Source organism: Burkholderia sp. RS01, from assembly GCF_039748055.1.
In the GTDB taxonomy this organism is placed as follows: domain Bacteria; phylum Actinomycetota; class Actinomycetes; order Actinomycetales; family Micrococcaceae; genus Arthrobacter.
The window spans coordinates 1-81607 of the sequence record NZ_JBDLAK010000023.1 but is presented as its reverse complement, the minus strand read 5'-3'; the positions used below and the strand labels follow the sequence as shown (position 1 = coordinate 81607).

The following is an 81607-nucleotide window of genomic DNA, read 5'->3' as shown; positions in this document are numbered from 1 at the left end:
GGCCATCGTCAAGGCAGAAATGTTCCCCACCCGCGTCCGTGCCCTGGGAGTCGGCCTCCCCCACGCCCTGGTCGCGGCAACCTTCGGCGGCACGGCGGAGCCCATTGCCCTCGCACTGAAGCAGGGCGGGATGGAGTCCACCTTCTTCTGGTACGTCACGGGGTGCATCGCGCTCACCCTCGTTGCCGCCATCATGATCAAGGACCCGTCCAAGAACTCAACCCTCGAAGCGGACCTGCAGCCCACAGAGGCCGAAAAGGCGCAGGGCGTGGCAGTCCTCGTCACCTCGGGCCGAAGTGCTTCCTAGCCCCGCGCACGCAAGCAACCCAAAAACATAGAAGACGAACGACGGCGGGAGGCTCCCGCCGTCGTTCGTTTTTGCCCAACTGACGTACTGCTTGGCTCGAAAATGAGTTTTGACGTTGTCGTGAACGTACAGTGTACGGAAACAAAAAGCGTGCCGAATGCCGACTCTTTGTGACGATTAGGGCGGCTATTCCCGGCCGATGAGTGCGCCTCTGGCAGATAGGCGTTGTCCAGCTCGTCGACGATGAAGCCCAACACGAGCCTGTCCTTCTCTGACAGTGCCCGCACGCCTCTAACGAAGGCGTCCATCTCGGCCATGCAGGCACCGCCTCCGCTTGACCGGAACCTGATCCAAAGAAAAAGAAGAGTGAAATCCCCGACGGCCAGGCCGCGTCGGACCGCCCGGCGCAGGTCGTCGACCGCCCACGCGGTTGGCTTCTCTCCACTGCGTGTCGCTTGAGAACGCGCGCATCTAATGGCTGGCTCTTGGGCGGATATGGCGATTTGCTCGGGGTCGCGGGCTGCTTGCTTTCGGACCGCTCCCGTAAACGCGTGCGGGCCGCGGCCGCCGAGAGCACCTGTTGTGCGGATTGCTTTCCGGGATGGTTGTTGGTTGAGGATTGCGAGGGTGCTTCCTCTCCAAGGAACAGATTTCAAATAGCCCTCCACTATCTGTGACCCATCGCCTCATCCTTTGGCTCAAAAATGAAACGAACTGCATTCCCGCCCTTGCAAACAGTGGGCTCCCCCGGAATCATGCGGAGTCCGGCCCGATCCGGCCCCGGTACGAGCCAGTCCGAAGCCTAGGATGTGCACATTGTGCACACCACCTTTTGCCTTGCGGCAGCAACACCGAAGGAACAACGAGACGCCTCAACATTGCCCAACTCCCTCGGCCTCCGAATCTGAACGTCGGGTGTTAACAACATCGGGTCGCGGCGATTCGAGCAGATTAAACGTCTTTGTCGGCCTTAAGGATCGTCATCGCTGCAGCCACCTCCTGTTGGTCATCTCATCGCGTAACGGGCAGACACTGACATGACCAACCGGGAAGATCCAAACGCTTTGGCACAAAAGGGCTCACACCACGAAGGCTGCCACACCGTCGGCAATTACCCGGGCTGCTCCATCTCGCCGGATTTAAGTTATCGGCGGACCGTCATCCGCCACCGACTGGCCCTCTACCATCAGCAGACTGAAGCTGTAGTGGCCAAGTAGGCCAGCCGTGGCATCCTGACCCAGGTGGACGGCATCAGCCGGATCAACGAGGTCACCGACCGCATCATGCAGGCCATCAAAGAGAACGAGGAAGCCAATCCAGACAAGGGGGAGGCAACGCCCGGCCGCCTAGCGGAAGAACCCATGATCGGCCGCCCCCACCGTCATCACTGGAGCTTTGGAGGAAATAGGCCGGGAAATCGCTCTCGTACTGGCCTCTGGCGAGATGGATGTAGTTCCAAACCCCGCCATAGGGACATTGGGGGGCCAACCAGCAGTGGCGCACGCTCTGCGTCTGCGTGCGGCGATCTACTTTCCCCTTATTTTTCGCGGGACATCGAAGCGAACCGTCGAGCCTTGAGTTGTTCTGGAAGGAATTTGTTTATCAGCGCTGCCCGTCGCGTGCTTGGCCCTCCTCCGACGACATGATCACGGCCGGCAAACAGTCCTTCAAGCCCGAGGCGCGCCACAAGTCGTGGGTCATTCTTTGTCGAGTTGTCGCCGAATGCCGTGTTCTGCATGCCCGCTCGATCGTGGAACTCGGTGGCTGTGGCCCCTGGCAGGAGTGCGGTGACATTAACGTTGTGCTCCCCAAGCTCTTCTCTCAGTCCCTGCGCGAAGCTGTACATGAAGGCGCGTGTTGGTCCATAGATTGATTCGAACGGGGTCGGGGTCGTTGCAGAGAGCGAACTGGTAATAAGGACATTTCCCTGCTTGTTCTGTGCCATGTGTCTGGCCACATGCTTGGCCAACACCACTTGGGAGGTCACATTCAGAGAGAGCATTTTGAGTTCTTGTTGAAGATCGGTGTCGATGAATGCACCGCCTAGACTCATTCCGGCGTTGAGCACTGCGACGTCCAGAGGACGACCCAGGGCAACGACAGCCTCCCAGACGGCGTCGGCACCTCCTTTGCTGGACAGATCTGCCCTGACCGGGTGCACCTTCGCCTCTGGGAGCCGTTCGGGAAGTTCATCGATACGTGAGCTGGCACCCACACCAACAATCTCATAGCCGCGCTGCGCGAGCCCGTCAGCGAGATGGAAGCCGATTCCGGCGGAAGCTCCCGTAACGAGTGCAAGTCCTGTCATTGCTCTACTCCTGATTTTGTATGCGGATGGTCCTGCAGCCTCACCGAGAACCGCAGGGCGGGGCGCCCTGGCGCCCGGAAGTGGTCTATTGTCGTGCCCCACTGTCTGGAGAAGGATCAGTTCTGGGCGGAATCGAAGTCGACCAGGAGCCTGGCCAGATACTCCGGGTTCTCTTCCGGCACCCAGTGGCCGGAGTCCGGCACCAGGTGCCCGGTGACGTCGCTGGCTATTTCTTCCATCATGGGGGCGTAGTTCCGGGCCAGGGACTGTTCCGCTCCCCCGGTGGCCAGTACGGGCATGTGGATTTTGCCGTGTTCGGCCAGGTTGGCGCGGTGTATCTCGACATCGCGTTCGAAGGCGGCGTACGCCTCGAAAAGCGCTCTCATTGCGCCGGGGGCTTCGAAGGAGCGCGCGTAATAGTCAAGGTCTGCCGGCGAGATGGCTTCGGGGTTGTAGGAAAGGTCCTGGAAGAATCGGTTGATGTACCACTTTTCGCGGCCGTGTGTGAGGTGTACGGCGATGTCTGTGGCGGCGTGAAAATCGAAGTGCCAGGCGCTCTTGGCGTTCTTCCGTTCTTCGAAGTAGCTGGTGCCCGGCAAAGGCGCTTCCATGGTGGTCAGGGTGCGGACATCGGTGCGGTAACGAAGTGCGTAGGCGGACGCGACCATGGAGCCGACGTCATGTCCGACGACTGCCACCGGTTCGCGAACCTCTAGGTGAGTATGAACCAGCTCGTGAAGATCCTGGGCCATGGTCCACTTGTCATAGCCTGCCGTCGGCTTGGAGGAGCTTCCTGCGCCGCGGTAGTCGGGGATGATCAGTTTGTATCCTGCCATGGTGAGGGGCTTGATCATCCGGCGCCAGGCGTACCAGGTCTGCGGTGCTCCATGGATGAGCAGCATCGTCCTATCGCCGGTACCCGCCGTCACATAGTGAATGCGGACGTTCTCGTCCTGGCTGATCCACGCTTTGTGATGGATGAGCTCAGGCACCTCGTCCTGGTGGGCCAAGATGTACCTCCTGTGTGAGTTCCGGGCATGGTGCATCGACAGCGGGCATCGTGGGGTGTGCTCCTGTAAGGGTGGGGGAAATACGTGATCCGGGCAGGGGAATTATCCCGTTGCCTCCTGCAACTCCTGCTCCACGAGGTCCCCGACATAGCGGGAACAGAAATCATTCATATGATCCCTCAGGGCAGCGACCGCTTTGTCTTCCACTCCGGACTCGATGGCCTCGACGATCTGGATGTGCTCATCAAAGCGCATCCGGCCGCTGGCCTTGTCCGGGCCCGCGGCGATGATCATCATTTCAATCTGCCCGATCAGATTCCGCCACGCCGCGAGCAGGGTGGGATTGCCTGCCAGAGCGCACAGCCGTTCGTGGAACTTCAAATCCACTTCGAGCTGCCGCGCGAATTCGAGACCGGGCTCGTTGAGAGGTTCCAGGTCCCGCCTGAGCTCCTGGGTCATTTCTTCGCGCCGGTCGCTCGCGACGATTTTTCGCGCCGCGAGCGTTTCGAGCATTGCGCGCACTTCGAAGACGTCCAGAATTTCCTGGGACGTTATTTCCCGCACCAGCATGTGGCGCTTTCCATCATCGACGATGAGCCCCTCGGTTTCGAGGGGACGAAGCGCCTCACGCAGCGTGCCGCGGCTGACCCCCATCTCCTCACTGAGGTGCATTTCCTTAAGGTGCTCGCCCGGTTTGATGGCGCCGGAGATGATCTGGTCACGCACATACTGCGTGCAGCGATCCCTGAGCGTTCTCTTGTCAAAGGCCGAGGCCATAGTCATTGGAGCACCTTCGTCCCTAAATAATTGTTGACATTTATCATAGCCGCGTATGGGCGCGGGCGCCCCCGGGGTGCCCGGCGCGTCAGGGTTTCGCGGCGTTGCCCTGGCGCGCGGCCTTGTAGGTTTCCGTCAGGAAGCGGTTGAAGAAGCCGGTCCTCTTGGTTGCCCAGTCGCCGCCCACGACGTGGTCCTTGCCTTTCATCATCGCCTCGTAGCCTTGCTTGGCGACGAGGACCCTGTCGTTCTTCTTCATCCGTCCGATGTCCGTGTTACCCATCCCGGCCCGGGCGTGGAAGTCGCTGTCCGTTGCTCCGGGCAGGAGTGCTGTCACGCTGACTCCTTCGGTCTTCAGTTCCTCCCGGAGGGACTCTGCAAAGGAGAAAACGAAGGCGCGGCTGGGACCGTACACGGTTTCGTAGGGCGTGGGCTGGGTCGCGGAGATGGACGATGTGAAGAGAATCCGTCCTGACTGGTTGGCCTGCATGTGGGTGACCACGCGCTTGGCGAGGTGGACGACGGAGGTGACGTTGACATCGATGAGCTTGAGCTCCTCTTCCAGGTCGGTATTCCAGAACGCTGCCCCGCCGATGCCGATCCCCGCGTTGATCACCGCGACGGCGACAGGGCGCCCTAGGGCGGTTGCTTCCTTCCAGAAGCGCTCGACTTCCTCGTATTTGCTCAGGTCGGCTTGGACGGGAGTGACCCCCGCGCCGTAGCGCCTGAAGTCATCGGCGGTCTGGAAGATCTTTTCGCTACGGCCGGTGGCGACCAAGTCGTGGCCGTGCTGCGCCAGCTGAAGCGCCAACTGGTATCCGATGCCGTTGGAGGCGCCGGTAACGATGGCCAGGGGCCGGGTCGATGTTGAAGGCATGTTCATGATCTCTCTATGTTGTGTTTCCGCTGCGGGGGACGGGTGCTGCGGTTTATCGTCAGACTTCGTTGCGCCAGGTGTGTTTTGGTTCGTAGCCGAGCATCTTGCGTGCCTTGTCGATGGACAGCAGGGTGTCGTTGGGTCCTTCGGGCGCGGTGTACGGGACGCCTGGGTAGAACTCCGCGACGAGTTCGGAGTTGGACTTGGTCATGACGGTGTCGCCGTTGGCGATGATGAATGCCTCGAACCCGGTGCCGGTGTATTCGAGGGACTTGCGGACCGCTTGGGCGGCGTCCCGGGCATCGACGTAGCTCCAGAGATTGAATTTGCGCAGTTCGGGGGTGTCGTCGAAGCCCGGGAAGGGTGCGTAGTCCGCGACGTCCATGACATGTGAGAAGCGAAGGGCGATCATCTTCAGGTCCGGGTCGCGTCCGGTGAGGACGCCGGCCATCTGCTCTTCGAGGAACTTGCCCAGCGAGTAGGTTGTTTCGGGCCGCGCCACGTTTTCATCCACTGGAATGTAGCGCGGGACCCGGTCGAAGGGCAGGCCGAGGACGGATTCGCTGGATGCCCAGACGATGTTTTTGATACCGGCGTGGCGCGCGGCGGCGAACACGTTGTAGGTGGACATGAAGTTGTTGCCGAATGTGGCTGCGTTGGGGCGCAGGCCAGGGCGCGGGATGGCGGCCAGGTGGACGACGGCGTCGACGCCGGTGTATTGCTCGTCGATGGCGAGCATCGATTCGAGGGTTTGACCGAAGTCGGTGAAGTCGACCTGGATGAAGGGGGCCGGTGATTTGGAGCGCGGTGCTGAGTGGTCGAGGTTGATTACTTCCCAGCCGTTCTCGGCCAGTTCTTTGACGACGGCGCGGCCCAGTTTGCCGCTGCCGCCGGTGACGATGACGCGTGTCATGGAAATCGTTGTCCTTGTCTGAGGGTGGGTGGCAGTGTCCGGCCCGGAGCTGTCCGGACCGGACACCGTCGGAGGTTACTTGCAGCCTGGGTTCTTCTGGCAGGCGGCCACGATGTCGGCAGGAGCGGGGGCGTCGAAGACGACCTTGAAGGAGTCGGTGAGGTTGGACTTGGTGACGGCCAGTGCAGGGGCTGCGATGTAGGAGGGTGCGCTTTCTCCGATGAGGGAGAGCATCATGGCGTTGGCTTCGGCCTTGGCCTGATCGGTCAGGCGCTGGGCCCCCACGCCCACGATGTCTGCTCCCTGGGCGATTTCGGCGGTGAGCTGCTGGCCAAGGTCGATGGTGGCGACGGGGATATTTGCGCCCTGGCCGCGAAGTGCGCTGATCACTTCCAGTGCGGGCGCGTCCCACACCACCCACAGTCCCTTGATGTCCGGGTTGGCGGTGACGAAGTCCCCGCCCACCTGGCCAGCCTTGGACGGGTCGCTGAAGGCCGTTTCCTTGACTTTGATGTCGGGTCGGTTCTTGGCGAGCCATTCCTTCGCGCCCTTGGTGCGTTCGTTGGTCGCGAAGATGTCGTTGCCGAAATTCACCAGGCCCATAGTGCCGCCGTCGGGAATCCTGGAGGCTAGCATTTCGGCTGCGACCTGTCCGTTGCCCTTGCCGTCGGCCTGGACGGAAGACTGGTAGTCGGTGGGGTATTTCAGGCCCTTGGGCACTTGGTCAATCATGACCAGCTTCATTCCGGACTTGCCCACCTTGGCAAATGCGGCTGCCGTGGCGACATCGTCGACCGGGACACCGAGGATGCCATCGGGCTTTTGCTGGATGAGGTTCTCGATGTCGCCGATCTGCTTCTCGGCTTTCCACTGTGCATCTGTGGTGCCGATGACCTTGACGCCGTTTTCCTCGAAGGTTTTTTTCAGGACGGTGGTCTGCACTTTGGCGAAATCGATGTCCATGGTCTGCATCGAGATTCCGACCTTGAAGTTGCCGGCCCGCACCTTGGCCGCCTGTTCAGGGGTGAGTTTTACCTCGGAGGGCAGGGCGGGCTTTTCGCCGTTGGGGCCCAGGCCGACCAGGCCTTTGGGCTCAACGGAGGCGGGGTCGATGGTTGGTGCAGACGCGGTGCTGCTGGCGGTTCCGGAGGAACATCCGGCGAGGAGGATCGCGCTGAGGATGGCGGCCGTTGCGGCGGCGCCTTTTGATGTCTTCCACGTCTTCATGCAGTGCTCCTGTTGTTTGGCGGTTTGATGCGAACGTTGGGAAAGGCCGGGCATTACTTGCGGCGGCTGAAGGCGACGGCGGCGATGATGATGGCGCCCTTGACCACCAGCTGGGCCTGGGAGCTGACGCCCATGAGCGTCAGCCCGTTGTTGAGGACGCCGATCATCAGGCTGCCGAGTACGGTGCCAAGGATGGCTCCCCGGCCTCCGAAGAGGCTGGTTCCACCGAGGATTACTGCGGCGATGACGTCCAGCTCCAGTCCGGCGGCGATGTCGGGACGGGCGGCGTGGGCTCGGGCAGTCAGGATCAGGCCGGCAAGTCCGGCAAGGGCGCCGGTGATCACGAAGGCCAGGGTCTTTGTGCGACGGGTGTTGATGCCGGAGTAGCGGGCGGCGGTGGCGTTGCCTCCCGTTGCGAACACCCTCCGGCCGAAGGTTGAGAAGTGCAGCACGTAGGCGCCCGCGGCAATGACCACGATGGTCATAACGATGGGTGCGGGAACGCCCAAGATCGCTCCTTCGCCGAAAGTGTCCCAGAAGGCAAGGCTGTTGACCACGACGGGCGTTGTGCCGGTCAGCATGAGTGCTATTCCTCGAGCAATGCCCAGCATGCCCAGCGTTACCAGGAATGAGGGGATTGCCAGCATGGTGGTCAGCAGGCCGTTCACCAACCCCACGACGGCCCCGGTCGCGAGGCCGGCGGCGGCGCCCAGAGCCCAGTTGCCCCCGGATTGCTGGATGGCCAGCGCTGCGCTCATTCCGGACAACGCCAGGGTCGATGCCACGGAGAGGTCGATTTCTCCGGCGATGATGACGAAGGTCATGCCCACGGCGATGATGGTGACCAGCGCGGTCTGGCGCCCGATATTGAGGAAGTTCGAGGATGAAAAGAACACTGGGGAGGCAAAGCTGAAGGCAACGATCAGCACAGCGAATGCCGCGTAGAGAACGTACGGGCGATCCCCGCGCACCAGGTTCTTCAGGGTTTTCACGCTTGGCGCAGTGCCACCGGCTTTGGTGGCGCTTTGGGTTGTCTGGCTCATGACAGGACTCCTGGCTTGCTGGGACTTGAGGTGTGGACGAGGTGATGAAGGGCTTCTTCGGAGTCCACTTCATCCCGATGTATGGTCCGGATCGTGCGTCCGTCCCGGACGATGGTGATCTTCTGGCACAGCAGCAGCAGCTCGGAGAGGTCGGATGAGACCACCAGGACCCCTGTCCCGGACGCTGCCGCCTGTCGGATGACACCATAGATTTCTTCCCGGGCGCCGACGTCGACGCCGACGGTTGGCTCGTCAAGAAGAAGCAAATCGCAGCGCGGCTCACGCCACTTCCCGAAGACAACTTTTTGTTGGTTTCCGCCGGAGAGGGTTCCAACGATTGTCTTGCGGTTCTGGGCCTTGATCGAGAGTTCTTTCATGGCCGCGTGAGAGCGCTCAGCGGCTCCCCTGCGGTTGAAGAAACCCAGGCGTGTCAGAGGCTTGAGGCGGGGAAGAGCGATATTGCGCTCGATCGAGTCGCCAAGGACAAGGCCCTGCCCGTGGCGGTCTTCGGGCACGAGACCAACCCCGGCCCGTATCGCATCAATGGGGCTGGCCGGCCTGTAGGGCTTCCCATGGATCTGGAGCTGGCCCTGGCGGGGCCGGCGCAGACCAAAGACGGTCTCCAAAATTTCCGTCCGCCCGCTGCCAATGACGCCGGCAAGACCCATGATCTCCCCGCCGTGGACCTCCAGGTTCACCTCGCGCAGCCGCTGGTCCCCGACACCGCTCATGACCAGCGCGGGCGGTGCGGACCGGGCAGATCGTTGTGCATTGTCCTGCTTTGGTCCATGACCCTGGAGAGCGTCCGCGACTTCGGCAGCCATGGACCTAGGACCGATGATGGCGCTGACCAGTGATTTCATGTCCATTTCCGACGTCGGGTAGGTCCCCACCCGCAGGCCGTCACGGAAGACCGTGACCCGCTGGGAGAGCTTGAAGACCTCGCCGAGCCGGTGGGTCACATAAATGACGCCTACCCCGCGGGCGGTCACCTTGCGCACGGCGTCGAAGAGGACCTCTTCCTCCCCCTCGCTCAGCGCTGACGTCGGCTCATCCAGGACAAGTACACGCACGTTGCTCATGAGCGCCTTGGCGATTTCGGTCATCTGACGGTAGGCGAAGGGCAGGTCCCCGACGACAGCTTTGGGATCGAGCGGAAATCCGTACTCGGCGAGAAACGCCTTGGTCCGGCTCATAATTTCAGACTGTCTTACCGCCCCGAAGACGGTCCGGGGCTCGCGGCCCAGGAAAATGTTCGCTGCCACGGTCAAAGACGGGACGAGGCTCAGTTCCTGGTAGACGACCGCCAGTCCTGCCCCCCTGGATTCGGCGGGCGAGCGAAAGGACTTTTCTTCCCCGAAGATCTTCAGGGTCCCGGTTTCACCGATTTCCACACCGGCGAGGACCTTGATCAAGGTGGACTTGCCCGCGCCGTTCTCACCGAGAAGGGCATGAACTTCGCCGGGCGCGAGCTCGAAGTCGACGCCCCTCAGCGCCTGCACGGCACCGTAGGTCTTTCGAAGATCAGATACCTGCACCAGTAGTTCCCTAGGCGCATCAGGTTCCTTGCGCGCACCGGGTGCCGGCGACCTTTCCGGCTGGTCAGTCCCGGCCAAAGGCGCGGCTGACCTCGTATTGCTGTGTTTCACGGGGTTGCTCCTCAAGGGGCGTCGTCGTTGTCGCACTGGGTGCTCTGCTATCGAGCGTAGTGACAGACATCACGCCGCGTCAAGACTTTGTCCAACAAATAATTGCTATACATATTTCTGTTGACAAATATTTGTCCTACAAAGTAGCATGTGATGTAAGCAACACAGCCAGCGAAGGACCCCGAAATGCCCCGCAGCACCAGCACTCCCTCACCACTGAGGTACACGGACTTCTACGGGATGCTCTCGTACAAGGACTTCCTCGCAGCGGAGGCCGCCGGGACCCTGGCCAATTACGCCATCAGTGCCCGCACTGACCAGGAAGAAGCAGCGTGAGCGCGGCTCGAGGGCTGCAAGCGCACGTTTGACGAAGACCAGGACGCACCCGGTGGAAATCCGGCGGATGATTCGCCGTCGGCGCGAGTCGATGGCGATGACGCAGGCGAACACCCGTTACACACACAAGGAAGTGAGCGATAGACGTGAATACAGCTGTCGGAACCCCAGGGCCTGCCGCCCTTGCATGCTCCACGATCTGTTTCCGTAATGAGGAACTGCCGCAGGCCCTCCGGCAGATCCGGGAACAGGGATTTGATGCGATTGATCTGGGAGCTCTGCAGGGTTTATGCGAACATGTCCCGCTTTTCGGCTCAGCCGAGAACATGAGGGATGCCGGCCGGATCGTGAATGAATCCGGACTGAACGTCTTGAGCGTGAACGCAGACCCCGGCTCGTTTAACGAAGATACCTCTGCCTTGGAAATTCTGGACCGCATTGAGGCGCTGGCGGTATTCTGCGCAGAGGTCCGGGCCCCGCTTCTCTTGCTGCCGTGCGGTGCCCGGGAGCGCGAAGGCATCCCCTACCGCCAGCAGCTGGAGGCAGTGGCATCCGGCATCAATGCTGGGGCTGCCATCTCTGCGCGGTATGGCGTTCAGATCGCCGTTGAGGCGCCCCATCACTACCGTCTCATCAACACCCTCGAGCGGGTGCGGGATCTGCTTGCCCTGCTGGACCCGGCAGTGGGTCTGGTGTACGACGTTTCCCACATCCGTGCCGCCGGTGAAGACCCGGCTGCCTCGTACGCGGAGTTCGCGACGCGTGTCGTGCACGTCCATCTGCGCGACGCCGAACCCGGCGACATCCGTAAAGTCCTCGGATCCGGGGACGTGGACTTCGCAGAATTTTACGAGGCCTCACAACGGGAGGGCTACTCCGGCCGCTACGTCCTGGAACTCGAAACCCACGACAGCCCGTTCGCCACCAAAGAAGACGAGGTCGCCGACGCCCTCCAACGGCTCGACCATGTATTCCGCTCCCCAGCAAAGGCAATGAAATGAGCCGATTTCTCAACGACCCCGACGATGCCGTCACCGAAATGCTCGAAGGCTTCCTTCTGGCGCACCCGGAGCTGGACCGCCGCGGGGCCAGCCGCGTCGTGACATCCTCCACTCCCCCGACAGGCCGCGCCGCCGTGGTGACCGGTGGAGGCTCCGGCCACAAACCGGCCTTCATCGGCTACATCGGAGAAGGAATGTTCGACGCAGTCGTGTGCGGGGATGTCTTCGCATCCCCGCCCGTCGGCAGCGTCCTGGAAGCAATCCGCACCGTCAACACTGGACAGGGCGTGATGCTCCTGCTGGGCAACTACTCCGGTGACGTCATGAACTTCGAAATGGCAGCCGACATGGCCCGGGACGAAGGAATCGACGTCGAAATGGCGGTCGCCACCGACGATCTGGGCGCCGGAGGAAACGTCCGCCCGGACCAGCGCCGCGGAGTCAGCGGCCAATTCCTGATCTGGAAAACAGTCGGCGCTGCGGCCCGCCAAGGGGCATCCCTGGCCGAGCTCAAGCAGCTCGCACTGGACGTGAACGCGGCAACCCGCACCATGGGAGTATCCCTGGACGGATGCACACTACCGGGCAGCACCAAACCCACCTTCAGCCTTGACGAGGGCCAGATGGAGGTCGGCGTCGGACACCACGGCGAACGCGGACGCTCCACCGAACCCCTCGTACCGGTCGACGAGATCGTTGACCGGCTGATCGAGGAGATCAACCAAGACCTTCAGCTCCGTGAGGGCGACCGCGCCGCGGTCGTCATCAACGGCCTCGGCGGCACCCCGCTGCTGGAGCTGTACATCGCCTACCGCAGGGCCGCACTCCGCCTGCGGGAACGCGGGATCGCCATCGACGTGAACTTCGTCGGCGAATACTTCACCGCACTTGGAATGCACGGTTTCTCGATCACACTCATGAGGCTCGACGACAGAACCTCTGAACTGCTCAGGGAACCTGCCCATACCCCGCACTTCACCCAAACCAAGCCACAACACTAGGAGACATCATGTCCTTGGACCTCAAAGAAGCCCTGCTCCACGCCAGCAGGCAGGTCCAGACCGCCCGCGACTATCTCTGCGACCTGGACGCAGCGCTGGGAGACGGCGATCACGGCACTTCAATGGCCCGCAGCTTCGCCGCAGTTGAAAAGGCGCTGTCAACGTCCGACAGCACCGACCCGGTTGAACTGCTGGAGCTGGTCGGAAACACCGTCCTGAACGCCGTCGGCGGCGCCATGGGCCCACTCTTCGGCTCGGCATTCCTCTCATCAAGTCTGGCGGTGCGCACCGCCGATTCAGCGCTGAGCAGCCCCGAAAAGACCGCTGCAGCCATCAGCGCAGCGGCCAACGCCATCCAGCGCAGGGGCAAGGCCGTGGTTGGGGACAAGACCATGGTCGATGCCATCGTCCCCGCGGCTGAGGCCGCGGCGGTCGCGGCCAGAGTGACCGGTGCGACATCCGCCACTGTCCTGCGCGCCGCCGCGGAGGCAGCCGCCGCAGGCACGGAAAAGACCAAGGAACTTATCGCGCGCATCGGCAGGGCCAGCCGCCTGGGTGACCGCACGATCGGCCACCAGGACCCGGGGGCCACTTCCATCACCCTGGTCCTGGAAAGCCTGGCCGCCTCCGCCGGCGCCCCGGTCGGACACCCCATCCTCACCCACAGCTGACCTAGGGAAGGCATCATGAGCAACCACACCCGAATCGTCCTCACACCCGAGGTGACCCAATGAACGTCTCCTTCATCGGCGTTGGCGCCATCGGGCTTCCCATGGCCAAACGCCTCATCCCCCACTGCAACGTCACCGTCTTCGACCTTGCCACCGACCGTGTCCGGGAACTGGTCCGACTCGGGGCAACCGCTGCCGAGTCAGCAGCAAAAGCAGCCGCAGCGTCCGAAACAGTGATCATCATGGTCGCCACCCCGGAGCAACTCGATCAGGCACTCTTCGGTCCGGACGGTGCTGCAGAAGGCCTCAAAATCGGTTCAACCGCTATCATCATGAGTTCCGTCGGAATCGACTCAGTGACATCGGTGGCCGAGAGACTGAAGAACCACAACGTCAGGGTCGTTGATGCGCCGGTCACCGGCGGGGTCGTGCGAGCCATCACAGGCGAGCTGACCATCCTTACGTCCGGTGCTGATGAAGACATCGAAAAAGTCAGACCCGTCCTCCAGCACCTGGGCACCAACATCTCCCGCAGCGGCAACAGGGTAGGCGACGGCCAGGCAGTCAAACTCGTCAACCAGCTCCTGTGCTCAGTCCACCTTGCCGTCGCAGGAGAAGCCCTGAACTTCGCCAAACAGCTCGGCCTCGACCCGAAAGCAGTGCTGGAAACAGTAGGCGCCGGCGCAGCATCTTCATTCATGCTCAACGACCGCGGACCCCGCATGCTCAGCACCGACGAACCGCCCGTCCTCAGCGCAGTTGACATCTTCGTTAAGGACTCAACTCTGGTAAAAGAGGCCGCAGCCCGCGTCGGCGCCCACATCCCGCTACTTGAAGCAGCCAACTCGAAGTTCCACGACGTGTCAGCGGCAGGATTTGGGCGGCTCGATGACTCCGCCGTCATCCGGGCCTTCAACAGCTGATCCCGACCAACCCTCTATCGGTCCGGAACAACATCTCGACAGCGGCTCATCCGCCGCTCAGCATTGACTTAAGAATCGAGGACGAAGATGTCTACTACAACCCCTGCGAAGCAGGATTCGCACCCTAGCGTGCCCAACGCCCGATGGTGGCGTGTCGGCGGACTGCTGCTGATCTCATACCTCGTTGCGTACATCGACCGCACCAACATGTCCATCGCGGCCCCCGCGATGTCCAAGGAACTCGGCCTGGATGCCTCCCAGATGGGGGTCCTGCTCTCGGCCTTCTTCTGGGGCTACGTCGTGAGCCTCGCCTTCGCCGGCCTGGCCGTTAGCCGGCTGGGAGCCAAACGCTCCATGGTCCTGGCACTGATCGTTTTCGGCCTGGCTTCCGCGGCCACGGGCCTGACGCATGACTTCACGCAACTCATTATTGTGCGCATCGTGCTGGGCCTCGGCGAGGGCCTTGTTTTCCCCGCGATCACTATTTTCCTGGTCAAGTGGTTCCCGTCGTGGGAACGCGGCCGCGCATCAGGTCTGGCGCTCCTGGCAATTCCGATTTCCGCCATTATCATGGCTCCGATGGGTGGCTGGCTGATCAGCAACTGGGACTACCGTGCCATGTTCATCGTTCAGGGCGTGCCGCCCGTTATTATCGCGTTCGCTGTCCTGTTCCTCATCAAGGACGACCCGGCGAAGGATGCCCGTCTCACCGATGCCGAGCGCACGTTCATTCTTGATAACCGTGCATCAGGTGAAAAGGAGCAGGGTGGGGCCTGGCGGGATGTGTACCTGAACCCGCGCATCTGGCTCATCAGCATCACCTACCTGCTCTGGCTGACCGGCCTCTATGGTTTCAACCAGTGGTTGCCCACCATTTTGACAGAGGCGTCGAAGGAAGGCATCCAGGCGGTGGGCTGGCTCACGACCATCCCGTTCGTGTTCGCCGCCGTTGGTATGTACTTCGCCTCGCGGCAGTCGGACAAGCACGACGGCCGGCGGACGCCCTTTGTCGCGATCCCGGTTGGAATCAGCGGTCTGGCGTTGCTGGGCCAGCATTTCATCCCCGGCAACCTGGCGGTAGACATTGTTTTCCTCAGCATCGCCTGCGTCGGCCTGCACTCCGCGTTCGGCCCTTGGTGGCCATGGGCGCTTGAAGGGGTGCCGCGCAATCAGACCGGTTATGCCTCCAGCTTCATCCTGTCGGTCGGTAATTTCGGCGGCATCATCGGACCCATACTCGTTGGCCTGCTCACGGGCGGCGGGGCCGTGTCCCAGGGCTTCTACACCCTCGGCTACGTCCTGCTGGCTGCGGCCGTCCTGGCCGCACTCGTCGCCGTCAATCGCAGGAAGCGCCTTGCCCTCGCGGCAACGGCCGCGGGCTCCGAGCCGGCACCTGCACCCACCATCTAAACGGACAACTTCCGACCCCACATCAGGAGCACTCGATCATGCCCACCGTTGAACATCATTACGCCCAGCTCAGCGACCTCAAGATGCACTACGTCACCGCCGGCCAGGGAAAGCCGCTGGTTCTGCTTCACGGCTACCCGCAAAGCTGGTACTGCTGGCGCGAAGTCATTGAGCTGCTGAAGGACGACTACTACATCATCGCCCCCGACCTCCGGGGCCTCGGCGACAGCACCCGTCCCTGGTCCGGCTACGACAAGAAAACCATCGCCGCCGATATTTGGGAACTGGTCACCGAGCACCTGGGCATCGAACGCTTCGCCGTTGCCGGCCACGACTGGGGCGGCACCGTTGCCTTCGCCTTGGCGGCCGACCACCAGGACGCCGTCACGCACCTGGCCGTCGTCGACGTCGCCATCCCAGGGGACGGTCAGGCGAACATCGGCCAGGCCGGCAGGCGCTGGCACCACACTTTCCTGCAAACACCGGACCTGCCCGAAGCACTCATCGAGGGCCGTGAGCACCACTACTTCGGCTGGTTCTTCACCAACTACGGATACCGCCCCGACTGCATCGCCCCCGATGCAGTCACAGAATACCTCCGCACCAACACCACCCCCGGGGCCCTCCGGGCAGGCTTCGCCTACTACCGGATGGTCGGCCAGGACGTAAAGGACAATGAGGCCCGAGGCGCCAAGATCACCGTGCCCTCCCTAGCGGTCGGAGGCGCCAACGGGTGGGGCCGCGGTCCCGAAGTCGGCAAATCCCTGCGCATGATGGCCGAAACAGTCGACGAACTCATCATCGACGAATGCGGCCACTGGGTGCCCGAAGAACAGCCCGAAACCCTCGCCAAAGCCTTCAAGGACTTCTTCGGCTAGCGGCACGCTGCCGAGCTACGCCGGTGAGCAAATTGAAGGAGAAACCATTGTGAAGCTGGTTCTCTGTCAGGCCGACAACAAGGAATGGGAAGTGAATGAATTCAACTCCCTTGGACGGTCCGACATCAACTTTCGGCGCCGACACCTGGTCTGCATGGCGTGTGGCGGAAAAGCATTCTTCCGAAGATCCGGCCGCAGCGCCCGGCCTGCCTTCGGGGCACGCCACGTCCAAGGCTGCAAACTCCTATGCGCACGCTGGTCTGTCTTCAGGTACCTCCAATGATTGGACAGCCCCTGAGACAGCGGGCCGGATGCTCACTAAGACCTGACGCACCGAGGGATCGACCCAACTGCATCCAATACCAAGAACGGGAACCGGAAGGTCCTCCGGGACCCCGCTCACAACGACCAATAGATACAAGGAGAAATCATGAGCACCAAACTGCGCCTGGTCATCGGAGCCGACGACGCCGGTTTCGAATACAAGGAAGCCCTGAAGGCTGACCTGGAGGCCTCCGAGCTGGTCGAGTCCGTCACCGACGTCGGGGTGGATGCCACCAGCCACACCCCGTACCCGTCCGTGGCCATCACCGCCGCCGAACTCATCGCTGCCGGCAAGGCCGACCGCGCCCTGCTGGTCTGCGGCACCGGCCTCGGCGTGGCCATCGCCGCGAACAAGGTCCCCGGCGTCCGCGCCGTCACCGCCCACGACAGCTTCTCCGTGGAACGCTCCGTGCTGAGTAACAACGCCCAGGTCCTCACCTTCGGCCAGCGCGTCGTCGGCATGGAACTCGCCCGCCGGCTCGCCCGCGAATGGCTCACCTACACCTTTGACGAGACCTCCGCCTCCGCCGAAAAAGTCACCCTGATTAAGGACTATGAAGGTGTCACTTCCTGCTAAGAGACGCGGGCCGTGGCCGCCAGCATGTCACCGGCCTTGAGCACCCCCCTCGGCCAGGGCATGCCCCCAAAGCCGATGAGCAACCAGTGGATTAGCGGGACCTCTTGCTCGTTCGACATGGTCTGTCGTTCTAGCCATATCACGCAGGCAATCCCGCTGATCTAGAAGTGCTGCGGATCCTTGGGTGCTTGAGCAAGTGCCATCCACATCAACGGACCGAAAGCCCAAGGGCGAACACACACCGGGCGCGCCGGTAGTCCGCCGGATCCACTACCGAACGCATAAGCCGTTCTGAGCGCCGGCGAGACGGCCATGACTTGCGGCGGGAGGGTGCCTTGAACCATGGATGCCCCGATCAATGAGAAGGAAACAATGAGATACGTTCGCCTAGGAGCAACGGGCTTGGAAGTGTCCCAGCTTGCCCTCGGATGCATGAGCTTTGGGGAGCCCGGGCTAGGGGCTCACAAATGGACGCTGGACGAGTCCGCGAGCCGTCCCATTATCAAACAAGCACTCGACGCCGGCATCAACTTTTTCGACACTGCCAACTCATATTCAGACGGAACCAGCGAAGAAATTCTGGGGCGGGCGCTTCAAGACTTCGGCCGCCGGGAGGAACAAGTCATAGCAACGAAGGTCCACGGCGCGTTTGGCACCGGTCCGAACATGCGTGGCCTGTCACGCAAGGCGATCTTCACCGCGGTTGAGGACAGCCTCCGGCGCCTTGGCACGGACTACATCGACCTCTACCAGATCCACCGATTCGACCCCGGCACCCCGATAGAGGAGACCCTCGAAGCTCTCCACGACCTGGTCAAGTCCGGCAAAGTCCGCTACCTTGGGGCCTCGTCAATGTTCGCCTGGCAGTTCTCTAAGCTCCAGCACACCGCCAAAGCAAACCACTGGACTCGGTTCGTCTCTATGCACGACCACTACAACCTGCTCAACCGGGAAGAAGAACGGGAGATGCACCCACTCTGCGTGGACCAAGGCGTTGGGGTCATTCCCTGGAGCCCGCTGGCCCGGGGGCGTCTGTCCCGCGAATGGGGCACGGAAACCGCACGCAGCGGCGTCGACCAGTTTGCCATCGAGCTTTACGAGGACGGGGACAAGGAAATCGTCGATGCTGTGGGGAGAGTGGCGGGCGCCCGAGGAATCCCTCAGGCCCAGGTTGCCCTGGCCTGGCTTATCAGCAGGCCCTGGGTTACTGCCCCGCTCATCGGAGCCAACAAGCCGCAGCATCTTGACGACGCGATTCAAGCACTCAGCCTCACCCTCGACGATGAGGAAATCCAGGAGCTGGAGGCACCCTATCGCCCGCATAGGGTTGCTGGGTTCTAGTTCGTCTCCTCCCAATCACGAAAGGCCAAAATGGACAAAGTGGCAGTAACCGGAGGCGCGGGGAACAAGGCCGCGCTGCCGTAGACCCGGGACGGCGACCACGCCGCCCTACAAGGCCTGCGCTGGGACGCCACCGGCTTCGAGACCTTCAACAACGCCGCCGACGATTCAGTCATGACTCGCCCGTTTGGAGCTCGCCACCCAGCCTCACCAAGCCCATCAGCCCCCAGGAAAGTCCGTGTCGCCTGGCCCGCAAGGAAGGGGGTGGATGGGCCCCAACCAAGACAAACCGTCGATGGACGACCCCACTTGCTGAGGACTTGAACGACAGAACATGGATGATTCAACTTTTGTTTCGCCTTCCACTGGCCGCAACGTCAAAGCTGTCTTGTTTGACACTTTCGGTACAGTCGTCGACTGGCGTGCCGGCGTCGCGCGGGAAGCCAAGAAGTTCGCAAACAGGCACGGAATCACGTTCGAGCCCTTCGACCTGGCAGATAAATGGCGGGCGGACTATTACCCGTCGATGGCTCCAATCCGTTCGGGGGACCGCAGGTACGTCCCACTGGACCAGCTGCATCTTGAAAACCTGAAAACCGCGCTGGCCGCGCTCGGCTTCCCACCATCAGACTTCCCCGATGATGATCTAGAGGAACTCAACCGGGCCTGGGAATCTTTGCCGGCATGGCCGGACAGCGTGGAAGGACTAGAGCGGCTGAAGGCACGCTACATCGTGGGACCGTTGTCTAACGCCAACACGGCCCTGCTCGTGAACATGGCCAAACACGCCCGGCTCCCATGGGATGTCGTTATCGGTCTGGACCTGTTTCAAACCTACAAACCTGATCCGGCTGCTTACACCGGGGTTGCGGCCGTGCTGCGGCTCCACCCGGGGGAAGTCATGCTTGCCGCGGCCCACAACTACGATCTCCGAGCCGCCCGCGAGGCCGGACTGGCGACGGCATTCGTCCGGCGAGCAACCGAACACGGCCCGAAGCAAACGACGGACCTCGAGCCCGCATCAGACTGGGACATCAGCGTCGACGACTTTACACAACTGGCCCAAAGCCTCACCGCAAGGCCTGCCGCCACGGCGTAGTGCGTCCCTGCGATTGCTAGCTGCCAGGGCGCCGTCGGCTCTTTCGGCCCGAGCCAAACGAACATTCCGGATGCCGCCACTCCCCCACTTGCAAAGACTGGCGACGGCTGACACTACACAAACCCGACGCGCGGAAGGGGCTAAGCCCGGCAGGTGCTCGGGACCCGGTGCAAAGCGAACGCAAAGCCAGTTACAGGTCGGCGGCCGCGTCCCGGGCGGCTGCCATCAGCCGCAGGAACCGACCGTACCTGCTGTCGAGGAGTGCCTGCCATTCCTGATCGGGGTGATGTGTCCGCACGAGCCGGACTGCTTTCGTCGCGGCGTCCTCGACATCTTGGTAGATGCCGATACCGATGCCGGCCATAATCGCCGCGCCGCGGGCACCTGCCTCTTCGGCGTCCGTGACTTCGATGGGCAGCTGAAGGGCGTTCGCCATCAGTTGGGACCAGACCGGGTTCTTAGCTCCGCCACCGCACAGCCGCACAGCACCTTTAATCCGGAGGCGTTCCCTCAGTGCGTCTACGTGCCACCGGTGGTTGAACACAATACCTTCGAGCACCGCCCTGTAGAGATCGGCACGGCCGTGACTGCCCCGTATCCGCGAGAACGTGCCTCCCGGGTCCCCGGCACCTTGTGGCGCACCGTAAAGGTAGGGCAGGAACAATGGGGAATCATCGAACGAGGCGGGATCGTCGAGTCGGGCAGATCGGACAACAGCCGCATAGTCCGGCGGGCCCCCGTCTCCCAGGACCTTCGTGGCCCACTCGAAGTTCGAGGCGCTGCTAGGGGACGTTGACATGTGAAGGTATTGCCCCGGCGTGACGAAGGTCCGGGCCTGCCAGCGGGGATCGCTGACCGGTTGGTCCGCGACAATCTGATTAATGCTGAATGTTCCCATGATGATGCTCATCGCCCCGGGCGTTCCCGCGCCGATGCCGAGCGCGGCAGCATCGACGTCATGGGCGCCGGTGATAACTGGCGTCCCGGCAGCAAGACCGGTCCGGTCGGCGGCTATGTCACTGACCGTCCCCGCCACGGACGAGCTGGAGACGATTGGCGGCAAGAGGTGTTTGAGATTTTCCAGTCCATACAGCGCCAGAACCTCGTCCGACCAAGTCTGGGTCGCAGCATCCGTGAAAGAGTGGCTGGCCTCCGTTGGATCGGTGGCGATTTCGCTGGTGAGACGAAACCTCAACCAATCCTTGCAGTGAAGTAGCCATCTGGCGCGAACCAGCGCTGCCGGCTCCTTGCTCTGGAGCCAGGCAAGGAGTGCCGCTGGGCTGTACGGCGCGGGCACCTGGCCGGTGACGGCAAGAGCTTTTCGCCCCGCGTCGCCTTCGGCAAGACGATTGGCTTCGGCGAAGGCCCGGGAGTCGGTCGCCAGGATTGCGGGCCGCACGGGTTTCCCGGCGGCGTCCACGAGGTAAAGGCCGTCGCCGTGCCCGGACAGTCCCACCGCGAGGATCTGCGATGGGTTGACCCCGGCGGAGTTCAGGCACCGGCGAATGGCCGATGCTGTCCGCTCCCACGTGAGGTCCATGTCGCGTTCCTGCCAGCTGGGGCGGGGAGACGTGGTCGGAATGGAGGTGGAGGCGGCCGCCGTTTCCTGGCCGTCCAGTGTAAAGAGGACGGCCTTGGTGAACGTCTGGCCTGCATCGATTCCGAGCAGGTAATCGGCCTGGCCTGTTAGGCCCATCCAAGGTCCTTGGCGTTGATCGCGCGGGCGATTTTCCCGGTCTGGGCGAACTCTGTGATGGCTTCTGTGACAAGACGCGCCGAGGTGCGGTTGGTGTCTTCTGTGTCTCCGCCGTAGTGAGTGGTGATCGTCACGTTGTCGAGGGTACGCCACCGGCTGGTTTCCGGTAGGGGTTCCTCATCGAAGACGTCCAGTGCAGCGCCGGAGATGGCGCCTTCCCTCAGCACGTTGTAGAGGGCGTCGTAGTCGACGAGGCGGCTGCGGGATCCGTTGATGAAGTAGGCGTCAGGCTTCATGAGGCGGAACTGGCGTTCGCCGATGAAGCGTTCGGTTTCGGGGGTGAGGCGGGCCTGGACGAGTATGAAGTCGCTCTGGCGGAAGACGTCGTCCAGTGTGTCGACGCGGCGTACCCCGGATTCGCGGAGGAGTTCATCGCTGGCGTAGGGGTCGAAAGTAAGAATGTCGGGCTTGAAGCCGGAGAGGCGTTCGCTCGTGACGCGGCCGACGTGCCCGAATCCCACCATCCCGACGGTGCGTCCTGCGATTTCGATGCGGGCGCCGGGGAAATCCTTGCGCCAGCCGCCGCTCTTGACGCTGGCGTCGGCGCGGGCGATGTTGCGGGCTTCGGAGAGCATGAGTCCGATCGCGAGCTCGGCGACAGCGCCTGCGTTGCGTCCGAGCGCGGGAACGACGCCGATACCGCGCCGCGTGGCTTCCTCGATATCAACGTTTTCCAAGCCTGTGCGGGCAACGGCGATGAGCTTGAGGTTGGGCGCTTTGCCGAGGAGCTCGGCGGTGATGGGGGCGAAGTGCAGACCGATGGCTTCAGCATCGTGCACGGCTTCCAGGAGCGCTGCCGGGGCCTCGACGGCGTTCACCCCCTTGAACTCCGTGATTTGCTGGAGGGCGTGTTGCTCGCCCTTGGTGCCCTCCCATTCGACGTAATCGACAGCCAGATCGCTGCCGCTGAGGTATTCGGCGTAGCTGTCGGTGGGGATGTACTTATCGCCGATGATCAGGGCGCGGAAGGACTCACTCATGGCAGGTTCAGTCTTTCTCTGTAAGGGTTGGCAATACTTGGATTTTCCGGCCGGCGCCGGACTTAAACTTCTCGAAGGCCTCGGCGGTTCGGGAGAGCGGGAGGCGGTGGCTGATGAGGATGTCTGCGGGCAGGACACCTGTTGCGAAGAGCTCGGCGGCCCGGTCGAAGCTGTGCAGGACCGCCATCGAACCGGTGATCGTGATCTCCTGGTGGTAAACGCGGTGGGGGTCGATGGTGACGCGCACGTCCTCGCCGGCCACACCGAACTGCAGGAACGTTCCGCCTTTGGCGACCCTTCCCAGTCCGTCCTGAATGGCTGCGGCGTTGCCGGTGGCGTCGATGACGATGTCCCAGCCGGAGCGGGAAAATTCGTCGGCTGATGCCGCGGCATTCGTGCACCCGATAATCACGGCGGTGGAGCGCCGGTTCTGGTTGATGTCGACGACGTCGACGCTCGCGGCGCCGGTGGCCTTGGCCAGCTGCAGCATCATCAGGCCCATGGTTCCGGCGCCGTAAATGAGGATGTGCGAGCCGAGCCGGGCCCGGAGCACGTCATATCCGCGGACGGCGCAGGACAGGGGCTCGATCAGTGCGGCGTCCTCCAGCCGGACGTACTCGGGCAGGACGACGCAGTTCGCTGCCGGGACCGCGGTGTATTGGGCCATGGCGCCGGCGGCGCTGATGCCGATCGCGGCCCACTGCTCGCACAGGTTGCTGCGGCCGATGCGGCAGTATCTGCATTCATGGCAGGGCATGTTGGGATCTGCTGCCACACGCTCCCCGATCCGGACATCTCTGACGTTCTTGCCCGTGGCCACAATCGTGCCTGCGAATTCGTGGCCGGGGATGACGGGGAGGGACGGGGCAAATCCGCCTGCCATGATGTGAAGGTCAGTTCCGCAGATCCCGGCTGCCGCTACCTGCACCACGACTTCCCACGGGCCCGGAATGGGATCGGGGACCGTTTCCAGGTCGATCCGTCCGGGGGCGGAGATGACTGCTGCTCTCACTTGACGGCCCCGAGCGAGAGGCCTTGGACGAGCTTGTCCTGGGCAGCGAAGCCGGCGAAGAGCACCGGGAGGGAAATGACGACGGCGGCGGCGCAGACTTTCGCGAGGAACAGGCCCTGGCTGGAGACGAAGCCGGTCAGGAAGACCGGAGCGGTGCCGGCCACCACCCCGGTGAGGACCCGGGCCAGCAGCAGTTCGTTCCAGCTGAAGATGAAGCAGATCAACGCGGTGGCCGCGATGCCGGGCATCGCCACCGGGGCAATGACCTTGCGCAGGGTCAGCAGCAGGTTTGCGCCGTCGATCTGGGCTGCTTCGAGCATTTCCACCGGCACTTCGGCAAGGAAGGACCTCATCATCCAGACTGCGATGGGCAGGTTCATCGAGGTGTACATGAGGATCAGGAACCAGATGTTGTCCAGGGCGCCGGTGGTCTTGGCGAACAGGTAGAGGGGCAGGATCGCGGCCACGACGGGCATCATCTTGGTGGAGAGGAAGAAGAACATGACGTCCGTCCACTTCTTCACCGGCCGGATCGACAGCGCGTAGGCGGCCGGAATAGCCAGGACCAGGACCAGGACGGTGGAGAGGATCGAGGCGGTGGCGGAGTTGATCAGCGGCGGCCAGGGGCTGACCCCGGAGCTGGCGCCGAAGAACTCCTTGTAGGCGTCCAGGGTCAGGTTCGCCGCGAGGGAGGGCGGGTTGGTGGCTGCATCGTTTTCGGAGTGGAACGAGGTCAGGATCATCCACAGGACCGGTGTGGCGAACAGCAGTGCCAGCAGCCAGGCCGCGATGCCGGCGGCGGTGTTGTTCCGGGTGGGGTCCATCCGGGACTTGCCGCCGAACTTTCCGAATCTACTGCGCCGTGATCCGCTGTTGAGGGCGGTCGGGCCGGGGACGGAGTTCTGGGGTGCGGCAGGGGTGAGGGTGCTCATCGTGCTGCCTCCTTCTTGAAGAGCGAGAAAACGGTGCGGAGGGCGAAGGTCGCCACGACGATGGTGCCGATGACGACGACGACGCCGGCGGCTGATGCCAGGCCGTATTCGTTGGCGAAGTAGAACGTCTGGTAGATGGCGTAGGGCAGGTTGGCGGTGCCCAGCCCACCTGAGGTGAGGGTGAAGACGGCGTCGAAGTTCTGCACGATGTAGATGGCTCCGAGCAGTCCGCCCAGTTCCAGGTACTGGCGCAGGTGCGGCAGTGTGAGGTGGCGGAAGATGTCCCACGGCGTTGCGCCGTCCATTTGAGCCGCTTCGACGGTGTCCATGGGCCGGGACTGCAGGCCCGCGAGCAGGATGAGCATCATGAACGGCGTCCACTGCCACACCAACGACACCGCCACGGAGAACAGAGGTGCCTGGGAGAGGAGGTCCGGCTGCGGCGGGGTATCGCTGCCGAAGAGGGACCAGATCCAGGTCAGGGTGCCGTTGATCAGCCCGTAAGTGGGGTTCAGGAGGGCATGCTTCCAGATCAGCGCCGCGGCCACGGGGACCACGAGGAACGGCGCGATCAGCAGGGTCCGGGCCAGTCCCCGGCCGATGAATTTCTTGTCCAGCAGCAGGGCCAGTCCGAGGCCGATGACCAGGCTGGCCAGGACCACGGAGACGGTGAGGAAGATGGTGGTGAAGATGGCCTGGCGCAGGTCGGCGTTGGTGAGGACCTGGATGTAGTTCTCCAAGCCGGCGAAGCCGGTCTGGTCGGGGCGGAGGCTGTTCCAGTTCAGGAACGAAATGATCAGCGTCACCACGAACGGAAGCTGGGTGACGATGATGAGGAAGATCAGGGCCGGCAGCAACGGCGCACGCCGGGCCCAGGCCAGGGCGCGTTCACGGGATCTGGCGTGCTTGGAGGGTTTGGGTGCGCTGTGCCCGGAACGCGGGACGCGCGCTATTGCAGTAGTCATGGGGTTCTCCTGCGGTGGTGTGGCCCGTGGGCGGGCCACAGCACCGATTCGTGGGGTTGCTACTTGGCTTTGTACTTATCGCCGATTTTCTGTGCGGCTTCCTGGCCCTTGGCCAGCGCCTCGGCGACGGTGCCCTGCCCTGCGATGGCGGAGCTGACACCCTGGGAGACCGTGGTCCCCAAGTCTGCGAATTCAGGAATACCAACGAACTGGACGCCGATGGCAGGCCGCGGCTGCAGACCCGGGTTGTTCGGATCGGTGTTTTCAATGGCCGTTTTTTCCGCTCCGAAGAACGGAGCGGCCTTCTGGAAGTCCGCATTGGCGTAGGTTGAGGTCCGCTTGCCGGAGGGAACCTTGGCCCAGCCGAGCTTGGCGGCCACGAGTTCCTCATACTTCTTGGAGCTGGCCCAGGCGATGAATTTCCCGGCAGCGTCCTGTTTCTTGGAGGCAGCCTGCACGCCCCAGGACCAGGTCCACAGCCAGCCCGAAGACTTGGTCTCCTTCACGGGAGCCTGAACGTAGCCGATCTTGCCCTTGACCGGCGAGGAGGCTGCTTCCAAGGATCCGCCGGCGGAGGTGGCGTCGTACCACATGGCGGTCTTGCTCTGGGTCATGTTGTTCAGGCATTCGGTGAACCCCGCCTGGGCGGCGCCGGCTTCACCGTGCTCCCGCACCAGCTTGGTGTAGAACTCGGTCGCCTCGGTGAATTCTGGGGCATTGACCTTCGCGTTCCAGTCCTTGTCGAACCAGGTCCCGCCGAAGGTGTTGACCACGGTGGTCAGAGGGGCGAAGACCTGGCCCCAGCCGGGCTGGCCGCGCAGGCAGATGCCCTTCATGCCCGGAGCCGCGCCGTCAACCTTGGCGGCCAGATCGGCCACCTGATCCCAGGTGGGCTTCTCCGGCATGGTCAGGCCCTTGGCTTCGAAGATGTCCTTGCGGTACATGAGGAAGGAGGACTCCCCGTAGAACGGTTCGCCGTAGAGCTTGCCGTCCTTGCCTGTCAAAGAGGCGGTGTAGGCCGGCAGGATGTCCGCCTGGTTGAACTCAGCGTTCTTGGCCACGGTGTCATCCAGCGGCGCCAGCCACTTGTTCGCCGAATAGAAGGGGATTTCGTAGTTGGACAGCGAAGCAACATCGTACTGGCCGGCCTGGCTGGAGAACTCCTGGCTGATCTTGGCACGGACATCGTTCTCCGGGAGCACCGTGTAGTTGACCTTGATGCCGGATTCCTTGGTGAAGTTGTCCGCAGTCAGCTTCTGCAGGTCTTCCATCTGGGGGTTGTTGACCATCAGGACGTTGATGCTGTTCTGGTCTCCGGCCGCGTTTCCGCCGCCGGCTCCTGAGCATCCGGTTAGTGCCAGAGCTGCGGCGGTGACGACGGCAGCGGGTATGGCGAGTTTGCGAATACTTCTCTGTACTTTCACAGTGACTTCCTTGGTTGTGAGGGGTGATGAAGGCAATGCAGTGGCAGGGCAGGGGTTGTTGCAGTGTGTGTTCTGTTTGTTTCTGATGTGGGTAAGTCTTGGTGAGGCGGGTCCCGGCTTAGGCCAGGATGACTTCCACTCCGACTCGTCTGAACGGCTGGAGGAGGCTGTCGGCCACTCCACGTTCAGTGATGATTGCATCGAGTTCGTGCAGATCGGCGAACTTGATGCTGGAGTCCACGCCGAACTTGGTGTTATCGGCGAGGACGATTTTGCGTCTGCTGGACGCGATGGCCGCTGCTTTGACCGCAGCTACGGCCGAATCCGGGCAGGTTAGCCCGTGTTTGCCTGTGGCGCCGTTTGTGCCCAGGACAGCGAGGTCGAGCACGAGGTGGGACAACATTCCCGTCGCCCAATGGTCCACAGCGCCGAGGGTGTTGCCGCGGACCCGGCCTCCGAGGATCAGCACGGTCAGCAGGGGGTTTGCCGCCAGTTTGCAGGCGACGGGCAAGGAGCTTGTTACGACCGTCATCGGCCGTGTTGGCTCCAGCGCGTCGGCGAAAGCCGCAGCGCTGGTTCCTTCGTCAATGAAGATCGACTCCGCGCTGTCCAGGAATTCCAAGGCCGCCTGCGCGATCCTCAGCTTCTCGTTCGGGTGTACTGCCCCCCGGGCGGTGAGCGGGTTTTCGAAGCCGAGCTTTTCCACTGGAATTGCTCCGCCGTGGACTCTGCGCACGAGTCCACGCTTCTCCAACAGGTTCAGGTCACGCCGTACAGTTTCGACGGCCACGCCGAGCTGGGTCGCTACGTCGGGCACCTCGATCCTGCCCTCGGAACGGGCATTTTCGATGATCCACCGTTGGCGTTCCACCGGATACATTTGCTCTGCCCGTCTGTTTGAGGTTGTGCCCGAAACTGCATGTTTCAGTGGTTTAATCATCACAGCTATGTGGTCGTGCTCACTACTGATTTGGCAAACGGGCAGTCATTGGGGGCAGGTCGGGCAGAAGCGGGCACTTGGTGACCTAGTTCGCGTCCGCGCGCAACCGTGGCCGGCAGCCGGCAGCCGGCAGCCGGCAAAACCGCTCCAGGCCCCTCATGCGTGTGCGCTGGGATCAGTCCGCGGCCACGTCGTGGTCCTTTTCGAGTTCACGCGCCAGGGCTTCAAGGACGTCGTCGGCTCCTTCGCCTTCGGCCTGCAGGACAACCTTGTCGCCGTGCTCTGCACCAAGGCTCATGAGGGACAGGATGCTTTTGGCATCGCACACGTCGACCTTGTCGGCACCTTCCAGGTAAATATTGATGTCGAAGGGGTGGGCGCCTGTCAGCTCGGCGATCAGTGATGCCGGACGTGCGTGCAGTCCTGAAGTGCTGCCGATGACGGCAGTGCGTTGTGCCATGGGTGTCTCCTTGTAGTTGTTGATTTCTGGGTGGCGGCTTTCCGACCGCAGCCGGGCACGCGCACCGCAGATGCGTGTGCCCCGCCCAGAGTCAGAGAGGCGTGCCGAACGGCCAACGGGAATAGTGCCATGTCAATCCTGCCGGCCGTATGGGCGAGTGAGTGGGCGACGGCCCTTGCGGCGCCGCCGTCGGCCTTCAGTCGATCAGCGACCGGCTGCGCTGGCTGCTCCGGCGAGGACCAGCAACGCATGGGCTACCGTGTCGGCCACCGCTTCGCGCGAGGGCGCGAAGTATTTGCGCGGGTCCACGGTCGAGTGGTGCGCGTCCAGAAAACCGCGGGTCGCGCCGGTGTAGGCGATGTTCAAAGCGGTGCCGATGTTGATTTTCACCATGCCTTCCTGGGCGGCCAGGGCCATTTCGGAGTCGGGCACACCCGAGGAACCATGCAGGACCAACGGCACATCCAGGGCTGCCTTGAGGGCTTTGATCAGCTCGTGGTCCAAGGCCGCAGATTTTGAGGTCATCGCATGCGATGATCCGACTGCCACTGCCAGAGCCGCCACGCCCGTGGCGGCAGTAAATTGTTTCGCTTCCTGCGGATCCGTCCGGACGCCGGGGGCATGGGCCCCATCTTTGCCGCCGATCTCGCCCAGTTCGGCTTCGATCCAGATTCCGTACTTCCGGCCCCACTGCACTGCGTCCCGGGTGCGGGCGACGTTTTCCGCGTAGGGGAAGGCTGCGCCGTCGTACATCACGGAGCTGGCTCCGAGCTCGGGTGCGAGCTTCATCAGTGCCGTATCGGTGATGTGGTCCAGATGCAGTGAAATGTCCGCGCTGGAATGTCTGGCCACTGCCGTGCTGGCAGCAGCAATCGCGTACGGCGATCCGTGGTATTTCACCGCGTTTTCGCTCAGCTGCATGATGACGGGCAGGCCCGCCCGTTCCGCGCCCACCGCGATGCCCTCGGCGTGCTCGAGCGTAATCACGTTAAAGGCCGCGACGGCTCGGCGTTCCCGGAGTGCTTGGGCAACGAGTTCGTCTGTGGGAACCAATGGCATGGGTGGACTCCTAAATCAGGGTGGATGGGTTTTGTGCTTTCACAACATGTTGACACAAAAACAAGAAAGCGCAAGTATATGCAGGTAAGCACAGATCAGTTCAACGCCTTAGTGGACCGATGCCAGGAAACGTTCCCGACCGCCAATAACGCGGCCGGAAACTTCCGGACTCCCACAGCGGGCCAAAGGCTGGTCGGCCACATTCTTGAGAATTCAAATCCCCGAACGCGGACACGGGTAGAGCCACCAACCGGACCGCAACCCAGATACCAACCCCCTCGAAGTGGAGCAGCTGTGATTATCACGGTCACCCCCAGTCCCGCCATCGACTGGACCGTCAACGTCGATTCCTTTGAATTCGCGGCCGTCAACCGCGTGACCTCCAAGTCCCGTGAAGCCAGCGGCAAAGGCATCAACGTCTCCGTCGCCCTCCACCGCAACGGCCTTCCGACCGCCGCCATACTCCCGGCCGGCGGGGAAACCGGACGGTTCATGGTCGAGGACCTCCGCGCCCAGGGTGTTCCGATCATTCCGGTCGAGTCTCACCGTGAAGTACGCACCAACATCACCCTCATCGTGCCCGGGCGGACAGGCACAAAAATCAACGAATCCGGCGAACCGCTGGAACCCGAGGTGATGGAATCCCTGCGTCACGCCTGCCAGGAGGCGCTTCGCGCGGCCGCCCGGTCTCCTCAAAAGGGCCCCATAATGCTTGCCATCTGCGGCAGCCTTCCACCAGGAACACCGGAATGGTTCCACCCCGGGCTGATCGAAGTGGGACGCAGCGAGGGGGCAATAGTCATAGTCGACGCCTCAGGCGATGCACTGCACCGTGCCATCCCCGAAAAGCCCGACCTCATCAAGCCCAACGTGCACGAACTGGCCGAAGAAACCGGGCGCCGGATCGAGACCCTGGGCGATGTTGCCAACGCAGCCCAGGAGCTCCGTCGACGCGGTGCCGGAGCAGTCCTGGCCAGCCTTGGCGGTGACGGAATGATGCTCGTCGACGCCGACGGGGCCCTCCTTGGCGTGGCGACTGACATCACGGTCATAAACACCGTCGGCGCCGGCGACGCCTCATTGGCCGGATACCTCGCAGGCCTGGAGCAGGGCCTGGACCGGGCCGCGTGCCTGGCCAGCGCCCTGACCTATGCCTCGTCCGCCGTCGGCCACGAGACAACACTCTTTGACGTCGACCGGCGCATTGCCGAGCGTGTCACCGTCACAGGTGCCTTCGACCCGGGATACGCGCTGTCCGAGCCTGCCATCGCCCCCGCCGCCGAGGCGACCACAGCCCCAGCAGCAAAGTAAGGAAACACCAAAATGCCAAACATCTCCATCGTCGCCGCGACGGGGTGCCCCACGGGCATCGCGCATACCTTCATGGCCCAGGAGGCTCTGGAACAGGCCGCGGAGCGGCTCGGCGTCAGCATCAAGGTCGAAACCCACGGCCAGATCGGCATCGAAAACACCCTGAGCGCCGCCGAAATCGCGGCAGCGGACGGCGTCATCATTGCCGCAGACAAAGACGTCAACGCCTCCCGCTTCAACGGCAAGCCTGTGGTCGACGTCGGCGTCAAAGCAGGCATCAGCCGCCCCGACGAGCTCATCCAAGAAATCATCGCCGGAACTGCCCCGGTCCGCGGTGGAAACGCCGCGGCGCACCTCCCCGACGAGGCTGCCGCATCAGTCGATGACCACGGCTTGTTCGGCGACATCAGCGTCAAAGCCGGGGGGAGGTTCCAGGCCCGGGACCTCTACAAGCACCTGATGAACGGCGTGTCCTATATGCTTCCGTTCGTCGTCGGAGGTGGCGTGCTGGTCGCACTGTCCTTCCTCTGGGGGATCTACTCCGCAGACACAAAGCACCCCGAGCAGTACAACGACTTCGCCGCCATGCTCATGGCCATCGGCGGCACCGCCATGGGACTGATGGTGCCGGTACTCTCGGCCTTCATCGCCGATTCCATCGGCAAACGGCCCGCGCTGGTCGTCGGCCTCGTCACGGGACTGGTCGCATCCAATGGAGGCACCGGCTTCCTGGGCGGCATCATCACCGGGTTCCTGTCCGGCTACGGCATGCTCCTGCTGGCGAAACTTCTGGACAGGCTGCCCAAGGCCCTGGGCGGGCTGAAGGCCATCTTCATCCTCCCCGTCGTGGGCATCCTCATCTTCGGGTCCATCACCTACGTGCTGGCCGCGCCGATGAAGGGCATCAACACCTCCCTGCAGGACTTCCTCTCCGGATTCCAGGGCACCAACCCCATCATCCTCGGGCTTATCATCGGCATCATGTGCGCCTTCGACATGGGTGGCCCGGTCAACAAAGCCGCCTACGTCACCGGGGTCGCACTGCTGGGCAGCGGAAACTTCTACTTCATGGCCGCCGTGTCGGCCGCCTGCATCACCCCTCCGCTGGTGACAGGATTCGCAGCTCTCTTCTTCCGCAAGGCCTTCGACGAGAAGACCCGCGACGCCGCCTACGTCAACTTCGCCCTGGGCTCCACACACATCACCGAAGGTGCCATCCCCTTCGCAGCCCGCAACCCGTTCCTGGTCATTCCCATCCTGATGCTCTCCTCATCCATCTCAGCCATCCTGACCTTCCTCTTCCAGGTCCAGGTCCCCGCTCCCCACGGCGGATTCCTTGTTCTGCCCGTTGTGACCAACGGCCTCCACTGGGTCGGAGCCATCCTGGCCGGTTCCATCATCGGCGGAATCCTCTACGGTGCGGCCATGCAGCGCCGCACCACCAAAACCCCGAACGCCAGCCAGCAGACCACAACCGACAAGGAAGCCCTCGTATGACCGACATCCTCGCCACCCGCAACGTCGTCCTCCGAGCCAGCGCAGATTCCCAGCAGGCCGTATTCGCCCTTATCGCCGAAAAGGCCGCCGAATTGGGAATCACCACTGATCCCTCAGCGGTCGCTGCGGGACTGCGCACCCGCGAATCCCAAGGCACCACCGGACTCATGGACGGCATCGCCATCCCTCATACCAAGTCACCGGCAATCACCGGCCCTGCGTTGGTGATCATCAGGCTCAACGCCGGAGTCGACTGGGACAGCCTCGACTCCAAGCCCATCCGGCTGGCCATTGCCCTGCTCATTCCCGAGGGCGAGGCCGGCACCACCCACCTGAAGCTGCTGTCCCGTGTCGCCAAGACGCTGATGAAGGCTGATGTCCGCGCCGATCTCCTGGAAGCCGACTCGGCAGAAGCCATCGTGGCGCTCTTCGGTGAGCACGTCCTCACGGACGCCTAGCCGGGTTCCATCAATTCACAGCGCAAAGGGGCAGCCCCCGCCCGTCAGGACGGGGGCTGCTCTCGCCGCGTTCGGGTCCCCTCTCCGCGGCCAGCACCATCGGCTATCGGGTCAGACGAGTGCCTGGGGGTCAGGACTCCGTTTAGGCGCATTCGATCTGCAGGCCGGCGGACTCCAAAGCACTCTTGTCCGCCGGGTCCAGTCCGGTGTCAGTGATCAAGAGGTCGATATCGGCAATCGTTGCGTGCTGTGCCGTGCTGACGACCCCCACTTTGCTGTGATCGGCCAGCAGAATCCGGCGCCGCGCCGCGGTGAGCATCGCCCTCTTCACCAATGCCTCCGACGGGTCCGGTGTCGTCATGCCGCGTTCGGCGGTGATGCCGTTGGTGCCAAGAAACGCCAGATCAACATTTACTTCGCTGAGGGCACGCAGCGCCCAGTCATCGACGTCCGCCAGAGTCCGGCTGCGCAGCCTTCCCCCGATCACGTAGACCGTCAGCAATGGGCGAGAGACCAGCGACATGGCGATGGGAAGGGTGTTGGTATACACCGACAGCTCCCTATCCCCGGGGAATATCTCGGCCAGCTTCTCGGTCGTGGAACCAGCATCGATGAGCACGGATCCGTGATCGGGCAGATGGTCCAGGGCGGCGCGGACAATCCGGGCCTTCTCAGCCGAGTACTCCGTGCGGGTCGATACGGCCGGCTCAAACGATGCCGTATCCACCGGGATGGCACCCCCGTGGATCCTCTTCAGCTGGCCGTGCCGCTCCAGCTGGATCAGGTCCATTCGGATGGTCTCCCGCGTGACCCCGAATTCAGCGGCCAACTGGGTGGAATCGACTCTGCGCTCGGTGCGCAGTTTGAGCAGGATCTCCTGGTGGCGCTGGTCGGCATAGGCGGCCCGCCCTGCGTCCTCTTGGATAGTCATGCGAATGCTCAGTCCTCTCAGGAGTTTAACGGCAAGTCCCATCCTGCCATCCCCTCCGGGGTCCCGGGCCAAGTCCCAGCCGCCTACGAAAGCCAGGCTCCCGGACAGTTGCACTTACCTGTAATTACTTGCGTAAACTTGGTTTCAGTCTAACGCGGCCCTACGATTGAAGGGCGACAAGACACCGGAAGGTCGTCCACGCACCCATATTGGACGCGGCATGCTCATGGCCGCCTGTCGAGGAGGCACCATGCCCATTGCCACCCCAGAGATCTACTCCGAGATGATCGACCGCGCAAAGGCAGGCGGCTTCGCCTTCCCCGCCGTCAACGTCACCTCCTCCCAGACCCTGAACGCCGCGCTCCGCGGCTTCGCCGAGGCCGAGTCCGACGGCATCGTCCAGGTTTCCACCGGCGGTGCTGCCTACTGGTCCGGCGCCTCCACCAAGGACATGGTTGCCGGTTCCCTGGGCTTCGCCGCGTTTGCCCGCGAGGTGGCCAAGAACTACGCCGTCAACATCGCCCTGCACACGGACCACTGCCCCAAGGACAAGCTGGACAGCTTCGTGCTGCCGCTTCTCGCCGCTTCCGAGGAAGCCGTCAAGGCCGGCAAGGACCCGATCTTCAACTCCCACATGTGGGACGGTTCGCACGAGACCCTCTCGGAGAACCTGCGCATCGGCCGCGAGCTGCTGGAGCGCGCCGCTGCTGCCAGAATCGCCCTCGAGGTCGAGATCGGCACCGTCGGCGGCGAGGAAGACGGCGTCGAAAACGAGATCAACGAGAAGTTGTACACCACCGTCGATGACGCACTCGCGACCATCGAGGCATTGGGTGCCGGTGAGAACGGCCGTTACCTGACCGCTCTGACCTTCGGCAACGTGCACGGCGTGTACAAGCCGGGCGGCGTGAAGCTACGCCCTGAACTGCTCAAGCAGATCCAGGCCGAAGTCGGCGCCAAGATCGGCAAGGAAAACCCGTTCGACCTCGTCTTCCACGGCGGCTCCGGCTCTTCCGACCAGGAAATCGCCGACGCCGTCTCCTACGGCACCATCAAGATGAACATCGACACCGACACCCAGTACGCGTTCACGCGTCCGGTGGCCGACCACATGCTCAAGAATTACGACGGCGTGCTGAAGATTGACGGCGAGGTCGGCAACAAGAAGCTGTACGATCCCCGCGTCTGGGGCGCCTCGGCCGAGGCCGGCCTGGCAGCCCGCGTTGTTGAAGCCACGAAGCAGCTCGGCTCGGCCGGCCAGACGTTCTAGCGTCCGGGGCCAGGCTCGGATGCCTTCGCTCCAGCCAAAGATGAAGGTGATCAGGGCGGTGGTGGCGATGCCGGGCATCGCCACGTGGGGTGATGACCTTCCTGAGTGAGCGTCAATAGTAGGCCTGAGCCGTCCGGGTCATATTCATTAGGATGGCCCCCGGTTCCGGGGCGTGGAGCGGGTAGTCGGCATGCTCGAGTTCCCCGAGGCTGGTCACCACAGCTGTGCGGCCGTAAGCGGTTTCAGGCCACGGGAGTCTCTTTCCTAAAGGCAGTTGCCGGGGGCTCATGGGTGCCCCGGCAACTGCCTGATCGTGGGTTCTTAATGGGCGGACTCGTCGGCCGGGGCTCCCCCGGCGACGGCCGGGATGTGAACGGGGTCGGCGACGTGCTGGTGCTTGCGGGAGAAGAGGACTGCGATTCCGGACAGGACGCACGGTATCGCTCCGAAAAGGAACGCCGCGGTCGCCCAGTTGCCGCCGCCGGAGAGCATGGTGGCGGCCAGTGCGCTGGAGAGAATCGCGCCGACGGGGCCGACGGCTGCGACGAATGTTGCACCCCGTCCGCGGATGCGGGTGTCGTAGCTTTCGCCGACGAAGAACAGCACGCAAGAGTAGGGTCCGATGAGGAAGAACGTTCCGAGGCTGTAGAGCGCGACGACGGTCCAGAAGTCGCTGGGACCGAAGATCATGGCGGTGAAGACGATACCGCCGGTGATCCAGCCGAAGGCGATGACGTTGCGGCGGCCGAACTTGTCGCCGAAGTATCCGTGTGTGAGGTATCCGAGGTAGGCGATCACGTTGGACATCAGGAGGATGGCCAGGGAATTGGTGAAGGACACGTTGTGGACGCTGACCAGGACGGTGGTGCCGAGCACGCTGAAGACCTGGACGGGAAAGTAGTTCAGGATGTGGCCGAGCCCCAAGGCCAGGGTGGTGCGCAGGCTCCGGCCGCGGAAGACGTCCGCGAGGGTGCTGCGGGTTTCGTGCTCTTCGATCCCGAGTGCGGCGGAGAGGTTTTCCGCGTCGTCATGCTTGCCGGCTTTTTGGAGTTGCCGGATTTTCTGGATGGATTCGAACTGCGGCGATTCGCGTAGTTTGCGGGCAAGGGCCGCAACGATCAGGGACGGGACGGCGGCGAAGACGAAGCAGCCGGCCCAGCCGATGGTGGGGAGCAGGACGGCGGTCAGGGCGGCGGCGAGGATGGCGCCGATCGGCCAGCCCCCTTGGACGAGGGAGTAGATGAAGCCCTGGCGCTTTTTGATCCGGGGGTCATCTGATGCGCCGTAGAGCTCGCTGAGGTAGGCGCCGTTGACGCCTTGTTCGGACAGGCCAAGGCCGCTGAGTGACCGGATGGCGACGAGGACGGCGACGGGGACGATTCCGCCGAGCGCGGTGAGTGCAGAGGCGATGCCTGCTCCTGCGGTGGTGAAGGCGAGCCCGGCCTTGCGGCCGAACTTGTCGACGACGGGCCCTGCGATGAGGCCCACGCCGACGGCGCCGACGGACATCCAGGTGACCATGGTGGCTTGTTCGGCTTCGTTCAGGCCGAGGTCTTTGCCGAGTTCGGGCAGCAGTGTGCCGAAGAGGATGAAGTCATAGACGGCGAACGCCCAGGCCAGGAAGGCCAGGATGGTCGCGAATTTGATCTGCCGGTTGGTGACGTGCGCCGGCCGCCAAGCCGTGCTGTTTGTTGTGGACATGATCCAGCTCCATTCATGGGTGCGGAGGAATGTGACGGGGATTACATGTGTTTTGGGCGTGACTGCCTAAGGACTTGGCGGCAGCAGGGCCCTGCAGTGCGGTGTGCGCCGGGAGAGGTGGCGCCGTGTCCGGCGGGCCGGTGCCTGGCCCGCCGATGGTTAGTCCTTAGGCGGACTTACCCTCGATCTCTTCGAGGATGGGGAGGAGGAACTTGCGGAACTCGTCGTAGTTCTCGGTGACCGGGAAGTGGCCGAGCTTAGGCATTTCCCAGAACTTTGAGCCCTTGACCAGGTTCGCTGCTTCCTTCGTGTCGGCCGGGGAAGTGTTGGGGTCGTATTCGCCGGTGAGGAAGTAGAGCATGCATTTGCTCGTGTCGATGGCGGCGGCCTCTTCCGGGGACACGTTGTGATCGTAGTAGTAGTAGTACAGGTCGCCGGCGAAGACGCCGGGGCCGCCGGACTGGTATTCCCACTGGATCTCCCGGACGTTCTCCTCCGGTGAGTACGGGGAGATGTTAAGGAGCATGGCCGCTCCGATGGAGTTGCGGGAGACGTTGGGGTTGTCGAATTCGCGGCGGATGCCGTCCATGCCGACTTCCACATACTCGGCCGCGGAGCGCAGTGCCCCTTCGACGGAGATGGTGGCACGGTAGCGGTCGTTGAAGTTCGAGGCCAGGTCGATGGCGAGGTGCCCGCCCATGGAGCTGCCCATGTAGACGGGGCGGTCCAGCTCCAGGGCTTCGGAGAGCGCGTTGGGGAAAGCCATCATGCGTGACTTGGTCATGTTGTATTCGGTGGTCCACCACTTCTCCCCGTGCGGGGGCAAGGATTTGCCATGGAAGGGCAGGTCGAAGGCGATGACCCGGTACCGGGAGGTGACCCCGGTGTCGTTGAGCAGGTGGCGGTACTGGCGTCCGTCGGAGCCGGCTGTGTGGCCGACGATGAGGGGGATGCCCTGCCCGGCCTCTTCGTAGTAGACCCGGTATTCGATGCCCTCGACGGTGAGGTAGACGTAACCGCCCTTGATGGGTTCAAACTTTGCCATGACTTACGCTCCTTCGACGTTGAGCTGGCGGAAGATTTGCATGAGCCGGTTCAGCGCCGGCAGGTAGGCGTAGAGCTGGTGGGTGTTGCTGAGGAGGACACCGTGCTTGGCGGAGGAGCTCTGCAGGGACTGGAAGAACGGCCGCGGGTACTGGGCGGTCATGTCCTTCCACTGCTCGTCGGTGCCCCTGATCCAAATGGCCGCGTCGTCAGGGTCGGTGTCAGAGGGTCCGACCGTGAGGAGTTTCCCGTCGTCGTAGGTGGCCAGCCAGGCGTTGTCGCCGATGGCGACGTGGAGTTTGCCGGTGTAGTAGCGCATCTCGCGGTTGAACTCGAAGTCCTTGGTCGCGGTCTGCAACACCTGTGCGAAGTCATGCATGGATTTGCCTTTCATCGTTGAAAGCCGGGGTGGTGGGGATGGAGAGGTATTCGTACATCCTCGTGTGGTCCTCGGCGCCGTGGCCGGCGTCGAGGGTGGACTGCCAGATGGTTTCGCAGTCGTGGCTGAACGGCGCCTCGATGCCCAGGGAATCGGCCAGGGCCGTGGCGATCTTGATGTCTTTGGTCATGAGTCCGATCGGGAAACCGGATCCGAAGGTTCCGCTGAGCATGAACTGGGCGACTTTGTTTTCGGAGGTGTTGCTCCGTCCGGAGGAGGCGTTCAGGACCTCGGTCATGGTCGCCGGATCGATGCCGAAGCGTTCCCCGACGCGGAGGGCCTCGACGGTGGCGACGACCGACGCGGCGGAGACGAGGTTGTTCAGGGCCTTGGCCGCATGTCCGGAACCGGCCTTGCCGACGTGGATGACGGACTTGCCGAGGACGTCGAAGATGTCCCTGGCCTGGTCCAGATCGTGCCAGCGGCCGCCGACCATGATGGCGAGCTGGCCGTTCTGCGCTCCGCGGACGCCGCCGGAGACCGGTGCGTCCAGGTACCGCATTCCCTGCCCTTCCAGCCGCTTGGCCAGATCCCGGGAGCGGACAGGTTCGGAGGAGGACATGTCGATGAACAGTGTGTTCAGGGACGCGGCCGCGGCGACGCCGTTTGTGAGCACTCCTTCGACGATGTCGGAGTTGGGAAGCATCGTGATGATGACATCGGCTTCCTGCCAGGCGGCCGTGTCTGCGGCAGTTCTGGCGTCCGGTTGCTCGTCCTGGAAACGCTGCACGGCGCCCGGATCACGGTCGCTGACGATCAGGCGGTGGCCGGCGTCGGCAAGGCGTGAGGCCATAGGGAAGCCCATGTTCCCGAGACCGATGAATCCGATGGTGCTCATGCTTCGGCCTCCAATTCCTTGAAGACCTCGCGGGCCAGGCGGAAGCTTTCCAAAGCGGCGGGGGCGCCGCAGTAGATTGCAACCTGGAGGAAGACCTCCTTGATTTGTTCCTTGGTAACTCCATTGCGGATCGCGCCGCGGACGTGGACCTTCAGCTCGTGGGGCCGGTTCAAGGCGCTGATCATGGCGAGGTTGATCAGGCTGCGCTGGGCGCGTTCCAAGCCCGACCGGTTCCACACGTCACCCCAGCAGTACTGTGTGACGAGTTCCTGCATCGGCATGGAGAACTCGTCGGCGCCATCGAGGCTGCGCTGGACATAGGCGTCGCCGAGGACTTCCCGGCGAGTGGCCAGGCCCTTGTCGAACAGTTCCTGGTTGATGGTCGTCGTGCTCATTGTGCTACTCCTTTTGCTGCTTCTTCGGCCGGGTTGAGCGGGGTCTGGTCCCAGACCGCCTGGATGTTCGTGAACTCGTGCACGCCCAGGTAGGACAGCTCCCGGCCGAAGCCGCTCTTCTTCACGCCGCCGATGGGGATCCGCGGGTCAGAGACGGAGAGGCCGTTAATGAAAACGCCGCCGGCGTCGATCCTGCGGGCCATCTCCCGGGCTTTGGCGTTGTTGCCGGTCCAGATCGCTGCGCTGAGGCCGAACTCCGAGTTGTTGGCCTTGGCCAAGGCATCCTCAGCGTCCTCGGCTGCGATCACCGTGGCGACCGGGCCGAAGATTTCCTCCTTGAAAGCCGTCATGGACTCGGTGACGCCGGCCAAAACGGTGGGGGCGTAGAACGATCCGGGGCCGGGCAGGCGATGGCCGCCGGTGAGGAGCTCGGCTCCTTCCGCGACGGAGCGTTTGACCTGGTCATCGACATCGAGCATTGCGTCCTCTTTGGCCATTGGGCCAACGAAGGTTTCCGGGTCGGTGGGGTCACCGACTTTGAAGCTTTCAACGCGGCTGGTGAGTTTGGCGGTGAATTCCGCGTAGACGGACCGTTCGACGATGATGCGCTTGGCCGAGATGCATACCTGTCCGGCGTTCACCATACGTCCCTTGGCTGCCGCGTCAACGGCTTTGTCCAAGTCAGCGTCGGCAAGGACGATGAAGGGGTCCGATCCGCCGAGTTCGAGGATGACCTTTTTCAGGGCCCGGCCGGCTTCGGCGGCTACGCTCTGCCCGGCGGCGGTGCCGCCGGTAACGGCCACGCCGGTAATGGCCGGGTCGTGGATAATGGCGGGCACCTGGTGGCGGTCGCAGTTCACGACGGCGAAGGTGCCTTTCGGAAGGCCCGCTTCCTCCCACAGGGCCTGCAGTGCGAGCCCGGAGCCCACGACGTTTGAGGCGGGCTTGAGGAGGTAGCCGTTGCCGCCCAGGATGATCGGCGCCGCTCCCCGGAAGACCTGCCAAACCGGGAAGTTCCACGGCATGACTGCCAACACAGTGCCGGTGGGCAGGTAGGAGACGTAGGCTTCCGGACCGATGGTCGTCGCCGTGTCCTCCAGCATGGCCGGGCCATGCTCGGCATACCAGTCAAGCATGTTGGCGCACTTGATGACCTCGGCCTGGGCCTGGGTGACCGGCTTGCCCATTTCGGCGGTGATCACGCTAGCCAGCTTCGCTGTGTCCCGGCGCAGCAGTTCCGCCAGCTGGCGGAAAACCTCAGCGCGCCGGGCCGGGGACGTGTCCCTCCAGCTGGCGAAACCCTCGGCGGCTGACCGGACGACGTCCGAGACGGCCTGCTCACTCAGGTAGGGGTAGGTCGCGATGTCTTCGCCGGTGGCCGGGTTCGTCGACTTAGCGACGGCAACTTCGATGGTGCCCATGGTGTGTTCCTTCAAGTTCGTGTGATGGGGCTAACAACGACTCTAGAAGGAAAGGACACTTTGATAAATAAGAAGTTTCCGAAGTTTCACTTCTCCAAAAGAGAACGATCAGCCTGGGTTCACGGCGCCTTCCCTGCGCTTGCACTGCAAGGGTTGAAAAGCACCCGCTTGGCTGTCATTCTTCTGTAAACGTGATGTTTTAGTTACATCACTTCACATTTGGAGAATAGAGAACCATGGAGATCGCGCAGCTGGAAATCTTTCTCGCCGTAGCGGAGACGGGCAGCATCACCAAGGCGGCCACCAAGCTGCTTCGTGCGCCCTCGAATGTCTCAACGCGTATCCAGCAGCTGGAGCGCGAACTTGGCGTCAAGCTCCTCGTGCGCGACAAGCGGCAAAGCTCCCTCTCGGCCGACGGCGAACTCTTCCGCGAGCATGCCCAAAAGATCATCGACATGTGCAACGACGCCAAAGCCTTCACGGCGCAGGGTGAACCTCGAGGCAAATTCCGTCTCGGCGCCCTCGAAAGCACTGCAGCAGTTCGGATTCCGCCGATACTTGCAAGCTTTCACCTCCACTACCCGGTCGTCGACGTTGAACTCGAAGCAGCATCCTCGGGCGTGCTGTTCGACCATCTCCTTAACGGACAACTCACGGCAGCATTCTCCGACGGAAAGCCAGCCGTTCCCTCACTGACCGGCGTCAAGGCGTTCACTGAGGACCTCGTGATCCTCACTCCGCAGACGGTGACGGAGATCAACGACGACTTCAAGGCGTCCCACCCGACCGCATTCATGTTCGGCACCATCTGCTCCTACCGCCAGCGTTTTGAGGACTGGCTAGATGCTCAAGGAATCGTCCCCGGACGAATCGTTGAGATCTCCTCCTACTACAGCATGCTCGCCTGCGTCGCCGCCGGCGGCGGCATCTGCATGATCCCCAAATCTCTTCTCGAAACGTTGCCTGGGGCAAGCCGTGTCCATGCACACAAAATACAAGGCACTCTTGGCACGGCGGAAACCTGGCTAATGTGGCGCCGGGACTGCCGCTCGGCCAACCTCAAAGCCTTCATCGCTGAACTCAAAGAACACCTGAACTCTGCCGACCAGGCCGCATCCGTCGCTGCCTAAAACGCCGACGTCATCCGGCTAGGCGCTCCCGCGCCACAAAGTCCCAGCTGCGCCGTGAGCAGCTCGGTCGGCATTATGCAGGCCAGTGCCCGGGGATCGGGTAACTCATCCGGCCGGCCTGGCCGATAACGACAGACTAGGGAAGAACGGCGATTTCGATGACCCTCCCGGTGATCATTGAGACGCCGTACCCACCGTCGTCAACCACCCAAACAACGGCGGAATCGGCCGACTTGGTATCAACCCAGCCGGAGTAGCTTGCGTGGCCAAAACGAAACTCCAGTGCGACCCCACCCCAGTCTGCGAGTACCAGCAGATCAAGCCCACTGAAAAAGAGCAGGAAGAGGATCGTTCGTCAAGCTGCGACCCGCGAAGAATGCCATGAACAGTCATGACCCCAGGAACCAACAACAAACCGGCGCGGAGCAATCCCCCAACGCCGATCCAGTCATGTCGCCCCGCACGGGTTCCGCAATGAAGTAACAACACGGCAGAAAGGCCGCCCAAGTCAAGGGAAGGAAGTGTCCGGCCACCACAGAAGAGGGCCAACGACAACCGCATATGGCTGGCGAGGGCACAGCGGTCCGAGCCATCTTGGACCAGGTGTTTCCGTCAACCATGTCAGAGGCCCAAAAGGGCCCCTGACATGGGAAAACGTGCCCGAGGTGGGACTCGAACTGCATTCCCGCCCTTGCCAACACTGGGAGGTCGCGGAAACATGCGGAATCCGGCCCGATCCGACCAATATACGACCCTATCCGAAGCCCAAAGTGTGGACATTGTCCACACCCGGATTTTGACACTTTCCGATAGACTACACGCCACAACGTGCTACCGTGCTCCCTGCCGAACCAGATGGGCCGCAGCTGCGTGTCCTGATTCATCGCTCCCCCGATGCGTCCTAGACCCGCCTACTTTTCACGATGTCCATGCCATCTAGACGGGCCAACTGGTAGTCCCGCCAACGGTCGGCCAGCCCTCGGTCAACGAGCTTCCGGCCTGCAGGCTTCGCCGGAAGTACTTCGACATCGTCGTATGTGAGACCTTGACTGTGCAAGAACTGTTCATGGAGAAGACCGCGCACAGGGCGGCGATGAACTGCTTCCGCCTGTTTGATGTCCGCGATCAGTTCCGACGTATCGGCACAATGCACCGGGCCAGCGGCGAATCTGTCGCGCCTGAACTTCCGTGTGATTTCTATGGCCTCTTCGGTGAGTGCCTCAGCGACAAAGTAAGACTTGTCCTTTGGCTTCACAATCTTTGAGTAACCGAACTTCTCAGGTTCGCCACCCTTCATCAGAACTGCCCGATACCCCATGGTGTTTCGTCCAAGGTCGTTGTTCGGCATGACGATCCAATGATCAATGCCGGAATCGAACTTTGTCCCCGCATTCGGGTGCAACCCGGCAAGGTGGTTCAGAATGGCCTCCAGCCGATTGTCATCCAGGCGCTCATTCCCGGCTTGGTCCTTGAGTCCCTGGCTAAGTTCCGCTAGAAGTGCATCCTTTGAGTTGAACTCGTATCCTCCAGCTCGGTACATTTCTGATTTCCCCATTCTTTTGCGCTCACGACGGCGATTAATGAGACATGGTACTCGTAGAAGGGAGTGCACGGAGACCGGATTCCTCAACCTCGGCACGCCAGCTGAGGCTGGTCTATGCAGGTTCCATGCACGTTAGCGGGCGCTCTTGAAATTTGAGTGTGCTGGACGTCAGATGGGCTCAAACAACCACACCGAGGAGGTCACCATGACGGTCACTTTCAACCACACTATTGTCTACGCAACAGGCAAGCGCCGTTCGGCGAAGTTCCTGGCCAACGTGCTCGGACTGCCGGAACCCCAAGCCATGTGGTGAGGACTTCGACGGACTCTTCGCAAGGATCCAGGCCCAAAGGGGCGGTCCCGCCCGCAGCAGATCAACCACAACGACGGCGGACGTGGCGTCTACTTCGCGGATCCTGACGGGCATATCCTCGAGGCGATCACGCGACCGTACGGATCGGGTGCTCCATGAGCCGTCGACGAGGCCCCGCACGTTTTCGAAGTCGTTCTGCGCAACGCCTTGGACGAACAACTCTGCGTCTGGAAAGCCTCCCAGCCGGATCCGTCTACAGGCCGCTTTCATTCACCGGACTGACTCGTCGACCCAAGTGCCCTGCTGCTCCGCATTGCTGGCGCGACATCCCCGACGCCAAGCGTCGTGCGCGCAAATCGACCACACGCAGATCACAGGGCCAACGAGACCACTGCACGCAGAACGGTGAAGCGCTGGCGGTCAGAACGACGGGCGGCACAGACACCGCCCGGCTGTTCCTGGACTATACCTGGGTGTACGCCGCAGCCCAGGAAGCGCCGGTACGTCTTCACCCTCACGCCCTGCCCCTGGCCATGGGGGCTAAGGATGTCGACGGCAACGAGGTGGTCATCGGTGAACGGATGGGCTGGCAGCAAGACTTCTTCCACCGCCGCCTGGCGGTCACCGACTAGACCATGCGGCGCACTCAGTCCTCGTCGGCGGCCCGGCGGAGTTCGTCCTCGCTGTACCCGAACGTGTAGTCCTCGTCCATGCCTTTGGAGCGCCAGATGTCTGCCGCGTCATGGACGCTCAGCGCCTCGCCACCTTCGACGTCTTCATCGTCATTGGGGTCGAACTGGCTGATCAGGATCTCTGCATCTTTGTGGTCTTCACCGATGGTGCAGCGGCAGTCTGCGTAGTAGTGACGCTCCTCGTCCCCAACGACGGCGACGGAAACTTCGGTCAATCGCTTGTGCTTTACTCCGGTGGTCATCTTGTGCTCCCCAGTTTTGGTCACGCAGGCCTGATGACCGGCTCCGTCATGATATTCCTAACCGAACCACGGGCCAAGCCTTTCAGCGCCGGTGAGCAGCGCCGGCCTTTCCGCACAAGAGCCTCATCGCGAGCGCACCTGGCTCCCGGCCCCGTTCCCGTCAGCTCGAGCGGCGACCGCCGCCGCCAAGGACGACGCCGGTGACCGCCATGCCAGTGACTGCACCGATCCCGGAAACACGGGGAATCCGGCCCGATCCGACCTCTGTACGACCCAGTCCGAGACCCAAAGTGTGGACATTGTCCACACACCAAAATTCACGTTCCAAGTCCTGTAAACTACCGACCGCCCCCGCACGAAGGGAGTGCGGTTCCTCTTTGCGCTTGCTGTAGTGGGACCACGGACGAGTTAGCTCGCCCATGTTGTGGTCGACTCCGCCTGCAAGTGACGGACTATGCAAGGGCCCGAAGCCGGCCCAACAAAGAAGCACATTGTGGTGGCAACACTATGACCGCGCCCATCGACTCGAACATCCAATTGTGTGCCCCTGTATGGACCACGACGTTCTCGGTCCAGCCGGAACACAGCCCGTGGCGGTCATGGTCCTGGCGAAGTCCCCGGCCCCTGTGGGCCGAATGCACGACCATGTCCGCTTGGCACGTCAGATAAAGCAGTACCACCCGCAGTCACCTGTAGAAACCAGGCGAACTGCGGCGGACGGGTACATGTTGCGGGTGTCGGTGACAGTCGAAACTGAGCCATTGTGACGGCTTGGGGGCAGCGGTGGCGGCACCTGAGTGCCGCCCCGAATGAGCCTCGGACCAATCACGACCAGCTGCTGCTGCCGCGCTGTGGAGATCACTGACCTCGCTGAACCGGGCGCCCTCCATGCCCAGGGACGGCAGCGCAATCTTCCCGCACCCGCACGTGGTGTCAGTTCAGCTGGGCGCGCCCCTCGCGAGCAAGACCGATGCCCATGACGATGAATATCGGCAGTGCAAACATGAAAGTAAAGACGAACTGCCCAAAGGACGCAAAGGATAGGAGGAGCGCGACCGCGGCGACGCTGATCATGGTGATGGGCGCTCCCCGCCCTCGGTCGCGCTGCTTCACCAGGAGGACGATGCCTGACGCTATCGAACCGAAGCAGCCGATCAAGGTCAGTATGAGTATCGCACTCTGCCCCAGAGAGACGCCGATGAGGAAGGAGAAGAACAGCCAGACACCCAGGCAGATACCCACGATTCCTGACGCAAGCCGGTAGCCAGACGCCTTCGGGAGTTCCGGACCCGACTGCTGGTACGCATGAAGTGGGTACGGAGCGTGGCCGAAGGCCGGCTGCCCGGGGTCGGGCTGCTGATACGTCGGCGCCTGGCCATAGCCGTGCTGTCCGGCGTAACTCTGCCCATAGCTTTGCTGTGCGGTGTAACCCTGCGGGTACTGTCCGGGGTAGTCCTGCTGGTACGGAGGCTTCCCGTAGGCCGGGGTGCCCTGACCATTCGCTTGCGGCGGTTGGACGGGGAAGGGCGGAGGGATGGGCGGGACGTTTTGGTCGTTCATGATTCCCCCTGTGAGTGTGGCGGTGACAAGGTCGATGTTGAGAAAATGCCTGGCTGCGTTCCGCTGTCATGCCTGCAAGAAAACCGGGATGAGCCGTTAGCACTCATCCAAACAGAGCATCTGCGCGGAAAGCGCAGCTCTTGCTCAAGTTTCCGGCAGGAATCAGCGACTTGGGATCCTGTCGGAGGTTCCCCCCGCTTGCGTCGGCGCACGTCCAGCGAGTCGTGGGGCTGCTGCCAGGGAAGAGAACGCTGTCAGAGTGCGAAGAAGTCCGGCGATCGTGGCGGTTGGGCAAGTTCCTCGCTGCGCTTCGCGATGCGGGCGCCGGCGAGAAGAAGCGCAGCGGCAGCGATGACATCGAAAGAAGCTCAGTCTGCCCTCGTGTGGACGGGTACTTGTTCCGGACCTCGTCGAACCCGCACTGGATCCCATGCCGCTCCCCCACGAGCTCGACCCCCGCGGCGGTCAGCTTTGCCCGGACCTGCTCCTCAAGCTTGGAGGTCAGGTGCTTGCCGGGACGCATGCTCCCGATCGGGTGTGCCGGGGCGTCCGGGGCTGGCGTGGGCTTGCGGACGGTCTGGACGATCTTTGGCACGGGTCCCCTCCGGGCTGACTGATGCTATGGACAGCAATCTATTCCCCAAGAGGTCAAAGCGGCGACGGCCCGGCTTCAGCTAGGAGACCGAGGCGACGTACCTTGCGCGGGAGCCGGCATCCGTGTTGTGCTCGGCCCGGTGGACTACTTGTTCGCGATGACATTGTTGATGGAGCCGGAACAAAAGTTCAGGACCGATATGTAGATGAATTTGTAGCCCTGGTCGTGGCCCCAGGCTCGGCGTGCCTCCGCAACAGTCGCGGCCGCGCCGGCCGGGCCTTCGGAAACGGACGGGCACGCGGTGCGGGCCTGATCCAGGATGGCAGAGTCGGCGTTGTGGGCGATGCTCGGGGCGACCTCGCGCAACCTCTTGAGAGCTGCGGCGTCGTCGCCTGAGCCCGAATCTATGAGGAACTCAGGGCAGAACTGAACGGTCCCCGTGCCGAAGATGAGCTGCATGTCAGTTTGATAGGGCTTTGGCAGGCCAGTGACAACCAAGTTGTAAGCCACCTCTTCGAACAGCTCTCCGCCCCGCATCTGGTCGCACATCTTCTTTGCGCTTGCGACGATCTCCTCGTCTGTCTGTCCCTGGACGGTCCCGCTCACCGCACGATTGCGGACATGCTCGAGCCAGGCGGCATTGCGGGTGTCAGCCTTGGAAGCAACAGGGGCTTGCGAGGATGGGCTGGCGGCACGCGAAGTCGTGGGCGTCGTCGTTGGAGTAGTTGTCGATTCCGCCGTTGCCGCGACGGTCGCCGGCCCGGACGCGACGGTTCCGGAGCAGCCGGCCATGAAAGGTATCAGGACCGAGATAGCCCCAATCGACAGTGCGCGCGTTGGCCAAAGCAGTCTTTTCATCTTAATCCCCGTCCGATCATGGAATGCCAACTGTTGCATCCTGTCACTATGGGTGTCATGAGTGTCGTGTACTCGACTTTGCAGGCACCGTACGGTTAACCTTGATGACGTGCACCGCGGGCCTGGCGACCTCCCCGTCAACCCGGCGCCCACCACAAGATTGACGCAGGATCCCGTTCAAGCTCGGTGCCTCGGACTACTCTGGAGACACTGAGGAACTGGGGGCCAGGTGTTTTGCAAGAGCATGCTCATTGAAGAGGTTGCTGCCATGCTTCAGGGCAAACGAGAATTCGTCTGCGTGGATCTTGAAACGACCGGGGTCAGCACCCGTAGCCGCGTTATTGAGATCGGCGCCGTCCGGTTCAACAGCAGCGGGAACCTGACCCGCGAATTCTCCAGCCTCGCCTTCCCGGGCACCGGCTACATGCACGGTGCCGAGTTCATCCACGGCATCAGCCAGCGCGAGGTGGAATCGGCAGCACCCATCGGCGCCGTCCTCCGTCAGCTCGTCGATTTCGTCGGCGACCGAGTCGTCGTCGCACACAACCTCCCGTTCGAAAACAGGTTCCTTGGGTCCGAGCTTGAACGGGCGCTGATGGAGCCCGGGGACAACGTCGGCTTCTGCACCTACTCCGCTGCCCGCAGGTTCGTCAGCACCGGATCGAACCACAAGCTGGCCACCCTCGCTCAACACTTCGGCATCAGAGAGAGCTCATCCCACCGCGCCCTGCCGGATGCCAGGGTCGGTGCGCACCTGGCATTCAAGCTTCTGCAACTGGTCGCTTCGGGTGCGCCCACGCTCCGCCCGTCGTCGTCGTCGTCGAAAAAGATCATTCCGTCGGGCAGCTCGATGCCGACCAGGCTCGCCGCGGTCCGGCAGGGGCATCGTCCACGATGGAAGCCCAGCGAGGAGCAGGAGACCATCCTGGGGGCGTTTTTCGGCCAGGGCGACATCAAGATCCTGGCCGGCGCGGGAACAGGCAAGACCACCACCCTGCAGCTGCTCGCCAACTCTACGAAATCAAAAATCACCTACCTCACATTCAATAAGGCAACCGCGGTTGAAGCCCAAGCAAAATTCGCCAGCAACGTGTCCGCGACGACCATCCACGCTTTCGCCCACGCCGGCCTCATCGGGGAAGGCAAAGCTGCCTGGCTCAGCAGGCTGCGCCTGGGCATTGAACCCATCCGCGTGACCGCCGGCCGCCTCGGCGGACTGGAGCCCGGATTCATCGAAGCGTTCAGCAGCCTGGAAGTAGCCCACTCAGTGACGCCCTACGAAGTCACCAAGATGGCCGTCGACACCGTCATCAAGTTCTGCCACAGCCCCAACCGGAAACTCCTCCCCCGCCACGTCAGCACCGGCAAGGCAACCGCAAGCCTTCGTGCCGCCCTTGTGCCACTGGTCCTACTGATGGCCGAAGAGCACTGGGCTAACATCCTGGACGAAGGCGTCAGCGACATGCCCATCCTGCACGACCACTATCTGAAGAGGTGGCTGCTGGATGATCCGGTCCTGGGAGCCAAAGGTGAGATCCTCTTCGTCGATGAAGCCCAGGACCTGAGCCCCGCCATCGCGGCAATCATTCAGACGCAGCGGCATCTGAAGAAGGTCTTCGTCGGGGACCCCAACCAGTCCATCTACGGTTTCGCCGGCGGCAAGGACGCACTGGCAACCATCCTGACGACGCACACTCTGCCGCTAACCACGTCCTGGCGTTTCGGCGAGGGTGCAGCGGTCATCGCCAATGGCTGGCTCCGTGCATTGAAAGCACGCCATCTGGTGCAGGCCGATCCGATGCAAGCCACAGCTGTCGGCCCCTGTGAGCATCCCGATGCGGTGCTGACACGCACCAACTCCGTAGCCGTTGATCACCTGATGAGCCTTCAACGACTCGGCCACAAGGTAACCCTGAGGGCCGATCACCAATCCATCCTGGCACTGCTGCGGGCAGCCGCCGACCTGAAAGAAGGACGCAGGGCCAGCCATTCGATGCTCAGAGCGTTCAGCTCGTGGGACGAAGTCAAAGAACACGTCCGCCACGATTCCAACGCACACGAACTGGCCACCTGGACCAGGCTCATCGACGAGTACGGCATTCCCGCGCTGGACAACGCCATCACGGCAGCCTCCCTTTGGTCAAGAGACGGCGTCGTCGTATCCACCGCCCATAAGGCGAAGGGCCTCGAATGGGACACGGTGCGGATCGCCGACGACTTCGCTGTCATCCTTGCCCGGGCCGCTATCTCCGGCGACAAAGATCAGCTGGCCGAAGAGAAGCGCCTGGCCTACGTCGCCGTCACTCGCGCACGTCGACGTCTCGACCCCGGGCCGCTGGCACATTTCGCTGACTTCATGAACCGGTAGACCAGCGCTGGCGCCAGCACAGAAGCTGCGGGGCGCTTATTTCGGTGCTGCCGCCACCACCTGGATGGCCGATTCGCGAGCACCCGTGATCCGGCTACCTACGCATGTTTCAGGGCATGAGCGAAAAGAAATTCAAAGACCGTGTCCTGGACAGCACCGTCAAAGACAGGAAGGAAATTGACGACTGGATGTACGGCCCGGGAGGCAAAGTCCTCGGTGCCATTCTGGCCCTCCTCCACATCTGGACCGTCGTCCGGAAGTTGTGGTCCCGATGAACGGCATCTACGGCCGCGCGCCCACTGGGCTGCAGGACACATCCTGGGCAATGAACGAGTCCGTCGCCAAGATCGGCGCCAAAGGTGAGCAGAAAACCGAGGTCCTGCTGAACAGTTTCGGCAAGAATGCCGCCGTCCTGCACGACCTGCGGATCCCGATCCCCGGGTTCAAAGCCAACGTCGACCACGCCGTCGTCTCGGGCAAGTCGGTACTGCTGATCGGACTTGCTCCGCGATTCCTGCCCGGTGTACTAGACGAACCGTGAAGCTCCCCAGGCCCAGGGCCGATGCCGTCCGAAGCTCCCAAGCTACGCTCTCCCATCTCCCCCGGCATCAGCGCGAACACCATGTGCAGCTCGTCCGCTTCGCCGTCACGAGGAAATGAAACACTGGGCCCACGGCGGCCCCGTCCTGCACCCCGAGCACAGTACGAACTCCTCATCGACGAATCCGACTACCGAGACGAGGATGACCTGCTGGAGAACGGCCAGGGAGAGAACCGGGAACGCTGGGAACTTCTGGCGAATACGGCCGATTTCTACGCGGTCGCCGCCGATAACGCAATTGTTCTCCTGCGCTCAGTGGATTTAAGGCGGGGACGCCCGCCCCATCAGAGCAAGCAGAAAGACCCCCCAATGGGTCAGTGTATGCCCGGCCAGAGGAGGGTCGACGTATGTTCCCCACACATGAGACATATGAGAGAAAGTCCGGATAAGCCGTTCATCCTCATGGACCTGGACGGAAACTGGCTGCGTGGGGCGTCCGCCTCAACGAGATCCTGCTCCGCCTCGACCTGTCCTACCCGATCGTCGACGACGGCAAAAGGACCGGTCGGGATGGTCTGGCCCACCCTGAAGTTGCCGTGCGGTGCTGACGGCGGCGATGAACCATCCGGACCTGTACAACGGGCTCGAACCGTTTCCGTTCCACGGCGGCCTCGAATAGGGGCAGCTTCGCCTCCACCGTTCACGCGGAACCGAGCATCCGGCTCGGCGGCCGTTCCTGATGGACGTCCATCAGTAACCCGCGACAGGCCCTGCACAGTTCACAGCGGCGCGGGGCCTTTTCGCCGGTCAAGTCAGGCTCAGACGCCGCGCTTCTCTCGCGAGAGACCGATGCCCAGGATGATGAGGACCGGGGAGGCGAGGAGCAAGGTGGACACTAGGAGCGTCGCCCCATAGTAGGTCACGGCCATGCCGATGCAGCCCAGCAGCAACGCGAGTCCGGCGAAGGTCAGTGACGTGATTATGGGGCCCTGAGAGCGTCCGCGCTGGTTGGCCAGAAGCACGATTCCTGCCGTGATGTTGCCCAGGGCGGCGACCAGGACGGACAGCGCCATGAAGACCGTACTGCCGTCACCGAAGCCGGCGATGGCAGGGATGAGAAGGAAGGTGCCCAGTACGATCCCGATGATGCCGGACGCGACCCGGAAGCCCGAGGACTTCGCTTTCGGCGGGCCGTATGGCGACCACTGTCCCGGCGGCCCGTACTGCTGTGGCGGATAGGTTGCGTACTGCGGCTGAACGTATTGGGGCTGGGGGGCGTACGGCGCGTAAGGCTGCGGCGGTCCGTACGGCGGCTGCTGTGCCGGGGCATATGGCTGCGGCGGCTCGTTTCCAGGGACAGCGCCGGTAGGAGCGTGCGACGGGAATCCGTCGGGCTGCGGCGCCGACGGGATCGGCGGGATGTTCTCGGTCAATGTTCCCCCAATGAGAAGTCGTTTTGGTGTCAGATTACATGTGCCCGGCTCGGAAACTTCGTGGACAGGCGTGAGCGGCCGCCGTGCGTCGGCAGTGGACGTGAAATGAGGAAGCCCCACACGTGCTTGTGCAGGGCTTCCGTTAAGTGGCAGGGAGAATCAGGAGCCGAACGCTGCCTTGTACTGGTCGTTCACGCTGGGGCTCAGGACCCCGTTGACGCGCAGGAGCACGTTGCCTTTCTGGTGGTGCCATTCGGTTCCGAAGGCGGGGCCGGCCTTCTTCAAGATGCCCAGAATGTACTCGGAGCGAGCCGTCGCGTCTGCTTCGTTGGCGAAGACCTCCACTACTGCGCCGCCGTCGGTTCCCGTCTCACCGGGCTTACCGCCGGCGTCGGTGATCCATGCCAGCGACGTGTACTGGTTGGGCCGGCCCAGAAGCTTGTTGCTGTCCAGGGCTTCGGTGACAGTCGTGACACCGGTGATGCTCGTGACCTTGGCCCTGAGCTCCGTAGCGACCGCGGTCGCGTCGGCGGCCTGGGTGGGAGTCGGAGTAGGTGTCGGTGAGGCCGATGCTGAAGTGGCGGCCGGTGCTGCCGTTGTTGCTGCCGGTTGGGTTGAAGGTGCCGAGCAGCTAGCCAGGAAGATTGCCGCCACCCCAAGGGCGACCAAGTGTTTACGCATAAGTCAGATGATAGGGGCACTCAACGTAGCCGCCATCATGTGACGGAGGAAAGCCAGATCACTGGCCGACGGTGGGCATGCTGACGAACAGCAGCTGGTTGCCGGGGTCTTCCTTATTGTCGTAGCGGCGCCACCCTGGCAACGAAGACCAGAAGTCATCTCCCCCTTCGGAGAGTCGATATGGGGGCTCCATTGGAACCCATGCCGGAGCAGCTCCACCACCCGAGACCGCTTTTTGTGTACGGCAGGGCATGACCTCCGCCGGCTACTGCTTGGACCAAGTCCCGCAGCGCGAGGACTCAAAGGTCTGTCCCTCGCTGAGGATCACCTGGGGGAATCCGCCCTTGACGTTGTCGTTTTCGATGATGTCGCCGCCGTTGGAGCCGGTCACGGTGATGGCCCAGTAGCAGCTGGTCGTAAGTTCCTTGGTCGTCCGGTACGTTCCGGGAGCAATATCCTTGCCGACCGTCCACGTGCCTTCCTTGATGGTGTTCGCAGCGGCAGCCGCCTCGGCCCCGCCGACCGCTGTTTCACGTGCCTTCACCGCGTCTTCGGCCTTCTTGACGGCGGTTTCCCGGGCTGCAAGCTTCGCGGCCGAGTCCGCCTCTGCCTTGACCAGGGCATCTTCCCGAGTCTTCAGCTTGGCCGCCGCGTCAGCTTCGAGGGTCGCGCTGGTGACCGGCTTTGGTGCCGCAGCGGTGTTGGTCCGGCCCGAGCTGGCGCCGGCGGCAATACCGCCGATGAGGATGGCAGCACCTCCCGCGATGGCGACGGCGATTGCTACGTTCCGGCCCGGCAGGCTGGCCCAGGACGGCTTCTTGAAGATCAGGGCATACAGGCCGGTGAGGGCAGCGGCGATACCGAGGATGATCAGGATGGATTCTCCGTGACCGGTGAATGCGTTAGTCAGCACGATGGCAGCTAGGAGACCGGTGACAATCCAGAACCAGACGCCGTAGCGGCTTTTCGGCTGGTTCGGATCACGCTGTGGGCGCCCGTGCTTTGGCTGCGGTCCCGGCCCCTGCGGTGGGTACGGCTGGCCCAGGTGCGGCTGTGGGAACTGTCCCTGCTGTGGGTACTGCCCATGCTGCGGCGGCGAGTACTGCGGCGGGAAGGGCTGACCCTGACCTTGGTAGGGCGGCGGAAATTGTCCCGGCTGCGGTTCAGGCTGGTGCGGAGGGACGTTCGGGTCGTTGCTCAATTTTCCCCCATGGAAAGTAAGGGACGCGTCGGCGCGTCGTCGTCACATTAGCACCGCCTCCCCCGCCCGTCCCTTTGTTTCCGGGAAGCCTCATCCTGTGAAGACACGGCCGCCGCACGCCGCACACATATCCGGTGAAAAGTATCCCTATCACGTTGAAGGAAGCGTCATCACACTTGAATCCGACTTCACGGCGGCATCGGCGCCTGAAAGCTCACCCGGCGGTGTCTACGCCATCGTCTCCAAGACCACCACTTCGCCTTCGATGGGATGAACGTGGCCAACAACGCCAACTTCGAGGAATTCCTCGAGAAGATCACCTTCGCCAACGAATACCAACGAATACCAGCGAAGACCGGACCGCGACGGACGCAGAGCCGTTCCTCACAGTCATCCGGACCGCCGAAAATCTCCTGGCCGCCCGCCTTGCAGAGGCACATGAATCGATCGGGAGGACGCCAAAACGCTCTGGGCCGACTGCGTGAATGCCACGCTGGTGTCTGTGCAGCAGAACAAGGGCATCCCGGGGTTGACCAGGCCAGCTCGAAGGCTGCCCTCCGCGGCTGGAACCACATACGCTACGTCGCCACGGTGGCGCAGGAGCTGCGGACCAATCCTGCGTAGCCGTAATGAAACCGTCGGCTCACATCCCGTGGGTCGTCGTACCGCACAATGGGTTCAGGTCGGCCCAATCCGCCGCCCAGCCCAGTGTGCACAAATCGAAGGATTAGCGCCCGGGCAACCACATTGGGGGAACAATGAGCAACGAATACCATCTTGCTGACGGCTCACCGCGCTACGGGCACCGCACGGAGGCACCGCCCACCGAGCAAGCACCGCCCGCCGGGGCCGTCCGCGTCGAGGAGACAGCCGAAGGCGCCGCACTCCTGTGCCTGGACGACATGGCCGCCGCCATCGACCGCCGGCTGGCCAGTTCCTGGGCGGACAGTCCGGATCCGGTCGTGGCTGCCCTGCGGAAGGAGAACCCGGAGGAGCTGGCCGCGGCCCGCGCCCTGGTCAAGCTGCATCTGGGGACCCAGCGGCAGTGGCGCCTGAAGGCGCAGGCCGTCCGCGACAAGCAGCTGGCGGGGCTCGTTGGACGCCGCAAGGCTTCCGGCAGCGCCCGTGCCATCCTGGCCATGCGTCTGGGGCTGATGCTCGCCCTGATCGCCCCGCCGGCGTACATCGTGGCCACCGACCAGGACAACATCGTGAAGCTTCTTGTCGTCGGCGCCATCTGCTTCGCGGCGGCCCTGGCCGGCGGGCATTTCCTGACGATCCGGGCTCGTGTTCCGGTCATGCCGAACATCCGCGGGCCTTGGCTGAACGAGCTCCGCGAGGACATCGTCAATGCGACCCTGGTGGCCATCCTGCAGAACAAGGGTGTTGTGCTCGACCTCCGCACCACGGCGGCATGCCGGCGGGGCTGGACCAGCATCCAGGCTGCATCTAAGGGTGTAGCCGCGATCCACAGCTGAGCCAGGTAGGGCACGACGAAGCCCCGGAGCAGGGAATCGCTCCGGGGCTTTTCGGTGTCTAGGCGTCGGCTGCGACGGTGGCCGGGGTCAGCTTGATGTAGCCGTAACGGTCTTTGCTGATCGAGTACTCGGTGCCCCGCAGGATCAGAGTGTCGGCCTCGGTGACGCGGATGCGTTCGCGGCGTTCCTGCTTGTGGGCTGTGATGACCGTGGCGTTCGCGCTCATCCAAGCGTGAGGGCCTTCGACGAGTGGGCCCTGGCAGACGACCCGGTGGAAGTTTCCGGCTTCCCAGCCGCCGACACTGTAGGTGGTGAAGAGGTCCTTGCCGCGGTAGGTCTTGTCGAACATTTCCAGCTTGGGGCCGTTGAAGTGGTCCTGGCCGAAGAGAGTCTGCGGGGTTCCGGCGCCCGGGTGGCCTCGGAGTAGGTGATCGGATCGCTGTCGTTGATGGTGAGCGGCTGGTCCATGGCCTTCGGTCCTCCGGTGTCGGCGTTCCCGGCTCCCTGCCGGTACAGCCAATGTGTGCGGGGATCCGGAAGGCGCTCACCACTGATCGAAAGCGGGAGGCGCCGTACACAGAGAAGTCGGAGGGGCGGCCGGCCCTGGACGCAAAGAAACCCCGGGACGCTCGAGGTTCCGGGGCGACCTACGCCAGAAACGCAAAAGCCTAGGGTTAACCGTCAACGCCGTCGCCGGCGAACTCAGCCAATGGCCCTCCATTATCTCCCGCCTCGAACGAGGCATCCTCCGCAACGACGACCTCGCAGCAAGCTACCGGAAATGGTTCGAGGAGCAAGCGGCTCAAAAAACGAATTGACAACCATAGGAGCGTCACTGGGAACTCCCGAAAACATGCGGAAACCGGCCCGATCCGCCCCCAGTACGGCCCGATCCGAAGTGTTATGTCTCTGGACATGGGTGACAGTTCTGTATCAGGACATCGGTGACGCTTCCGAGGTTCTTGGTGGTGACACTTCTGCCGTTCTGATGGGTGGATGAGTGGAGTTGAGCCTGTTGATCCTCGTGTCCGTTTAGCGATCTCGCAGTGGCCGGATGATCCGCCACGTGGTGCCGTGACATCGTTCTGTACCGAGCATGGGATCTCCCGTAAGACGTTCTACGTGTTGTTGGGCCGGGCCCGGGCCGAAGGCCCGGCCGCGGCGTTGGAACCGCGGTCCCGCCGGCCGCGCACGAGCCCGTCCAGGATCAGTGACGAGGCCAAGGAGCAGGCACTGCGGGTGCGGGCGGCGTTGGAGCGCTCGGGCCTGGACCACGGACCGATCAGCGTGTTCGAGAAGATGAAGTCCATGGCCCTTGAACCGGTGCCCTCGGTCCCGTCGCTGGCCAGGATCTTCCGTCAGAACGGTGTCGCGAGACTGGAGCCGCGGAAGAAGCCCCGGGCCGCGTACCGCCGGTTCGTTTACCCCGCCCCGAACTGTCTGTGGCAGCTGGACGCGACCGAGTACGTCCTCACCGGTGGCCGTAAATGCGTGATCTTCCAGCTCATCGATGACCACTCCCGTTTCGCGGTCGCCTCCCACGTCGCGGCCGGGGAAACATCCGAGGCTGCGATCGCGGTGGTGAAGAAGGGCATCACCGCGCACGGGGTGCCGCAGAAACTGCTCACGGACAACGGGGCCGCGTTGAACCCTTCACGGCGAGGCCATCAAGGCCGGCTCCTCACGTACGTCACCTCCCTGGGGATCGAAGCGGTCACCGGAAAACCGTACAAACCGACCACGCAGGGCAAGAACGAACGCTTCCATCAGACCCTGTTCCGGTTCCTGGACAAACAACCCCTCGCAGCGACCCTTGAACAGCTCCAAGAGCAGGTCGACGCGTTCGATGAGCTCTACAACACCGAACGCCCGCACCAGGGCCTGCCCGGGCGGATCACCCCGCAACAAGCATGGAACGCCACACCGGCCGCCGAACCACCACACCCCAAACCCGCTCCGGCCCCCACGCAGGACGGCACCCGCGGCACCGGACAGGCCACCCGCACCGCCTACCCCAACGGCAGAGTCACGATCAACAGCGTGGTCTACATGATCGGCAGACCCTACGCCCGGCAGGCCATCCACGCGCTCTGGGACACCGAGACAATCCAGTTCTTCGATGACCAGGGCACCCACATCACGTCCTACCCCTACCCGCCGGCCGGGACCAAAACAGTCGGAAACGGCAAGCCCCCCGGACGCACCGTGAAACAAACCCGCAACCGTCACCAATGTCCTGAAACACGAAATGTCACCAATGTCCTGATACAGATCCGTCACCCATGTCCCGAGACATCACACGACCCGATCCGAAGCCTAGGGTGTGCACATTGTGCACACCCAATGTCGATGCTGCGAGCGCCTCGGCCAGTCGACCGCTCCAGACGGCAGACCGCTGTCTGCTGAGAAGATTCGAGGGCGGCATCAGGCTCACAGGACGCATTCATCACAACAATTAGCCAACAACCTTGCCGGCCGCCTGCGGCGTACTTAGGGGTCGTCAACCAGAAGTTCCAGCCCGCACATCAATGGGCCAGATCGGACTTGAGATAGATTCCGCGGCAAACCTAACGTCCGTAAGCGATCGATCTCTGGTGAACTAATGCCTGGCAGCCGACCGCGCAAGGCTCTCGTGGATACATACCCACAAACCTAGCCCGGCCTTCTGGCACCGTCACACACAACTGGCACCGGGCAAGGCATGCAGGCAACTCTTCCGGTTTCGACCCCATGCCCGCCAAAGCATCGACGCGAGGGACCGGTTGCGGCGTTCTCCTAGATTTGTCATCTCACTTTCGGGGCTTATCCGCTTCGCTACTGAGTCGCTGCTGTGACAACCCGACTGATTCAGATGGCTTTTCATACATATTTTGCCGGGCTCAATTGGCGTGCGTGTCATTGGCGTGCCGCATGCAACTTGGAAAGATCATACGAAGTCGTTGACGTGTGGCCTCGCTCACAAACGGTCCCCCCGATTCGCCGTTTCTGAACCTAGTTGACGCCGTTAGCCACTTCGTGGCCTATACCCTGTCCCGACTTAGGAGTCTCATTGCTGTACTCAAGTATTGTTCACACACCCGACGCCCCGGGGTTGCCCGTGCTCTCCCAGGCTGTCGCTACTGACCACTTCGTTCTGACATCCGGGCAGGTGGGACTGGAGCCAGTCGTAGGCACGGTTCCCGAGTCCTTCAGGGATGAGGTCCGGCAAGCCTGTCGCAACCTCCAGGAAGTCCTCCGGGCAGGTGAATGTTCCATGGCTGATGTCATCCGAACATTTTGTGTCTTAACCGATGCCAGCCAGCTTGCTGAATTCAACGACGAATACGGCAACTGGTTTCCGGGAAACAAACCGGCACGGACCACTATCGTGGCCGGCCTCGTCGGACCCTTCAGGTTCGAAATCGAGGCAACGGCCCTAAGAATAAAGGGATGAGCACCCTACGTCCACCGGTGGTTGTGGTGGGTGCCGGCGTCATCGGTCTGACCACAGCCCTTGTGGCAGCCCGGGCGGGCCATAAGGTCACGGTCGTGGCGGCGAACCGCCCTGAAGAGACGGTTTCCTCGGTGGCGGCCGCGATCTGGGCCCCGTACCATGCAGAACCGGCGTCCTGGATCGGACCCTGGGCAGCCACCACGTTCGAAGAACTTGCCGAGCTCGCGGCCACCGTGCCGGAAGCGGGCGTGCATATGCGTGAAGGCATCGTCGTCCACCGTGCAGGAACCGCACCCCTCCCATGGACGGGGACCGTTGCCGGCAACCGACCCGCCCGTGCGGACGAGGTACCGGAGGGGGCCACCGGCGGGACAGTCTGCACCGTGCCGATAGCCACCATGTCCATGTACCTGGCTTGGCTGCAGGAGCAGTGCACATTGTTGGGAGTGAAGTGGGAATGGCGTGCGGTGCACTCCCTCGCTGATGTGGCCTACCTGGACACCGTGATCGTCCTGGCAACGGGGCTGCAAAGCCACGGGCTGCATAATGACGACGGCCTCTACCCCGTAAGGGGACAGGTTGCCCGCATAGGGAACGCGTCGATAAAGCACTGGATCATCGACGACGCCAACCCGGCCGGCTCCACATATGTCATCCCCCGCGTCGATGAGGTTATCTGCGGCGGAACCGCCGAGATCGGAGCCACGAACCTGCTGCCGGACAGGGCAACGGAACAGAGGATCCTGGACTCCGCCCTGAAGTTATCCCCTGGCCTCGCAGAGGGGACGTTTCTGGGCAGCATCGTTGGACTGCGCCCCGGCCGGCACCTCATTCGCCTGGATCTGCGGGACGAACAGGAACGCATGGTCATACATAGCTACGGCCATGGCGGTTCCGGCGTGACCGTGTCCTGGGGTGTGGCCTACGCAACCTTGGATCTGATCGGCAAGGCGGCGCCGCCGTCGTCGTCGCAGCAGAGAACGGCGACACGGCCCCTATAAGGGGGCCCGACACGAGAACCACCCACCTTTACCCACCTGAGCCATGCCCCACTGCCGTGGTGTGGCTCCAACGCGCGTATTTAGCAAGAAGGAATCATCATGAAAAAGTTCACCACCGCAATGTCCCTAGTGGCAGTCGCCAGCGCACTGCTGACTTCCGCCTGCTCTAATAGCCCCGCAGCCGAAGCACCAAAGTCTTCTGAAAGCGCGTCCAGCGCCGTAGCCCCCAACCCTCCGATCGAGACGACCAAAGACGACAAGGTAGCGGCCCTGCTGCCCAAGAGCATCCGGGACAAGGGCGAGATCAAAGCGGCCGGCAACATCCCCTACCCGCCCTACACAATGTATGACACGGACAGCAAGCCAACCGGCTTTGACTATGACCTCTCCCAGGCCCTTGGCCAGAAGCTCGGCATCCCTGTCTCCTTCAACCAGCAGGCGTTTTCCACCATCATCCCCTCCCTGTTGTCGAAGAAGTTCGATGTGATCCTCAGCGCTATGAATGACACCCCGGAGCGGCAGAAGACCCTCAACTTCGTGGATTACACACACGGAGGCTTCATCATCCTGGTCAAGAGCGGCAACCCGGACGGCGTCAAGGCCCTCCTCGATGTGTGCGGAAAGACGGTGTCAGTGCAGAAGGCCACTGTCCAGGGTGAACTCCTGCGCGGACTCGAATCCAAATGCAAGCAAAAGGGCACTGACGGCGTCCAGGTACTGGAACTGCCCACGGATCTTGACGCCCAGACGGCCCTGCGCGCAGGCAAGAGCCAGGCTTATGTCGTGGATGCGCCTGCGGCCGAGTACGTGGTCAAGACCGCCGGAGACGGCAAGGCCTTCGAGCTGGTCCGCGACTCCGAGTTCCCGGCCGGCTACCTGCCGGTGTTCAGCGGCATGGGCAACCTCAACACGGATCCCGAATTCACCGAGGCACTGCGGGCAGCATTTCAGGCCCTGATCGACGACGGAACCTACAAGAAGATCCTGGACAGGTACTCGTTGACGTCCTACGCGGTGAACTCGGCCGCAGTCAACCAAGGAAAGTAGAGCCGCGATGACCTCCCCGATTACTGCCGGGACCGCACCGACAGTCTCCATTGCCGCAGACGTCAAGGCGATCCCCTTGCGGCGGCCTTGGCGGTGGATCAGCGCAGCGGTACTGCTGGCCGTCGTCGCCTTGTTTGTTGAGTCCCTGCTGACCAACAAGAACATCGAGTACCCGGCCATCGGGCGCTATCTGTTCGACACCCACATCCTGGCCGGAGTGTGGCTGACGCTCGTGCTGACCGTGCTCTCCATGGTCGTTTCGACCCTGCTTGCAATCCTCATCGCGGCAATGCGGCTCTCGACCAACCCTGTGCTGTCCACCCTGTCGTGGCTCTACGTCTGGTTGTTCCGCGGCACGCCGCTGTTGGTGCAGATTGTCCTGTGGGGCTACCTGGGCCTTCTCTACAGCAGGCTGTCCGTCGGAATTCCCCAGACCGACGTCGTCTTCTGGTCCGTGGACACCAATTCACTCATCACGGCGTTCGTGGCCGGATTCCTGGCACTGACGCTGAACGAGGCCGCCTACTCGTCCGAAATCGTCCGAGCCGGCATGCTCTCCGTTGACGAAGGCCAACGCGAAGCAGCCTATTCGCTGGGGATGTCCCCCCTCTACACTTTCAGCCGGATCCTCCTCCCGCAGGCGATGCGCGTCATCATCCCGCCTATGGGCAACGAACTCATCTCCATGCTCAAGAACACCTCGCTACTCTCAGTCATAGCGGTCCTGGAGCTCTACACCCAGGCATCCCTTATTTCCTCCCAGAACCTCAAGCAGGTCGAGCTGCTCGCGGTGGTAAGCATCTGGTACCTGTTCATGACCAGCGTCCTCTCCGTCCCGCAGTACTACCTGGAACGCCGCTTCGGCCGCGGCGCATCGCGCAGCCTGCCGCCCACCCCGCTCCAGCGGTTCCGCGCCATCCTGGCGAACCGGACCCGAACCACCGAGACCTCGCAGGTGAAGCCTTGATACGAGAGACAGTCCTGTCCACGACACAGCAGGCCATCAGGCCGCTCGTGCGAATCGAGAACGTACGCAAGAGCTTCGGCAAAAACGAAGTGCTCAAAGACATCACCCTAGACGTCAACGCAGGCGAAGTGACGTGCCTGCTGGGTCCCTCCGGCTCCGGAAAGTCGACCCTTCTCCGCTGCATCAACCATCTGGAAAGCATCGACGGCGGCCGGATCTACGTTGACGAGGACCTGATCGGGTACCGGCAGCAAGGCGAGAAGATCTACGAAATGCACCCGAAGGAAATCGCCCGGCAACGCCGCAACATCGGCATGGTTTTCCAGAAGTTCAACCTCTTCCCCCACAAGACCGCCATCGAAAACATCACCGAAGCCCCCACCGGGGTCAAGGGGCTGCCCAAAGCAGACGCCCTGAAGCGGGCCATGGAGCTTCTCGACAGAGTGGGACTGGCCGACTGGGCCGGCCACTACCCCGCTCAGCTCTCCGGCGGCCAGCAGCAACGGGTGGCCATCGCGCGAGCACTGGCCATGGATCCAAAGCTGATGCTCTTCGACGAGCCCACTTCCGCGCTGGATCCGGAACTTGTCGGAGATGTCCTCGACGTCATGCGCTCCCTCGCATCCCAAGGCATGACCATGATCGTCGTAACGCACGAAATAGGGTTCGCCCGCGGGGCCGGAGACCAAGTCGTCTTCATGGACGGAGGCGTCGTCGTTGAGCAAGGCGACCCCGCGCAGGTCATCAGCGCACCCCGGCACGAGCGCACAAAAGCATTCATCGAAAGCGTCCTCAAATAGCCGAACGGACAGTGGGCAGGCGCCGGCCATTCCTTAAGCCGGCACCTGCCCCGTCTCCACGTGCAGACAGGCGCCGCGCCCAGCCGGGAACCATCGTGGGCTTCGTCCCGATCACGTCGCGGACACGATGTGGATTCAACGTGCCACGAGTCAGCGGCGGCACGGCTTGGAGTGCGGTTCGTAGCCGAACTTTATGTCCACCTTGACCACCGGGCGGACGGAACCGCGGTGGCGAACCGTGCCGGACACCAGCTCGACTTGGAGCGGGCTGCCAGCCGCACACGCCAGGTTGTTGAGCACAGGACCATCACCGCCGAGGGCGCGGTGATCCAAGTCCGGCCGGACACCATCTGCATCCACTCCGATTTGCCTAACTCCGTCGAATTGGCCATATCCGTCCGCCGGGCACTCCTCGAGCAGCCGTAAGCATCCTGTGCGTGTCGGAAGGCCGCAAGGCTTGGTGCTTTCAGGTTCAGAAGCCGGTCTGCCTCCCGCTAGAGATCGGACAAGCAGCCAGATTGCGGGAGCGGTCTTCCCGCCCTTAGGACACGAAAGCACGAAATGAACGTCAAGCTGGCGCAGAAGGGGTAGCTGATCGGCTGAAGGTTAGCTTCCGCTTGGCACCAGCCCGGTAGACGGAGGGAGCGTTGCACGAGAGGCAATCAAGCTCTTTCGATGATCGTTCTGCCAGTGACTGTCCATTTGGCTGAACTCCAGGCTCCCCAATCGCATCCGTCCAACCCGTTTCATCGCTTCCTTTCACCTGAAATGAGAATGACTACGTCCTCACCCGAAGAGGAAGATGGCTTCATCCGATCATTCCTGGGGCAAGGTCTTCAGGCTCCCTAGCGCCCTGTCAATGTCGATTGACTCGATGGCCGTGCCCTTGCGGGCGACGATGGTGCCCCAGCGGTTGTGCGCCACGGAGTCGACTGCGGCCTTGCCCAGCCTCGTAGCCAGAACGCGGTCGAACGCTGATCAGGCGGCGATGGCTTGCCGGGCTGCCTGCCCCGGCTTGATTCCTAATGCCGCAAACGTTTGCGGATCAATATCGATCCAGCATGCGACCACCAGACGTCCGTCCACCTGCTTCGGCGGGCCTGCGCGGTGCGCGTGTATGCCGATCCGGCGGAACAGCCGCTCCATGCTCGCGAACGTCACGCCGATCAGCTGCCGCGCGCCGAGCTGCGCCGCGCATTCGACCACGGCCGCGAGCATCGGCCGCACGGCCCACTCGGCATTGCCCGACCCGCCTTCGTCGTCGGTCGCCGCGAACCTGGACAGCTCCCAGACGGCCGCCGATTGCGGCAGCGGCATGTCTGCGGCGATCAGGTCGGCGAACAGCGACTGCAGCAGATACGGGCGCGTCGTGGGCAGCAGGCGCGCACATCCGCACACGTCGCCGCCGGCATTTCGCGCGAACACGTACACGGTATCGTCGCGATCGAACTGGTCGCGCTCGAAGCTTTCGTTCGCCGACGGGAGCTCCCAACCGAGTTGTTCGACGAACACGCGGCGCCGGTAGCGCCCGAGATCCGCTGCAAGTTCGTGTGGTAACCGCCCTTCTTCGTGAACGAAGGTCCGCATGGGCACTCCCCCACGTTGTATGTGGCCAAGCAAGGTGGCGCGGCTTTCGATTCCGGTCGGTGCTTCAATCTCGGGGGCGACCTTTTCGCCGATTCCGCTCAGGCATGGGCGTCCGAATGTATCGCGCCAGTGCTCTGAGTGCGCAGCTTTCTGGCCCTGTTCGATGAATCCCTCCGGCAAGACGGCGAGGGGGCCGACCCCCCGCTGGGCATCCTGGACCCAGATGGCCATCTTGGCTGCCGATACCGGTTGTTCAGCGGTGAGAATGGCGTGGGCGCCCGCCGCCGTGCCCGCGTGGAGGGCGCGATCCAGCCGGCATATCGTCCAATGACTCCGGCGACCATGATCGGTGGGCTGGTTCTCCGGTGGTCCGCAGCCTGTCGATGGCCTCTGTGACGACCTGTACTTCTGTGTTGAATACGAAGTGTAGTCGGTGGCCGCAAATTCGTCGTCCCCACCTAGCGAGCCCCCGAGCTCCCCGCCCGGGGCTTCTCCTCTAGTCCTCCAGCACCCCATTGCAGAGACGGCTGACCACTTCGGTGAGCATGGCGAGACCGGCGACGATGTCCTCGTCGGTGGTGTATTCGTGCTCGTTGTGGGAGATTCCGTCCACGCTGGGGACGAACAGCATCACGGTGGGGACGAGGTCCTTCATGTTGATGGAGTCGTGCCCGGCGAGGGTCATGACCTGCTTGCTGGACAGTCCCAGGTCCGCGGCGACCTTGGCTGCGAGTTCCACTCCTTGGGTCTGGTAGGGCGTGACCGGCCAGGAGTGCGAGTGGTTCCGTTCGACAGTGATGTTCGCTGCCCGTTCAATAGCCGGGATCCGTTCGTGGAGCAGGGCGTCAGCCTCGGCCAGGACGGACTCGTCCGCGCTGCGCAGGTCCAGCAGGAGGTTCACCCTGGACGGGACCACCACCGGCGAGTTGGGGTACACGGTCAGTTCGCCCACCGAGGTGTGCAGCACGCCGGGAAACCTGTCAGCCAGTTCGCGGGCGGCCACCACCAGCATGGCGGCGCCGAGGAGGGCGTCCTTGCGGTCCGCGATCACGGTGGAGCCGGTGTGGGCCTGTTCGCCGTGGACCACAAACTCGTACTTGTTGGCGGCCCAGCTGGACTGTACCAGGCCGATGGTGATGCCCTCGCGCTCCATGCTGCGGCCCTGTTCAATGTGGATTTCGGCGCAGTAGGCGGCCACGGGCCCTTCGTAGTCGCCGCGGCAGCCGATCCCGTCCAGCGCTTCACGGACAGTAATTCCCTGGGTGTCCCTGGTGTCCAGGGCCGTTTCCAGGGCAAGCTTGCCGGTGTAGACGGAGGACCCCATCATGGACGGCTTGAAACGGGAGCCTTCCTCGTTGAACCAGTTCACGACGGCGACGTTGAACTTTGGCGTGGCGGCGCCGCCGGCCCATTTCTCCACCAGCCGGAATGCTGCGTGGGCGGCGGCGAGGACACCGAACGCACCGTCGTAGCGGCCCGCCGTCGGCTGTGAATCCATGTGCGAGCCGACCACCACAAACGGTGCGCCCGGTACGGCCTCGAAGAGGCCCCACTGGTTGCCGGCGCGGTCGAACTTCACGGTGAATCCTTGGGCTTCCAGCAGGCCTGTCAGCCAGCGGCGTTGCTCCCCGTCGGCGGGGGTTGCCGCCTGGCGGTCCACGCCGCCGTTGTCGGTGGCACCGAACCGGCTCATGGTGCGGAAATCTTCAACGAAGGCGGCGTCGGGGGCGGTGAAGGTGGGTGTGCTGGTCATGGTGTTCCCCTATGAACGGTGGTGGTCGGAAAGTTGGTGGTCGGTGGTGGTCGGAAAGTTGGTGGTCGGTGGTGGTCGGAAAGTTGGTGGTCGGTGGTTGGTGAAGCGGGTGGCTGGCTGGCGGCGGGTGCGTCCGCCTGGTAGGTGAAAGAACCGCCGACGGCGGTGGCCAGGACGTTGAGGTCGGTGATGTTGGCGGCGGTCAGGGGCGATCCGGAAAGGACGGTGAAGTCCGCCAGTTTGCCGGGGGCCAGTGATCCTTTCACGGCGCCTGCGCCGGTGGCTGCGGCCGCACCGGTGGTGTAGGCAGCGAGGGCCTGGTGCGGGCTGAGCCGTTCGTCCGGGTTGCCGAATACTCCGCCGGAGGCCATTTTGCGCTCCACGAAGGCCTGCATTCCCTTGAGCACGTCGCCGTCGGCCACCGGCCGGTCCGAACTTCCGGCCACCGTCACGCCGGCCGCGAGGAACGTCGCTGCCCGGTAGGCCCAGCCGAGCCGAGCGGTGCCCAGTGATTCCGTCATGCCGTCGCCGCCGTCCCGGAAGAAGCTTGCCTGCGGCGTTACCGCGATGCCGGCCGCGGCCAGGGCTGCCAGCTGTTCGGGCCTGACCATGGACGCGTGTTCGATCCGGTTCGGCAGTGCCCTGCGCCCGTATTTGGCCGTGCAGCCGGCCAGGGCGTCGATTGCAACGTCCACCGCGCGGTCGCCGATGGCGTGCGCGGCGATGGCCCACCCCGCGGCGTAAGCGGCCTCGATCCTGGCCCTCAACTGGCGCGGATCTGCCTGGAAATATCCGCGGTTGCCGGTGTTGTCCTGCCGGCCGTGGCTGCAGAACTCCTCGCTGACCGCCGCTGTCTCCCCCAGCAGCGAACCGTCGAGGAAAACTTTCGCGGGGCCGAGGGAAAGCATGTCGTCGCCGAAGCCGCTGGCGACGCCAAGGTCCAGGCCGATCGGCCCGGCAGGGCCGGAAGCGCCGGGAGCGAACCCTTCCAGTGGATGGAGAACGTCCAGCACAGGCATCACCTGCGCACGTGCGTGCAGCCTGCCCGCCGCCAGGGCACGCTGGTAGGCGGCGAACTCTACGGGGCTGTGCCCGATCCAGCCTCCCCCGATCCCCGCTTCGGTGAAGCTGGTGATCCCTTCCGAGGCGTAATGACGGGTGGCACCGTCCAATGCGTCCTCGAGGGCCTCGAGGGAGTACGGCAGGATGAGCCCCTGGATCAGCTGCTGCGCTGTTTCCTGGACCAGGCCTGTGGGACTGCCGCCGGCGTCGCGGACGATCACGCCGCCGTCGGGGTCCGGGAACGACGGCGAGTGGGCACCTGCCAGCTTCAAAGCGGCGGTGTTGACCACCGCCATATGCCCGGAGTTGTGCCGGATGAGCAGCGGCCGGTCCCCCGTGATCCGGTCCAGCACCGCGATGTCGGGAAAGGCCCCGCCGTGGTGGTGCTGGTTGAAGCCCGAGGCCAGGAGCCAGGATTCCGCCTGCCCCGACCGGGCCGATTCACGCCCGGCCGGCGCGGACCCGGGGGCCGCTTCCGCCTCCACCAGTGCGTACAGCTGGTCCAGCCCCCGGGCACCGGAAACGTCCAGTTCCGCAAGGCCGAGTCCAAACCACGCGGCGTGGCAGTGCGCGTCGATGAAGCCCGGCGTCACCGTGGCGCCGCCCATGTCCCGGACTTCAGCCGCGGCCAGCCCGTCCACGTCGCCGTCGAGGCCCACGATGCGCCCCTGCCACACCCCCAGCGCATTGGCCCGCGGACGGTCAGCAGACATCGTGATGATGTCCGCGTTGCGCAGCAGCAGGTCAAGTTTCATGGTGGGGTGCCTTGTCTAGCGGTGTGAGGTGGTGACGGATTTGATCCGGGTGTAGTCCTCGAGTCCGTAGACGGAGAGGTCCTTGCCGGTGCCGGAGTGCTTGAAGCCGCCGTGCGGGGCCTCGGCCGGGATCACCTGGTGGCAGTTGATCCACACGGCCCCGAAATCCAGCTCCATGGACACCCTGGTGACCACTCCGTGGTTCTCGGACCAGACGCTGGAGGCCAGCGCGTACTTGGTGCCGTTGGCCAGCTCAATGGCCTCCTCCTCCGTGGCGAACGACTGCACGGTCAGCACGGGACCGAAGATCTCGTCGCACACCACCTCATCGCTCTGGAAGACGCCGTCGATCACCGTGGGCTCGAAGTAGTAGCCCGTGCCGGTGCGCTTGCCGCCGGCGAGGACCGTAGCGTTGGCCGGCAGCCGGGACATGAAGCCCTCCACCCGCTCAAGCTGCGCGGCGCTGTTCAGCGGGCCGAGGTCCGCGTCGTCCCCGCCCACGGTGAGCGCGGCCGCCGCGGACCCGAGTGCCGCCGCGAACTCGGCGTGGATGGACTGCTCCACCAGTACACGGGTCACTGCGGTGCAGTCCTGGCCGGCGTTGAAGAACGCGCTCAGCGCGATTTCCTGGGCTGTCTGGGCGATGTCCACGTCGGCGAAGACGATCGCCGGCGCCTTGCCGCCGAGTTCCAGGTGGACGTCCTTGAGCGACTTAGCCGCGGCGGACATGACCTGTGCGCCGGCACGGGTGGAGCCGGTGATGGAGACCATTTCGGGGATCTCGTGATCGACCATGGCGGCACCGGTGTCACGGCCGCCGCAGACGATATTGACGACCCCGGCCGGGAACACCTCCTGGGCCAGTTCGCCCAGGAGCACCGTGGACCACGGTGTGGTGTCGGCGGGCTTGAGGACCAGGGTGTTGCCGGCGGCCAGGGCAGGGCCGATCTTCCAGATGGCCATCATGAACGGGTAGTTCCACGGGGTGATCTGCGCGACCACGCCCAGCGGCTCGCGCCGGATGGTGGAGGTGAAGCCCTGGACGTACTCCGTGGAAGCCGTCCCGGACACCACCCGGCAGGCGCCGGCGAAGAACCGCAGCTGGTCCGCGCCGCGCAGGATCTCCAGTTCACGGGTCGCGGCCCGGGGCTTGCCCGTGCACGCAACCTCGGCCTCCAGCAGGCGGTCCGCGTTGGTTTCGATGAGGTCAGCGAGCTGCAGCAGCAGCGCCTGGCGTTCGCCCGGCGTCGTGCGCTTGTAGGCCTTGAACGCCTGCTGCGCGGCCCGGAAGGCGAGGTCCGCGGTGGCGGCGTTGCTGTCCGGGGCGGTGCCGATCTGGAGTCCCGTTGCTGGGTCGAAGAACGGCAGGGAGCCCGGAGCCGAAACGGACTGGCCGTTGATGATGTTGTTCAGCGTGATCATGGAATGCTCCGGTCAGTTACTGGCGGTCTTGGGTGAACGGGTGGCGGGGTCCTGCGGCAGGTGCAGCACGGCCGGGAGCCCCGAATCGGCGGCGCGGCGGAAAGCTGCGGCGAAGTCCTCGGCCCTGTCCACGCGTTCCCCGTAGCCGCCATAGGAGCGGGCCAGGGCGGCGAAGTCCGGATTGGTCATGTGCGTTCCGGACGGACGGCCCGGGTAGTGGCCTTCCTGGTGTTCGCGAATAGTGGCGAAGATGCCGTTGTCCACCACCAGGACGATGAACCTGCCGCCGTGCCCCATGGCTGTGGCCAGTTCCTGGCCGTTCATCAGGAAACAGCCGTCGCCGGCAACGGAGATGACCTGCCGGCCCGGGAAGGCCAGCGAAGCGGCCACGGCGGCGGGGATGCCCATGCCCATGGCGCCGTTGCGCGGTGCCGCGAGGGAGTTGGCACTGTTGTGCTTCAGGTAGCGGGCCGGCCACAGCGTGTGGTTCCCGGCCCCGTAGGTGATGACGGCGTCGTCGTCCATTTCCTGCTTCAGGATTTCCATCACGACGGCGAGGTCCACCCCCGTCCCGCCGTCCGGCTGGGCGGAGGAGAACTTTTCGTAATCGGCGCGGGCCTCGGCCAGCCAGCCGGCTGCGGGCTGTACAGCGGATGCAGTGGCAGCGAGGGCGTGCGAGAACGATGCCACATGGGCGGGAATGTGCTGATCCAACCGACCGAAGTGGCCCAGGAGGTCGGCATCGAGGTTGACCACCACGGTGACGGCATCCAGGCCGCGCTTATAGCCATCCGAGAGAACGTCGGCGCGGACGCAACCCACGAAGACCAGCAGGTCTGCTTCGTCGAGCCGGCGGGCGTTGTCGTCGCTTCGGGCGTAGCCGAGGTAGCCGGCGTAGGCGTCGCTATTGTGGGGAACGGCGTCGTAAGCGCGGAAGTCGGCAAGGACGGGCACGCCGTGCCGGGTAGCCCAGCCGGCCAACGCTTCGGAAGAAGCCTGGTTCCAGCCTTCACCGCCCACCACGATCAGCGGCTTGCGTGCTGCCGCCAGGCGCTGCTCCAGCGCGGCGAGGTCCGAGGGTGTCGGTTCGGTCCGTGCAACGGCGCGGGGTTCCACCGTCCCGGACTCAATGGCGTGGACCAGGACGTCCTCGGGGAGCCCGATCACCACCGGTCCGGGCCGGCCGCTCAGTGCGGTGAAGATCGCGTCGTCCACCACGCGGGCGGCGGAAGCGGCGTCGTCGAGCGTCACCACCTTCTTGGCGGTGCTGCCGAACCAGGCGTTGATGTCGAACTCCTGGAAGGATTCCCGGCCGCGGTCCGCCACCGGAATCAGCCCCACAAAAAGGATCAAGGGGGTGGCGTCCTGGTGGGCGGTGTGGATGGCAATGAAGGCATTGGCCGCACCGGGCCCGCGGGTCACCATGGCCACCCCGGGCAGCTCAGTGAGCCGGCCCTCGGCGAGGGCCATAAAGCCCGCGCCGCCTTCGTGCCGGGACACCACGGTTTCAATGGAGGAACCGTGCAGGCCGTCCAGGACATCCAGGAAGCTTTCGCCGGGGACTCCGTAGACGCGCTGGATGCCAGCCCGTTCAAGCTGGGCAACGATGAGGTGCCCCGCGGTGGTTGTTGTACTCAATGCTTATACCTTCTTCTTCGATACTGAGGCGGGCAAAACCATCTCTGAGAGCGTGGCAGGACCGACACGACCAGCGGGACGACAAATTCAGACCCGGATACTGCGAACGCGCGGCTCCTGTCGCCGCCGGCCGCGTGATGTGGCTCACCCGTGGGCCTCACTCCATTCTTCCAGTAGGTTCACCCAAAATAACTAGCAATACACCACGGGATTTTGGCCCTAGAATGTGAGAATGCACAACAGTCAGGACAACGCCTCCCGCTGGGGAGAACTGGTGGAGCGGCTGCACGGGCGCCTCGACGAACTCGTGGACCTCTTCATGGCCCGGGTTCAGGAGATTCCCGAGTATGCCGGCAACAGGGTGGGCCTCGAAGAACTCCGGGATACGGCCCGCGAGACGTTCCGCCGCCTCGTGGACGGGCTCCGAGACAAGGAGTTGCAGCAGTCGGGCCTCAATGGCGACCATGATTCGCTGATGCGGTTCTCCTCGGAACTTGGCACCAAGAGGGCGCGTGCCGGGATCTCCCCCGAGGCGCTGATCTCGGCCGTGCGTCTGGATTTCAGCATTCTGTGGGATGACCTGCTGCTGATCGCTGATCCCGAAGACGCAATGCTCCTCACGTCCCGCGTGGACAGGGTGTGGCGCGTTGTCGATGAATTCGCTACCCATACGCACTCGAGCTACTCGGCGGAACGGGTGCGCATGGCACAGGAGGCATCAAATATCCGCCGTGAATTCATCGCACGGCTTTTCAGCAAGTCCGAACTCTCTGCAGACACCATCAGCCAGGCGGCAGCAGCGCTTGTTACCGATCCTGACGCGCGGTTCTCCATAGTTGCGGCCAGCGGGGAGGCTGCGTCACAACTGCGCGCCATCGCAGCCCAGGGCCCGCAGTCCTCGCAGCGGCTCTTTGTGCACGAATTCGGCGGCAGCGCCTATGTTTTCTGGGCACTCGGCCGTGAATCCCGCGGAGGGGCACGACCTGGCCATCTCCCGGCCGGCATCGCCGGGATCCCCTGCGGCTATGTGGAAGGCTTTGCCGGCCTGCGCGCCCTCCCGTCCGCCGCCCGGACCGCCGAGCGGCTGGCCCTGCTCCTGCACCCCTCGGACAAGGGCCCCCTGACTGCCGCCGGCGCCTGGGCCAGGCTCGCCAAGCAGCAGCTCCAGGACGCCGGCCTGGATCTGTGGGCCGACCTGGACTCCGCACTCTCGCCGTGCCGTGGCGGAGAACGCGAACGCCTGGAGGAAACGGTTCGCCATTTCCTGTCCACAGGGAATATCACCACCACGGCACAGGCCCTTTTCTGCCACCGGAACACCATCCTCAACCGACTGAACCGCTTCCAGGACCTGACCGGGATCGACCTCACGGTCCCCTCCCAGGCAGCCCGGCTGGTGGTTGCGTGGGCATGACCCGGGCCCAAGCCCGACCTGCGCGGGGCGCGGCAGGACTTTTCTTCAGCATTGTGTGAACACACAATTTTGGCGGATTTTTGGTGGATTTTTTGCCATTGAACTGTGATGGCTGACACAGGATAGTGGGAAGCAACCTGCATCGGACAATCGTCCCCGCACCCCATCTGGAGAACTGATGGCTAACATGGTAAACACCACCGCCGCCGCTGCTACGGCACGGCTGGACCTCGCAAAAATGCGCAAAATCGCTCTCGCCAGCGTGATCGGAACCACCGTCGAGTGGTACGACCTCTTCGTTTTCGGAACAGCTTCCGCGCTGGTCTTCAACAAGATCTTCTTCCCCAGTTTCGACCCCATCGTGGGCACCATGCTCGCGTTCGGCACGTTCGCGTCGGCCTACATCGCCCGCATGGTGGGCGCCATCATCTTCGGCCACTTCGGTGACCGGCTGGGCCGCAAGTCCATGCTCCTCATCTCGCTGCTGACCATGGGCGCGGCCACCTTCGCCATCGGCCTGCTGCCGGACTACAACAGCATCGGCATCATGGCGCCCCTGCTGCTGCTCTTCCTCCGCGTCATCCAGGGCCTGGCCCTCGGCGGTGAATGGGGCGGAGCCGTGCTGATGACGGTTGAACACGCGCCTCCTACCCGGCGCGGCTTCTACGGTTCGCTGGTCCAGGTGGGCGTACCCGCCGGAACCCTGATCGCCAACGTGGCCTTCCTGATCGTCGCCTCGAGTGTCAGCACCGAAGCCCTCCTCAGCTGGGGCTGGCGCATCCCGTTCATGGCTTCCGCACTGCTTGTGGCCGTGGGCATCTACATCCGGCTCCACATCGAGGAGACCCCGTCCTTCCAGGCAGTCAAGGATGCCGGCGCCAAGGCCAAGCTGCCCTTCGCGGCCCTGATGGCCAAGTACTGGAAGCAGGTCATCCTGGGCGGCGTTGCCACGCTGTCCACCGGCAGTACGTTCACCCTGCTCGTTGCCTCCGGCGTCTCCTACGGCAAGAAGGAACTGGGGCACTCCGAGGCCCTCATGCTGTGGGTCGTGCTGGCCGCCTGTGCCCTGTGCTTTGTCCTGATCCCCTTCTTCGGCCAGCTCTCCGACAGGTACGGCCGCAAGCCGATCATCTACGCCGGCGTGATCGCCGAGGCAGCCCTGGCCTTCCCGATGTTCTGGCTCATGGACACCAAGTCCGTGCCGCTCCTGTTCGTCGCCTACCTGGCCATGATGACGGCCTTCGCCGCCAACTACGGGCCCATCGCCACGTTCCTTGCCGAACTGTTCGGCTCCAAGGTCCGCTACTCGGGCCTGTCGGTTGCCTACATGCTTTCCGGCCTTCTCGGCAGCGCCGCAACACCCTTCATCACCACCTGGCTGCTCGGCGTGACGCACCAGAGCTCGTCCATCGCCTGGTACATCATGGCCGCCGCCCTTGTCTCCCTGGGGGCATTGTTTGTCCTGACGGAAACCAGGCACGGCAACATCGACGCCGTGGACATGGCACCCGCTGAGGCCGGCCAGGCGGTGGCCGCTAAGTGACTGCCGCGCCCCTGACGTCAGCAGCCGACGGCGGCACCGTACGCCGGATCGCCGAAATCCCCGGCGGGGCGGCCGCCGTCGGGCCCTTCTCCCAGGCGGTGGTGGCCAACGGGTTCGTATTCACCGCCGGCCAGATCCCCGCGATCAGCCGCCTGGACGACCAGCCGGAATCCTTCACGGAGCAGGTGCGCCAGACCATCCGGAACCTGGAGTCGGTGCTGAAGGCCGCCGGGTCGGGCCTGGAACACGTGGTCAAAGTGAACACGTACCTCACCGACCCCGGCCAGCTCGAGGAGTACAACCGCGTGTATGTGGAGTTCTTCGGCGCCGCCAAGCCTGCCCGGACATCGGTCTGCGTCAGCCTGTGGGGCGTTGCGCTGGAAATCGAATGCGTGGCGGTGGTCCCGTCCGGGGCCGCCGTGGCGGTGGCCCCGTGAGCGTCGTCGGCGTCCAGGACGCCAGTGACACGCTGGCGGACAGGATCGCGGACGTCAGCTATCCCACCATCGGCCATTTCCTGGAGGACGGCTTCCTGGACCCGGCCATCCAGTCCCTGCTCGACGGCGCCAAGGTCGCCGGACCGGCAGTGACAGTGCGGATCGCCGGGAACGACGCCTTCGCCATGAACCGTGCCCTGCTGGCGCTGTACCCCGGCGCGGTGCTGGTGGTGGACATGTCCGGTGACCACCGGCATGCCCCCGTCGGAGCTGTCACGGCAGCCGCGGCAACGGCACAGGGCGCCGCCGGCGTAGTGGTCGACGGCGTCGCCACGGACCTCCCGGAGCTCCGGGCCACCGGCCTTCCGGTGTTCTCCCGCGGCACGTCATGCCTGACCACCAAACGGATTCACCACGACGGTTCCGCCGTCAACGTCCCCGTGATGTGCGGCGGCGTCGAGGTCCATCCCGGCGACTGGGTGCTGGGCGACGACAATGGCGTGATCGTGCTGACCCAGGAAGAGGCGACAGCTGTCCTGGAGCGGGCACTGGCATCGGACGCGGCGGAGCCGGAACTGCTGGCACGGATCGCCGCGGGTGAACCACTCGAATCGCTGCTCGTGCACTGAAGCGTCTGACCGCCGCACGCTGCCAACCCACGCGCTGCCAGCAGCGTGCTGGCTGGCAGCGTGCGGCGATTAACCGGCACCGGGACCCCAGTCGAGTTGAGGCTTCTGGGGCGAGCACGAACCGGCGTGCCCGCTCAGCTGGTGACGTCAGACCCCAGGACTTCACCGAGGGCTCGAACGGAATCGGCCTGTTGACGCTGGTAGAGCTCGTTCGGGTCTGCCACGGTCCGTCCGACGATTTGCGACATCATCGAAATGTCGACGTCCGTGCCGGTCTGGGCGTCGTCGCGGGTTCCCTCGTCAGTGAGGTTGGACTGGAAAATCCCGGCGGCGGACCGTGGCAGGAAGTCCTCATAGACGATTGGTTCAAGGAGTGCGACGCCGTTTTCAATCAGCACGTCCAGAGACACCGTGCGCCCCTGCAGGGAACCGCCGTAATGCGCCGCCAAGGCGTCGTCGTCGACCGCGTAGGTGAAGTAGGCCAGCTTCTTCAGCGCCAGCTCTTTCTCGGTACGGGGTAGGCTTTCCTCCCAGACTCCCCGGGCAACGTCGACGCGGACGCCGTGGCCCTCGCCTGCGGCCAGGCGGCGGTCGGTTTCCGCGGCCATCCGGTCGTAGAGGCCACGTCCGGCCGGGGTGAGCGCGATGCCGCGCTGTTCGACTTCGCCGAAACGAACGCGCAATGCTCCAGGAGCCACAGTTCCGTCTTCGAAGCGGAAGGTCCGTTCTTCGGCGAGGGCGCGGAAGGAGGTCTGGCGCAGCAGAATGTCCGGACCATCCCAACGCGGCGGCCCTTGGATCTCGTCGATCATGGTGATCCCGCTGGCCTCCATCCGTGCGTAGAGGTCGTCAATGTCAAGGACCCTGGGGGTGAGGTGGTTGATGTGGGTGGTGGTCACGCCGCCGATGTCCGCGGCGACCGCCGAGACGGCTTCGAGCTTCCTGTACCAGGCTTTGTCGACGGGGTCGTCGGAAAGTTTGAAGGCGGCAGTAGAGAGATCAAGGAGCCGAGTCCCGTCAGTCTCGTCTAGGCCGGCATTGGAAGCGGACTTGTCGGCCAGCTCCAGAAGCTCATCGGGGAACAGGGTACGGGCGCCGATGAACTCGCGCAGGCGTTCTTGAAGTTCCTCGGTGAAGAAACGGGGGTCGTCGGCAGCGAGCATGGAGGTGAAGACTCGGAACGGGTTCCGGGCCAGTTCGTCGCGGTCCACCGGGCGGAATGCGGTGGAGACGACGGGGACTGATGACTTGGACGCGTCCCGCAGGTCATAGAAGCCCACGGGGTGCATTCCGAAGCCAGCGAAAACATGGGCGACCTGGGCCATTTCTTTGGCAGATCCAACTCGGATGGCTCCGTGGCGTTCGGCGGTGACCCGGGCGATGCTGCCAAGTCGCTCCGCTTCAGCGCCTTTGCGCCTGAGGAAGTCTTCATTGACCTCGGTGGATACCTCAACAAGAGTGTTGTAGGCGGGCACTTCTTCTCCGTACATGACGGACAGCCTGCGGGCGAATTCGGCCCGTAGCTGCCATAGCTCAAGGAATGACATTAAGTTCCTTCCGGTTTGGCAGTAGGAGCTACGTGCCGGGGCAGCCTTCGATAATAACTGGCCCAGTCGCATGGTTTGGTGCTTCCGCTTGCGGGGTGTGCGCCGAAGGCCAACGATGAATGCGAGGATCCAGGTCTGTTCGGCGGCCCCAATCCGCCCTAACGCCGGTGCTGTCCGAAAAAAATACATGCCGAGGATCCTCGTAGGTCATTGTCCGAGAGCCGGCCGCCGACGATTCAGTAATAGGAGGCCGGCACGGATGAACCACTGAAGGGGACCCGGCAAGAAGTTTTGCCTCCAGCCCGGCAGTCTTTAGCCATGGAAACATCGACAAGACCCTGACATTCAGGAATCGTTCGCAGCGTACCCTGCCACTCGTTCTCCCGGACGGCGGGATCCCCTCTTGAAGACCGTGCTGGAACTGCTCGATCTTTTGGGTGAGATTCAGTGCCGTTGCAGGTTTGATTCAAGGCCGGCCGCCCCGCAGAAGTGCCCGCAGGCCCGTCCCATCTCCGCGCCACGGCCTGAACCCACGTAATAGGCCGATGATCTGGCGTTGAGACTTTCGCCGAAGGCATTTTCGGAAACGGCCGGCCAGCCCTTTCGTCCCCTATGCGCCGCGCACGAGACCACCGTCGACCCAGATGGTCTGGCCGGTCATAAACGCAGCGTCGTCGCTGACCAGGAAGGCGAGGGCTCCGACCAGATCCTCCGGCTCCTCCACGCGCTTGATCGCCTGCAGCTGCGGCACGATCTCAAAGAACTCGGCAGGGCCAGATGCCGTGCCGGGGGTTCGCACGAGGCTCGGGCCAATCGCGTTAACCGTGATACCAGACTCGGCGAGCTCGGTAGCGGCGCCACGGGTAAGACCTATGACCGCCATCTTGGACGCAAAGTAGTGCGCGAAGCCGGTCATGACTAGGTTCACCGAATTGCTCACCATATTGACGATGCGCCCGTAGCCGCGCTCCTTCATGCCCGTCGAGTATGCCTGTATGCAGGAGAACACAGATTGCGCGTTGATAGTCATGGTCTGCTGGTACTGCGCCAGCGACATGTCTGCGAGCGGAACATTCGGGTAGATGCCGGCGTTGTTGACGAGGATGTCAACGGTCCCGACAGCGGCTTCGACCTCCGACACGCTTGCGAGCACAGCCTCGTGGTTGGTCAGGTCGAGTCGAATGCCCACGGCGTCGACGCCGAAGGCGCGGACCTCGTCGAGCACGGCGGAGGCGTCCGCCAGATCGAGGATCGCGATGTTGGCCCCCTCGCTAGCGAGGCGAAGCGCGTACGCGCGGCCCACGCCACTGGCCGCGCCCGTTACAACCGCGGTACGGCCTGTGAATCGTCCTGTCATGCCCTTGCTCCTTCTGTCTTGTTCTTACGCATTGCCCCGAGTGTCGAGGCAACTGCCTTGAGATAGTCATCGGTCATACTGTCGGCGTAACGCTGCTCCTCGGCCGAGCCGGGCTCAACTCCGGAGATTACGAGCGCGAAGCTGAATCGCAGGTGCAGATCGTCGTCCTCACCCTCGATCTCGTTGGCAATGGTGCCCAGGACCGGGCCCGCGATGCGCGTGAAGACGACCCGGCGCGGCTCGAGCAGTGTGATTCGTTCGCGGTGGGGCTCGCCGCGCAGCACTATGTCGCGGTCGAAGACCGTATCGCTGTGCCGTTCGGTGACAACACAGTCGGTCATAGCAGCGACGAACGGCAGCGCGTTGTTCGCTTTCAGGACAAGGCCGTCCCAAACGTCGGCACGTTTCAGCACGGGTTGGCCGTTTTCGTTGACCGGAAGGGACTGGCTGACGAAGATCATGGTTGCCTCCTCGGCGTGTTGAATGGTCAGGACGCGGCGAGTGCACTCAGCGGCGCGTAGATCGGGGCGACGTCTACCACGATCCGCCAATCAGAGATCTGGTCGCCGGTCCAGCGCAGGATGTCGACGCACGGCACCGTCACGACCTGGCCATCAAGGCGCGTGTAGTCCACGAGGAGCCACACAACAGTGACATCGGCTTCAACCTCCCACAGGTCCTGGATGCGGTGGCGGAGTCCGCCGATCGACGACCAGAAAGCCTCGACTCCTGCGATCACCGCATCGTGGCCGACAACCGACGGGTGATTGCCGAACGTGAAGACTACGTCGTCAGTGAGACCAGCGACGAAGCCGAAAGCGTTCTGGTTGTCTATAGAGTCGAGGGTTTCCTGCAAATTACGGGCCATGGTGCTTCTCCTTTGAAACGGTGTGGCGTGCTCTGGAATGAACCAGCGTGAGGCGTGTCGATATGCGGCCACACATTGCCGGACTTTTGACCGGGTTCGAATGACGCATCGATAGCTCAAAGTGTATGCAGTTGTACATGCAGGTCAAGCAATGTCCCGGTGAGCGGAACACAAGCAAAATAATGAGTGCACAAAGGTGACAACCGGCCTATGAGAACAACAGCTGTTGATCTCAGCGCAACTTCGCAGGGCTGGCGATTGGGTTTACAGCAGCTTGGCGGTCACGAGAGCGGCCCGATTCGGAACACCGTTGTCCGCTAACTCTTTCGCCCATTATCCCTCGAGGGCACCTTGATCCCATTAGCCCCGTGAGGCAGTTTCACAGGGGTCTATCGTCCGAATCGCCAAGATTCCCCGTCGGAGGACGAAGGTGGTCGATCGTCTCACTGGAGTCCGTGTTGATGCAGCCTCATTGGCGGGGCCTGGCAGCTTACCCCCGTCGGGGCGCCGATAGACGATAGGCTTACGGCATGACCCCAAGTCCCCGTATCATCGCCGAGGACTTCGCGGCGGCATGGAACGCGGCCGATCCTGTGGCGTTGGCGGCGCTCTTCGAAGAGGACGCCGACTTCGTCAACGTCGTCGGCCTGTGGTGGACAAACCGCAGGCAGATCCGGGACAACCATGCTTATGGCTTCCAGCACATGTTCCCGCACACTGTCATGGCACTTGAGCGCGTCACGGTTCGACAACTCGGGGCAGACGTTGCCGTTGTCCACGCGAGTTGGATAATGACCGGGCAGATCACGCCCGCTGGGGAAACGGCAGGGACCAGGCGTGGAGTCATCAGCTTCACTACAGTCCGGCAACAGACTGGGGGGTGGCTGGCGGTCAGTGCACAGAACACCGACGCCGTCCCGGGGATGCAAACTTACATTGCGACCAGCGAAGGACTAACGCCGGAGACTTACGCGGCCCGGCACGGCACCCGACCAGGGGCATAACGCCCACATCAGGATTCTAGTCAGGGTCAGTCTTTCGCTGCCGCGTGCTCCGATTCGCCTGCCAGGTTGGATTCGATCCGCTCCAGCAGCCGCATCGCCGTGGCGCGGTCTTCTTCGGCCAGTCCCGCCGTCGTCACCTCCTCCAGCCCCCGCCAGATCTCTTCCACCTGGTTCCGCAAGGCTTGCCCGGCGCGCGTGGCGCTCACCATGATGGTGCGGCGATCAACAGTTGAGGGTTTGCGCGTGACGAAACCAGATTGTTCCAGGCGCTGGAGCATTTTCGTAACGGTCGAAGGATCGAGGCCCAGCGTTTTGATCAGGTCCGTCTGACGCTGTTCCCCCTTCTCCCACAACGCCATCATCAGGACTTCCTGACCCGTGTAGAGCCCGGTATCACGCAACAGAGCCCCGGCAACAAGACGGTGAACCCTGGCGACGCGAAAAATGGCTTCACTAATGGGGGCACCTTCAATGGCGGGGACCGCCTCGTCGGCCGTATGAACTTTCCCACGTGCAGACATAACTACGACCTTCTTTCAGAGGGCAGCCAGGAGGGTTGGGGTTCCGGCACTGCCGTTGATCAACGCTTGGTCAACCAACAAGATTTTAGGCCATCTAAGGGAAGAACACGAGGAGCGCCGAAAATTCACCTACCCAGCGGGAATACTTTCCCAAAGCCCATAGTTGAAGAGATCATTGGCCGACCAACCAATCGGTTGAAGAGGGTGTTTCCCACCGGGAAGATACCCGCACCGTCACCCGCTAACCCACGACGTAGGAGAAACCACCATGTCCGAGCAGTCCTTTACCGCCCAGAACACCGCCATGCTGCTGATCGACCACCAGGTCGGCACGATGGGATGGGTCCGTTCCATCGAGTTCGACGAGCTCAAAGCCAACTCACTCGCCCTGGCCAAGACCGCCAAGGCCCTCGAGATCCCGCTGGTGCTGACCTCCTCCATGGAGGCATACGCCCAGGGTCCGCTGCTGTCCGAACTGGCGGATATCGCCCCCGAGGAGTTCGCCTCCCGCATTCAGCGCCAGGGCGTGGTGAACGCGCTCGATGACGAGAACTTCGCCGCAGCCGTCAAGGCCTCCGGCCGGCGCAAGCTGATCATCGCCGGCGTCACCAACGACGTCTGCACCGTCTACCCCACACTCACCGCACTGGCCGAAGGCTACGACGTCCAGGTCGTCGCCGACGCAGGAGGCTCCCCCACCACACGTGCCGACGAGATCGCCATCCGCCGGATGGAACGCGCCGGAGCCACCATCACCTCCACCAACCAGCTCCTGGCCGAACTCGCCGTCAGCTGGGCCAGCCCCGAAGGCACCGCCATCCTGCCCATCCTCAGCGAACTGCTCCCCCAGCAGTAACCACACGTCCGAAACAAACACCCCGTGGTCCAGCGGCGCCGGCCGGGCACACCCGAGCCGGCGCCACCCGCCACCGCCCTCGACATCCCCGCCGGGGTAGCCCGGAACCAATTTCACTCCCCCGGAAAGGCTTCACCATCATGCAGTTCGGAATATTCACCGTCGGTGACATCAGAACCGACCCCATCAGCGGTCAGACCCCCAGCGAACAGCAACGCCTGGAGATGATGGTGGCCCTCGCCGAGAAGGCCGAGGAAGTCGGCTTCGACGTCTTCGCCACCGGAGAACACCACAACCCACCCTTCGTGGCTTCCTCACCGACGACACTGCTCGGCTACATCGCCGCCAGAACCAAACGCATCATCCTCTCCACCTCAACAACCCTGATCACCACCAACGACCCGGTCAAAATCGCCGAGGACTTCGCCGTCCTGCAGAACCTCTCCGGCGGCCGCGTCGACCTCATGATGGGACGCGGAAACACCGGCCCCGTCTACCCCTGGTTCGGGAAAAACATCAGCGACGGCATCCCGCTCGCCATCGAAAACTACGCCCTCCTGCACCAGCTCTGGCGCAAAGACGTCGTCAACTGGCAGGGAAAGTTCCGCACACCCCTCACCGCCTTCACCTCCACCCCCCGACCACTGGGAGGAATCCCGCCCTTCGTATGGCACGGCTCCGTCCGCAGCCCCGAGATCGCCGAACAAGCCGCCTACTACGGCGACGGCTTCTTCGCCAACCACCTCTTCTTCCCCAAAAACCACTTCGTCAACCTCGTCAACCACTACCGCGACCGATACGAGTTCTACGGACACGGCACACGCGA

Annotated in this window: 77 protein-coding genes and 3 pseudogenes; 35 read left to right on the top strand and 45 right to left on the bottom strand. The window is 63.3% G+C overall.

What is annotated here, in order from left to right:
• Positions 1 to 307: pseudogene (locus ABFP37_RS18780) on the top strand (hypothetical protein); the annotation flags it as partial.
• Here the strand turns inward: ABFP37_RS18780 and ABFP37_RS18775 are convergent.
• The 9 genes from ABFP37_RS18775 to ABFP37_RS18735 all read right to left on the bottom strand — a co-directional run bounded on the left by ABFP37_RS18775 (position 304) and on the right by ABFP37_RS18735 (position 10000).
• On the bottom strand, positions 304 to 624 hold the full coding sequence (locus ABFP37_RS18775; RefSeq protein WP_347034513.1) for a hypothetical protein: 321 nt from the start codon (positions 622 to 624) through the stop codon (positions 304 to 306). The pseudogene ABFP37_RS18780 and the gene ABFP37_RS18775 sit on opposite strands and share 4 nt — an antisense overlap.
• Positions 625 to 1844: 1220 nt before the next feature.
• The gene (locus ABFP37_RS18770; RefSeq protein ID WP_347034512.1) at positions 1845 to 2615 is read right to left on the bottom strand and encodes an SDR family NAD(P)-dependent oxidoreductase; all 771 of its coding nucleotides are present in this window, start codon (positions 2613 to 2615) and stop codon (positions 1845 to 1847) included.
• Between the two features lie 116 nt (positions 2616 to 2731).
• Positions 2732 to 3625: an alpha/beta hydrolase gene (locus ABFP37_RS18765; RefSeq protein WP_347034511.1), complete on the bottom strand. Its 894-nt coding sequence runs from the start codon at positions 3623 to 3625 to the stop codon at positions 2732 to 2734.
• A 102-nt stretch (positions 3626 to 3727) separates the two neighbouring features.
• Entirely contained in the window at positions 3728 to 4408 is a 681-nt protein-coding gene (locus ABFP37_RS18760; RefSeq protein WP_347034510.1) for a GntR family transcriptional regulator, read from the bottom strand.
• 82 nt (positions 4409 to 4490) lie between these two features.
• On the bottom strand, positions 4491 to 5285 hold the full coding sequence (locus ABFP37_RS18755; protein ID WP_347034509.1) for an SDR family NAD(P)-dependent oxidoreductase: 795 nt from the start codon (positions 5283 to 5285) through the stop codon (positions 4491 to 4493).
• Between the two features lie 52 nt (positions 5286 to 5337).
• Positions 5338 to 6192 carry an NAD(P)-dependent oxidoreductase gene (locus ABFP37_RS18750; protein WP_347034507.1) on the bottom strand — a complete coding sequence of 285 codons (855 nt, stop codon included), beginning with the start codon at positions 6190 to 6192 and terminating at the stop codon, positions 5338 to 5340.
• Between the two features lie 75 nt (positions 6193 to 6267).
• Positions 6268 to 7419, bottom strand: coding sequence for a substrate-binding domain-containing protein (locus tag ABFP37_RS18745; protein WP_347034506.1), 1152 nt, complete (start codon positions 7417 to 7419; stop codon positions 6268 to 6270).
• 53 nt (positions 7420 to 7472) lie between these two features.
• Positions 7473 to 8462, bottom strand: coding sequence for an ABC transporter permease (locus tag ABFP37_RS18740; RefSeq protein WP_347034505.1), 990 nt, complete (start codon positions 8460 to 8462; stop codon positions 7473 to 7475).
• On the bottom strand, positions 8459 to 10000 hold the full coding sequence (locus tag ABFP37_RS18735; protein ID WP_347034503.1) for a sugar ABC transporter ATP-binding protein: 1542 nt from the start codon (positions 9998 to 10000) through the stop codon (positions 8459 to 8461). Before ABFP37_RS18735 ends, ABFP37_RS18740 begins: the two co-directional genes overlap by 4 nt.
• Before the next feature lie 297 nt (positions 10001 to 10297).
• Between ABFP37_RS18735 and ABFP37_RS18730 the strand changes: the two genes are divergently transcribed.
• From ABFP37_RS18730 to ABFP37_RS18695, 8 genes are all read left to right on the top strand, one after another.
• Positions 10298 to 10447, top strand: a complete 150-nt coding sequence (locus tag ABFP37_RS18730) for a hypothetical protein (RefSeq protein ID WP_347034502.1) — start codon at positions 10298 to 10300, stop codon at positions 10445 to 10447.
• Between the two features lie 146 nt (positions 10448 to 10593).
• Positions 10594 to 11448: a sugar phosphate isomerase/epimerase gene (locus ABFP37_RS18725; RefSeq protein WP_347034501.1), complete on the top strand. Its 855-nt coding sequence runs from the start codon at positions 10594 to 10596 to the stop codon at positions 11446 to 11448.
• The gene (locus ABFP37_RS18720) at positions 11445 to 12449 is read left to right on the top strand and encodes a dihydroxyacetone kinase subunit DhaK (RefSeq protein ID WP_347034500.1); all 1005 of its coding nucleotides are present in this window, start codon (positions 11445 to 11447) and stop codon (positions 12447 to 12449) included. Before ABFP37_RS18725 ends, ABFP37_RS18720 begins: the two co-directional genes overlap by 4 nt.
• Positions 12450 to 12457: 8 nt before the next feature.
• Positions 12458 to 13120: a dihydroxyacetone kinase subunit DhaL gene (gene dhaL / locus ABFP37_RS18715; RefSeq protein WP_347034499.1), complete on the top strand. Its 663-nt coding sequence runs from the start codon at positions 12458 to 12460 to the stop codon at positions 13118 to 13120.
• 59 nt (positions 13121 to 13179) lie between these two features.
• Complete coding sequence (locus ABFP37_RS18710; protein ID WP_347034498.1) at positions 13180 to 14043, top strand: NAD(P)-dependent oxidoreductase; 864 nt, start codon at positions 13180 to 13182, stop codon at positions 14041 to 14043.
• Positions 14044 to 14172: 129 nt separating this feature from the next.
• Entirely contained in the window at positions 14173 to 15453 is a 1281-nt protein-coding gene (locus tag ABFP37_RS18705; RefSeq protein ID WP_347034497.1) for an MFS transporter, read from the top strand.
• A 38-nt stretch (positions 15454 to 15491) separates the two neighbouring features.
• Positions 15492 to 16331, top strand: coding sequence for an alpha/beta hydrolase (locus ABFP37_RS18700; RefSeq protein ID WP_347034495.1), 840 nt, complete (start codon positions 15492 to 15494; stop codon positions 16329 to 16331).
• 430 nt (positions 16332 to 16761) lie between these two features.
• Positions 16762 to 17232 carry a ribose-5-phosphate isomerase gene (locus ABFP37_RS18695; protein ID WP_347034494.1) on the top strand — a complete coding sequence of 157 codons (471 nt, stop codon included), beginning with the start codon at positions 16762 to 16764 and terminating at the stop codon, positions 17230 to 17232.
• Here the strand turns inward: ABFP37_RS18695 and ABFP37_RS18690 are convergent.
• Entirely contained in the window at positions 17229 to 17351 is a 123-nt protein-coding gene (locus ABFP37_RS18690) for a hypothetical protein (RefSeq protein ID WP_347034493.1), read from the bottom strand. The genes ABFP37_RS18695 and ABFP37_RS18690 overlap by 4 nt on opposite strands.
• Before the next feature lie 253 nt (positions 17352 to 17604).
• Here ABFP37_RS18690 and ABFP37_RS18685 point away from each other — a divergent pair, with 253 nt between their 5' ends.
• Both ABFP37_RS18685 and ABFP37_RS18680 read left to right on the top strand, forming a co-directional pair.
• A complete protein-coding gene (locus tag ABFP37_RS18685; protein WP_347034491.1) occupies positions 17605 to 18573 on the top strand; it encodes an aldo/keto reductase in 969 nt (322 codons plus the stop codon).
• Positions 18574 to 18907: 334 nt separating this feature from the next.
• A complete protein-coding gene (locus ABFP37_RS18680; protein WP_347034490.1) occupies positions 18908 to 19672 on the top strand; it encodes a haloacid dehalogenase type II in 765 nt (254 codons plus the stop codon).
• Between the two features lie 190 nt (positions 19673 to 19862).
• Here the strand turns inward: ABFP37_RS18680 and ABFP37_RS18675 are convergent, their stop codons facing one another.
• From ABFP37_RS18675 to ABFP37_RS18635, 9 genes are all read right to left on the bottom strand, one after another.
• A complete protein-coding gene (locus ABFP37_RS18675; protein WP_347034489.1) occupies positions 19863 to 21368 on the bottom strand; it encodes an FGGY-family carbohydrate kinase in 1506 nt (501 codons plus the stop codon).
• Positions 21359 to 22408 carry a 2-hydroxyacid dehydrogenase gene (locus tag ABFP37_RS18670; RefSeq protein ID WP_347034488.1) on the bottom strand — a complete coding sequence of 350 codons (1050 nt, stop codon included), beginning with the start codon at positions 22406 to 22408 and terminating at the stop codon, positions 21359 to 21361. The genes ABFP37_RS18675 and ABFP37_RS18670 overlap by 10 nt, the downstream gene beginning before the upstream one ends.
• A gap of 7 nt (positions 22409 to 22415) precedes the next feature.
• Positions 22416 to 23420, bottom strand: a complete 1005-nt coding sequence (locus tag ABFP37_RS18665) for a zinc-dependent alcohol dehydrogenase family protein (RefSeq protein WP_347034487.1) — start codon at positions 23418 to 23420, stop codon at positions 22416 to 22418.
• Positions 23417 to 24352, bottom strand: a complete 936-nt coding sequence (locus ABFP37_RS18660; RefSeq protein ID WP_347034486.1) for a carbohydrate ABC transporter permease — start codon at positions 24350 to 24352, stop codon at positions 23417 to 23419. The genes ABFP37_RS18665 and ABFP37_RS18660 overlap by 4 nt, the downstream gene beginning before the upstream one ends.
• Positions 24349 to 25317 (bottom strand): sugar ABC transporter permease, encoded by a 969-nt coding sequence (locus tag ABFP37_RS18655; protein WP_347034485.1) that lies wholly within the window; start codon positions 25315 to 25317, stop codon positions 24349 to 24351. Before ABFP37_RS18655 ends, ABFP37_RS18660 begins: the two co-directional genes overlap by 4 nt.
• A gap of 59 nt (positions 25318 to 25376) precedes the next feature.
• The gene (locus tag ABFP37_RS18650; protein ID WP_347034484.1) at positions 25377 to 26741 is read right to left on the bottom strand and encodes a sugar ABC transporter substrate-binding protein; all 1365 of its coding nucleotides are present in this window, start codon (positions 26739 to 26741) and stop codon (positions 25377 to 25379) included.
• A gap of 118 nt (positions 26742 to 26859) precedes the next feature.
• Positions 26860 to 27612 (bottom strand): DeoR/GlpR family DNA-binding transcription regulator, encoded by a 753-nt coding sequence (locus tag ABFP37_RS18645; RefSeq protein WP_347034483.1) that lies wholly within the window; start codon positions 27610 to 27612, stop codon positions 26860 to 26862.
• Positions 27613 to 27856: 244 nt separating this feature from the next.
• Complete coding sequence (locus tag ABFP37_RS18640; RefSeq protein WP_347034482.1) at positions 27857 to 28141, bottom strand: HPr family phosphocarrier protein; 285 nt, start codon at positions 28139 to 28141, stop codon at positions 27857 to 27859.
• A gap of 204 nt (positions 28142 to 28345) precedes the next feature.
• A complete protein-coding gene (locus ABFP37_RS18635) occupies positions 28346 to 29200 on the bottom strand; it encodes a class II fructose-bisphosphate aldolase (RefSeq protein ID WP_347034481.1) in 855 nt (284 codons plus the stop codon).
• A 294-nt stretch (positions 29201 to 29494) separates the two neighbouring features.
• Here ABFP37_RS18635 and ABFP37_RS18630 point away from each other — a divergent pair, with 294 nt between their 5' ends.
• From ABFP37_RS18630 to ABFP37_RS18620, 3 genes are read left to right on the top strand one after another with little or no spacing between them, the layout of a single operon-like run.
• Positions 29495 to 30511, top strand: coding sequence for a 1-phosphofructokinase family hexose kinase (locus ABFP37_RS18630; RefSeq protein ID WP_347034480.1), 1017 nt, complete (start codon positions 29495 to 29497; stop codon positions 30509 to 30511).
• Between the two features lie 12 nt (positions 30512 to 30523).
• On the top strand, positions 30524 to 32008 hold the full coding sequence (locus ABFP37_RS18625) for a fructose-specific PTS transporter subunit EIIC (RefSeq protein WP_347034479.1): 1485 nt from the start codon (positions 30524 to 30526) through the stop codon (positions 32006 to 32008).
• Positions 32005 to 32466, top strand: a complete 462-nt coding sequence (locus ABFP37_RS18620; protein ID WP_347034478.1) for a fructose PTS transporter subunit IIA — start codon at positions 32005 to 32007, stop codon at positions 32464 to 32466. The genes ABFP37_RS18625 and ABFP37_RS18620 overlap by 4 nt, the downstream gene beginning before the upstream one ends.
• Positions 32467 to 32608: 142 nt before the next feature.
• Here the strand turns inward: ABFP37_RS18620 and ABFP37_RS18615 are convergent, their stop codons facing one another.
• A complete protein-coding gene (locus ABFP37_RS18615) occupies positions 32609 to 33397 on the bottom strand; it encodes a DeoR/GlpR family DNA-binding transcription regulator (RefSeq protein WP_347034477.1) in 789 nt (262 codons plus the stop codon).
• Between the two features lie 250 nt (positions 33398 to 33647).
• Between ABFP37_RS18615 and fbaA the strand changes: the two genes are divergently transcribed.
• Positions 33648 to 34667 carry a class II fructose-bisphosphate aldolase gene (fbaA, locus tag ABFP37_RS18610; RefSeq protein WP_347034476.1) on the top strand — a complete coding sequence of 340 codons (1020 nt, stop codon included), beginning with the start codon at positions 33648 to 33650 and terminating at the stop codon, positions 34665 to 34667.
• Between the two features lie 321 nt (positions 34668 to 34988).
• Here the strand turns inward: fbaA and ABFP37_RS18605 are convergent, their stop codons facing one another.
• The 6 genes from ABFP37_RS18605 to ABFP37_RS18580 all read right to left on the bottom strand — a co-directional run bounded on the left by ABFP37_RS18605 (position 34989) and on the right by ABFP37_RS18580 (position 40505).
• A complete protein-coding gene (locus ABFP37_RS18605) occupies positions 34989 to 36368 on the bottom strand; it encodes an MFS transporter (protein ID WP_347034475.1) in 1380 nt (459 codons plus the stop codon).
• A 166-nt stretch (positions 36369 to 36534) separates the two neighbouring features.
• Complete coding sequence (locus tag ABFP37_RS18600) at positions 36535 to 37413, bottom strand: alpha/beta hydrolase (RefSeq protein ID WP_347034474.1); 879 nt, start codon at positions 37411 to 37413, stop codon at positions 36535 to 36537.
• Between the two features lie 3 nt (positions 37414 to 37416).
• Entirely contained in the window at positions 37417 to 37791 is a 375-nt protein-coding gene (locus ABFP37_RS18595; protein WP_347034473.1) for a hypothetical protein, read from the bottom strand.
• Positions 37784 to 38689 (bottom strand): NAD(P)-dependent oxidoreductase, encoded by a 906-nt coding sequence (locus ABFP37_RS18590; RefSeq protein WP_347034471.1) that lies wholly within the window; start codon positions 38687 to 38689, stop codon positions 37784 to 37786. Before ABFP37_RS18590 ends, ABFP37_RS18595 begins: the two co-directional genes overlap by 8 nt.
• The gene (gene pcaC, locus ABFP37_RS18585; protein WP_347034515.1) at positions 38686 to 39069 is read right to left on the bottom strand and encodes a 4-carboxymuconolactone decarboxylase; all 384 of its coding nucleotides are present in this window, start codon (positions 39067 to 39069) and stop codon (positions 38686 to 38688) included. The genes ABFP37_RS18590 and pcaC overlap by 4 nt, the downstream gene beginning before the upstream one ends.
• Positions 39070 to 39080: 11 nt before the next feature.
• Positions 39081 to 40505 (bottom strand): NAD-dependent succinate-semialdehyde dehydrogenase, encoded by a 1425-nt coding sequence (locus ABFP37_RS18580; protein WP_347034469.1) that lies wholly within the window; start codon positions 40503 to 40505, stop codon positions 39081 to 39083.
• Positions 40506 to 40741: 236 nt separating this feature from the next.
• Here ABFP37_RS18580 and ABFP37_RS18575 point away from each other — a divergent pair, with 236 nt between their 5' ends.
• Positions 40742 to 41635 (top strand): LysR family transcriptional regulator, encoded by an 894-nt coding sequence (locus tag ABFP37_RS18575; RefSeq protein WP_347034468.1) that lies wholly within the window; start codon positions 40742 to 40744, stop codon positions 41633 to 41635.
• A gap of 901 nt (positions 41636 to 42536) precedes the next feature.
• On the opposite strand, the gene ABFP37_RS18570 is transcribed toward ABFP37_RS18575, so the two are convergent.
• The 4 genes from ABFP37_RS18570 to ABFP37_RS18555 form a co-directional block, all read right to left on the bottom strand.
• The gene (locus tag ABFP37_RS18570) at positions 42537 to 43190 is read right to left on the bottom strand and encodes a hypothetical protein (protein WP_347034467.1); all 654 of its coding nucleotides are present in this window, start codon (positions 43188 to 43190) and stop codon (positions 42537 to 42539) included.
• Between the two features lie 947 nt (positions 43191 to 44137).
• Positions 44138 to 44425 (bottom strand): hypothetical protein, encoded by a 288-nt coding sequence (locus ABFP37_RS18565; RefSeq protein ID WP_347034466.1) that lies wholly within the window; start codon positions 44423 to 44425, stop codon positions 44138 to 44140.
• Between the two features lie 933 nt (positions 44426 to 45358).
• A complete protein-coding gene (locus ABFP37_RS18560) occupies positions 45359 to 45985 on the bottom strand; it encodes a hypothetical protein (RefSeq protein ID WP_347034465.1) in 627 nt (208 codons plus the stop codon).
• A gap of 739 nt (positions 45986 to 46724) precedes the next feature.
• Positions 46725 to 47477, bottom strand: coding sequence for a DUF732 domain-containing protein (locus ABFP37_RS18555; RefSeq protein ID WP_347034464.1), 753 nt, complete (start codon positions 47475 to 47477; stop codon positions 46725 to 46727).
• Positions 47478 to 47682: 205 nt separating this feature from the next.
• Between ABFP37_RS18555 and ABFP37_RS18550 the strand changes: the two genes are divergently transcribed.
• From ABFP37_RS18550 to ABFP37_RS18540, 3 genes are all read left to right on the top strand, one after another.
• On the top strand, positions 47683 to 49806 hold the full coding sequence (locus ABFP37_RS18550) for an exonuclease domain-containing protein (protein ID WP_347034463.1): 2124 nt from the start codon (positions 47683 to 47685) through the stop codon (positions 49804 to 49806).
• A 116-nt stretch (positions 49807 to 49922) separates the two neighbouring features.
• On the top strand, positions 49923 to 50081 hold the full coding sequence (locus ABFP37_RS18545) for a hypothetical protein (RefSeq protein ID WP_347034462.1): 159 nt from the start codon (positions 49923 to 49925) through the stop codon (positions 50079 to 50081).
• 50 nt (positions 50082 to 50131) lie between these two features.
• A complete protein-coding gene (locus ABFP37_RS18540; RefSeq protein WP_347034461.1) occupies positions 50132 to 50347 on the top strand; it encodes a nuclease-related domain-containing protein in 216 nt (71 codons plus the stop codon).
• An 818-nt stretch (positions 50348 to 51165) separates the two neighbouring features.
• On the opposite strand, the gene ABFP37_RS18535 is transcribed toward ABFP37_RS18540, so the two are convergent.
• From ABFP37_RS18535 to ABFP37_RS18525, 3 genes are all read right to left on the bottom strand, one after another.
• A complete protein-coding gene (locus ABFP37_RS18535; RefSeq protein WP_347034460.1) occupies positions 51166 to 51780 on the bottom strand; it encodes a hypothetical protein in 615 nt (204 codons plus the stop codon).
• Positions 51781 to 51939: 159 nt separating this feature from the next.
• Positions 51940 to 52461: a hypothetical protein gene (locus ABFP37_RS18530; protein WP_347034459.1), complete on the bottom strand. Its 522-nt coding sequence runs from the start codon at positions 52459 to 52461 to the stop codon at positions 51940 to 51942.
• Between the two features lie 265 nt (positions 52462 to 52726).
• Complete coding sequence (locus ABFP37_RS18525) at positions 52727 to 53374, bottom strand: hypothetical protein (protein ID WP_347034457.1); 648 nt, start codon at positions 53372 to 53374, stop codon at positions 52727 to 52729.
• 385 nt (positions 53375 to 53759) lie between these two features.
• Between ABFP37_RS18525 and ABFP37_RS18520 the strand changes: the two genes are divergently transcribed.
• Positions 53760 to 53936 carry a hypothetical protein gene (locus ABFP37_RS18520; protein ID WP_347034456.1) on the top strand — a complete coding sequence of 59 codons (177 nt, stop codon included), beginning with the start codon at positions 53760 to 53762 and terminating at the stop codon, positions 53934 to 53936.
• A 484-nt stretch (positions 53937 to 54420) separates the two neighbouring features.
• Positions 54421 to 55140, top strand: a complete 720-nt coding sequence (locus tag ABFP37_RS18515; RefSeq protein WP_347034455.1) for a hypothetical protein — start codon at positions 54421 to 54423, stop codon at positions 55138 to 55140.
• A 58-nt stretch (positions 55141 to 55198) separates the two neighbouring features.
• On the opposite strand, the gene ABFP37_RS18510 is transcribed toward ABFP37_RS18515, so the two are convergent.
• Entirely contained in the window at positions 55199 to 55489 is a 291-nt protein-coding gene (locus ABFP37_RS18510) for a hypothetical protein (RefSeq protein WP_347034454.1), read from the bottom strand.
• Positions 55490 to 56214: 725 nt separating this feature from the next.
• Here ABFP37_RS18510 and ABFP37_RS18505 point away from each other — a divergent pair.
• The 7 genes and pseudogenes from ABFP37_RS18505 (at position 56215) to ABFP37_RS18475 (ending at position 62814) form a co-directional block, all read left to right on the top strand.
• Positions 56215 to 57406 (top strand): annotated as a pseudogene (locus ABFP37_RS18505) (IS481 family transposase).
• 783 nt (positions 57407 to 58189) lie between these two features.
• Positions 58190 to 58573, top strand: coding sequence for a RidA family protein (locus ABFP37_RS18500; protein ID WP_347034453.1), 384 nt, complete (start codon positions 58190 to 58192; stop codon positions 58571 to 58573).
• Positions 58570 to 59574: an FAD-dependent oxidoreductase gene (locus ABFP37_RS18495; protein WP_347034452.1), complete on the top strand. Its 1005-nt coding sequence runs from the start codon at positions 58570 to 58572 to the stop codon at positions 59572 to 59574. Before ABFP37_RS18500 ends, ABFP37_RS18495 begins: the two co-directional genes overlap by 4 nt.
• Positions 59575 to 59673: 99 nt before the next feature.
• Positions 59674 to 60621 (top strand): ABC transporter substrate-binding protein, encoded by a 948-nt coding sequence (locus ABFP37_RS18490; RefSeq protein WP_347034451.1) that lies wholly within the window; start codon positions 59674 to 59676, stop codon positions 60619 to 60621.
• 7 nt (positions 60622 to 60628) lie between these two features.
• On the top strand, positions 60629 to 61588 hold the full coding sequence (locus ABFP37_RS18485) for an amino acid ABC transporter permease (RefSeq protein ID WP_347034450.1): 960 nt from the start codon (positions 60629 to 60631) through the stop codon (positions 61586 to 61588).
• Between the two features lie 35 nt (positions 61589 to 61623).
• Complete coding sequence (locus tag ABFP37_RS18480) at positions 61624 to 62388, top strand: amino acid ABC transporter ATP-binding protein (protein WP_347034514.1); 765 nt, start codon at positions 61624 to 61626, stop codon at positions 62386 to 62388.
• A gap of 129 nt (positions 62389 to 62517) precedes the next feature.
• Positions 62518 to 62814 (top strand): LamB/YcsF family protein, encoded by a 297-nt coding sequence (locus tag ABFP37_RS18475; RefSeq protein ID WP_347034449.1) that lies wholly within the window; start codon positions 62518 to 62520, stop codon positions 62812 to 62814.
• Positions 62815 to 63366: 552 nt separating this feature from the next.
• Here the strand turns inward: ABFP37_RS18475 and ABFP37_RS18470 are convergent.
• The 6 genes and pseudogenes from ABFP37_RS18470 to ABFP37_RS18445 all read right to left on the bottom strand — a co-directional run bounded on the left by ABFP37_RS18470 (position 63367) and on the right by ABFP37_RS18445 (position 70605).
• The gene (locus ABFP37_RS18470) at positions 63367 to 63975 is read right to left on the bottom strand and encodes an acyl-homoserine-lactone synthase (protein WP_131949441.1); all 609 of its coding nucleotides are present in this window, start codon (positions 63973 to 63975) and stop codon (positions 63367 to 63369) included.
• Between the two features lie 9 nt (positions 63976 to 63984).
• Positions 63985 to 64491, bottom strand: a pseudogene (locus ABFP37_RS18465) (6-phosphofructokinase); the annotation flags it as partial.
• A complete protein-coding gene (locus ABFP37_RS18460) occupies positions 64472 to 65728 on the bottom strand; it encodes a M20 family metallo-hydrolase (RefSeq protein WP_347034448.1) in 1257 nt (418 codons plus the stop codon). The gene ABFP37_RS18460 and the pseudogene ABFP37_RS18465, both read right to left, overlap by 20 nt.
• Positions 65725 to 67545 carry an amidohydrolase gene (locus tag ABFP37_RS18455; RefSeq protein WP_347034447.1) on the bottom strand — a complete coding sequence of 607 codons (1821 nt, stop codon included), beginning with the start codon at positions 67543 to 67545 and terminating at the stop codon, positions 65725 to 65727. Before ABFP37_RS18455 ends, ABFP37_RS18460 begins: the two co-directional genes overlap by 4 nt.
• A 15-nt stretch (positions 67546 to 67560) precedes the next feature.
• Entirely contained in the window at positions 67561 to 68967 is a 1407-nt protein-coding gene (locus tag ABFP37_RS18450; protein ID WP_347034446.1) for a gamma-aminobutyraldehyde dehydrogenase, read from the bottom strand.
• Positions 68968 to 68979: 12 nt separating this feature from the next.
• Positions 68980 to 70605: a thiamine pyrophosphate-dependent enzyme gene (locus ABFP37_RS18445; protein WP_347034445.1), complete on the bottom strand. Its 1626-nt coding sequence runs from the start codon at positions 70603 to 70605 to the stop codon at positions 68980 to 68982.
• 232 nt (positions 70606 to 70837) lie between these two features.
• Between ABFP37_RS18445 and ABFP37_RS18440 the strand changes: the two genes are divergently transcribed.
• The 4 genes from ABFP37_RS18440 to ABFP37_RS18425 all read left to right on the top strand — a co-directional run bounded on the left by ABFP37_RS18440 (position 70838) and on the right by ABFP37_RS18425 (position 74628).
• Positions 70838 to 72019, top strand: coding sequence for a helix-turn-helix domain-containing protein (locus ABFP37_RS18440; RefSeq protein ID WP_347034444.1), 1182 nt, complete (start codon positions 70838 to 70840; stop codon positions 72017 to 72019).
• A gap of 178 nt (positions 72020 to 72197) precedes the next feature.
• The gene (locus ABFP37_RS18435; RefSeq protein WP_347034443.1) at positions 72198 to 73562 is read left to right on the top strand and encodes an MFS transporter; all 1365 of its coding nucleotides are present in this window, start codon (positions 72198 to 72200) and stop codon (positions 73560 to 73562) included.
• On the top strand, positions 73559 to 73999 hold the full coding sequence (locus ABFP37_RS18430) for a RidA family protein (protein WP_347034442.1): 441 nt from the start codon (positions 73559 to 73561) through the stop codon (positions 73997 to 73999). Before ABFP37_RS18435 ends, ABFP37_RS18430 begins: the two co-directional genes overlap by 4 nt.
• Positions 73996 to 74628, top strand: a complete 633-nt coding sequence (locus tag ABFP37_RS18425; protein ID WP_347034441.1) for an RraA family protein — start codon at positions 73996 to 73998, stop codon at positions 74626 to 74628. The genes ABFP37_RS18430 and ABFP37_RS18425 overlap by 4 nt, the downstream gene beginning before the upstream one ends.
• A 134-nt stretch (positions 74629 to 74762) precedes the next feature.
• On the opposite strand, the gene ABFP37_RS18420 is transcribed toward ABFP37_RS18425, so the two are convergent.
• The 4 genes from ABFP37_RS18420 to ABFP37_RS18405 all read right to left on the bottom strand — a co-directional run bounded on the left by ABFP37_RS18420 (position 74763) and on the right by ABFP37_RS18405 (position 78400).
• Positions 74763 to 76175 (bottom strand): DUF1338 family protein, encoded by a 1413-nt coding sequence (locus ABFP37_RS18420; RefSeq protein WP_347034440.1) that lies wholly within the window; start codon positions 76173 to 76175, stop codon positions 74763 to 74765.
• A gap of 610 nt (positions 76176 to 76785) precedes the next feature.
• A complete protein-coding gene (locus tag ABFP37_RS18415) occupies positions 76786 to 77532 on the bottom strand; it encodes an SDR family NAD(P)-dependent oxidoreductase (protein ID WP_347034439.1) in 747 nt (248 codons plus the stop codon).
• Positions 77529 to 77993, bottom strand: coding sequence for an SRPBCC family protein (locus ABFP37_RS18410; protein ID WP_347034438.1), 465 nt, complete (start codon positions 77991 to 77993; stop codon positions 77529 to 77531). The genes ABFP37_RS18415 and ABFP37_RS18410 overlap by 4 nt, the downstream gene beginning before the upstream one ends.
• A 26-nt stretch (positions 77994 to 78019) precedes the next feature.
• Positions 78020 to 78400, bottom strand: a complete 381-nt coding sequence (locus ABFP37_RS18405) for a nuclear transport factor 2 family protein (protein WP_347034437.1) — start codon at positions 78398 to 78400, stop codon at positions 78020 to 78022.
• Between the two features lie 530 nt (positions 78401 to 78930).
• Between ABFP37_RS18405 and ABFP37_RS18400 the strand changes: the two genes are divergently transcribed.
• The gene (locus ABFP37_RS18400; RefSeq protein ID WP_347034436.1) at positions 78931 to 79404 is read left to right on the top strand and encodes an SgcJ/EcaC family oxidoreductase; all 474 of its coding nucleotides are present in this window, start codon (positions 78931 to 78933) and stop codon (positions 79402 to 79404) included.
• A 26-nt stretch (positions 79405 to 79430) separates the two neighbouring features.
• Here the strand turns inward: ABFP37_RS18400 and ABFP37_RS18395 are convergent, their stop codons facing one another.
• Positions 79431 to 79925: a MarR family transcriptional regulator gene (locus ABFP37_RS18395; protein WP_347034435.1), complete on the bottom strand. Its 495-nt coding sequence runs from the start codon at positions 79923 to 79925 to the stop codon at positions 79431 to 79433.
• Between the two features lie 268 nt (positions 79926 to 80193).
• Here ABFP37_RS18395 and ABFP37_RS18390 point away from each other — a divergent pair, with 268 nt between their 5' ends.
• Positions 80194 to 80781 (top strand): isochorismatase family protein, encoded by a 588-nt coding sequence (locus ABFP37_RS18390; RefSeq protein ID WP_347034434.1) that lies wholly within the window; start codon positions 80194 to 80196, stop codon positions 80779 to 80781.
• A 140-nt stretch (positions 80782 to 80921) separates the two neighbouring features.
• Positions 80922 to 81607 (top strand): LLM class flavin-dependent oxidoreductase (locus ABFP37_RS18385; RefSeq protein ID WP_347034433.1); only part of this gene is annotated, 686 nt, incomplete at its 3' end.

Bases quoted from the DNA above. Each gene is read 5' to 3' on its own strand.
- ABFP37_RS18625 (WP_347034479.1), top strand. From the start codon at position 30,524: ATGCCAAACATCTCCATCGTCGCCGCGACGGGGTGCCCCACGGGCATC.
- ABFP37_RS18470 (WP_131949441.1), bottom strand. From the start codon at position 63,975: ATGCGGACCTTCGTTCACGAAGAAGGGCGGTTACCACACGAACTTGCA.
- ABFP37_RS18680 (WP_347034490.1), top strand. From the start codon at position 18,908: ATGGATGATTCAACTTTTGTTTCGCCTTCCACTGGCCGCAACGTCAAA.
- ABFP37_RS18770 (WP_347034512.1), bottom strand. From the start codon at position 2,615: ATGACAGGACTTGCACTCGTTACGGGAGCTTCCGCCGGAATCGGCTTC.
- ABFP37_RS18670 (WP_347034488.1), bottom strand. From the start codon at position 22,408: ATGAGTGAGTCCTTCCGCGCCCTGATCATCGGCGATAAGTACATCCCC.
- ABFP37_RS18595 (WP_347034473.1), bottom strand. From the start codon at position 37,791: ATGCATGACTTCGCACAGGTGTTGCAGACCGCGACCAAGGACTTCGAG.
- ABFP37_RS18605 (WP_347034475.1), bottom strand. From the start codon at position 36,368: ATGTCCACAACAAACAGCACGGCTTGGCGGCCGGCGCACGTCACCAAC.
- ABFP37_RS18490 (WP_347034451.1), top strand. From the start codon at position 59,674: ATGAAAAAGTTCACCACCGCAATGTCCCTAGTGGCAGTCGCCAGCGCA.
- ABFP37_RS18760 (WP_347034510.1), bottom strand. From the start codon at position 4,408: ATGACTATGGCCTCGGCCTTTGACAAGAGAACGCTCAGGGATCGCTGC.
- ABFP37_RS18755 (WP_347034509.1), bottom strand. From the start codon at position 5,285: ATGAACATGCCTTCAACATCGACCCGGCCCCTGGCCATCGTTACCGGC.
- ABFP37_RS18690 (WP_347034493.1), bottom strand. From the start codon at position 17,351: ATGTCGAACGAGCAAGAGGTCCCGCTAATCCACTGGTTGCTCATCGGC.
- ABFP37_RS18495 (WP_347034452.1), top strand. From the start codon at position 58,570: ATGAGCACCCTACGTCCACCGGTGGTTGTGGTGGGTGCCGGCGTCATC.
- ABFP37_RS18775 (WP_347034513.1), bottom strand. From the start codon at position 624: ATGGCCGAGATGGACGCCTTCGTTAGAGGCGTGCGGGCACTGTCAGAG.
- ABFP37_RS18575 (WP_347034468.1), top strand. From the start codon at position 40,742: ATGGAGATCGCGCAGCTGGAAATCTTTCTCGCCGTAGCGGAGACGGGC.
- ABFP37_RS18660 (WP_347034486.1), bottom strand. From the start codon at position 24,352: ATGAGCACCCTCACCCCTGCCGCACCCCAGAACTCCGTCCCCGGCCCG.
- ABFP37_RS18710 (WP_347034498.1), top strand. From the start codon at position 13,180: ATGAACGTCTCCTTCATCGGCGTTGGCGCCATCGGGCTTCCCATGGCC.
- ABFP37_RS18745 (WP_347034506.1), bottom strand. From the start codon at position 7,419: ATGAAGACGTGGAAGACATCAAAAGGCGCCGCCGCAACGGCCGCCATC.
- ABFP37_RS18600 (WP_347034474.1), bottom strand. From the start codon at position 37,413: ATGGCAAAGTTTGAACCCATCAAGGGCGGTTACGTCTACCTCACCGTC.
- ABFP37_RS18550 (WP_347034463.1), top strand. From the start codon at position 47,683: ATGCTCATTGAAGAGGTTGCTGCCATGCTTCAGGGCAAACGAGAATTC.
- ABFP37_RS18545 (WP_347034462.1), top strand. From the start codon at position 49,923: ATGAGCGAAAAGAAATTCAAAGACCGTGTCCTGGACAGCACCGTCAAA.
- ABFP37_RS18515 (WP_347034455.1), top strand. From the start codon at position 54,421: ATGAGCAACGAATACCATCTTGCTGACGGCTCACCGCGCTACGGGCAC.
- ABFP37_RS18750 (WP_347034507.1), bottom strand. From the start codon at position 6,192: ATGACACGCGTCATCGTCACCGGCGGCAGCGGCAAACTGGGCCGCGCC.
- ABFP37_RS18565 (WP_347034466.1), bottom strand. From the start codon at position 44,425: ATGACCACCGGAGTAAAGCACAAGCGATTGACCGAAGTTTCCGTCGCC.
- fbaA (WP_347034476.1), top strand. From the start codon at position 33,648: ATGCCCATTGCCACCCCAGAGATCTACTCCGAGATGATCGACCGCGCA.
- ABFP37_RS18580 (WP_347034469.1), bottom strand. From the start codon at position 40,505: ATGGGCACCATCGAAGTTGCCGTCGCTAAGTCGACGAACCCGGCCACC.
- ABFP37_RS18635 (WP_347034481.1), bottom strand. From the start codon at position 29,200: ATGCCATTGGTTCCCACAGACGAACTCGTTGCCCAAGCACTCCGGGAA.
- ABFP37_RS18435 (WP_347034443.1), top strand. From the start codon at position 72,198: ATGGCTAACATGGTAAACACCACCGCCGCCGCTGCTACGGCACGGCTG.
- ABFP37_RS18685 (WP_347034491.1), top strand. From the start codon at position 17,605: ATGAGATACGTTCGCCTAGGAGCAACGGGCTTGGAAGTGTCCCAGCTT.
- ABFP37_RS18555 (WP_347034464.1), bottom strand. From the start codon at position 47,477: ATGCAACAGTTGGCATTCCATGATCGGACGGGGATTAAGATGAAAAGA.
- ABFP37_RS18540 (WP_347034461.1), top strand. From the start codon at position 50,132: ATGAACGAGTCCGTCGCCAAGATCGGCGCCAAAGGTGAGCAGAAAACC.
- ABFP37_RS18620 (WP_347034478.1), top strand. From the start codon at position 32,005: ATGACCGACATCCTCGCCACCCGCAACGTCGTCCTCCGAGCCAGCGCA.
- ABFP37_RS18440 (WP_347034444.1), top strand. From the start codon at position 70,838: ATGCACAACAGTCAGGACAACGCCTCCCGCTGGGGAGAACTGGTGGAG.
- ABFP37_RS18560 (WP_347034465.1), bottom strand. From the start codon at position 45,985: ATGAACGACCAAAACGTCCCGCCCATCCCTCCGCCCTTCCCCGTCCAA.
- ABFP37_RS18695 (WP_347034494.1), top strand. From the start codon at position 16,762: ATGAGCACCAAACTGCGCCTGGTCATCGGAGCCGACGACGCCGGTTTC.
- ABFP37_RS18390 (WP_347034434.1), top strand. From the start codon at position 80,194: ATGTCCGAGCAGTCCTTTACCGCCCAGAACACCGCCATGCTGCTGATC.
- ABFP37_RS18400 (WP_347034436.1), top strand. From the start codon at position 78,931: ATGACCCCAAGTCCCCGTATCATCGCCGAGGACTTCGCGGCGGCATGG.
- ABFP37_RS18675 (WP_347034489.1), bottom strand. From the start codon at position 21,368: ATGGGCCTAACAGGCCAGGCCGATTACCTGCTCGGAATCGATGCAGGC.
- ABFP37_RS18410 (WP_347034438.1), bottom strand. From the start codon at position 77,993: ATGATCTTCGTCAGCCAGTCCCTTCCGGTCAACGAAAACGGCCAACCC.
- ABFP37_RS18590 (WP_347034471.1), bottom strand. From the start codon at position 38,689: ATGAGCACCATCGGATTCATCGGTCTCGGGAACATGGGCTTCCCTATG.
- ABFP37_RS18485 (WP_347034450.1), top strand. From the start codon at position 60,629: ATGACCTCCCCGATTACTGCCGGGACCGCACCGACAGTCTCCATTGCC.
- ABFP37_RS18655 (WP_347034485.1), bottom strand. From the start codon at position 25,317: ATGACTACTGCAATAGCGCGCGTCCCGCGTTCCGGGCACAGCGCACCC.
- ABFP37_RS18530 (WP_347034459.1), bottom strand. From the start codon at position 52,461: ATGCGTAAACACTTGGTCGCCCTTGGGGTGGCGGCAATCTTCCTGGCT.
- ABFP37_RS18395 (WP_347034435.1), bottom strand. From the start codon at position 79,925: ATGTCTGCACGTGGGAAAGTTCATACGGCCGACGAGGCGGTCCCCGCC.
- ABFP37_RS18740 (WP_347034505.1), bottom strand. From the start codon at position 8,462: ATGAGCCAGACAACCCAAAGCGCCACCAAAGCCGGTGGCACTGCGCCA.
- ABFP37_RS18420 (WP_347034440.1), bottom strand. From the start codon at position 76,175: ATGTCATTCCTTGAGCTATGGCAGCTACGGGCCGAATTCGCCCGCAGG.
- ABFP37_RS18510 (WP_347034454.1), bottom strand. From the start codon at position 55,489: ATGTTCGACAAGACCTACCGCGGCAAGGACCTCTTCACCACCTACAGT.
- ABFP37_RS18450 (WP_347034446.1), bottom strand. From the start codon at position 68,967: ATGATCACGCTGAACAACATCATCAACGGCCAGTCCGTTTCGGCTCCG.
- ABFP37_RS18415 (WP_347034439.1), bottom strand. From the start codon at position 77,532: ATGACAGGACGATTCACAGGCCGTACCGCGGTTGTAACGGGCGCGGCC.
- ABFP37_RS18640 (WP_347034482.1), bottom strand. From the start codon at position 28,141: ATGGCACAACGCACTGCCGTCATCGGCAGCACTTCAGGACTGCACGCA.
- ABFP37_RS18405 (WP_347034437.1), bottom strand. From the start codon at position 78,400: ATGGCCCGTAATTTGCAGGAAACCCTCGACTCTATAGACAACCAGAAC.
- ABFP37_RS18615 (WP_347034477.1), bottom strand. From the start codon at position 33,397: ATGACTATCCAAGAGGACGCAGGGCGGGCCGCCTATGCCGACCAGCGC.
- ABFP37_RS18455 (WP_347034447.1), bottom strand. From the start codon at position 67,545: ATGAAACTTGACCTGCTGCTGCGCAACGCGGACATCATCACGATGTCT.
- ABFP37_RS18730 (WP_347034502.1), top strand. From the start codon at position 10,298: ATGCCCCGCAGCACCAGCACTCCCTCACCACTGAGGTACACGGACTTC.
- ABFP37_RS18700 (WP_347034495.1), top strand. From the start codon at position 15,492: ATGCCCACCGTTGAACATCATTACGCCCAGCTCAGCGACCTCAAGATG.
- ABFP37_RS18720 (WP_347034500.1), top strand. From the start codon at position 11,445: ATGAGCCGATTTCTCAACGACCCCGACGATGCCGTCACCGAAATGCTC.
- ABFP37_RS18570 (WP_347034467.1), bottom strand. From the start codon at position 43,190: ATGGGGAAATCAGAAATGTACCGAGCTGGAGGATACGAGTTCAACTCA.
- ABFP37_RS18460 (WP_347034448.1), bottom strand. From the start codon at position 65,728: ATGACCAGCACACCCACCTTCACCGCCCCCGACGCCGCCTTCGTTGAA.
- dhaL (WP_347034499.1), top strand. From the start codon at position 12,458: ATGTCCTTGGACCTCAAAGAAGCCCTGCTCCACGCCAGCAGGCAGGTC.